Source organism: Mesorhizobium sp. M0633, assembly GCF_040320645.1.
Classification (GTDB): domain Bacteria; phylum Pseudomonadota; class Alphaproteobacteria; order Rhizobiales; family Rhizobiaceae; genus Mesorhizobium.
The window spans coordinates 1-112539 of sequence record NZ_JAMYQC010000010.1; the positions used below are offsets into that span (position 1 = coordinate 1).

Annotated in this window: 112 protein-coding genes, 3 tRNA genes and 3 pseudogenes; 69 read left to right on the plus strand and 49 right to left on the minus strand. The window is 61.9% G+C overall.

Going from position 1 to position 112539, the window contains the following annotated elements:
* Positions 1-71 precede the first annotated feature (71 nt).
* Together NKI47_RS12780 and NKI47_RS12785 are read right to left on the minus strand one after the other, a co-directional pair.
* Positions 72-995 carry a DUF4350 domain-containing protein gene (locus tag NKI47_RS12780; RefSeq protein WP_352590442.1) on the minus strand — a complete coding sequence of 308 codons (924 nt, stop codon included), beginning with the start codon at positions 993-995 and terminating at the stop codon, positions 72-74.
* Entirely contained in the window at positions 992-1618 is a 627-nt protein-coding gene (locus NKI47_RS12785) for a DUF4129 domain-containing protein (protein ID WP_352590445.1), read from the minus strand. The genes NKI47_RS12780 and NKI47_RS12785 overlap by 4 nt, the downstream gene beginning before the upstream one ends.
* Before the next feature lie 257 nt (positions 1619-1875).
* Between NKI47_RS12785 and NKI47_RS12790 the strand changes: the two genes are divergently transcribed.
* Positions 1876-2532 (plus strand): hypothetical protein, encoded by a 657-nt coding sequence (locus NKI47_RS12790; protein WP_245274617.1) that lies wholly within the window; start codon positions 1876-1878, stop codon positions 2530-2532.
* 66 nt (positions 2533-2598) lie between these two features.
* Here NKI47_RS12790 and NKI47_RS12795 read toward each other — a convergent pair whose 3' ends face one another.
* The gene (locus NKI47_RS12795) at positions 2599-2796 is read right to left on the minus strand and encodes a hypothetical protein (protein WP_352590448.1); all 198 of its coding nucleotides are present in this window, start codon (positions 2794-2796) and stop codon (positions 2599-2601) included.
* Positions 2797-2802: 6 nt separating this feature from the next.
* On the opposite strand from NKI47_RS12795, the gene NKI47_RS12800 reads away from it, so the two are divergent.
* Positions 2803-3357 carry a hypothetical protein gene (locus NKI47_RS12800; protein WP_352590451.1) on the plus strand — a complete coding sequence of 185 codons (555 nt, stop codon included), beginning with the start codon at positions 2803-2805 and terminating at the stop codon, positions 3355-3357.
* A gap of 65 nt (positions 3358-3422) precedes the next feature.
* On the opposite strand, the gene NKI47_RS12805 is transcribed toward NKI47_RS12800, so the two are convergent.
* Genes NKI47_RS12805 through NKI47_RS12815 form a run of 3 tightly spaced genes read right to left on the minus strand, consistent with a single transcriptional unit; the run spans position 3423 to position 6156 of the window.
* A complete protein-coding gene (locus NKI47_RS12805; RefSeq protein WP_352590454.1) occupies positions 3423-4199 on the minus strand; it encodes an N-formylglutamate amidohydrolase in 777 nt (258 codons plus the stop codon).
* Positions 4199-5512, minus strand: coding sequence for a type I glutamate--ammonia ligase (locus NKI47_RS12810; protein WP_352590457.1), 1314 nt, complete (start codon positions 5510-5512; stop codon positions 4199-4201). The genes NKI47_RS12805 and NKI47_RS12810 overlap by 1 nt, the downstream gene beginning before the upstream one ends.
* The gene (locus tag NKI47_RS12815; RefSeq protein ID WP_352590460.1) at positions 5509-6156 is read right to left on the minus strand and encodes a cysteine hydrolase family protein; all 648 of its coding nucleotides are present in this window, start codon (positions 6154-6156) and stop codon (positions 5509-5511) included. Before NKI47_RS12815 ends, NKI47_RS12810 begins: the two co-directional genes overlap by 4 nt.
* 149 nt (positions 6157-6305) lie before the next feature.
* Between NKI47_RS12815 and NKI47_RS12820 the strand changes: the two genes are divergently transcribed.
* The 5 genes from NKI47_RS12820 (at position 6306) to NKI47_RS12840 (ending at position 13341) form a co-directional block, all read left to right on the plus strand.
* A complete protein-coding gene (locus NKI47_RS12820) occupies positions 6306-7028 on the plus strand; it encodes a LuxR family transcriptional regulator (protein WP_352590463.1) in 723 nt (240 codons plus the stop codon).
* Positions 7029-7111: 83 nt separating this feature from the next.
* Positions 7112-7792, plus strand: coding sequence for an acyl-homoserine-lactone synthase (locus NKI47_RS12825; RefSeq protein ID WP_352590466.1), 681 nt, complete (start codon positions 7112-7114; stop codon positions 7790-7792).
* Between the two features lie 278 nt (positions 7793-8070).
* Complete coding sequence (locus NKI47_RS12830; RefSeq protein ID WP_352590469.1) at positions 8071-11295, plus strand: hypothetical protein; 3225 nt, start codon at positions 8071-8073, stop codon at positions 11293-11295.
* Entirely contained in the window at positions 11295-12596 is a 1302-nt protein-coding gene (locus NKI47_RS12835; RefSeq protein WP_352474979.1) for a patatin-like phospholipase family protein, read from the plus strand. Before NKI47_RS12830 ends, NKI47_RS12835 begins: the two co-directional genes overlap by 1 nt.
* A gap of 463 nt (positions 12597-13059) precedes the next feature.
* Positions 13060-13341, plus strand: coding sequence for a hypothetical protein (locus NKI47_RS12840; protein WP_352474977.1), 282 nt, complete (start codon positions 13060-13062; stop codon positions 13339-13341).
* Positions 13342-13537: 196 nt separating this feature from the next.
* Here the strand turns inward: NKI47_RS12840 and NKI47_RS12845 are convergent.
* Positions 13538-13611, minus strand: a tRNA-Gln gene (locus NKI47_RS12845).
* Positions 13612-13873: 262 nt separating this feature from the next.
* On the opposite strand from NKI47_RS12845, the gene NKI47_RS12850 reads away from it, so the two are divergent.
* Together NKI47_RS12850 and NKI47_RS12855 are read left to right on the plus strand one after the other, a co-directional pair.
* Complete coding sequence (locus tag NKI47_RS12850; RefSeq protein ID WP_352590473.1) at positions 13874-14305, plus strand: YybH family protein; 432 nt, start codon at positions 13874-13876, stop codon at positions 14303-14305.
* Between the two features lie 733 nt (positions 14306-15038).
* Positions 15039-15464 carry a hypothetical protein gene (locus NKI47_RS12855; protein WP_023674443.1) on the plus strand — a complete coding sequence of 142 codons (426 nt, stop codon included), beginning with the start codon at positions 15039-15041 and terminating at the stop codon, positions 15462-15464.
* A gap of 155 nt (positions 15465-15619) precedes the next feature.
* Here NKI47_RS12855 and NKI47_RS12860 read toward each other — a convergent pair whose 3' ends face one another.
* Positions 15620-16042, minus strand: a complete 423-nt coding sequence (locus NKI47_RS12860) for a CBS domain-containing protein (RefSeq protein ID WP_023674444.1) — start codon at positions 16040-16042, stop codon at positions 15620-15622.
* 252 nt (positions 16043-16294) lie between these two features.
* Here NKI47_RS12860 and NKI47_RS12865 point away from each other — a divergent pair, with 252 nt between their 5' ends.
* Positions 16295-16594 carry a hypothetical protein gene (locus NKI47_RS12865; protein WP_352571491.1) on the plus strand — a complete coding sequence of 100 codons (300 nt, stop codon included), beginning with the start codon at positions 16295-16297 and terminating at the stop codon, positions 16592-16594.
* A gap of 211 nt (positions 16595-16805) precedes the next feature.
* Here NKI47_RS12865 and NKI47_RS12870 read toward each other — a convergent pair whose 3' ends face one another.
* The 3 genes from NKI47_RS12870 to NKI47_RS12880 all read right to left on the minus strand — a co-directional run bounded on the left by NKI47_RS12870 (position 16806) and on the right by NKI47_RS12880 (position 18263).
* Positions 16806-17021 (minus strand): hypothetical protein, encoded by a 216-nt coding sequence (locus NKI47_RS12870; protein WP_352571489.1) that lies wholly within the window; start codon positions 17019-17021, stop codon positions 16806-16808.
* Between the two features lie 116 nt (positions 17022-17137).
* Positions 17138-17211 (minus strand) — tRNA-Gln (locus NKI47_RS12875).
* Between the two features lie 119 nt (positions 17212-17330).
* Positions 17331-18263 (minus strand): lysylphosphatidylglycerol synthase domain-containing protein, encoded by a 933-nt coding sequence (locus tag NKI47_RS12880; protein WP_352590477.1) that lies wholly within the window; start codon positions 18261-18263, stop codon positions 17331-17333.
* A gap of 542 nt (positions 18264-18805) precedes the next feature.
* Here NKI47_RS12880 and NKI47_RS12885 point away from each other — a divergent pair.
* The 3 genes and pseudogenes from NKI47_RS12885 to NKI47_RS12895 all read left to right on the plus strand — a co-directional run bounded on the left by NKI47_RS12885 (position 18806) and on the right by NKI47_RS12895 (position 22209).
* Positions 18806-20227 carry a Ppx/GppA phosphatase family protein gene (locus NKI47_RS12885; protein ID WP_352590480.1) on the plus strand — a complete coding sequence of 474 codons (1422 nt, stop codon included), beginning with the start codon at positions 18806-18808 and terminating at the stop codon, positions 20225-20227.
* Between the two features lie 58 nt (positions 20228-20285).
* Entirely contained in the window at positions 20286-20981 is a 696-nt protein-coding gene (locus NKI47_RS12890; RefSeq protein ID WP_023674449.1) for an RlmE family RNA methyltransferase, read from the plus strand.
* A 99-nt stretch (positions 20982-21080) separates the two neighbouring features.
* Positions 21081-22209, plus strand: a pseudogene (locus tag NKI47_RS12895) (IS481 family transposase).
* A 225-nt stretch (positions 22210-22434) separates the two neighbouring features.
* On the opposite strand, the gene NKI47_RS12900 reads toward NKI47_RS12895, so the two are convergent.
* Positions 22435-23856: an MFS transporter gene (locus NKI47_RS12900; protein ID WP_352590483.1), complete on the minus strand. Its 1422-nt coding sequence runs from the start codon at positions 23854-23856 to the stop codon at positions 22435-22437.
* Positions 23857-24149: 293 nt separating this feature from the next.
* Here NKI47_RS12900 and guaB point away from each other — a divergent pair, with 293 nt between their 5' ends.
* Genes guaB through NKI47_RS12915 form a run of 3 tightly spaced genes read left to right on the plus strand, consistent with a single transcriptional unit; the run spans position 24150 to position 26672 of the window.
* Positions 24150-25652, plus strand: coding sequence for an IMP dehydrogenase (gene guaB / locus NKI47_RS12905; protein ID WP_352458563.1), 1503 nt, complete (start codon positions 24150-24152; stop codon positions 25650-25652).
* A gap of 31 nt (positions 25653-25683) precedes the next feature.
* A complete protein-coding gene (locus NKI47_RS12910) occupies positions 25684-26223 on the plus strand; it encodes a hypothetical protein (protein WP_352571507.1) in 540 nt (179 codons plus the stop codon).
* Positions 26224-26252: 29 nt separating this feature from the next.
* On the plus strand, positions 26253-26672 hold the full coding sequence (locus tag NKI47_RS12915) for an MAPEG family protein (protein ID WP_352590486.1): 420 nt from the start codon (positions 26253-26255) through the stop codon (positions 26670-26672).
* A gap of 12 nt (positions 26673-26684) precedes the next feature.
* Here the strand turns inward: NKI47_RS12915 and rnd are convergent, their stop codons facing one another.
* Together rnd and NKI47_RS12925 are read right to left on the minus strand one after the other, a co-directional pair.
* Positions 26685-27836 carry a ribonuclease D gene (rnd, locus tag NKI47_RS12920; RefSeq protein ID WP_352590489.1) on the minus strand — a complete coding sequence of 384 codons (1152 nt, stop codon included), beginning with the start codon at positions 27834-27836 and terminating at the stop codon, positions 26685-26687.
* Between the two features lie 73 nt (positions 27837-27909).
* A complete protein-coding gene (locus NKI47_RS12925; RefSeq protein ID WP_023674455.1) occupies positions 27910-29157 on the minus strand; it encodes an MFS transporter in 1248 nt (415 codons plus the stop codon).
* 391 nt (positions 29158-29548) lie between these two features.
* Here NKI47_RS12925 and NKI47_RS12930 point away from each other — a divergent pair, with 391 nt between their 5' ends.
* From NKI47_RS12930 to aspS, 4 genes are all read left to right on the plus strand, one after another.
* Positions 29549-30817, plus strand: a complete 1269-nt coding sequence (locus tag NKI47_RS12930; protein ID WP_352590492.1) for an ABC transporter substrate-binding protein — start codon at positions 29549-29551, stop codon at positions 30815-30817.
* 68 nt (positions 30818-30885) lie between these two features.
* Positions 30886-31758, plus strand: coding sequence for a carbohydrate ABC transporter permease (locus tag NKI47_RS12935; protein ID WP_352590748.1), 873 nt, complete (start codon positions 30886-30888; stop codon positions 31756-31758).
* Between the two features lie 19 nt (positions 31759-31777).
* Positions 31778-32602: a carbohydrate ABC transporter permease gene (locus NKI47_RS12940; protein ID WP_352590495.1), complete on the plus strand. Its 825-nt coding sequence runs from the start codon at positions 31778-31780 to the stop codon at positions 32600-32602.
* A gap of 214 nt (positions 32603-32816) precedes the next feature.
* Positions 32817-34607 carry an aspartate--tRNA ligase gene (gene aspS / locus NKI47_RS12945; protein ID WP_352590750.1) on the plus strand — a complete coding sequence of 597 codons (1791 nt, stop codon included), beginning with the start codon at positions 32817-32819 and terminating at the stop codon, positions 34605-34607.
* Between the two features lie 80 nt (positions 34608-34687).
* Here the strand turns inward: aspS and NKI47_RS12950 are convergent, their stop codons facing one another.
* A complete protein-coding gene (locus NKI47_RS12950; protein ID WP_352590498.1) occupies positions 34688-35881 on the minus strand; it encodes an aq_1923 C-terminal domain in 1194 nt (397 codons plus the stop codon).
* Between the two features lie 371 nt (positions 35882-36252).
* Here NKI47_RS12950 and parC point away from each other — a divergent pair, with 371 nt between their 5' ends.
* Positions 36253-38505, plus strand: a complete 2253-nt coding sequence (gene parC / locus NKI47_RS12955; RefSeq protein ID WP_352590501.1) for a DNA topoisomerase IV subunit A — start codon at positions 36253-36255, stop codon at positions 38503-38505.
* Positions 38506-38753: 248 nt separating this feature from the next.
* On the plus strand, positions 38754-39974 hold the full coding sequence (locus NKI47_RS12960; protein WP_352571482.1) for an AI-2E family transporter: 1221 nt from the start codon (positions 38754-38756) through the stop codon (positions 39972-39974).
* On the opposite strand, the gene NKI47_RS12965 is transcribed toward NKI47_RS12960, so the two are convergent.
* From NKI47_RS12965 to NKI47_RS12975, 3 genes are all read right to left on the minus strand, one after another.
* Positions 39962-40858, minus strand: coding sequence for a DMT family transporter (locus NKI47_RS12965; protein ID WP_352571480.1), 897 nt, complete (start codon positions 40856-40858; stop codon positions 39962-39964). The genes NKI47_RS12960 and NKI47_RS12965 overlap by 13 nt on opposite strands.
* Positions 40859-40979: 121 nt before the next feature.
* The gene (locus tag NKI47_RS12970; RefSeq protein ID WP_352456566.1) at positions 40980-41744 is read right to left on the minus strand and encodes an arginyltransferase; all 765 of its coding nucleotides are present in this window, start codon (positions 41742-41744) and stop codon (positions 40980-40982) included.
* A gap of 138 nt (positions 41745-41882) precedes the next feature.
* Positions 41883-42353 (minus strand): RDD family protein, encoded by a 471-nt coding sequence (locus tag NKI47_RS12975; protein WP_023674465.1) that lies wholly within the window; start codon positions 42351-42353, stop codon positions 41883-41885.
* Positions 42354-42565: 212 nt separating this feature from the next.
* On the opposite strand from NKI47_RS12975, the gene sthA reads away from it, so the two are divergent.
* The 3 genes from sthA (at position 42566) to NKI47_RS12990 (ending at position 45762) form a co-directional block, all read left to right on the plus strand.
* The gene (sthA, locus tag NKI47_RS12980) at positions 42566-43954 is read left to right on the plus strand and encodes a Si-specific NAD(P)(+) transhydrogenase (RefSeq protein WP_352590505.1); all 1389 of its coding nucleotides are present in this window, start codon (positions 42566-42568) and stop codon (positions 43952-43954) included.
* A 149-nt stretch (positions 43955-44103) separates the two neighbouring features.
* Positions 44104-45312, plus strand: coding sequence for an MFS transporter (locus NKI47_RS12985; RefSeq protein ID WP_352571478.1), 1209 nt, complete (start codon positions 44104-44106; stop codon positions 45310-45312).
* Positions 45313-45384: 72 nt separating this feature from the next.
* Complete coding sequence (locus NKI47_RS12990) at positions 45385-45762, plus strand: VOC family protein (RefSeq protein WP_352590507.1); 378 nt, start codon at positions 45385-45387, stop codon at positions 45760-45762.
* A gap of 46 nt (positions 45763-45808) precedes the next feature.
* Here the strand turns inward: NKI47_RS12990 and NKI47_RS12995 are convergent, their stop codons facing one another.
* Positions 45809-46465, minus strand: a complete 657-nt coding sequence (locus NKI47_RS12995; protein WP_352590510.1) for an alpha/beta hydrolase — start codon at positions 46463-46465, stop codon at positions 45809-45811.
* A 215-nt stretch (positions 46466-46680) separates the two neighbouring features.
* Here NKI47_RS12995 and NKI47_RS13000 point away from each other — a divergent pair, with 215 nt between their 5' ends.
* The gene (locus NKI47_RS13000) at positions 46681-47856 is read left to right on the plus strand and encodes an OpgC family protein (protein ID WP_352590513.1); all 1176 of its coding nucleotides are present in this window, start codon (positions 46681-46683) and stop codon (positions 47854-47856) included.
* Between the two features lie 22 nt (positions 47857-47878).
* On the opposite strand, the gene NKI47_RS13005 is transcribed toward NKI47_RS13000, so the two are convergent.
* Positions 47879-48958, minus strand: coding sequence for a LacI family DNA-binding transcriptional regulator (locus NKI47_RS13005; RefSeq protein WP_352590516.1), 1080 nt, complete (start codon positions 48956-48958; stop codon positions 47879-47881).
* Between the two features lie 371 nt (positions 48959-49329).
* Here NKI47_RS13005 and NKI47_RS13010 point away from each other — a divergent pair, with 371 nt between their 5' ends.
* A complete protein-coding gene (locus NKI47_RS13010; protein WP_023674473.1) occupies positions 49330-49473 on the plus strand; it encodes a hypothetical protein in 144 nt (47 codons plus the stop codon).
* Positions 49474-49542: 69 nt separating this feature from the next.
* On the opposite strand, the gene NKI47_RS13015 is transcribed toward NKI47_RS13010, so the two are convergent.
* A complete protein-coding gene (locus NKI47_RS13015) occupies positions 49543-49914 on the minus strand; it encodes a DUF423 domain-containing protein (protein ID WP_023674474.1) in 372 nt (123 codons plus the stop codon).
* A 53-nt stretch (positions 49915-49967) separates the two neighbouring features.
* A complete protein-coding gene (locus tag NKI47_RS13020; RefSeq protein ID WP_023674475.1) occupies positions 49968-51227 on the minus strand; it encodes a multidrug efflux MFS transporter in 1260 nt (419 codons plus the stop codon).
* A gap of 197 nt (positions 51228-51424) precedes the next feature.
* On the opposite strand from NKI47_RS13020, the gene NKI47_RS13025 reads away from it, so the two are divergent.
* Complete coding sequence (locus NKI47_RS13025) at positions 51425-52087, plus strand: GntR family transcriptional regulator (protein WP_352590519.1); 663 nt, start codon at positions 51425-51427, stop codon at positions 52085-52087.
* A gap of 96 nt (positions 52088-52183) precedes the next feature.
* Complete coding sequence (locus tag NKI47_RS13030) at positions 52184-52441, plus strand: DUF982 domain-containing protein (protein WP_023674477.1); 258 nt, start codon at positions 52184-52186, stop codon at positions 52439-52441.
* Positions 52442-52492: 51 nt separating this feature from the next.
* Here the strand turns inward: NKI47_RS13030 and NKI47_RS13035 are convergent, their stop codons facing one another.
* Together NKI47_RS13035 and NKI47_RS13040 are read right to left on the minus strand one after the other, a co-directional pair.
* Positions 52493-52651 carry a hypothetical protein gene (locus tag NKI47_RS13035; RefSeq protein WP_352449291.1) on the minus strand — a complete coding sequence of 53 codons (159 nt, stop codon included), beginning with the start codon at positions 52649-52651 and terminating at the stop codon, positions 52493-52495.
* A gap of 113 nt (positions 52652-52764) precedes the next feature.
* Positions 52765-53808 (minus strand): aldo/keto reductase, encoded by a 1044-nt coding sequence (locus tag NKI47_RS13040; protein WP_352590522.1) that lies wholly within the window; start codon positions 53806-53808, stop codon positions 52765-52767.
* A 280-nt stretch (positions 53809-54088) separates the two neighbouring features.
* Here NKI47_RS13040 and ppk2 point away from each other — a divergent pair, with 280 nt between their 5' ends.
* Positions 54089-55009 carry a polyphosphate kinase 2 gene (gene ppk2 / locus NKI47_RS13045; protein ID WP_352575879.1) on the plus strand — a complete coding sequence of 307 codons (921 nt, stop codon included), beginning with the start codon at positions 54089-54091 and terminating at the stop codon, positions 55007-55009.
* A 49-nt stretch (positions 55010-55058) separates the two neighbouring features.
* On the opposite strand, the gene NKI47_RS13050 is transcribed toward ppk2, so the two are convergent.
* The 3 genes from NKI47_RS13050 to NKI47_RS13060 all read right to left on the minus strand — a co-directional run bounded on the left by NKI47_RS13050 (position 55059) and on the right by NKI47_RS13060 (position 58050).
* On the minus strand, positions 55059-55706 hold the full coding sequence (locus NKI47_RS13050) for a dihydrofolate reductase family protein (protein WP_352571472.1): 648 nt from the start codon (positions 55704-55706) through the stop codon (positions 55059-55061).
* 400 nt (positions 55707-56106) lie between these two features.
* Positions 56107-57138, minus strand: coding sequence for a porphobilinogen synthase (hemB, locus tag NKI47_RS13055; protein WP_352590526.1), 1032 nt, complete (start codon positions 57136-57138; stop codon positions 56107-56109).
* An 87-nt stretch (positions 57139-57225) separates the two neighbouring features.
* Positions 57226-58050 (minus strand): DUF8605 domain-containing protein, encoded by an 825-nt coding sequence (locus tag NKI47_RS13060; protein WP_352590529.1) that lies wholly within the window; start codon positions 58048-58050, stop codon positions 57226-57228.
* A 145-nt stretch (positions 58051-58195) separates the two neighbouring features.
* On the opposite strand from NKI47_RS13060, the gene NKI47_RS13065 reads away from it, so the two are divergent.
* The 4 genes from NKI47_RS13065 (at position 58196) to NKI47_RS13080 (ending at position 61968) form a co-directional block, all read left to right on the plus strand.
* Positions 58196-59239 carry an enoyl-CoA hydratase/isomerase family protein gene (locus NKI47_RS13065; RefSeq protein ID WP_023674484.1) on the plus strand — a complete coding sequence of 348 codons (1044 nt, stop codon included), beginning with the start codon at positions 58196-58198 and terminating at the stop codon, positions 59237-59239.
* Positions 59236-59658 (plus strand): DUF6163 family protein, encoded by a 423-nt coding sequence (locus NKI47_RS13070; RefSeq protein WP_023674485.1) that lies wholly within the window; start codon positions 59236-59238, stop codon positions 59656-59658. Before NKI47_RS13065 ends, NKI47_RS13070 begins: the two co-directional genes overlap by 4 nt.
* A gap of 202 nt (positions 59659-59860) precedes the next feature.
* Positions 59861-60376 (plus strand): transcriptional regulator LdtR, encoded by a 516-nt coding sequence (gene ldtR / locus NKI47_RS13075; RefSeq protein ID WP_023674486.1) that lies wholly within the window; start codon positions 59861-59863, stop codon positions 60374-60376.
* A gap of 338 nt (positions 60377-60714) precedes the next feature.
* Complete coding sequence (locus tag NKI47_RS13080; protein ID WP_023674488.1) at positions 60715-61968, plus strand: L,D-transpeptidase family protein; 1254 nt, start codon at positions 60715-60717, stop codon at positions 61966-61968.
* On the opposite strand, the gene NKI47_RS13085 is transcribed toward NKI47_RS13080, so the two are convergent.
* Positions 61965-62102 (minus strand): hypothetical protein, encoded by a 138-nt coding sequence (locus NKI47_RS13085; RefSeq protein ID WP_156937265.1) that lies wholly within the window; start codon positions 62100-62102, stop codon positions 61965-61967. The genes NKI47_RS13080 and NKI47_RS13085 overlap by 4 nt on opposite strands.
* Here NKI47_RS13085 and NKI47_RS13090 point away from each other — a divergent pair.
* From NKI47_RS13090 to NKI47_RS13150, 13 genes and pseudogenes are all read left to right on the plus strand, one after another.
* Positions 62097-63743, plus strand: a complete 1647-nt coding sequence (locus tag NKI47_RS13090; protein ID WP_023674489.1) for a Na+/H+ antiporter — start codon at positions 62097-62099, stop codon at positions 63741-63743. The two genes, NKI47_RS13085 and NKI47_RS13090, sit on opposite strands and share 6 nt — an antisense overlap.
* 116 nt (positions 63744-63859) lie before the next feature.
* The gene (gene glyA / locus NKI47_RS13095; RefSeq protein WP_352590532.1) at positions 63860-65173 is read left to right on the plus strand and encodes a serine hydroxymethyltransferase; all 1314 of its coding nucleotides are present in this window, start codon (positions 63860-63862) and stop codon (positions 65171-65173) included.
* Positions 65174-65236: 63 nt separating this feature from the next.
* Entirely contained in the window at positions 65237-65815 is a 579-nt protein-coding gene (locus NKI47_RS13100; protein ID WP_036238056.1) for an invasion associated locus B family protein, read from the plus strand.
* A gap of 152 nt (positions 65816-65967) precedes the next feature.
* A complete protein-coding gene (gene nrdR, locus NKI47_RS13105; protein ID WP_023674492.1) occupies positions 65968-66477 on the plus strand; it encodes a transcriptional regulator NrdR in 510 nt (169 codons plus the stop codon).
* A 2-nt stretch (positions 66478-66479) separates the two neighbouring features.
* Positions 66480-67610, plus strand: coding sequence for a bifunctional diaminohydroxyphosphoribosylaminopyrimidine deaminase/5-amino-6-(5-phosphoribosylamino)uracil reductase RibD (gene ribD, locus NKI47_RS13110; protein WP_352590535.1), 1131 nt, complete (start codon positions 66480-66482; stop codon positions 67608-67610).
* A 30-nt stretch (positions 67611-67640) separates the two neighbouring features.
* The gene (locus NKI47_RS13115) at positions 67641-68258 is read left to right on the plus strand and encodes a riboflavin synthase (protein WP_352590538.1); all 618 of its coding nucleotides are present in this window, start codon (positions 67641-67643) and stop codon (positions 68256-68258) included.
* Between the two features lie 130 nt (positions 68259-68388).
* Positions 68389-68883 carry a 6,7-dimethyl-8-ribityllumazine synthase gene (gene ribH / locus NKI47_RS13120; protein ID WP_352449305.1) on the plus strand — a complete coding sequence of 165 codons (495 nt, stop codon included), beginning with the start codon at positions 68389-68391 and terminating at the stop codon, positions 68881-68883.
* Positions 68880-69380 carry a transcription antitermination factor NusB gene (gene nusB / locus NKI47_RS13125; RefSeq protein WP_352449306.1) on the plus strand — a complete coding sequence of 167 codons (501 nt, stop codon included), beginning with the start codon at positions 68880-68882 and terminating at the stop codon, positions 69378-69380. The genes ribH and nusB overlap by 4 nt, the downstream gene beginning before the upstream one ends.
* Entirely contained in the window at positions 69377-70594 is a 1218-nt protein-coding gene (locus NKI47_RS13130) for an MFS transporter (protein ID WP_352590543.1), read from the plus strand. The genes nusB and NKI47_RS13130 overlap by 4 nt, the downstream gene beginning before the upstream one ends.
* Before the next feature lie 159 nt (positions 70595-70753).
* On the plus strand, positions 70754-71665 hold the full coding sequence (osmF, locus tag NKI47_RS13135; RefSeq protein ID WP_352590546.1) for a glycine betaine ABC transporter substrate-binding protein OsmF: 912 nt from the start codon (positions 70754-70756) through the stop codon (positions 71663-71665).
* A 43-nt stretch (positions 71666-71708) separates the two neighbouring features.
* Positions 71709-72884: an ABC transporter permease gene (locus NKI47_RS13140; protein WP_352590549.1), complete on the plus strand. Its 1176-nt coding sequence runs from the start codon at positions 71709-71711 to the stop codon at positions 72882-72884.
* Positions 72881-73818, plus strand: a pseudogene (locus NKI47_RS13145) (ABC transporter ATP-binding protein). The gene NKI47_RS13140 and the pseudogene NKI47_RS13145 overlap by 4 nt, the downstream one beginning before the upstream one ends.
* Positions 73815-74564, plus strand: a complete 750-nt coding sequence (locus NKI47_RS13150) for an ABC transporter permease (RefSeq protein ID WP_352590552.1) — start codon at positions 73815-73817, stop codon at positions 74562-74564. Before NKI47_RS13145 ends, NKI47_RS13150 begins: the two are co-directional and overlap by 4 nt.
* Positions 74565-74591: 27 nt before the next feature.
* On the opposite strand, the gene NKI47_RS13155 is transcribed toward NKI47_RS13150, so the two are convergent.
* A complete protein-coding gene (locus NKI47_RS13155) occupies positions 74592-74825 on the minus strand; it encodes a hypothetical protein (protein WP_023674502.1) in 234 nt (77 codons plus the stop codon).
* Positions 74826-74931: 106 nt separating this feature from the next.
* Between NKI47_RS13155 and NKI47_RS13160 the strand changes: the two are divergent.
* Positions 74932-75397 (plus strand): annotated as a pseudogene (locus NKI47_RS13160) (DUF2165 family protein).
* Between the two features lie 255 nt (positions 75398-75652).
* Positions 75653-77794, plus strand: a complete 2142-nt coding sequence (locus tag NKI47_RS13165; protein ID WP_352590555.1) for a sodium-translocating pyrophosphatase — start codon at positions 75653-75655, stop codon at positions 77792-77794.
* Positions 77795-77918: 124 nt separating this feature from the next.
* Here NKI47_RS13165 and NKI47_RS13170 read toward each other — a convergent pair whose 3' ends face one another.
* Complete coding sequence (locus tag NKI47_RS13170) at positions 77919-78452, minus strand: outer membrane protein assembly factor BamE (RefSeq protein ID WP_352590558.1); 534 nt, start codon at positions 78450-78452, stop codon at positions 77919-77921.
* 114 nt (positions 78453-78566) lie between these two features.
* Here NKI47_RS13170 and NKI47_RS13175 point away from each other — a divergent pair, with 114 nt between their 5' ends.
* The 7 genes from NKI47_RS13175 (at position 78567) to NKI47_RS13205 (ending at position 83503) form a co-directional block, all read left to right on the plus strand.
* Positions 78567-79106, plus strand: coding sequence for a ubiquinol-cytochrome C chaperone family protein (locus NKI47_RS13175; RefSeq protein WP_352590561.1), 540 nt, complete (start codon positions 78567-78569; stop codon positions 79104-79106).
* A 40-nt stretch (positions 79107-79146) separates the two neighbouring features.
* Positions 79147-79695 (plus strand): YceD family protein, encoded by a 549-nt coding sequence (locus NKI47_RS13180; protein ID WP_352456592.1) that lies wholly within the window; start codon positions 79147-79149, stop codon positions 79693-79695.
* A 123-nt stretch (positions 79696-79818) separates the two neighbouring features.
* Positions 79819-80889: a phosphate acyltransferase PlsX gene (gene plsX, locus NKI47_RS13185; protein WP_352590564.1), complete on the plus strand. Its 1071-nt coding sequence runs from the start codon at positions 79819-79821 to the stop codon at positions 80887-80889.
* A gap of 9 nt (positions 80890-80898) precedes the next feature.
* On the plus strand, positions 80899-81870 hold the full coding sequence (locus tag NKI47_RS13190; RefSeq protein ID WP_023674509.1) for a beta-ketoacyl-ACP synthase III: 972 nt from the start codon (positions 80899-80901) through the stop codon (positions 81868-81870).
* Positions 81871-81975: 105 nt separating this feature from the next.
* On the plus strand, positions 81976-82299 hold the full coding sequence (locus NKI47_RS13195; protein ID WP_023717292.1) for an integration host factor subunit alpha: 324 nt from the start codon (positions 81976-81978) through the stop codon (positions 82297-82299).
* 245 nt (positions 82300-82544) lie between these two features.
* Complete coding sequence (locus NKI47_RS13200) at positions 82545-83087, plus strand: MerR family transcriptional regulator (RefSeq protein ID WP_023674511.1); 543 nt, start codon at positions 82545-82547, stop codon at positions 83085-83087.
* Positions 83088-83161: 74 nt separating this feature from the next.
* On the plus strand, positions 83162-83503 hold the full coding sequence (locus NKI47_RS13205; RefSeq protein ID WP_023674512.1) for a hypothetical protein: 342 nt from the start codon (positions 83162-83164) through the stop codon (positions 83501-83503).
* A 126-nt stretch (positions 83504-83629) separates the two neighbouring features.
* Here NKI47_RS13205 and NKI47_RS13210 read toward each other — a convergent pair whose 3' ends face one another.
* The gene (locus tag NKI47_RS13210; RefSeq protein ID WP_352590567.1) at positions 83630-83821 is read right to left on the minus strand and encodes a hypothetical protein; all 192 of its coding nucleotides are present in this window, start codon (positions 83819-83821) and stop codon (positions 83630-83632) included.
* Positions 83822-84138: 317 nt separating this feature from the next.
* On the opposite strand from NKI47_RS13210, the gene NKI47_RS13215 reads away from it, so the two are divergent.
* Both NKI47_RS13215 and NKI47_RS13220 read left to right on the plus strand, forming a co-directional pair.
* Entirely contained in the window at positions 84139-84417 is a 279-nt protein-coding gene (locus NKI47_RS13215; RefSeq protein WP_023674515.1) for a helix-turn-helix domain-containing protein, read from the plus strand.
* A 119-nt stretch (positions 84418-84536) separates the two neighbouring features.
* On the plus strand, positions 84537-84995 hold the full coding sequence (locus tag NKI47_RS13220) for a YbaK/EbsC family protein (RefSeq protein WP_352456594.1): 459 nt from the start codon (positions 84537-84539) through the stop codon (positions 84993-84995).
* A 38-nt stretch (positions 84996-85033) separates the two neighbouring features.
* Here the strand turns inward: NKI47_RS13220 and NKI47_RS13225 are convergent, their stop codons facing one another.
* From NKI47_RS13225 to NKI47_RS13255, 7 genes are all read right to left on the minus strand, one after another.
* A complete protein-coding gene (locus NKI47_RS13225; RefSeq protein WP_023674517.1) occupies positions 85034-85228 on the minus strand; it encodes a hypothetical protein in 195 nt (64 codons plus the stop codon).
* A gap of 147 nt (positions 85229-85375) precedes the next feature.
* Positions 85376-85609 carry a hypothetical protein gene (locus tag NKI47_RS13230; RefSeq protein WP_023674518.1) on the minus strand — a complete coding sequence of 78 codons (234 nt, stop codon included), beginning with the start codon at positions 85607-85609 and terminating at the stop codon, positions 85376-85378.
* Between the two features lie 791 nt (positions 85610-86400).
* Positions 86401-86477 (minus strand) — tRNA-Pro (locus tag NKI47_RS13235).
* A gap of 36 nt (positions 86478-86513) precedes the next feature.
* Positions 86514-87803: an O-antigen ligase family protein gene (locus NKI47_RS13240; RefSeq protein ID WP_352571458.1), complete on the minus strand. Its 1290-nt coding sequence runs from the start codon at positions 87801-87803 to the stop codon at positions 86514-86516.
* On the minus strand, positions 87800-89335 hold the full coding sequence (locus tag NKI47_RS13245) for an undecaprenyl-phosphate glucose phosphotransferase (RefSeq protein ID WP_352590571.1): 1536 nt from the start codon (positions 89333-89335) through the stop codon (positions 87800-87802). The genes NKI47_RS13240 and NKI47_RS13245 overlap by 4 nt, the downstream gene beginning before the upstream one ends.
* A 117-nt stretch (positions 89336-89452) precedes the next feature.
* Positions 89453-90577, minus strand: coding sequence for a glycosyltransferase family 4 protein (locus tag NKI47_RS13250; protein WP_352571456.1), 1125 nt, complete (start codon positions 90575-90577; stop codon positions 89453-89455).
* Positions 90578-90589: 12 nt separating this feature from the next.
* Positions 90590-91153: a polysaccharide biosynthesis/export family protein gene (locus NKI47_RS13255; protein WP_023674625.1), complete on the minus strand. Its 564-nt coding sequence runs from the start codon at positions 91151-91153 to the stop codon at positions 90590-90592.
* Positions 91154-91408: 255 nt separating this feature from the next.
* Between NKI47_RS13255 and NKI47_RS13260 the strand changes: the two genes are divergently transcribed.
* On the plus strand, positions 91409-93658 hold the full coding sequence (locus NKI47_RS13260; RefSeq protein WP_023674626.1) for a GumC family protein: 2250 nt from the start codon (positions 91409-91411) through the stop codon (positions 93656-93658).
* 23 nt (positions 93659-93681) lie between these two features.
* On the opposite strand, the gene NKI47_RS13265 is transcribed toward NKI47_RS13260, so the two are convergent.
* Positions 93682-94911 (minus strand): GNAT family N-acetyltransferase, encoded by a 1230-nt coding sequence (locus NKI47_RS13265; protein WP_352590575.1) that lies wholly within the window; start codon positions 94909-94911, stop codon positions 93682-93684.
* An 89-nt stretch (positions 94912-95000) separates the two neighbouring features.
* Between NKI47_RS13265 and NKI47_RS13270 the strand changes: the two genes are divergently transcribed.
* Complete coding sequence (locus tag NKI47_RS13270) at positions 95001-96059, plus strand: polysaccharide deacetylase family protein (protein WP_352456600.1); 1059 nt, start codon at positions 95001-95003, stop codon at positions 96057-96059.
* On the opposite strand, the gene NKI47_RS13275 is transcribed toward NKI47_RS13270, so the two are convergent.
* Positions 96056-96283, minus strand: coding sequence for a DUF2842 domain-containing protein (locus NKI47_RS13275; protein WP_023674629.1), 228 nt, complete (start codon positions 96281-96283; stop codon positions 96056-96058). The two genes, NKI47_RS13270 and NKI47_RS13275, sit on opposite strands and share 4 nt — an antisense overlap.
* A gap of 150 nt (positions 96284-96433) precedes the next feature.
* On the opposite strand from NKI47_RS13275, the gene NKI47_RS13280 reads away from it, so the two are divergent.
* On the plus strand, positions 96434-97528 hold the full coding sequence (locus NKI47_RS13280; RefSeq protein WP_352456601.1) for a COX15/CtaA family protein: 1095 nt from the start codon (positions 96434-96436) through the stop codon (positions 97526-97528).
* Here NKI47_RS13280 and NKI47_RS13285 read toward each other — a convergent pair.
* From NKI47_RS13285 to speB, 3 genes are read right to left on the minus strand one after another with little or no spacing between them, the layout of a single operon-like run.
* The gene (locus NKI47_RS13285; RefSeq protein WP_352590579.1) at positions 97518-98357 is read right to left on the minus strand and encodes an aminoglycoside phosphotransferase family protein; all 840 of its coding nucleotides are present in this window, start codon (positions 98355-98357) and stop codon (positions 97518-97520) included. The two genes, NKI47_RS13280 and NKI47_RS13285, sit on opposite strands and share 11 nt — an antisense overlap.
* Positions 98358-99284 (minus strand): N-acetyl-gamma-glutamyl-phosphate reductase, encoded by a 927-nt coding sequence (gene argC / locus NKI47_RS13290; protein WP_352456603.1) that lies wholly within the window; start codon positions 99282-99284, stop codon positions 98358-98360. It abuts the gene before it with no gap.
* Positions 99285-99313: 29 nt separating this feature from the next.
* Complete coding sequence (gene speB, locus NKI47_RS13295; protein WP_352449331.1) at positions 99314-100321, minus strand: agmatinase; 1008 nt, start codon at positions 100319-100321, stop codon at positions 99314-99316.
* Positions 100322-100626: 305 nt separating this feature from the next.
* On the opposite strand from speB, the gene NKI47_RS13300 reads away from it, so the two are divergent.
* Positions 100627-101685, plus strand: coding sequence for a glycerophosphodiester phosphodiesterase family protein (locus NKI47_RS13300; protein WP_352590582.1), 1059 nt, complete (start codon positions 100627-100629; stop codon positions 101683-101685).
* Positions 101686-102041: 356 nt separating this feature from the next.
* Here the strand turns inward: NKI47_RS13300 and NKI47_RS13305 are convergent, their stop codons facing one another.
* A complete protein-coding gene (locus NKI47_RS13305; protein WP_352590585.1) occupies positions 102042-102920 on the minus strand; it encodes an aldo/keto reductase family oxidoreductase in 879 nt (292 codons plus the stop codon).
* Between the two features lie 94 nt (positions 102921-103014).
* Here NKI47_RS13305 and NKI47_RS13310 point away from each other — a divergent pair, with 94 nt between their 5' ends.
* Positions 103015-103908, plus strand: a complete 894-nt coding sequence (locus tag NKI47_RS13310) for a LysR family transcriptional regulator (RefSeq protein WP_352590588.1) — start codon at positions 103015-103017, stop codon at positions 103906-103908.
* Between the two features lie 108 nt (positions 103909-104016).
* On the opposite strand, the gene rpsI is transcribed toward NKI47_RS13310, so the two are convergent.
* From rpsI to NKI47_RS13325, 3 genes are all read right to left on the minus strand, one after another.
* Positions 104017-104499, minus strand: a complete 483-nt coding sequence (gene rpsI, locus NKI47_RS13315) for a 30S ribosomal protein S9 (RefSeq protein ID WP_023674644.1) — start codon at positions 104497-104499, stop codon at positions 104017-104019.
* A gap of 1 nt (position 104500) precedes the next feature.
* Positions 104501-104965, minus strand: a complete 465-nt coding sequence (gene rplM / locus NKI47_RS13320; protein WP_023674645.1) for a 50S ribosomal protein L13 — start codon at positions 104963-104965, stop codon at positions 104501-104503.
* 214 nt (positions 104966-105179) lie between these two features.
* Positions 105180-105644: a PaaI family thioesterase gene (locus NKI47_RS13325; protein ID WP_023674646.1), complete on the minus strand. Its 465-nt coding sequence runs from the start codon at positions 105642-105644 to the stop codon at positions 105180-105182.
* Positions 105645-105795: 151 nt separating this feature from the next.
* Between NKI47_RS13325 and NKI47_RS13330 the strand changes: the two genes are divergently transcribed.
* The 5 genes from NKI47_RS13330 to NKI47_RS13350 all read left to right on the plus strand — a co-directional run bounded on the left by NKI47_RS13330 (position 105796) and on the right by NKI47_RS13350 (position 109440).
* Positions 105796-106617, plus strand: coding sequence for an enoyl-CoA hydratase (locus tag NKI47_RS13330; RefSeq protein WP_023674647.1), 822 nt, complete (start codon positions 105796-105798; stop codon positions 106615-106617).
* 9 nt (positions 106618-106626) lie between these two features.
* Positions 106627-107049, plus strand: coding sequence for a VOC family protein (locus NKI47_RS13335; protein ID WP_023674648.1), 423 nt, complete (start codon positions 106627-106629; stop codon positions 107047-107049).
* 74 nt (positions 107050-107123) lie between these two features.
* Positions 107124-107645: a CoA-binding protein gene (locus tag NKI47_RS13340; protein WP_023674649.1), complete on the plus strand. Its 522-nt coding sequence runs from the start codon at positions 107124-107126 to the stop codon at positions 107643-107645.
* Between the two features lie 158 nt (positions 107646-107803).
* Entirely contained in the window at positions 107804-109084 is a 1281-nt protein-coding gene (locus tag NKI47_RS13345; protein WP_023674650.1) for an O-acetylhomoserine aminocarboxypropyltransferase, read from the plus strand.
* Between the two features lie 5 nt (positions 109085-109089).
* A complete protein-coding gene (locus tag NKI47_RS13350; protein WP_352590591.1) occupies positions 109090-109440 on the plus strand; it encodes a cupin domain-containing protein in 351 nt (116 codons plus the stop codon).
* A 25-nt stretch (positions 109441-109465) separates the two neighbouring features.
* Here NKI47_RS13350 and NKI47_RS13355 read toward each other — a convergent pair whose 3' ends face one another.
* Positions 109466-110713 carry a cytochrome P450 gene (locus tag NKI47_RS13355; RefSeq protein ID WP_352590594.1) on the minus strand — a complete coding sequence of 416 codons (1248 nt, stop codon included), beginning with the start codon at positions 110711-110713 and terminating at the stop codon, positions 109466-109468.
* A gap of 97 nt (positions 110714-110810) precedes the next feature.
* Here NKI47_RS13355 and NKI47_RS13360 point away from each other — a divergent pair, with 97 nt between their 5' ends.
* Entirely contained in the window at positions 110811-111914 is a 1104-nt protein-coding gene (locus tag NKI47_RS13360) for an NAD(P)/FAD-dependent oxidoreductase (protein ID WP_352590597.1), read from the plus strand.
* 3 nt (positions 111915-111917) lie between these two features.
* Here the strand turns inward: NKI47_RS13360 and NKI47_RS13365 are convergent, their stop codons facing one another.
* Positions 111918-112508, minus strand: a complete 591-nt coding sequence (locus NKI47_RS13365; RefSeq protein ID WP_352590600.1) for a hypothetical protein — start codon at positions 112506-112508, stop codon at positions 111918-111920.
* Between the last annotated feature and the right edge of the window lie 31 nt (positions 112509-112539).

The following is a 112539-nucleotide window of genomic DNA, read 5'->3' on the forward strand; positions in this document are numbered from 1 at the left end:
CCCCCCATCAAGCCCCCATCGCGGCATCCCTCCCGGCCCCCCCGGCCGGCCCGCGGAAGCAGCGGCGCGGCCTAACCGACCTGCCCAGGGTGGCCTAAGCCTACCGGGCGGTGGCCGATCCGCGGCGGGCCGAACCGGCCAAGGCCATGCAGGAACGCCAGCGCCGCAGCGATCAGGATCGTCAGTGTCAGCGCCAGGAACGGCGGCTCGACCAGAAGCTTGGCCAGATCATACTTCCGCCCCGCGCCGTGCAGCGTCAGATCGAACATCACCAGGCCGTCGTCGGGCTGGAGCAAGGCAATCAGCCCGAGCGCGGCTGCCGCCTTTTCGGGATCCTTGAGGGCGGCGTTGTTGATCAGGTCGGGGTCAGTCAGGATATAGAACGGCTTGTCGTTCAGTTCGGTAAGCACAGCCTTGTCATTGCCGGCTGCGATGAGAGGGTACTTGTCGGCCACCCACTGCAATTCTTCGGGTGCGGCAACCATGTTGCCTTCGATGTCGAGTTGCTTTGCCGTGCTCTGGCCGGCACCGATCTTCGCATCGGCGATGCGGCCAAGCCATTCGTTCACCACCGAACCGGGCAATCGCCCGAATTTCATGTTCCAGCCTTCATGCCCCTGCAGCGGCAGGATCTGCCATTTGGGCAGCACGAAAAGCGTGTTCTGATCCTGGCGAAGATTGAGGATGTGGTCGAGCGCCTCCGGATCGCTATCGGGCGAGATGGTGACGATCAGCAGTATATCTCTGGCAAGATCGTCTTCGGTCCGCGCCATCAAGGGCGCTTCGCCGGTGAGCCGCAGCCATTCCGCCAGGCCGGCGTAGCCGACGCCGCTTTTCGATAGCGGCGTGGCGCCGCCATTGCCGGGTTGCCGGAAATCGGGAGCATAGGTGGACAGCAGGAAAAAACCGGCCGCCGCAAGGAGGCTGGCGAAAATCCCCCAAAACAGTGTCTTTCGATTGAACGGCTCCTGTGCCTCGACCGTCGGTGCACTCACGTCCAGGCATCCCGGAAGGCGAAACGTTCATAGGCGCCGCGCGCCTGCCGCCAGCCTTCCGCGCCGACCGGCCGGCGCGCGAACAGCGCCGCCTCGACAATGCGGGCGATCTCGGTAAACGCATGGCGTGCCCTTCCCGGCAGGGAAGGGGCATTGGCGATGTCGCGCGCGGTGAGCGACGGGCGCAGGAAGTCCGGCAGCCGGCCGGCGATATCGGCGACGCTGCGCCGAAGCAAAAGGTGAACCGCCTCGTCATAGTCGCCGCGTGCGGCCAGCGCATCCGCTTGCGACAACAGGATCTGCGCGGCGCCGGCGTCTGGGCGCCAGGTTTCTTCGTCTTCGACTTCCGGCCGCGCGCGCTGCCACGGCAGCCGCCAGGCGATGCCTTTCACCTCAAGGAAGACCAGAAGCAGGATGATTGCGACGCCCGATATCACCGCCCCCCAGAACAGATAGATCATGTAGGGACCGAGCCACGACAAAAAATCCTGCAGCGGTTTCAGCCACTCGGGCGGCTTCGGCGGCACATAGGCCGGCAGGTCGAACTGGATCGATTCGTCGGCGATCAGCTGCTTGTGCAGATTGGTCAGCCGTTCGGCTTCCGCTGTGCCTGGCTGTGCCACCGCCACCCGCTCCCCTGCAACCTGTGGTTCCCAGCCGACACTGACAATGCAGCGGAACAATTGCAAGTGGGCTGGACGGCGACCACCAATCTTGACAGATTTACCACCGGGGCCGCCAGCCATGCGGCGGTGAGGCAGGGGGAAGCATCATGACATCAGTGACACTGGAACGGCCGAACAAATTTCGCATCGGCAGGGTTTTCAACGACAGCTTCGCTGTCATCAGCCGCAATCCAGTGCTTTGCCTTGGATTGGCCATGCTGTTCTCAGGCTTGCCTACGCTTCTTTACCAGCTTTGGATTTGGAAATGGGCGACCAACGTCGAGGCTGGCGTTCCGGAGTTCTCAGTCCAACGAATCACTGCCACGATCGTTGGCGTGTTGGTTTCCATGACACTGTCGGCAATCCTGCAGGCGGCGCTGGTGCGTGCCGCGATCGAGGATCTGAACGGCAAGCGACCATTGATTGGCGATTGCCTCAAGACGGCAATCTCTCTCCTGCTGCCGGTGATAGGCATCGCGGTGCTGGTGAGCCTCGGCGCCGCCGCCGGCGCGATGCTTCTGCTCGTTCCCGGCATCATATTGTGGCTTCGTTGGTCTGTCGCTGTGCCTGTTTTGGTTCAGGAAAGACTGGGGGTCTTCGGCAGCATGAAGCGCAGCCGGGAACTTACCAAAGGAAGCCGCTGGGCTCTGTTCGGATTCTGGATTGTCCTGTTCATAGCTGTGGTGCTGATCCAGGCCGTGCTCAGCCGTGCGATCATGGTCTTTGGCCTAACCACCGGCATATTTCTTGGCGCCCTGGTGACAGCGATCGTATCCATTGTGACGTCGATCGCCCCGGCAGTCAGCTATGTCGAGCTGCGGCAAGTCAAGGAAGGCACCAGCGTCGAAGACTTGGCGGAAATCTTCTCGTAGCGGCAAGGGATTTGCTGCCTTCATCGCGTCAGGATCGGTCTGGACTGGATAGGTAATATCGTGGCGTCAATAACGCTGGACCAGCCCAACACATTTCGTATCGGCAGGGTTTTCGGCGCCAGCTTTGCGGTCATCGGCCGCAATCTCGCGCTCTGCCTCGGGCTTGCCCTGATTTTCTACACCTTGCCCAGATTCGTGTTTGCGCTCTGGTTCTGGAAATCCGTTACGAATATCGAGCATGGCGTTGCGGAATTCTCGGTTCAACGGCTCGTGCTCACGGTCGTTGGCGCGATCGGCTATGTGGTCCTTATGGCTTTCCTGGAGGCGGTGCTGACGCGCGCTGCGATCGAGGATTTGAGCGGCAAGCGGCCGTCGATGCGAGATTGTATGGGGACAGCCTTGGCGCTCCTGCTGCCGGCAATCGGCATTTCGCTGATTGTCAACATCGGCTTCACAGTCGGCCTCGTGCTGCTCATCGTTCCGGGATTGTTGTGGTTGGTTCTCTGGGTTGTAGCGATACCGGTTCTGATACAGGAACGTTTGGGAGTATTCGCGAGTTTGGGCCGCAGCCGCGACCTTTCCAAGGGGAGCCGCTGGCGTCTGCTCGGTCTCTGGTTTCCCCTATTCGTGGCTTCGGTCGCAATCAATTTTGCGTCGGACCGCGTCCTATCTTCCTTGGGCATTACGCTCGGGTTCTTCCTGGACGCCTTGCGGGGCGCAGCCGAGCAAGTCGTATTGTCGATCGCCGCAGCGGTCAGCTATGTCGAATTGCGGCAAGTCAAGGAAGGCACCAGCGTCGAAGACTTGGCGGAAATCTTCTCCTGAGGACGCGTGGAGGCTTTTCACCGACGGCTCGGGGCTCTCGCGTTGCGCTACTGAGCCGAGCTTGTTCACAAAGCCTGTGTCTGCGCCGGCAACGCCGCCGCCAGCCGCTTCGCCCATTCCTCGATGCCGGAGCGGCCCGCCAGCAGGTCCTGCCTGATCTCGATGAGGATGGCCGGAATGTCGCGATCGTCGCCATGGACGGGTATGGCATAGTCGCCGTCACGGCTGATCACGTAGGGCTCGTTTGCCGCGGCGTTGAGCGCTCTGTCGGCGCGCAGGCCGGCAAGCACTGCCTGGCCGAAATCGACTGCCCGATCGTAAAGCACGCCGGCGTGCCAGGGCCGCGCAATGCCGAGGAAGACCGGCGTGAAGGAGTGGATCGTCGCGATCCGCGTCGGTCTGCCCTGCTTCGTCCGGCCATCGAGGTGGGCGGCCACGCGGTCATGAAACGGCGCGAACATGACTTCGGCACGCCGGCTTCGTTCCTCCGGATCGAGGCCGACATTGCCGGGGATGTCCGTGTCCTCCGATTGCACCGGAATGCTGCCGCTGGAACCAAGCGGCCGATTGAGATCGATCAAAAGCCGCGAATAGGAGCTGAGGAAAGCCGGAGCATCGAGCAGCTTCGACAGAGCGCGGGTCACTGCGGCGGCGCCGATATCCCAGGCGATATGGCGCTGCAAATGGCGGCTGTCGAGGCCGAGCCGCGCATACTCGGCCGGAATATGATTGGACGCATGCTCGCATATTAGAACGATATCGGAACGCCCCGTTTCGTTGATTGCGTCGACGGCGGGTGGCCAACCTTCCGGTAGGATGGCGTTGGCAACCGGCTCAGCCATCAATACAGCGTCCGGTAGAGATCGCAGACCGCCACTGGGTCGAGACCGGCGAGGCGCTCGGTCTCATGCCGCTTGAGGCCGACAAAGGTCTCGACGAACACCGGCGCGAACCATCCGGTGACGGTCTTGTCGGCGACGAGCGCGTCGAGTGCCGTCGGCAGCGTTTCCGGCAGCCGCACGAGGCCAAGCTTCTTGCGCTCGGCAACGCTCATCAGCGTCGGGTCGCCCGAGACAAGCGGCGGCGCCGGCAGCTTGGCTTTTAGCCCTTCCAGCCCGGCGCGCACGATCGCCGCCAGCGACAAATAGGGATTGCCGGTGGCGTCGGCTGCCCGGTATTCGATGTTGTGCTGCCGCGCAGGATCGCGCCCGCCGATCGTCACCGTCGGGCAGATGCGCAGGCTCGCCTCGCGGTCGCGATCGGCAAGCCAGGTGTAGGACGAGCTCCAGCTATGCGGCTTCAGCCGGTAGTAGGACGACACACTCGCCGCCGTCATGACGGTGATCGCGGGCAGGTGGCGCAGCACGCCGGCACAGAACGAAGCGGCACGGCTGGAAAGGCCGCCAGGCTGGGCCGGGTCGTAGGTCGCCGGCTTGCCGGCCTCGTCGACGAAACTGAAATGGATGTGGACGCCGTTGCCGACGGCATCCGGCGCGATCTTGGGCGCGAAGCTCGCCCGCCAGCCGGCACATCGCGCGACTTCGCGCGTGATCTCGCGGATGGCGACGGCGCGATCGGCCGCGGCAAGCGCATCGGCCGGCTCGCACGTCACCTCGAACTGGTCGGTGCCGAATTCGGCGATCACCACTTCCGGCGCGACGCCGGCTTCCGCCAGCGCCGCCATCAGATTGGCGGCAAACGGGTCGGCGCGGCGCAGTGCTGCCAACGACATCGAATGAGCCGGCCCAAAGTCGCCCTCGATATGGAATTCATGCTCGAACGCGGCGATGACGGAAAGCCCGGCCGCTGCCTTCAACTCCGCCAGCGCATCCTTGAGCATGGTCCGCGTACAGCCGACCCACGGGCTGCCGTCGAGTTCGACGATGTTGCCGGCGACCATGTCGAAGGGCGTCGCCGATCCGGTCAGCGCCGTGCGGAACCGCGCGTTGAGATCGGGAACGAGACGGACGTCGCCGGACGAGCCCCACGGATTGGGGTCGACGATCGAGTTGAACGGCGTCAGCGACAGATTGGCCTGCAGCCAGCCGACGCCGGTCGCCGCGATCTTCTGCAGTTTGCTTTCGGCGACCGAGCGGCCGCGCGTGATCGCCGAAAGATCGGTGGTGACGACGGCAACCAGCGGTTCGACGGTCATGCAGCTTTTCCCAAGGCTTCGAAACGGGCAGTAACGATGGCGGTATCTGCGACCCAGCAATAGCCGCCGAAGGCTTTTAGCGCACCGTCATGACGCTCCTGCGAGGCGGCGGCGCAAGCGTCGGATACGCAGGTGACGAGATAGCCGCGATCGGCGGCATCGCGCACCGCCATGTCGACGCACTGGTCGGTCATGATGCCGGCGACGACCAGGTAACGCACGCCGAGGTTTTTCAGGACATAATCGATGTTGGTCGAGTTGAAGACGCCCGACGACGTCTTCGGCAGCATGATCTCGTCGCCGACCGGCGCCAGCGACGGCACCGGCAGGCCTTCCGGCCGGCTCGGCGCGATATGGATCGGCGTCAGCTTGTGGTCGAGCGAGCGGTCGCGGCCGTCCTCGGTCAGGCTCTGGATGATGGTGTGGATCACCTCGACGCCGTTGGCCCGCGCCGTCGCCAGCAGGCGCTCCTGGTTGGGGATCGTTCGCGACGCCGTCTGCCGGTAGAAATAGTGGTCGGGACCGCGCTCCGGATGCGCCGGATCAGCACCCGGCTCCAGCCAGACGCGCTGCATGTCGACCAGCAGCAGCGCGGTTTCGCCGGCCCGGAACGGCTCGTTTCGTTTCGGCAATGCTGGCGTCATGCTTGGGGTCCTGCTTCGCTGATCACGTCTGGCTGATTTAGCTGATTTTGGCCCAGGCGTCCTGCGTCGCGGACACACTTATTGGGATATTCGAAGTTGCTAAATTGAGGTATACCTGCTTTCCGGCGTGGAGACGGGGGGTCTCTGTCATGATCGATTCAGATGTGTTCGACTTTGTCGAACGCTGCAGGAAACATACAGCTACCGGGCCGCTGCTGGGCGACCTTCTCGAGACCGTGCGAAATCTCGGCTTCGAGCACCTTATCCTGAGCGGGGTGCCGCTCGGTGGCCAGAAGCTTGCACCCATGGTTGAGCTGAATGGCTGGCCGGCCGGCTGGTTCGAACGCTATGTCGAGGCCGAGCATGCCGCCGTCGACGGCGTTTGCATTTACTCGGCAAAGACCCTGAAGCCGTTCCTTTGGTCGGAAGTCCCGGCAAAGTGGTCAGATACGGAGGGCTCACGACGCGTCGCCGGCGAGGCGACGGAGTTCGGCATCTGTAGCGGCTTCGCTGTGCCGATGCTCAGCGTTCATCACTGGCAATCCGTGCTTTCGTTTGCGTCGTCCGCGAAGTCCTGCACCCTGTCGCCGCGCCATCAGGTGCAACTGGTGACCATGGCGGTCTATGCGGGCATGTCGATCCAGGCCTTGGCCAATGACGATGACGACCATGAAGGCGTGCTGACCGACCGCGAAAAAGAAGTGCTCTTGTGGGCCGCGGCCGGCAAGACCTCGTCGGAAACCTCGCAGATCCTTGGCCTTACCGAGCGCACGGTCAAATGGCACTCGACGCGGGCCCGCGAGGCTTTTGGCGTCGCCACGACCACGCAAGCGGTCGTCGAGGCAGTGCGCCGGCGTCTGATCCATCCCTAATCGCGTCAACTGTCCCATCGGACAGGTGACGTATATTAGCGCGACTGCGAGTATCCCGGCGAGAACGATCGGGGGATCGCGCCATGATAACGGCCCACGTAGTCAATGCCCATAACAAGCATCTCTACGAAAACGAATTCGACGAGTTTCTGCGCCGGCGGCACGACTTCTTCGTGCACCAGAAACATTGGCGCCCTCCGAGCCCGGATGGTCGCGAACTGGATCAATTCGATACCGACGCGGCGACATACCTGCTGGGCATTGAAGACGATCGCGTAGTGACTTCGGCTCGATTGATCCCAACGAGCGAGCCGCACATGGTCTCGGAGGTTTTTTCTCACATGTGTGAAAAATCGGGCGTCCCAAGACGTCCCGATTGGGCCGAATGGACCCGCACATTCGTCGTTCCCGACAAACGCACTGCCGGACTGAGGGGCACGCTGACGCAGCTGTGCTGCGCGGTGATGGAATACGCTCTCGACGAGGGCCTCAGCGCCGTCGGCGGCATCCAGGAAACCTACTTCATGCCCCACCATGGCGCGCTCAAATGGCGGGCCGAACCGATGGGCATGGCCAGGGAAGAGAACGGCGAGTGGTACATCGTCGCGTACATCGAAGTGAACGAGGCGGCGCTGGCGAGTGTCCGGAAGATACTTAGGATTGGGCATTCGTTGCTGGTGAGGCGCGGAATACAGACGCAATTTGTTGAAAATACGAAAGACAAGACGGTCGTATTTGACATGGGTATTCCGGTCTTGGCATAGTAACTCATCAAAGCACGCGTCATTATGTCTTCAGCAGTCACCAAAATTGGAGTGGTGTCGTCGCTTATCTGGCCTCATCACCAGATTATTTTCGAAAGAAATTCTATGTAGGCCGATACGGTGTCTTGGCGAAATCACTTGACTCAGGCAGTTTCATTTAAAGGAAAGTTAAACGGGTGGCGAGTTACATCAACGGAGCTTACTTGACTCGCATCAAAAGGCGATACGCTTGAAAAGCGGTTGCATGTAGAAGACGTGTCTCACGAAGGATGAAGTTAATGCCCACAGATGTGCCTCAGAGTGTATTAACAAAATACGCAGTGGTTCGTGCACCGAAGGCCATGCCTGTGGAAGCAGAACGGTGGAATTTCGTCACTCGGCCAAGTGCGCGGACTGAGCTTTGGGATAGACTTTATTCTCTGATATCCAAAGACTCGCCCTCGTCCGATTTTGAAGAAGTATGTGCAAAATACGTGAACGAAAATCCCGTCGCGGGATCGGATGCGGAATTCCCCAAGGCATTCGACTCTGTCATTCAGGCAACTCAGGGGCTTCCAGGATCGGAACTCACGAATTCATACATATCTATACTCAGGGATAGCCCTAGCATATTCGATAGCGAAGATAAGTTGAAGCTATTTATACTATGGCTTTGGGATCAGCTGACGGCAAGAATTGTTTCAAGACGTAAATACGGCTCAGCGGGGAAATTCATCCAAGCAATCGCCTATCTGCAAGCCAAGGCTTACGCCGATTCACTTGCCGAAGATGCGGTGCCGTGCGCCCTGTCAGTTCGACCTGAGGTTTTGATGCCGCAGGCACTTACAGAGTTTATAAGAGCGGCAAGACACGACCTACGACGCGAACAAGAGGAGTCAGCCTCGAAAATCTCAGATGCCGCAAACGACAAGGCGAGAAGTGAAGCAGCCAGCATACTATGCACGGCTGCTCTGCATAAGTTCTTTGAGGATGCGTTGGATGCGATGGATTTCGCGGAGATTAGGTCCGAAATTCGTACTGACCGGACGGCTGCCAAAGCTGATGCCGCCGAGAATGCCTCGGGTGGAGTAAGCAGGCAGCCGCTGAGACTCTCAGATTCCAGACTGAAGCAGCTCGCTCCTGAACTCGTTGATTTTGCGCGTGCTAAACTTGGAATAGAGATCGTCGATGTCGATCCTATCCATCTCAATCACTTATTGAGCCGCCGCTTGGCTGACACTGAGGCCAAACTCGTACAGGGCGCCACCTTGTCCGTCGCATGGCGTGCGTCAGAGTTCGTTCGCACTGCCGCAGCAGAGATCGCCACCGATGTGAGGAACCTACCGTCAGCGGTTGAACGACTTATTTTAACAATCGGCACCGACGCTACCTACACTTTACCAGACTTCAAGAATCCTAACCAGGTGAGGGTTGCCGGGTTATGTGATCTTAAAGTGGTAAGACAGCAGCTTCAAAAATACATTCTGGGTGAAGTCGCCTACATAGAGAACGTGCTTAAGGGTGAAGAGCGATCCCGCACACATCACCGACTAGATAGAACTGAGCAGCAGATTATAATTGAGATTGAAGAATCGTCATCGATTGAGCGCGATCTTCAAACAACAGATCGTTTCGAATTGACACAAGAATTAGACAATGTCCAGAAGGAGAATAGATCATCAGATATGGGAGTGAACGTGACTGCATCTTATGGTGCCGTTACTGTAGCTGCTCACGCCAACGCCACTAGTACACAATCGGCGGAGAACGCTGAGAAAGTCGCCAGATCCACGGTAAAGGAAAATATCGCGCGAGCGGTGGAGAAGGTGCAAAAGAGCACAAAACGGCAGCAAACTATAACCGTGACGACGGAAGTGACCGAGGACAATATTCACAGGTTCACGGCGACTAGCGACTCCGTTATTGGCGTGTATCGATATGTGGAAAAGCAATATTGGGCTCAGGTGTTTAACTATGGCGCACGTCTCATGCTTGAGTTTCTGGTGCCGGAGCCCGCCGCCAGCTATCTTTTCTATCAGGGGAAGAGCCCGCGGAGCGGTGACGCGCATCTAATTGCACCAGAGCAACCGAATTTCACCGCAGATCAGATCACCGAGTCGAACTATCTTAGCCTTTCCGCACGGTATAACGCCCAAGTAACTGCCCCTCCACCAGCGTTTATGACGGGGTATGCGATGGTCGATCACATGAAAAAAGACGACGCTGATCCGAGTATTGACATAGATACTAGTTACGAAGCGATATACGCTTCACCAGCAATGTACATGATATGGACTGATCCGCAGGCGCAGCTAGCAGTTATACTTGGCGGAAATTATTGGTATATGACTACGATAGCAAAAGATCCGATACACGGCTCAACGTACATGGTCCATCCTTTACGTGGAAAGGTGATGTTTCATGTGCAGCCGTTTAGAGCTATAAGCGCATGGATGGTTGGCATTACGTTGGTCACGAGGAGGACTCAGGAAGCATTCGGAAAGTGGAGACTTGATACCTATCGCGCAATATTGGAAGCTTACAATCTCGCCAAGGATGATTATGATAAGAAGCTGGCGGCATCGCGGTCTAACTCAAGAAACATAACCCTAAGATCCGATATCGAGTACCGCAACACTGAACAGCAGGAGTTAAAGAGGGGGGTTTTAGAGATACTGACGAATCAGCACTTCAACTCTATGGGCGCAGAAAATGTCAGTAAAGACGGTGAGCCGGTTCTCGACCCTGCGAAGGCACTCGCCGAAGGCCCGACTGTACAGTTCTTTGAGCAGGGCTTCGAGTGGCCGAACATGGTTTATACATTCTACCCATACTTTTGGGGGCGGCACGACACCTGGGAGGACCGGCTCTCGGTGTCAGATGCGGATCCGATTTTTTCAAGGTTTCTTTCTGCGGGTTACGCGCGCGTTGTCGTTCCTGTTCGACGTTATTTTGAGAACAATATCAAATATTATCTTGAGCACGGTGATATCTGGGAGGGCGATGACTGTCCAGTGCCGGGAGACGCGGACTATGTAGCCATAGTTGACGAGATCAAAAGCATTGAGGCAACCAGCAGCCCTGATCTACAGGACGGCGTCCCAGACGGCGATCCGTGGCGAATCGCGCTCCCGACTCCGCTGGTTTGCCTCGACGATCCGAAGGTCAAGCTGCCCAGCTGGGAGATAGTAGTTCCATCCACCACACCGTATGTTCCATCAGTCGAGACTTGCAACGGCATTCCCTACAATGCTGCTCAATGGCCAGATCATGTCTCCATAATGGCCGAGCTAAAAGCGCTTGGCTATGGAGTTCCGGCTGACGCAGATCCCGCCAAATACTTAGAAAGCGGCCCCGGCACACGTGTCGTGAAAGCGTTCCAGCGGAGGATGAATCAGCTTGGCATTGCAGATGCGCTGGGAGCTCCTCTGAAGCTAGATGGCATAGCGGGACCCTGCACGTGCCGCGCTTTGACCCTGGCAAACGAATGGCGGCGACTTAAGCAATGGCCGGGCCCTGTGTAGTGGCTAAGCTCAAGAAGCCCACCGATGTAAACTTCCTCAGCTTTCAAGGGGGCGGGGGGCTGGGATTTGCATATTTGGGTGCCATTCAGGCCTTGGAAGACCTTGCCGTCTTGCCGTTCGGCCGCACGGGCAGTCAGCTGAAAGGTATTAGTGGCACATCAGCGGGTGCGATAACTGCGATGTTCTTGGCTCTCGGTTGCGGTTCGAAGGACCTTAAGGCTGTTTTTGACAACAATATCGACTTTGATTCCTTCTATGATCCTCCAGTGCTAGGCAAGGGGCGTGGTCTCCTACCTAATAACTACAGCGCAGAAGTGGAAATGCCCGGCAGCAAGGGTCAACTACGCGATGTAGCGAAGCTCATCCTTGAAAACAAACGACGGATAGAAAGTGGTAGCGACGACTTCCGGAAGATGCTGAGTTATTCTTGGCTTAGATCGCTTGACGTTCGAGTTTCTGGCGCCGCGCTGATCCTTGCGATGAATACCATCGGACAACTCGACGTTGTGAAGGAAATGCAGTCTATTCCATTTCTGAAGAAATTCTCTGCGCGATTTCCGGAGTATATGTATTCATTGATATATGACCGTGGTATTTTCGCTGGACTAGCCGTTCGGCATTATCTACGAAGGCAGTTTCGTAGTTTTGTGGCACGAATACCTGCATGGCAGCGGAATCCCAGGCTTAAAGATGCCTCAACAATGACTTTTTCTATGCTAAAGGATCTCACCGGCGTAAGTCTTGCCGTTTGCGCCACTAACATATCTCAAAAGAAGAGCATGGTTTTCTCCGCTTCGGGGACACCGGATTTTCCGGTGGTAGAGGCTGTGGGTATGTCCGCATGTTTTCCTGTAGTGTTTAAGCCTATATTTATAGACGCTCCGTGGAGCGACCCAGTGCTCGGTCCTCTGCGTGGTCTTTGGCTCGATGGAGGCCTGTTAAATAACATCCCGGTACACGCATTTGACAAGGAAGCAAGGCGTTCCGGACAGAGTGGGACTGCGACGCTACCTCCTGGAATGTTGGCACTACGATTGGTTGAGGGAGCGCCAAGATCCTTTGAAGCCTACGACGACCCGTCGCAAGACACTTTGCCGCTAATCGGGTTGCTCCGAGACATGTTCTCAACCTTGATGGTTCCTGGTAGGGAAGGCCAATTCCTTACCGTCGAAGAGCGCCAACAAAGCATTGATCTCTTCACGTTCGACCTCTCGCTCTTTGAGTTCGCGCCGACGCAATATAAGGCAAAGAATCCCGTCGATGTTGCACGACGCACTGTGCTGGACTATTTCCGGCGATAGTCACTAGCTCCGAGTCGGCGTAAACACCTATGCTCGCATGAACCTGTCAGCGATCGACAACAGCACGCGATCCGATTGCTGGAGAGGGATGAGTTCGCGCAGTAGACATGGATTAGGAGGGGCACCTTTCGTCGCTCGCATCGCTGACGATGAACCGCCACGACGGTCAAAAAAGTGCTCATCACACGACTTTGAGCTAAGACGCTTTGAAGGTCCATTATTGCGCTGAAGCAGCCGATGTTGATTATCGAAAAGTGGGCACACTCGTGTTTTTGCTTTGAGCGGAAAGCGCGAGCAATGAAACGAAATGTGGGGTGATGCACACTTTATTCTCTAACACCGACATCTTTATCTGGCCTCAGGTGGAACCATGCGAGAAACACAGGAACCGGCTAAAGGGAGGGCGTAGAGGTGCCTTTTGGAAACAGCCGACGAATCCACCAAAAAAGGGGAGGATCAAAGCATGAGTGAACCCAAGCCGATCGGGTCTGGAGTCTTTGCTGCTGTGTGCGGAATACTGTTCTTCCTTGCGTTTGTTGGCTCGTTTTGGGTCAATGTCGAGCAGCTAACTCCGGATCGGCTAATTAGGGCATGGTTTCTTTTTGTCGCGGCAGTCCTCGTCTGGTGGGGCACTAATCGTATGTGGGGTGGCAGGCGGGACCTAACTGTTGGCCAAGAGACCATCAACCTCGTTGTTGGAATCGTTGCTGCGACCATCGCTCTCCTCAGTCTATTAAAGGATTAGCGGAAGGAACAATATTCCTAATTTTCGCTAACAGAGGATGTCATGGCGCTAAGCAGGGTCGTTCCGAAAGAAGCTTCCCTACGCCAAGACCAGCGCTGACGCTTTGCACCCAAGACGCGACATTTTGGCGTCGCTCTTGCTACGGACTTCGCTCGATTTCGGATTTTGTGTTGAGGTCCAAAATAGACCAATCAATTGGCTGGGGAACCTGGATTCGAATCAGGACTAACGGAGTCAGAGTCCGTGGGTCTACCGTTAACCCATTCCCTAGCAGGCGCGATTACGGTGACAGTGCACTATTTTCTTTTCGCCGCCTGCCCTCGTTTTCCGGGTTTCACGGCTTTGCCGATTTGCCCCGCGATGCGGCAGACCGGGAACGCCGGCAAGGTGCATCATGCGACGGGGGCGACATGGTAAAAAGTGCACTCACCGTAATTCTGATCTATACTCCGGACACCAGCCCGAACGCCTAGGCGAAGGGCGGATGAAGTGTTTGATAGAGTTCTCTTTTTAGTCATGTGGCGATGTTAAGATGTTGGCCTCCGACCTGACGAAATTTATCGAGCAGGATCATCTGGCTCTGGATGCCTTCGTAAAGGGCGATCCTGAGCCCTTGAAAAACCTCTACTCGCGACAGGACGACGTCATTATTGCCAATCCCTTTGGCCCGCCGGCGAAGGGATGGAGAAAGGCCGCTGAGACCATGGAACGGGCCGCCACCAATTACCGGCACGGCAAGGCCATCGGCTTTGAGCGCATATCGGAGTATGCGACAGCCGATTTGGGATACATCGTCGAGGTCGAGCGGTTCCAATCCAAGGTCGGTGGTGGCAACAAACTGGTGCCGATTGCGCTTCGAGTCACCACCATATTCCGGCGCGAGGAAGGCGCGTGGAGGATCGTCCTTCGTCATGCCGATCCGATAACCTCGGCACGCCCGTCGACGTCCATTGTCGGGGAGTAGAAGGGTTGCCGGAGAGGTTTTAGGAATTACGGTGACAGTGCACTAATTTCCTTTCGCCTGTCTCGTTTTCCGCGTTTCTCGGTTTTGCCGATTTGCCCGGCGATGCTCTCGGCCCACAGCTGCATCGAAACCCGCGACATCGGCGACGCGGTAATGCTCGATCAGCAGTTCTTATGGAACACATAGTCTTCGGACGTGAAAACACTTTGGCTCGCCGGTACGGTGCCGGGGAGACGCGGCAGACCGGGAACGCGGGCAAGGTGCACAATGCGGCGGAGGCGACATGGTAAAAGTGCACTGTCACCGTAATTCATCCTTAGCGGCCAATTTCCGGCGTCGCATCAACAATCTAGGTCATTTTCGGTTTCGCTTTAGGCAGCGCGGCCAGCAAGAGCTGGTGCTGTTTCTTCTTTCTCTTCGACGTGAGGGCTCACCCATTCGTCGGTTATCACGCGGCTGGCCAAGGTGCCCGGCACCGCTTTTCTCAAGGCACGCAGCAAAAAGTATCTAACCCGCTCGGACAGTCAAGAGGTGTGGCAGGCAGGCCATGCGCAGCCAGCCGCAGCGAGCCGCCAAGACGCGCGAAGCACCTTCGGCGGTGTAGGACAGCGGCACGCCAGAACGCGCGCAGGCCAGGCGTTGGCTTGCCCAATTGTGTTTTGACTATTTGGCTGAACGGGAGCGTAAAATATCAGGTTCGCCCGGTCGGGCGAACTAACTCAGGGAGGATGTTATGAAGATGAATCGACGTAATGCTCTCGCCCTTGGTGCCACCTCGTTGGCGGCCCCGCTATTGGTCGCAAAGCCCATTCCGGTAGCGGCCAAGACCTACGGTCCGACTGATGGCAAAGAGATTTTTCCCGGCGTTCGGCTCGTCGAACTGGGAACACGAGACTCCCATATCAAGGGGTACAAGAAAATTGCCATGGAAGACGTCGTCTACCAGCCAAAGGCAACTAGCCCGCTCGGGGATGTCATGGCCGACGATATGGTCTGCACGGTCACTGAAGGCGAGCTGCAGGTCACGGCCGGAGACATGCAGTTCACGGCCAAGGAGGGTGACGTATGGAGCTGCGGCAAGGGTAGCACGAAGGAGGCTGCTACGAACAACGGAACAGCGGTCGCAGTGATGCGGGTGATTAACCTGAAGGCTGCATAAAGTTACCCACACTCTGGCGACTGCAGACGCTCCAGCCGGCTTCGGCCGGCGGGCTTTTCCGGTGCGCCACGGCCTCGATGACCGGACATTTCTGCCGGCGCGCTGTGGCCAGCGCGGCGGCAGACTGAGGCCTTAGCGCACGGGCGAGCCGCCCTTCAGTGGTGGTGGGCGGAAACGCTCTTGACGTATTCGGACACCAGTTCCCTCGGTGCCGACTGACTGACGTCGCCGACACTAAGGATGCCGACCATCCGCATATTCTTGTTGATCACCGGCAACCTGCGGATTTTCAGTTCTTCCATGTGCCGTACGGCCTTGGCCAGATCGTCGTCTTCGCGGCAGCAGTGAATGCCGGCCGTCATAACATCGCGCGCCGTTGCGATGCGGCCGTCGAAACCATCTTCTGCCAGTCCGTTGCAGACAATATCGCGGTCGGTCACCATTCCGATCAGTCGGTCGTTCTCTCCAATGGGAATCGACCCGATATCCTGGGCTCGCATCATTTTCGCCAGTTCGGTGACAGCGGTTTCGGGGCTGACCCAGTCGACACCCTTATGCATTGCGTCTTTGACCTTCATGGCGGACCTCCCTTGCTGGGTTGGTGAATGTCCCCCTGTCCCATTCTAACGCGGACGGGGTTTGGCTGCCAGAGGTCATCATCCAGACCCGCATTTTGCGGTGGTTGTCATGCGGAATTACGGTGACAGTGCACTTTTTACCATGTCGCTCCCGCCGCATGGTGCACCTTGCCCGCGTTCCCGGTCTGCCGCATCCCCCAGCATCGATAACCGCAACATCGGCGACGCGGCAATATTCGATGAGCGGTCCTTGTGGAACGCATAGTCTTCGGACGTGAAAACACTTTGGCTCGCCTGTACGGTGCTGCGGCAGACCGGGAACGCGGGCAAGGTTACACGATGCGGCGGGGCGAACATGGTAAAAAGTGCACCGTCACCGTAATTCCGGTGCACTATTTTCTTTTCGCCGCCTGGCTCGTTTCCGGGTTTCTCGGCTTTGCCGATTTGCCCGGCGATACTCTCGGCCCCCGGGTGCATCGAAAAACCGCGACATCGGCGACGCGGCAATACTCGATGAGCAGTTCTTGCGGAACACATAGTCTTCGGACGTGAAAACACTTTGGCTCGCCCGTACGGTCCGGGGATGCGGCAGGGCGGGAACGCGGGCAAGGTGCACCATGCGGTCAATCTAGACACGGGGCGACATGGTAAAAAGTGCACTGTCACCGTAATTCCTAGATGTAGTGTGCTCAGCCGTCCAGCAAGTATAAGGATCAACGTCGTGCGCGGACGCAGGCACTTGACAGCTTCGATCGCGAGTGGCTCACGCGCCGCCGCTCTGTTGCAGGCTGTGCCATTGTTCAATGCTATCGCATAGGAACTTCACAAATCCACTGCACAGCAACGGCTCAGCTGCACCGTCTGGCGTGAATTCATATATCGCGTCCGACTCATCGATTCCCCAAGTTCCGAGATATTCGCCTTCCTGAGTGACGACAGCGCCGTCCTCAAGCAGGTTTATTGACCATCGAAGATTCATGCCACCTCCCGGTCCGAATGATGCGGATAGAATACCATGCGGATCATCCGCATGGTTGTAACACATGCCATTTTCGGGAATGATCTAAGTAATTGTTTCTATTGAAAAAAAGAAGCTGGCTGGGGAACCTGGATTCGAACCAGGACTAACGGAGTCAGAGTCCGTGGGTCTACCGTTAACCTATTCCCCAGCAGGCGCGGCTGTTGAAAACCACACGGGCAGGGCGGCGACGTCGCCGCGCGTGCCTTGTAGCCGCCGCCGGAAAATAGTCAACCCTGTGTCTGGGTTCAATCGTCGGCTTCCCGCGCTTCAACTCTCGCTGCGGCTGTATTGCGAGTGCTCGAAGAACAGCACCACGCCGAGTGCGATCAGCAGCGGGATGATCAGGTAGAACAGCCGGAACACCAGCAGCGCCGCCAGCACGCCGACCTGGTCCATATGTGACAAGCCCGCGAGGAACACCACCTCGAAGACGCCCAGCCCGCCCGGCGCATGTGAAATCTGCGCGATCGAGAACGACACCAGGAAGACGCCGAGCACTACGAAATAGCCGGGATTGCCGGCGGCGGGCAGGGCAAAGAAGATGATCGCCGCTGCCGCCAGGAGCTCGATCGGGCCGACCAGCAATTGCCGCGCCACGATCGGCAGCGCCGGGTAGTGCAGCTGAAAGCTGCCGATCCTCAGCGGCCTGAGATGCAGCCAGCTGCCGAAGACATAGGCCGCCACCACGAGCAGCATGGCGAGCCCTCCCGCCTGCGCCAGCCGGTGATGCGGCGTGCCGGAAAACCGGTCGATCACCTCGGGCTCGAGCAGCAGGACGATGCTTGAGACGAACAGCGTCGACAGCACGAAGGTGATCCAGCAGATCGCCACCAGAATGCCGACGTCCTGCCCGGTCAGGCCCTTGGTGCCGTAGGCGCGGTAGCGGATCACCGCACCGGAAAACACCGAGCCGCCGATATTGTGCGACAGCGCGTAGGTGGTGAACGAGCAGAAGGTGACGAACAGCCACGAGACTTTCTTGCCGATGTGCAGCAGCGCGATGTGGTCGTAACCGGCGAGCGAGGCATAGGCGATGACCGAACTCAGCGCCGCCAGCACCCAGCCGCGCGCCGGGATGGCGATTATGCCGGCCCAGACATCGTCGAGCGAGATGCCGCGCAATTCGTGCAGCAGCAGCCACAGCGAGAACACCACCGCGGCGATGCCGATCACGGGCCAGAAATAACGCCTCCAGTTCATGGCCTGACGATCATGCGTTGCAGCCCGTACCGTTTTCCGGTTCGCAGCAGGCAAACCGCCCGCGTTGCCGAATGATTTACCCTCCATTTCAGAAATGCCTCATTGAAGCCGGCTATTCAACCGGGAAGGCGCGTTGTGGCGAGAAGGAAAGCGTGGCGTTCCTTCGCGCCCCCCTCTGTCCTGCCGGACGGCGAAGGATCGTGGCTTTATTCCAGCTTGGGTTCCTCGCCCCACGAAGTGGGGAGAGGTGGCTCGGCGAAGCCGAGACGGAGAGGGGAAACCGCGCCCTACGAAGGCCCCCTCTCCGGCCGCTTTGCGGCCACCTCTCCCCCGCTTGGCGGGGCGAGGAACCCACATCTTGAGAGGCCGGCATCAAAGGCTCTCATCGGGTCGAGCACAGGGCGAGACAATGCCGCCGGCAAAATTCGCCGCGAGCACTCTTGGTGATCCGGCCCGGCGCTGATAGTCTGGCCGCAACTTGAACATGTAAAAGCGCCTGCTGCGTCCGGTCTCCGGTTCGCGCGGCGCCGGAAGGAACGACAGTGGAAGACCACGAAGCCGGCGCTGGTGCGCCGGAAGTGGGCGTGTCCAGGGGTTCGCCGCCGCCATCCGGCCAGGCAAACCCATCCGCCGGACGCTACGGCCGTCAGGTGCAGCCCCGGTCCGGCAATGGACAGGCTGGCGACACGTCCCACGATCACAAGGGTCAGAACGGCCCGCATCAGAACGGCAAACCCAAGAAGCGGCGCAAGCGGCGGCGCGGGCGCAAGGTTTTCGCACGCGACGAGGCTCGTCCGGTGATAACAGGCACTTCGGTGCCCGCCGCCGGCGGGGCCCCGGCCGCTCGCCAGCCCCAGCCAGCGGCTTCGATCGCGCCCCAGTCCTCGATCGCGCAATCGGCTTCAATCGCGCAATTGCCTCCTGCCTTGCCAAGGCCAGGGCAAGGTGCCCGCACGCCGCCACCGCTGCAGGAATTGCCGGTGTTTGCCGCGCTCGACCTCGGCACCAACAATTGCCGCCTTCTGGTCGCGGTGCCGACGCGTCATGGCCAGTTCCGCGTCATCGATGCGTTCTCGCGCATTGTCAGGCTGGGCGAGGGCCTTACCGCCAATGGCCGGCTCGGCGACGCCGCAATGGACCGCGCGGTCGAGGCGCTGAAGATCTGCGGCGACAAATTGCGCAACCGCAAGGTCAGGAAGGCCAGGCTGATCGCCACCGAGGCCTGCCGAACCGCCGCCAACGGCGTCGAGTTCCTCGAGCGCGTCGAGCGCGAGGCCGGCCTGAAGCTCGAGATCATCGACCGCCAGACCGAGGCGCGGCTCGCGGTGTCGGGCTGCGGCTCGCTGGTCGAGCGCGACACGCAAGGTGTCGTGCTGTTCGACATCGGCGGCGGCTCGTCCGAAATCGCGCTGATCGACCTCACCGGCCAGCGCTCGCCAAGGCTCGCCAACCATATCGTTTCATGGACTTCGCTGCCGGTTGGCGTCGTCTCGCTGGCCGAGCGTTTTGGCGGCCGCACGGTGACACGCGAGATCTTTGGCGCCATGGTCGAGGATGTCGCAATGCGGCTGCGCGCCTTCGACGGGCGTGACCGGCTGAGCCACCTCCTGGCCAGCCCGAAATTCCATTTGCTCGGCACATCGGGCACTGTGACGACACTGGCCGGCGTTCATCTCGACCTCGAACGCTATGACCGCCGCCGCGTCGACGGGCTGTGGATGGATCGCGACAGCGTCGACCGCATGGTCGAAAAACTGGTCGGCTGGGATTTCCAGCAACGCGTCGCCAACCCTTGCATCGGCGCCGACCGCGCCGACCTGGTTCTGGCCGGCTGCGCCATACTGGAGGCGATCCGCGCCGTCTGGCCGTCCGAACGGCTGCGTGTCGCCGACCGCGGCCTGCGCGAGGGCATATTGAGCGAATTGATGGCCGATGACGGCGTCTGGCGGCGAGGCAGAGCATGATCCCGAAAAGTGGCTGCCGGTTTTCGGACAAGATCATGCTCAAACAAGCAATCAAGCAATGACCAAGAAACCGGAAAGACCGAGCTCCGCCGGCATTCGCGTGCTGAAGACGAAGATCAAGAAGAAAAGCGGCTTGAAGGAATCGTCGCGCCGCTGGTTGCAGCGCCACATCAACGATCCCTATGTCCAGCGCTCGAAGGCCGACGGCTATCGCTCGCGCGCGGCCTACAAGCTGATCGAGATCGACGACAAGCACCATCTGCTCAAGCCTGGCATGAAGGTGATAGACCTTGGCGCGGCACCCGGCGGCTGGTGCCAGGTCGCCGCCGCGCGTACCAAGTCGACCGCGGAACACCCTAACGTCGTCGGCATCGACTATCTCGAGATGGACGCCGTGCCGGGCGCGCCGGTGCTGCTGATGGATTTCCTCGATCCGCAGGCACCCGAAAAGCTGGCCGAGACGCTGGGCGGCCAGCCGGACATCGTGCTCTCCGACATGGCCGCACCGACCACCGGCCACAAGCGGACCGACCACATCCGCACCATGCATCTTTGCGAGGTGGCGGCCGATTTTGCGCTGTCGGTATTGAAGCCGGGCGGACATTTCCTCGCCAAGACGTTTCAGGGCGGCGCCGAGAACGAATTGCTGGCGAGACTCAAGCGGAATTTCCGCTCGGTCCATCACGTCAAGCCGCCGGCCTCACGCGACGAGTCGGTGGAGCTGTATTTGCTGGCGAAGGATTTTAAGGGGTAGCGCCCTTTCCTTCTCCCCTTTGTTTGGACTGGGGACATCGCGAACAGATGTGCGAGGACATCGCGAACAGTTTTGCGCTTTTGCGCGAGGGGGTTCGGGATGCCATTCGAGGACAGAAGCGTGATGAAGCAGAAGCTGGAGTTTGTAAGGCTGGCGTCGGCGAAAGGCGCGAATGTAAGCGTGCTGTGCCAGCGCTTCGGTATCGGCCGGACCTGTGGCCACAAGCTGCTTTCGCGCTATCGGATCGAGGGGGAGGCTGGGCTGGTCGAACAGTCGCGGCGGCCACGATCGAGCCCGGCGCGCAGCGCGCCGGAGGTGGAAGCGGCGGCCCTTGCTGTGCGTATGGCGCATCCGGCTTGGGGTGGACGCAAGATCGCGCGTGTGCTTGTCCGCGAGGGCATCGGCACGCCGGCGGCCTCGACGGTAACCGGCATCCTGCGTCGCAACGGCATTGAGTTGGGAACGTCGGGCGGTGGAGCGCAGCCCTTCATCCGCTTCGAGCATGCCGCCCCCAACGATCTGTGGCAGATGGACTTCAAGGGTCACGTCGCCTTGCGTTGCGGCCGCCTGCATCCGCTCACCGTGCTTGATGACCATTCGCGCTTCTCGGTCGCGCTGTCGGCCTGCGCCGACCAGACCACCGCAACCGTAAAAGCCCGGCTGGTCACCGCCTTCCGCCGCTATGGCTTGCCGTGGCGCATCGCCACCGATAATGGCCCGCCCTGGGGCGATGGCGGCCGCAACGACTTCACGCTGCTCACCGTCTGGCTGATCGAAACCGGCATCGCCGTCAGCCACTCCAGGCCTTGCCATCCCCAGACCCTCGGCAAGGACGAGCGCTTCCATCGCTCGCTCAAGGCCGAGGCGCTGCAGAGAGCCCTTCGCCGATCTCGCCAAGGCCCAGGACGCATTCGACCAGTGGCGCCATGTCTACAACGCCCAGCGTCCCCACGATGCGCTGGACGGCGGCGTGCCGCTCGATCGCTACTGGGCATCGCTGCGCCCTTATCGCGAAACGGTCGAGCCGTTCGAATACGCCAAGGGCGATCTCATCCGCCGCGTACAGCAGCATGGCTTCGTCTCCATTCTTGGCCGCACCATGCGTTTGTGCAGGGCCTTCACAGGAAAATCCGTCGCTTTCAGGCCCACCGCCACAGACGGTGTCTTCGACGCCTGGTTCAGACATCAGAAAATAGAAACCATCGACCTCAATGTCCTGGCGCGATAGCATGCAAAACTGTTCGCGATGTCCTCGCACATCTGTTCGCGATGTCCCCAGTCCAAACACCCTTGTGGGAGAAGGTGGCCTCACGAAGCGAGGTCGGATGAGGGGTGTTCCAGCTTGGCAACACGCTTGCAGTTATCATCGCCTCATTTCTTCCAACACCCCTCAACCGTCTCGGCGCTGCGCGCCTATCCACCTTCTCCCACAAGGGGAGAAGGGAAGGGGTCCTCAACTCCCCGACGGGCTCACCGGCTCCAGCGTCTTCGGCGGCGTCAGCCGGCCATGTCCAGACACGGCATTGCCGGCCTCCGGCGCCAGCCGCATGAACGACAGCGAGGCTGCCGCCGACACCGCCGCTACAATGAAGAAGGCGGTGTGGAAGTCGCTCAGCGTCAGCGGGCCGCCATGGATATTGGTCGACACTTCCAGGATGCCGCCGGCCAGTGCCACGCCGAGTGCGATCGCCAACTGCTGGAACACCGCCGTGATCGGCGTGGCCTTGCTGGTGTCGGCGGCCGAAATCTCGGCGTAGGCAAGCGCATTGATGCCGGTGAAGAACATTGAGCGGATGAAGCCCCCGGCGAGCAGCATGGCGAGGATCAGCCCGTAGGGCGTTTCCGGGGTGAAGAGGCCGTAGATGGCGATCGACCCGGCCGCGATCAGCGAGCCCGAAATCAGCACCCGGCGGAACCCGGCGAGCCGGAAGATCAGCGCGGTGACGAACTTCATGCCAATGGCGCCGATCGCCGAGACGAAGGTGATCATGCCGGACTGGAACGGCGTCAGCCCGAAGCCGATCTGGAACATCAGCGGGAGCAAAAACGGCACCGCGCCGATGCCGACGCGAAACAGCGAGCCGCCGAGCACCGAGGAGCGGAACACCTGGTTGCGGAACAGTTCCAGCGCCAGCAACGGATTCTGTGCCCGGCGCGCATGCAGGAGATAAAGCGCGCCCGAAACCAGCCCGACCGCCACGGTAATGAGGCCGGTTGCAGGTGGCAGATAGGGCAGGCTGACGACCGACAGGCCGAAGACGACGCCGGAGGCGGCCAGCCCGCTCAGTACGAAACCAATGAAATCAAGCGGCGGCGTCTCCATCGATTCCGTCTCCGGCAGGAAGCGGGTGGCGAGCCAGATGCCCAGCAGGCCGATCGGCACGTTGATCAGGAAGATCCAGTGCCAGGTGAAATAGGTGGTGATGAAGCCGCCGACCGGCGGCCCGACGAGAGGCCCGACCAGCGCCGGCACGGTCAGCCAGGACATCGCGGCGACGAGTTCGCTCTTCGGCGTGGCGCGCACCAGCACCAGGCGTCCCACAGGCGTCATCATGGCGCCGCCAATGCCTTGCAGGAAGCGCGACACCACGAAGGCCGGCAGCGAATTGGAAAACGCACAAGCGATCGAACCGACGATGAAGACGGCGATTGCGGCGCGAAACACGTTCTTGGCGCCGAAGCGGTCGGCCATCCAGCCGCTGATCGGAATGAAGATCGCCAGCGACACCAGATAGGCGGTCAGCGCCAGCTTCAACGCGATCGGGCTGGTGTGGATGTCGACGGCAATCGCCGGCAGCGATGTCGCTATCACGGTCGAATCCATGTTTTCCATGAAAAGTGCGACCGCCAGGATAAGCGGGATGATGCGGTTCACGATGGATCCGGCCTTGAAATGTGCGTCGCGATTGCTTGCCGGCCTTGGGGGCCAAACCGACAGGTAGGGCGGTTATCATGGCTGGGCCCGAATGTCGCATTAATTTGCTGTCACGTTTGTGCGACCGCAAGTCTTGCATCACCTGCGGCAAATGCAGCTTCGCCACTACACAACCATCGGCTTTTCAACGGCGACGGGACGTGTTACGAGCCAGCGCCAATCCTGAAAGGGAAGAAGACGAGTCGGCGCTGTCCATCAGGGCGAGCGCCTTTCCTGCATTCCGAGGGCTGGCCATGGCAAAAATCATCGAGACGTCCACCGGCGCATTGGCGCTGACCTTTGACGACGTGCTGCTGCAGCCGGGTCATTCCGAGGTCATGCCCGGCGAGACCGACATCCGCACCCGCATCGCTGGCGACATCGACCTCAACGTGCCGATCCTGTCGGCCGCCATGGACACGGTCACAGAGGCGCGGCTCGCCATCGCCATGGCCCAGGCCGGCGGCATCGGCGTCATCCACCGCAATTTCTCGCCGGCCGAACAGGCCGAGCAGGTACGGCAGGTGAAGAAGTTCGAGTCCGGCATGGTGGTCAACCCCGTCACCATCGGTCCCGAGGCGACGCTTGCCGATGCGCTGGGTCTGATGCGCACCTACAGCATCTCGGGCATCCCGGTGGTCGAGAACGGCGGCACCGGCGGCCACACGGTCGGCCGGCTCGTCGGCATCCTGACCAACCGCGACGTCCGCTTCGCGTCCGATCCGGCGCAAAAGGTCTATGAGCTGATGACCCGCGAGAACCTGATCACGGTCAAGGAGAACGTCGATCAGGACGAGGCCAAGCGGCTGCTCCACCAGCACCGCATCGAGAAGCTTGTTGTGGTCGATCGGGACGGCAATTGCGTCGGGCTGATCACGGTCAAGGACATCGAGAAGTCGCAGCTCAACCCGCACGCCACCAAGGATGCGCAGGGACGCTTGCGCGCCGCTGCCGCCACCAGCGTCGGCGATGACGGCTTCGAGCGGGCTGAGCGCCTCATCGACGCCGGCGTCGACCTTCTGGTGATCGACACCGCGCACGGTCATTCGCAGCGCGTTCTGGATGCGGTGACGCGGGCCAAGAAGCTGTCCAACTCGGTTCGTATCCTGGCCGGCAACGTCGCCACCGCGGAAGGCACCTTGGCGCTAATCGATGCCGGCGCCGACGCGGTCAAGGTCGGCATCGGACCAGGCTCCATCTGCACCACCCGCATCGTCGCCGGCGTCGGCGTGCCGCAGCTCTCGGCGATCATGTCGGCGGTCGAGACGGCGCAGAAATCCGGCGTTTCGGTCATCGCCGATGGCGGCATCAAATATTCGGGCGATCTCGCCAAGGCACTGGCCGCCGGCGCAAGTGCTGCGATGATCGGCTCGCTGCTGGCCGGCACGGACGAGAGCCCGGGCGAGGTCTATCTGCACCAGGGCCGCTCCTTCAAAGCCTATCGCGGCATGGGCTCGGTCGGCGCCATGGCACGCGGCTCCGCCGATCGTTACTTCCAGGCCGAGGTGCGCGACACGCTGAAACTGGTCCCGGAAGGCATCGAAGGGCAGGTGCCGTACAAAGGACCTGTGTCTGGCGTGCTGCACCAGCTTGCAGGCGGCCTGAAAGCCGCTATGGGTTATGTCGGTGGCCGCGACCTTGCCGATTTCCGCGAGCGCGCCACTTTTGTGCGGATATCCAATGCCGGACTTCGTGAAAGCCACGCCCATGACGTCACGATTACCCGCGAAAGCCCGAATTATCCTGGCGGAGCCTGATCGCCATGCGCTTTGGCGCAATCTGGCGGCAATGATCCTGCGGCTGTCGCGCCACGCGGCCGCACTCTGTACCGCCACCGTGGCGGTTTTCATCATCATGACGGCGATGGAGTTCCTCTATTTTCGCCGATTGAGCGGCGGTCTGCCGTCGCTCGACATGCGCTATACCGGTTTCACCCCGGATGAGGGCATGGCCTGGCTAACAGCCCTCGGCCGGCGCGGCAGCGAAATTATTCTCGTCTGGCATTACCTGACCTTCGACCTGCTTTTTCCGGCGCTGCTATCGCTGACGATGGTCAGCCTGATCCTGGCCACGGGCCGGCGGCTGAAGAATTTCCGTGCACTGCCTGCGCAAACCCAGTCGATATTCGCGGTTGTGCTGGTGCTGCCCTACCTGCTTACCGACTATGCTCAGAATATCGCCGTGGCTCGTCTTTTGTCCGATTTTCTGTCGGCCAATCCGGATTCACTATCCTTCGCCTCGGCGCTGATCGTCACCAAATTCGCCCTACTGGCGATACCAGTGACTGTCATTGCGGCTTTCACTCTGATGGCTCAGAAACGGCCTTGAAGGCTGGGTGACAACGACAGGGGGGCGTCTTGAACCAGACCGCGATCTTCTGGCCGATGCTGGCGCAGGTGCTGCTGGTCTATATCGTCTATATCGTAATGGGCCGGCGCCGCTATGGTGCGGTCAGGTCGGGCGAAGCCAAGACCGGCCAGTTCAAGACGCGCTCGACGGAGCCTGGGTCCAGTATCACCGTCACCGACAATCTGAGCAACCAGTTCGAACTGCAGGTGCTTTTCTACGTCTTGTGCTTGACGCTGCACGTGACCAATGGCGTCAATTATCTGACCTTGGCTCTGATGTGGATCTTTGTCGTCTCCCGCTATCTTCACGCGTCGGTCCACTTGACCAGCAATCGGCTAATCCTGCGCAGCAGGGCATTCTACCTGGGCGCGGTAGTTCTTGCACTTGGCTGGATATGGCTAGCGCTGCATCTGCTCGGCTTGGTCTGAGCAAGCTCAAGGCTACAAATCGAACACAGCGATCTTGCGCTTGTCGAACCTGATGGCGAGTTCACCGCGCACCAGCTTGAGCGCGGCCTCGCCGAAGACGGCGCGCCGCCAGCCTTGCAATGCCGGCACGTCGGCTTCCTCGCCCTCGGCAGCGATGCGGTCGATGTCGTCACTGGAGGCGAGTACCTTGGATGCGACGCCCTCCTTTTCGGCAACGATCCGCAGCAGCACCTTCAGCAACTCCGCCGCGGCGCTCGACCCCTCCGGCGGCTGGAAGCTCTTCGGCAGCTTCGGCATCTCTTCCCTGGGCAGGGCAAGGGCGCCGTTTACCGCGCCAAGCAGTGCCGTCGCCGTCGACGAGCGCTCCCAGCCCTTCGGCGTGGTACGCAGCTTGCTCAGCGCCGCAGCGTCGCGCGGCGCCTGCTGCGCCACTTCGTAGATCGCATCGTCCTTGAGCACCCGGCCGCGCGGCACGTCGCGCTCGCGCGCTTCGCGTTCGCGCCAGGCGGCCACCGCCTGCACGATCGCCAGTTCCTGCGGCTTGCGCAGCCGCATCTTGAGCCGCTTCCAGGCATCCTCGGGATGCGGATCATAGGTCTCGCGCGAGGTCAGCACGTCCATCTCCTCGTTCAGCCAGTGGGCGCGGTTTTCCCGCACCAACTCGGCGCTGAGATGCTTGTAGACCTCGATCAGGTGGGTGACGTCGGCGAGCGCGTAGTCGAGCTGCTTTTCGGACAGCGGACGGTGGCGCCAGTCGGTGAAGCGCGAGGACTTGTCGAGCCGCGCTCCGGTGATGCGCTGCACCAGCTGGTCGTAGGAGACGCTGTCGCCGAAGCCGCAGACCATTGCCGCGACCTGGGTGTCGAACACCGGATGCGGCACCAGATCGCCGAGATGCACGATGATTTCGATGTCCTGGCGCGCCGCATGGAAGACTTTGACGATCGCCTCGTTGGCCATCAGCCTGAAGAACGGTTTCAGGTCGATGTCGGGCGACAGCGGATCGATCAGCGCGGTCACCCCGGGCGCTGCCATCTGGATCAGGCACAGGATCGGCCAGAAGGTCGTTTCGCGAATGAATTCGGTATCGACGGTGACGAATTCCGCCTTTTCGAAAGCGGCAATAGCGGTCTCGAGTTCTTTCTGGGTGGTGATGACGTGCATCAAATCGCTTTTGGCAAGGGATAGGGTCTCTTTCAATTTCAGCCGCGCGCCCTTTCGTCAAGCACCAGCACCTCTATCCAGGCTTTGCGGGTTCATCGGGATCGGCATTCCGCTTCGCCAGCCGGGCAAAAACCGTCGAAGTGCGCAACAGCGCCGTAAAACGGCTGCGATGGGTGGCCGGCACGGCGGAGCGCGCCTGCATCCGGTAAAGGATGACGGCCACGAAGATTGCATAGACGGTGGCGCTGAACACGAACAGCGCGCTCGGCCCGAAAAATTGCATCACCGTCGAGGCTGCGAACGGCCCGCCGATGGCGCCGAAGGAATAAAACAGCATCAAGGCAGCGTTGATCAGCACGAACTCGCCCTTGTCGGCGCGGTCGTTGGAATGCGCCGCTGACAACGAATAGAGCGGCATGGCGAAGCAGCCGAAGATGAAGACGAGCAGGAAGTTGAGAAACGGGCTGCCGCCTGCCACGAATGCCAGCGCCAGTGCCGCCACCATCGCACAGCACGTCGTCATCAGCAGCACCGAGCGCCGGTCCCAGCGGTCGGAGAGATAGCCAAGCGGGTATTGGATGATGGCGCCGCCGAAAATACCGACGCTGACGAAGGTGACGACGTCGGCGACCGACATGCCGATTTGCTCGGCATAGACCGGCGACAGGGTGCGGAAGGCGCTGTTTGTGACGCCGACGGCGATACAGCCGAAGCAGCCGAGCGGCGAGATCCGCCAGACGCGCGCCAAATCGAGCTTGACGTCTTCCGGCGGCGTCGGATTGGAGCGGTCGCCGAGCGAAACCGGCACCAGCGAAACGGTGATCATCATCGACATGATGGCGAAGATGGCAAAGCCGCCGGCGCCAAAGATCGGGATCAGGAACTGGGCGCCCGTCACCGAGCCGATGTCGACCATCCGGTAGATGGCAAGCACCCGCGCCCGGTCGGTGTTGGTGACGCCGGAATTCAGCCAGGCTTCCATGATGGTGAACAGGCCGGCAAAGCAGAACCCGCCGGCAAAGCGCACGGCGCACCACATCACCGGATCGATGACCAGCACCAGAAGCAGCGTTCCCGCCGAGGCGATCGCCGCGAGTGCCGAAAAGGCGCGCACATGGCCGACGGACTTCATGATGCGGGTCACGGCAAGGCAGCCGAGCAGGAAGCCGGCGAAATAGAACGTGCCCATCAGGCCGATCGAGGAAGCGGGAAAACCTTCCTGCGCACCACGCAGCGCAATCAACGTGCTCTGCAGGCCGTTGCCGCCGAGCAGGATGCCGGCGGCGATCAGGAGGGGGATCAGCGGGCGGATGGAGGACATGAAGGAAAGCCTGTCGTTGATCCTTCTTGAACTATCGCCTTCGCCAATGCCAGCGGCAATTCCCGGTGGCGTTGGGGCCAGCCGGGGGCCTTAATGCATGTCGCGCAAAAGTGTGCAGCGGTTTTGCGATAACGACATGCATAAAAACAAGAACCTAAAGCGCGTCGCATGAGGCCGATCGAACGCGACACGCTTTAGGTGCATTACCGAGGGGGAACTTGCGCTACCGCGTGGCGCCGGACCCTCCGTGTTGGGAACCAAGGCGTATCTTTGTAGTTCAGTGCTGGTGGGCGAATACGCGTCTTGTGAGCCGCCGGTGTGCGGAGACGGTGTCAGGCATCGACGTCGTTTCTGCTGCCCGGCCTGAAGCTCCAAAGGGAGGTCCGCCATCATGAAATTTCATTCCGCATTTGCGGCATTTGCCGTGGCCGCAGTTCTGGCGGCCGGGCCGGCGCGGGCTGTCGACCTCGCCATGGTGTCCGGAGATACCGGCAACGGCCAGAGAATCCTTCGCGAGATCCTCGATCAATACGAGAAGAAGACCGGCAACAAGGTTAGCGTCGTTCCGCTGCCTCCCTCGGCGACGGACCAGTTTGGCCAATACCGGCTCTGGCTTGCCGCCGGAAGCAGCGACGTCGACGTCTATCAAACGGACATCATCTGGGCCCCCCAGCTTGCAAGGCAGTTCATCGACCTGACCGAAGCGACCAAGGATGTCGTTGGCGCCCATTTCCCATCGATCATCAAATCGCAGACCGTGGACGGCAAGCTCGTCGCCTTGCCGATATTCACCGACGCTCCGGCGCTCTACTACCGCAAGGATCTCCTCGACAAATACGGCGCCAGGGTCCCGGCCAGCTGGGCTGAACTTGCCGATACCGCCAAGCTTGTCATGGACAAGGAGCGCGCGGCCGGCAACAAGGACATGTGGGGTTTCGTTTTCCAGGGCAACGCCTATGAGGGGCTGACCTGCGATGCACTCGAATGGGTGAAGTCGAACGGCGGCGGCCAGATTATCGAGCCGGACGGTACGATCTCCATCAACAATCCGCAAGCAGCTGCGGCGCTGGAAATGGCGAGGAGCTGGGTGGGAACCATCTCGCCGCCCGGCGTTCTGGCCTACCAGGAAGAAGAGTCGCGCGGAGTCTGGCAGACCGGCAACGCCGTCTTCATGCGCAACTGGCCCTACGCCTACGCGCTTGGCAACAGCGAAAGCTCCCCCATCAAAGGCAAGTTCAAGGTGACCACGCTGCCGCCGGGGTCGGGTGAGGGCGCGCGCCCGGCAGCAACGCTTGGCGGCTGGAATCTCGCGGTTTCCAAATATTCGAAGAACCCGGATGCAGCGATCGAGCTGGTCAAATGGATCGCCTCGCCTCAGATGCAGAAGTACCGCGCCTTGAAGGGGGCATATCTGCCGACCATCCAGGCACTCTATGACGATGCCGAGATCGCCAGCGCCCAGCCGGTGATTCCGCGCTGGAAGGAAGTCGTCCTCAACGCGGTGCCGCGTCCCTCGGCCCAGGCCAAGACCAGGTACAATGAGGCATCGAGCGAGTTCTGGACCGCCGTCCACAACACCATGTCCGGCGAGGGCACGGCCGCCGACAACCTTGCCGATCTGGAGTTCTCCTTGACCAGGCTCAAGGGCACCGCCTGGTGACCTCGCCGCGCTCAGGCTCGCTGCTGGCGCGTCAGCGTGTGCGCTCGGCATGGCTGCTGCTTGCTCCGATGCTCATCGTGCTCGCCGCCGTTGCCGGTTGGCCGTTGATGCGCACGATCTATTTCGGCTTCACCGATGCCTCGCTCGCCGACCTCGAAGCCCGCCGCTGGGTTGGCTTCGCCAACTATTTCTCCGTCGTGCACATGCCGAGCGGCCGCGTCATCTATGACGGGCTGCTCGCCGATCCGGTCTGGTGGCGCGCCGTCTGGAACACGGTGCGCTTCGCGGTGATTTCGGTGACCTGCGAGACGGTGCTCGGCATGATCGTCGCGCTGGTGCTCAACGCCAAGTTTCGCGGCCGCGGCATCGTGCGCGCGGCGATCCTCATTCCTTGGGCGATCCCGACGATCGTCTCGGCGAAAATGTGGCTGTGGATGCTCAACGACCAGTTCGGCATCATCAACGACGTCCTGCTCAAGCTCGGCCTGATCAGCACAAAAATCGCCTGGACGGCCAGCGCCGACACGGCGATGGTCGCCGTCCTCGTTGTCGACATCTGGAAAGCGACCCCTTTCATGGCGCTTCTCATTCTCGCCGGCCTCCAGATGCTTCCGCAAGAAATCTACGAGGTCGCCAAGCTCGACGGCGTCGGCGCGTGGAGAATTTTCTGGAAGATCACCTTGCCGCTCATCCGACCGGCGTTGATGGTGGCCATGATCTTTCGCGGTCTCGACGCCCTGCGCATCTTCGATCTGATCTACGTGCTTACGCCAAACAACATACATACCAAGTCGATGTCGGTGTTTGCCCGCGAGAGCCTGTTTGAGTTCGACAAGTTTGCCTACGGTTCCGCCGCCTCGACGCTGCTCTTCCTTATCCTCGCTCTGCTGACCATGCTCGTTCTTTGGCTCGGCCGGATAAGACTGGACAAGGACTATTGATCATGTGGGACTACTGACCATGTGGATCGTCAAGCGCACGGCTTTCTACCTCCTCGTCGCCGTTATCGTCGTCGTCGCGGTGTTCCCGTTCTACTATGCCACCATCACCAGCCTGAAATCGGGAACGGCGCTCTTCCAGGTCGACTATTGGCCGAAGACGATTACCTTCAGCAACTACAGGACCGTATTCACCGAGGGGACCTTCCTGCGCAATCTCGTGAACTCGCTGTTCATCTCGAGCGCGGTTGTTGTCATTTCGCTGTTCCTCGGCGTCACCGCCGCCTATGCGCTGGCGCGCATCCGCTTCCGCGGCCGCTCGGCTCTGCTCCTCACTATCCTGTCCGTTTCGATGTTCCCGCAATTGGCGGTGCTTGCCGGTCTTTTCGAGCTGATCCGCACCTTCGGCCTCTACAATTCGCCGTTCGCGCTGATCTTGTCCTACATGATCTTCACCTTGCCGTTCACCGTCTGGGTGCTCACCGCCTTCGTTCGTGACCTGCCGATCGAGGTGGAGGAAGCGGCGATCCTCGATGGCGCCACGCCCTGGATCATCATCAGCCGCGTCTTCCTGCCGCTGATGTGGCCGGCGCTGGCGACCACCGGGCTACTCGCCTTCATCGGTGCTTGGAACGAGTTCCTGTTTGCCCTGACGTTTACCTCCAGCAACGAGCAGCGAACCGTGCCGGTCGCCATCGCCCTGCTCTCCGGCAGCTCTCAATTCGAGATCCCGTGGGGCAACATCATGGCCGCATCGGTGATCGTCACCGTGCCGCTCGTCATCCTTGTCCTGATCTTCCAGCGCAAGATCATCTCCGGCCTCACGGCGGGCGGGGTGAAGGGGTGAGTGCATAGTTGAACTGCCGGCACCGAGCAGCGAACTCAGATTGACGCCTCGAGCATAAATTGATGCCGGTGGGATAGGGCGGGAAGAACGCGAACTCGACCCAGCCGCGGCTTGCCTTGACAAATGCACCCTCCCATGTGCTTTTCGCGCAAATTTTCGAGCCGGGCTCTCACGCTTCGGCACAGCAACCAACATCCGGACTTCAGCAATGACAATGCATCGTTACCGCAGCCATACCTGTGCCCAGTTGAGGAAGGCCGACGTCGGCTCGACCGTACGCCTGTCGGGTTGGGTGCATCGCGTGCGCGACCATGGCGGCCTGCTGTTCATCGATTTGCGCGACCATTACGGCCTGACGCAGATCGTCGCCGATCCGGATTCGCCGGCCTTCAAGATTGCCGAGACCTTGCGCGGCGAATGGGTCGTCCGCGTCGACGGCGAGGTCAAGGCGCGCCTCGCCGACACCGTGAACCCTAATTTGCCGACCGGCGAGATCGAGATTTTCGCCCGCGAGATCGAGGTGCTGTCGGCGGCCAAGGAATTGCCGCTGCCGGTCTTCGGCGAGCCGGATTATCCAGAGGACATCCGCCTCAAATACCGCTTCCTCGACCTGCGCCGCGACACGCTGCACAAGAATATCGTCGCGCGGACGAAAATCATCGCCGAGATGCGCAAGCTGATGGGCGAGGTCGGCTTCACGGAATTCTCGACGCCGATCCTGACCGCCTCGTCGCCGGAAGGGGCGCGCGACTTTCTGGTGCCGTCGCGCATCCACCCCGGCACTTTCTATGCGCTGCCGCAGGCACCGCAGATATATAAGCAGCTGATCATGGTGTCCGGCTTCGACCGCTACTTCCAGATTGCGCCCTGCTTCCGCGACGAGGACCCGCGCGCCGACCGTCTGCCGGGTGAATTCTACCAGCTCGACGTGGAGATGAGCTTCGTCGAGCAGGAGGATGTGTTCAGCACCATGGAGCCGGTGATGCGGGGGGTGTTCGAGACCTTTGCCGCCGGCAAGCCGGTGACGGAGAAGTTTCCGCGCATCGCCTATGATGTCGCCATGCGCAAATACGGCACCGACAAGCCGGACCTGCGCAACCCGATCGAGATGCAGGCCGTCTCGGATCATTTTCGCGACTCTGGCTTCAAGGTATTTGCCAACATCCTTGCCAACGATCCGAAGGCCGAGGTCTGGGCCATTCCGGCCAAGACCGGCGGGTCTCGCGCCTTCTGCGACCGCATGAACTCATGGGCGCAAGGCGAGGGCCAGCCCGGCCTCGGCTACATCTTCTGGCGCAAGGAGGGCGAGAAGCTTGAAGGCGCCGGGCCGCTGGCCAAGAACATCGGCGAGGAGCGCACCGACGCGATCCGACAACAACTCGGCCTTGCCGATGGCGATGCCGCCTTCTTCGTCGCCGGCGATCCGAAGAAATTCGTCTCCTTCGCGGGAGCGGCGCGCACCCGCGCCGGCGAGGAGCTCAATCTTGTCGACCGCGACCGCTTCGAATTGTGCTGGATCGTCGACTTCCCGTTCTTCGAATGGAACGAGGACGAGAAGAAGATCGATTTCGCGCACAATCCTTTCTCGATGCCGCAAGGTGGCATCGATGCGCTTAACGGCGAGGATCTGCTCGGCATCAAGGCGTTCCAGTACGACATGGTCTGCAATGGCTTCGAGATCGCCTCCGGCGGCATCCGCAACCATCTGCCCGAAACCATGGTCAAGGCGTTCGAAACCGTCGGGCTGGACCGCGCAACGGTCGAGGAACACTTCGGTGGCCTTTACCGTGCTTTCCAGTATGGCGCGCCGCCGCATGGCGGCATGGCGGCCGGCATCGACCGTGTCGTCATGCTTCTGGTCGGCGCCAGGAACCTGCGCGAAGTGACCATGTTCCCGATGAACCAGCAGGCCTACGACCTGTTGATGAACGCGCCGTCGGAAGCCAGCCCGCAGCAGCTTCGCGAATTGTCGCTGCGCGTCGTGGCGACGAAGAAAGAGGTTTAGAAAACGCTCCGAACCGGTGCTGTTGATTCATAAAAAAGCCCGGCATCGCTGCCGGGCTTTTTGCTTGAAGCCTGTCTCGATCAGTCTTCGTTTGCTGTAACCGTCACGCCAAGCGTTTTCGGCAGGTCGAGCGGGTTGGACATGGCGCCCGCCATGATCAGCGCGAACGGCACCGCTGCCGGCGGCTCGGCCGAGACCTCGATGCTTTGCGGGTCGTCGAGGAATTTGTTGACCGCGGCCGAAACCTGCGCGGTCAGTTCCGGATTGTTGAGCTGCGCCATGCCGAAGGGCACGATCGCCTTGGCCTGGTTGGCGATGTCCTTGCCGGACATGCCTTGCTGCTTGCCGGCATAATCGAGCACCTTTTTGGTCAGCGAATCGTCGTCGAAGCGGATCGAGGCGCTGTTGAACGAAAGCTGCTGCAGCAGCCCGAGCATGGCCATGCCTTGCGCCGAATTGTCCGCGCCTTCGGGCTGCGCTGCCATCTTCTTCTGCATCTCCTGCAGTGATTTGATGACGTCCAGCGTGTAGCCGCCGAGATCGAAGGTCATGCCGAGCGTGCCGGCATTGTCGACCGATATTTCGTATTTCGACAAGTCCATCCTGCCGTCGGTAGGCTGCCAGGTGCCTTCCATCTCAAGATTGCCTGATATGTTCTGGTAGCCGAGCGCGTTGATGACTTCCTTGGACTTCGGATCTTCGACCAGGGTCAGGTCGGCAGCGAATTTTTCCGTAGTGCCGGAAAACGCCATGGCCTTGCCGTCGGCCGGCGGCGTGATTGCGATGGCAAGCCCGTCCATCGAGAAAGCAGTTTTGTCAGCCACTTTGACTGTCATGTTGTCGAGCTCGGCCGATTTGTACATCATCAGCGAGCCCAGCGGACCGGTTGCGCCTTCGGCCGGAACCGTCATGTCGTGGATGACGAAGGGGCTGAGATTGAGCGTGACGCCATCTTCGCTGTGTTCGAACGGCGACGTCGATACGGTCGCGATTTGATAGCCGCCATTGGCTTCGGTCACACCTTCGAGCTTGACGTCGCCGATCTTGAGCGCCTCCTTTTCGGCCGCCGGTTTGACCGCTACGCCTTGCAGAACCATGCTGGAGGTGTCGCCGGTTACTCCGGTCCAGGAGAGGTCGACACCCTGCGCGGCGAGGGCAGCCTTCAGCCGGTCGGCGACCGCGGTATCCTGCGCGAACGCCGCATTCAGCGGCAGCGTCAGCAAAAAGGTCGAAAAAGCCAGTCTTTTAATAAGTGTCGAGTGTCTGATCGTCATCGAGAGCTCCCCTGAGAGTGTCCTGAAATTCTTTTCAAATCGTCGCGTCGTCACCATTCGGTGACGAACTGGACCGGAAAAAGGCGGGCCCCGGCACAATGGTCGAAAATCGCGGCCAAAGGCAAACCCGATCCATCAGCCTTGCGATAGAAGCAGGATGTAACGGGTTGATGTTGGCCGGCGTCGTGACGCTTCCAATTCCTGTTGCATAATGGATGTCGCGCAAAAGTGTGCAGCGGGTTTTGCGATAACGGCATGTATCAAAACAAGGACCTAAAGCGTCGCATGGGGCCGGTCGAATGCGACTCGCTTTAGGAGGATGCATACCGGTGCCTCTTGCCGCGAATCACCCGCTCGGCTAGTGCCAGCCCATGGGAAAAAGGCTTTTGCCGCCCGAGAGTGGCGGCGGCGACAATATCGAGCCGGTCGATCTGAAGAAGGCGCTGGAAGAGCGCTATCTCGCCTACGCGCTGTCGACCATCATGCACCGGGCACTGCCGGACGTGCGCGACGGGCTGAAGCCGGTGCATCGTCGCATCATGCATGCCATGCGTCTGTTGCGGCTCAACCCCGACCAGGGCTTTGCCAAATGCGCCCGCATCGTCGGCGAGGTGATGGGCAAATTCCATCCGCATGGTGACCAGTCGATCTACGACGCGTTGGTGCGGTTGGCGCAGGATTTTTCGATGCGCTACCCGCTGGTCGACGGGCAGGGCAATTTCGGCAATATCGACGGCGATAACGCCGCCGCCATGCGCTACACCGAAGCGCGCATGACCGAAGTGTCGACGCTGCTGCTGGAAGGCATCACCGAGGACGCCGTCGATTTCCGCCCGACCTACAACGAGGAAGACGAGGAGCCGGCCGTGCTGCCCGGCGCCTTCCCTAACCTGCTCGCCAACGGCTCGTCCGGCATCGCCGTCGGCATGGCGACCTCGATCCCGCCGCACAATGCGGCCGAGCTCTGCGACGCCGCGCTTCACCTGATTGATCGTCCGGATGCGCCCGTCACCAAGCTGATGGATTTCGTGCAAGGTCCGGATTTCCCGACCGGCGGCATCATCGTCGACAGCCGAGCCTCGATCCTCGAAGCCTACGAAACGGGTCGCGGCGGCTTTCGTGTCAGGGCGAAATGGAGCCAGGAGGACCAGGGCAGGGGCACCTGGAACATAGTCGTCACCGAAATCCCTTACGGCGTCCAGAAGGCCAGGCTGATCGAAAAGATCGCCGAGCTCTTGATGGCACGCAAGCTGCCGCTGCTCGAGGATATCCGCGACGAGAGCGCCGAGGACATCCGCGTCGTGCTGGTGCCGAAAAGCCGCTCGGTCGATCCCGGCATCATGATGGAATCGCTGTTCAAGCTGACCGAGCTCGAAAGCCGCTTTCCGCTCAACATGAACGTGTTGTCGCGCGGCAAGGTGCCGAACGTGCTGTCGCTGAAAGGTGTGCTCAAGGAATGGCTGGAGCACCGCCGCGACGTCCTGATCCGCCGCTCCAAGCACCGCCTCGGCGAGATCGAAAGGCGGCTGGAGATCCTCGCCGGCTATTTGATCGCCTACCTCAACATCGACGAGGTGATCAGGATCATCCGCGAGGAGGACGAGCCCAAGCAGGTGATGATGGCCCGCTGGTCACTCACCGACACCCAGGCTGAAGCCATCCTCAACATGCGGCTGAGGGCGCTGCGCAAGCTCGAGGAATTCGAAATTCGCGAGGAATTCAATGGCCTGACCGGCGAGAAGAAGCAGATCGAGGCACTGCTTGCGTCCGACGCCAAGCAGTGGGCGACGATCAAGTGGGAAGTCGCCAATGTTCGCCAGAAATACGGGCCCGAGACCGACATCGGCAAGCGCCGCACCGAGTTCGCCGACGCACCCGAGCATGACCTGACCGATATCGCCCACGCCATGATCGAGCGCGAGCCGGTCACCGTGGTCGTTTCAGAAAAGGGCTGGCTGAGGGCCATGAAAGGTCATCTGACCGACCATTCGGCCCTGACCTTCAAGGAAGGCGACAGCCTCAAGCTCGCCTTCCACGCCCAGACGACCGACAAGGTGCTGGTCTCCACCACCGGCGGCAAGTTCTACACGATCGGCGCCGACCGGCTGCCTGGTGGGCGTGGCCACGGCGAGCCGATCCGCATCATCGTCGACATGGACAACGACCAGGATATCGTCACCGCCTTCGTCCATGATCCCAAGCGCAAGCTGCTGCTGGTGTCGCATGACGGCAACGGTTTCATCGTGCCGGAAGAAGAAGTCGTCGCCAACACCCGCAAGGGCAAGCAGGTGATGAACGTCAAGGCGCCCGACGAAGCCCAGCGCTGCATAAGCGTCGCCGGCGACCATCTCGCCATTGTCGGCGAGAATCGCAAGATGCTGGTATTCCCGCTGGCCGAGATCCCGGAGATGGGGCGCGGCAAGGGCGTGCGCCTGCAGAAATACAAAGATGGCGGCGTCCTCGACCTCAAGACCTTCACGCTCGCAAGCGGCCTGTCCTGGCAGGATTCGGCAGACCGCACCTTCACCAAATCGCGTGACGAGCTTGCCGAATGGATTGGCGCCCGCGCCTCGGCCGGCCGCATGGTGCCGAAGGGTTTCCCGAGGACTGGCAAGTTCGGGTGAAGCGGTAATCTCCCCCCTTGAGGGGGAGATGGCCGGCAGGCCAGAGGGGGTCCCCGCGCATGAAGCGCCAGCCTCCTTTGTTCGTGGTAAGGTCGCGTCAGGACGTCCCGACCCCTCTGTCGCCTTCGGCGACATCTCCCCCTCAAGGGGGGAGATTAGCAGCTCCACCCAAACATTTGGGATGTCGTCACGATTGCTGCACTATATCAGGGCATAAGCGATACGATGGGCCAGGGAGAGGTAGCCGCTTGAAGGAAGTCAGGATCCAGAAGCCGGAGCGGCAGCAGCGTCTGTTTGGCCTGTCGATGCCGCTCAGGGCCGCTGTCATTCCGCCGCTGTCGGCGGCGCGCTGGCTCCTGGTGCTGATCGTTGCCGCCGGCGTTTATTTCTTCCACGGCTTCCTGTTCCCGGTTCTTGCCGCCCTGGTTATCGCCTTCGCCAGCTGGCCGCTCTATCGGCGGCTGCTCGCCGGCGTCGGCGGCAACCGCACCATCGCTGCGACGCTTGCGATCTTGTTCATCCTGACTTTCCTGGTGGTGCCGATCGCGCTTGCCGGCACCTACGCCATCAATGAGGTGCGCGAGTGGGTCAACTGGGCGATAGAGACCAACCGCTACGGTGCGCCGACGCCGCACTGGATCGCCACCATGCCCGTGGTGGGCGAATGGCTCAATGAACAATGGACGGTCAACGTTGGCCACCCCGGCGGTATCGGCGAACTGATCCAGCTGATCAGTGGCGCCAATATCGGCAGCATCTATCGCGGCGTGCTTGCCGCCGGCGGCAGCGCCTTCGGCCTTTTGCTGACGCTGCTATTCATGATGATCGCGCTGTTCTTCGCCTATCGCGACGGCGAGCATTTCGCCGGACAGGTCGATCGCCTCGGCGAACGCATCCTGCCGGCCAGATGGGAACGGATCTCACGCGTGGTGCCTGCGACAATCTCCTCGACGGTGACCGGCATGACCGTTATCGCCATCGGCGAAGGGCTGGTGCTGGGTATCGCTTACTGGTTGGCCGGCGTGCCGTCGCCGGTGACGCTCGGCGCGCTGACCGGCATCATGGCGCTGATCCCCGGCGGCGCACCGCTGTCCTTCACGCTGGTGTCGATCTATCTCGCGGCCAGCGGCTCGCCGATGGCCGGGCTGGCACTGTTCATCTGGGGCGCGGTCGAACTCTTCATCGTCGACAAGACATTGCGCCCGAAGCTGGTCGGCGGGCCGATAAAGCTTCCCTTCCTGCCAACCTTTTTCGGCCTGATTGGCGGCGTCAAGACGATGGGCTTTCTCGGCCTGTTCATCGGCCCGGTGCTGATGGCGCTGCTGGTCGCAATCTGGCGCGAATGGCTGCGCGAAGTGGAACTGACCGATGAGCTCGCTGCCGCCGAACCGGCGGAGCACGATGACGCACCGCCGCAGATCGAAATTGTCGCCGGACGCGCCGCCGCGAAAAAGAATCAGGCCGGGTGACTGACGGCGAAGGTGGCGCGGCGCTTGCGCCCCTCGTGCAACTGCCAGAGCGAATGGCCGATCAAGGTCATGATTAGGATCGCGCCGCCGATCAGGCTGTTGCGCGACGGTGTTTCGGCGAAGATCATCCACACCCAGACCGGCGCCAGCACGGTTTCAAGCAGGTAGAACATCGCCACCTCCGGCCCGGAGATGTATTTCGGGCCGTTGGCGAGGCAGAAGAACGAGATCGGCATGATGACGGCGCCGTTGAAGATGATCCACCAGGGTGCGTTGACGTGAAAACCCACCTTGGAAACCATCACGGCGCCGACGGCCAGCGGCAGGACGACTCCGATCAGCGCGGTGAAGCCCATATCCTTGCCGCTGGCGCGCGAGATGGTGATGGCCGCGGCGATCATGAAAGCCGAGCATAGCGCCATCAGGTCGCCGAAGAGATGCCCGGTTCCGACGGAATCGCCGACGATGATCACGACGCCGGCGATCATCAATGCCAGCGCTGCGAGCGTCAGCGGCCGTGGCCTCTCCTTCAGGAACAGCCACGACAAAACGGCCGCGAACATGGTGGTGAAGGCCAGGATGAAAACGAGATTGGCGGTCGAAGTGTTGTAGACGCCGGTGATGAAGGCGATCGAGCCGAGCCCGTAGAGGCCGGCAACGATGAGCCCTGACCAGCCCGGCACAAGCTGCGGTGCCTTTGCGCTCAGCGAGCGCCAGGCGGCCCAGATGATAAGCGTGGCGACGAAGGTCGTGCCGGTGCGCAACAGCAGGATCGTCCACGCCTCGCCGTCGGCGAGCCGGATCAGCGGAATGTCGACGGTCAGCGTCAGCCCGCCGATGGCGGTGATCAGAAGGCCTCTCTGGTGGTCGTTGTGGGAAGACATGCGGCAATTCTCGCGTAGGCTTGGAGGCGCAAAATTGACCGCCCGGTTTTCCAGCCGATCGGCCGGAAGCCCAGCGGCATCCTCCTCGAAACAATTTAAGAGTGAATACCGAAAGCGAAGATCAGCGCGAAACCGCTTCGTGATTGTAGCGTTCCCAGCCTTTCGGGCCGAGATGCTCCTGCGGCTGGAAGCGCATCTTATAATTCATCTTGCGCGAGCCGTTGACCCAGTAACCCAGGTAGACATGGGGCAGGCCCATCGCCCTGGCGCGGGCGATGTGGTCGAGGATCATGAAGGTGCCGAGCGAACGGTCCTCGAAGTCCGGGTTGAAGTAGGAATAGACCATCGACAGGCCATCGGCCATCTTGTCTGTGAGCGCCACGGCGATCAGCTCGCCCTGGCCCTTGCCGGTGATGAAGCTGTCAGGTCCGCGGCGACGGTATTCGATGACCTTGGTGTCGACATGGGTATCCTCGACCATCATGGCGTAGTCGAGCACGGTCATGTCTGACATGCCGCCACGGCGGTGGCGGGCGTCGAGATAGCTGCGGAACAGCGAATACTGTTCGGTGGAGGGTTCGGCGTCGTGCATGGCGCCGACCAGATCCGAATTATGCTGTATGACCCGTTTCAAGTTGCGGCTGGCGGTGAATTCCTGCGCCAGGATGCGCACCGACACACAGGCGCGGCAGGTCTCGCAGGCCGGCCTGTAGGCGATGTTCTGCGACCGCCTGAAACCGCCCTGCGTCAACAGATCGTTCATCTCGGGGGCCTTGTCGCCGACCAGGTGTGTGAACACCTTGCGCTCGAACTGGCCCTCGAGATAGGGACATGGCGAGGGCGCGGTCAGAAAGAACTGCGGCGACTGGGTCGGGTGCTGCGTCATCGAGCCTTGGAAACACTCCTGCGAATCGCTCTACCTTTGGCGCGGACGCCGAAAAATTCAACAGGATTGTGAAAGCCTGGTTGATTGGACGTCTTCACATTTGTGCGCAAAGGCTGCGGCCGCGCTTCAAAAGTCTGCTCAGCGGCCGCTGCGGCTGACGACGGTGCCGAGCAGCAGGTCGTGCAGCGTGCGCTTGCGGTCGGAAAACAGGCTCACCAGCAGGACCAGCGGCGAAAGGATGACATTGCCGGCCCAAAACAGCACCGAATGCACGACGGCGGTCAGCCCGTCGATGCGGCTGCCGTCGAGCCGGTCGAGCCGGATGCCCATCATCTTCATGCCGGTGGTGGCCTGGTCTTTACTGCCGAGCGTGTTCCAGATGTAGAGGATGGCGACGGCCGGCACGAGAATGGAAAACAGCATCCAGCCGAGGCCGAGCGTCAACAGCCCGAACAGGAACACCAGGATCGCGAATGGAATGGTGAGCAGCGCGACGATGAAATAATCGATGACAAAGGCGAGAATGCGCCGCGTGCGCACGCCCTCATAGGCGCGGACATCTTCGAGCCTGCTGGTGATGATTTCGCCGTCGAGAACGCGAGCGTTCATGTCATTTCCTCGTAATCGAACCCGGGTTAATGCACGGGGCCGCTTCTTGGTGAAATGGTGAAGGTTCGCGGCGGAATCAAGATCGAGCCTTTCGCCGCCGTGTAGATGGTGACGGAGTGCCTGGGGCCGTCTGACTTGTTGAATTCACGGCGCGGATAGCGTTAGTTTGCTGCGGCGCAACAAAGCGCGCCGAGCCGAGGGGACGGGGCGACATGGACTACGACATGCTGGTCATCGGCAGCGGCCCATCCGGGCGCCGCGCCGCGGTGCAGTCGGCCAAGCTCGGCAAGTCGGTGCTGGTGGTCGACAGAGGCCGGCGTCTCGGCGGCGTGTCGGTGCATACCGGCACCATACCGTCGAAGACGTTGCGCGAGACGGTGCTCAACCTCTTCGGCTGGCGTGAGCGCGGCTTTTATGGACGCGGCTACCGCGTCAAGCAGGACATTTCGGTCGGCGATCTGGTCGAGCGCCTGCACAAGACGCTCGACCATGAGGTCGAGGTGCTGCAGCATCAGTTCATGCGCAACACGGTCAAGAGCGCGCGCGCCGCGGCAAAATTCCTCGGCGCCAACAAGGTCAGCCTGACCACCGACACCGGCGACTACAGCGAGGCTGGCTTCTCCCATGCGCTGATCGCGGTCGGCACCCGGCCGCACCGGCCGCACGACGTGCCGTTCGACAAAACACGGATTTTCGACAGTGATGAGATGCTGGAGCTCGATCGCCTGCCGCGCACGCTGACGGTGATCGGCGCCGGTGTTATCGGTGTCGAGTATGCGACGATCTTTTCGGCGCTCGACGTGCCGGTGACGCTGGTCGAGCCGCGCAATACGATGTTGGATTTTGTCGACCGCGAGATCGTCGACGACTTCATCCATCAGATGCGCGACCGCGGCATGACCATCCGATTGGGCAGTGCCGTCAAGGAGATCGCCTCCAAACCCGACTATGCCGAGGTGACGCTGGCCGACGGCCGCACCATACGGTCCGAGATCGTGCTTTACGCCGCAGGGCGTACCGGCAATGTCGGCAGCCTGGGCTTGGAAACGGTCGGCATCGAGTCCGATTCCAGAGGCCGCATCAAGGTCGATCCGCAGACCTTCCAGACCAGCGCGTCCAACATCTATGCCGCCGGCGATGTTATCGGCTTTCCGAGCCTGGCCTCGACCTCGATGGAGCAGGGCAGGGTGGCCGCCTGCCATGCCTTCGGCGTGCCCTTGCCGCCGCCGCCCGAAACCTTTCCCTATGGCATCTACGCCGTGCCGGAAATCTCCACGGTCGGGCAATCCGAGGAGCAGGTGCGTGAGAGTGGTGCCGCCTACGAGGTCGGCGTGGCGCGGTTCCGCGAGACATCGCGCGGCCACATCATGGGCGTCAACACCGGCTTCCTGAAGCTTCTGTTCTCGATCGAAACACGCCGTCTGCTCGGCGCCCATATTGTCGGCGAGGGCGCGACCGAACTCATCCACATTGGCCAGGCGGTCATCAATCTCGGCGGCACCGTCGACTTCTTCGTCAACAACACCTTCAACTATCCGACGCTGGCCGAAGCCTACAAGATCGCCGGGCTGGACGCCTGGAACCGAATGGGGCGAGGGTAGACCATGATCCCGAATCGAAGGACCGCGTGGGCATCGGTTTTGCTGCGCGGACCTTCGGGATGGGGGCAGGACACTCAGCAGTGGCGCATTGCAACCGACATGGTGGCCGTTGCGTTTCAGCCAAACGGATTGCCGAACAGGGCAAAGCAATGACTGGGGCAGCGCCAAGGAAAACCTTCGCCTGGATTTCCCGAAACACGGTGCTTCTGGCGCTGGCGAGCCTGTTTGCCGACATTTCGACAGAGATGCTTTATCCGATCCTGCCGATCTTCCTAACCCAGACTCTGCACGCAAGCGGGAGCGTCGTCGGTCTGGTCGACGGAATCGCCCAGGCGACGCAGAACATCGTGCAAGGTTTTTCGGGCTGGCTCTCGGACAGGCTTCAGAAGCGGAAACCGATAGCCCTCATTGGCTATTTTCTGGCCTCTATCGCCAAACCGCTGATCGGCGTGGCCACGGTGTGGCCGATGGTCCTGGGCGCGCGGTTTGTGGATCGGCTCGGTGCAGGTTTCCGGTCCGCTCCGCGCGACGCGCTCCTTGCTTCGTCCGTGGCCGACGAGCACCGAGGCAAAGCATTCGGCCTAGAAGGCATTGGCGACAATCTGGGAGCGTTTCTGGGACCACTGCTCGCGGTGCTGCTTCTCATCGCCCTCAAAGTCGATATCCGCTGGATCTTCTATCTCGCGCTCATTCCCGGTCTCCTCGCCTTCCTCATGGTGGTGTTGGTGCACGAGCAGCCACTGGCCGTAGCCGCAAAGGCCAAGATCGACATCAATCTGCGGCAGTTTCCCAAAGCCTATTGGACCTATCTCTTGGTGACAGCTCTCTTCGGCATCGGCAATTCGAGCAATGCGTTTCTGATTCTGCAAACACAGGATATCGGTGCCTCTTTGGAGGCAACCATTCTTATCTACGCAGGCTTCAATCTCGTTGCGGCGCTGATTTCCTACCCGGCCGGCTTTCTATCGGACCGCTTCGGCCGCAAGGGCGTGTTATTGTCGTCCTTCGTCATCTTCCTGATCGCCTATCTCGGCTTCGTCTTGACCCGGAACATCTATCTGATCGGGCTGCTTTTTGCCTTCTACGGGTTCTATCAAGGCATCTTCCGCTCAGTCGGCAAGGCATTCGCCTCGGACTTCGTGCCGCAAGAGCTGCGTGCCAGCGGCATCGGCTGGTACAGCACCACGGTCGGCCTGCTGGAACTCGCGGCAAGCGTTGTCGCCGGACAGCTCTGGGATCGTGTAAGCCATGAGGCGGTGTTCATCTACGGCGCTGTCTTCGCCGTGGTCGGCAGTGCTGGTCTGCTTGCCCTGATCCCCTGGCGAACCGACGGTCATAGTGTGTCGGCGGCGTCGTAGTGCTGCCGGGGCGTTGCCGATGATGAGCAGCCTTTAATAAAACGTTCTACTCAAACTGAAAGGGCCCCGGTCATGACGCCCGTCAGTGTTCGCTATATTGTCGACGATGTCGCCGCTTCCATCGATTTCTACGTGAAGCATCTGGGCTTTGCCATTGAACGGGATGCGCGGCCGGCTTTCTGCTCGGTCACGCGCGGCGATCTGCGGCTTCTGCTGAGCGGGCCGGAGAGCTCGGGCGCACGGGCGATGCCGGATGGCCGCCGGCCGGTGCCGGGAGGGTGGAACCGCATCGTGCTGGTGGTGCCGGATCTGAAGCAAGAGGTTGCGCGCCTGAAGGGCGCCGGGCTCGCCTTCCGCAACGATATCATCAACGGCGTCGGCGGCTCGCAGACCCTGCTCGAAGACCCGTCCGGCAATGTGATCGAGCTATTCCAGCCCGCCGCACACTGACATTCGATGGTCGGGCCCGCGTTGTGCGTGCGCTCAATCCGCTCGTTCAGCGGTTGCCTGACCCCGCCAGCCACTGCCTGACGATTTCAGCATCCGCGTCGCCGATTTCATGGCCGGAGGCAATGGTGTGGGTCTCGACCTTGGCGCCATGCGAGCTCAGTAGAGCGGCCAACACCGGTGCGAATGGCGCGTAGGTCAGGTCGGCGGCGCCGGCGACGATCAGAGCCCGCGCCTTCGACAGGTCGGCCGGCGGCACCTCGTCGAGCACCGGCATGGGGCGCAGCAATGCAGCGCGCTCGATGAGGCCCGGATGCAGCGGCATGACGCTTGAAACCAGATTGGCGCCGTTCGAATAGCCGAGAAAGGTCGCGCGGCGGAGATCGAGGCTGTGGCGCTTCGCGACGCCGGCGACGAAGCTTGCAAACGCATCTGCCTCCGCGCGGATACTTGCCTGCTCGAATCGCGTCGGGGTGATGCACGTGAACCAGCGGAAACCGTCCTCCTGAGGGATGCGGCCACGGACCGTAACCAGCGCCGCATGCGGCGCGATTTGCCGACCAAGCGGCAGCAAGGTCGTCTCGTCGACACCCGATCCATGCAACAGGAACAGCCAGTCACCGGGTAAATTGGCGGATCGATGGAGCCGGTAGAAAAAGCCTGAATTCTCCTGCAAAATACCGTCTTCGAGGCTTTGCTCGGCCATAGTCACATCCTTTTGATTCCGCGTTACTTTCGTTAATTTGCCGGCTTCAAAACGGAATATTTTCAAGCTCCGCGAAAGTTGATTGAACCGGGCGCATTTCAGTCCGTTTCTTTGCCGATATAATCCCCGCGGGGGGATCGAAGCAGTGTGCGCCGGGTGGTCGCCCGAGGGATCGCATGCCGGGCATGAACAACCAGCTTTAAGGCCTTTTATCGATGACCATGCCAGTTTCGCCGGAACGCGATACGCGTATTGATGTGTTCCGGGCTCTCGCCCTCCTGACCATATTCGTCGACCACGTGCCGGGCACCGTGTTCGAAACGCTGACCTACAAGAATTTCGGGTTTTCAGATGCGGCCGAGGCCTTCGTGCTGATCTCCGGCATGTCCGTCGCTCTCGCCTACGGCACTAAGTTCCAGCCGGGAAACCGGCTGATTGCAACGCTGAAAATGTGGCGCCGCGCCGGTGTGCTCTATGTCACCCACATCGTCACGACGATGGTGGTGATGGCTATCTTCTGCGCGGCGGCGGTGTTTGCGAAACGGCCGGATCTTCTGACGCTGATCAACATCGAGCCGCTCGTCAGGAACCCGCCACAAGTCCTGGTCGGCATCGTCACGCTCGGCCATCAGCTCGGTTACAACAACATACTGCCGGTCTATGCGGCGCTGCTGTTGATGGCGCCGGTCTTCCTGCTGTTCATCAGCTACCGGCCACTGGCGGCGCTCGCAGTATCCGCAGCCCTTTGGCTGATTGCCGGAATCTACCAGATCGCGCCGCCGAACTACCCGGAGCCCGGCTTCTGGTTCCTCAATCCGCTGTCATGGCAATTGCTGTTCAATATCGGCATGGCCAGCGTGTTGCATGTGCGGCGCGGCGGCACCATCCCTGTCAATCGCTGGCTGGTCGGCGCGGCCGCCGCCTATGTGCTGACGGCACTCGTCTGGGTGCACAGCCCGCTGTGGGGGCATGTGTCGTGGCTCGACCTGCCGGTGGTGCTGACCGGTTTCGACAAGACGTTCCTGTCGTTGCCGCGGCTGCTGCACATCCTGGCGATGAGCTATCTGGTTGTCGCCTTGCCTTTCGTCTCGAACCTGTTCCGCACCGGCCGCGACAATCCGCTCGCCATATTGGGCAAACGCTCGCTGCCGGTTTTCATTGCCGGCACGGTGATTGCCATGGCGGCGCAGGTGATGAAGCTGGTCAACCCGGGCGGCTTTGCCTATGACAGTCTGCTGCTCGCCGCCGGCATCGCCATGCAGTTCGCGCTCGCCTTCTATCTGGAATGGCTGTCCGCTATCGGCTGGTCCGGCAAGGGCAAGCCGGTCCGCAACGAGGCGTCACCGGTCCGTCCATCCTTTGGCATCGGTCCGATGGCGGCCAATCGATAAGATTTGGAGCCGATCTGCCCAGTCAACCTGTGCCTGGCGGCGGCCCGGACGACGCCCTGACGACAAGTTCGACATCGAGCGTTTCTCGCCGCACCGTGCCGTCGAAGTCGAGGATTCTTCGCGCTGCCCGGCGGCCGATCTCGGCGATCGGCTGGGCGATGGTGGTGAGCGGAGGCTCGCAAATTGCGGCTTCAGGCACGCCGTCGAAGCCGACGACGGAAACATCGCGAGGAACCGCGATGCCCCGCGCGCTGAGCCATTCCAATGCTTCCATCCCGACCCGGTCCGACATCGCCAGGATGGCGGTCGGCGGTTCTGCCGAGGCGAAGAGGGTTTCGAGGCCGGCCTTTGTGCTGGCCTCATCGTTTTCAGTCTCGTAGACCGGCACCTTGGCGGTATCGACGCCGAACCGGGAAAGCTCTTCGAGATAGCCGAGGAGGCGGTCACGGGTTCCTGTATAGACTGCGGTCCGGACCTGCTCGGGCGAGACAAGTCCGGTGCTGTCGTCGGCGAAGGCCAGCGACAGCACGGCGAAGCGGCGATGTCCAAGTTCCGCCAGATGGCGCGCCGCGAGCCGGCCGCCGGCAACATTGTCGACGCCGATCGCGGAGACCGTGGCGTCCTGCGAGCCGAGCTCGAGCGCGACGAAGGGGAGCTTGCGTTCGCGCGTCAGCTCGACGAGGCGCGGACCGCCCTCGATGCAGAACAGGATGAAGCCGTCGACCAGGGCGCTCTGGATATTCCAGGCAAGTTTTTCCTCGTTGCCGGCCGACACGAGGGCTATTCCCGCGCCGGTGGCGTCGCATGCCTCCGAGATGCCGGCCATCATCACGCGCGCAAAGGGGTCGTCGAAGAAATAGGACAGCGGCTCGGTTGTGGCGACGCCGATCGCATTGACCTTGCCGGCGCGCAGCAGGCGGCCCTTTGGATCGGGGCCGGCGTAGCCCAGCGCGTCGGCCGCCGCCTTGACCCGCTCGCGGACTTCCTCGCGTACGATTTCGGGACGGCTGAAGACATTGGAGGCAGTGCCGTGTGATACGCCCGCGGCTTTGGCGATGTCCGCCAGCCGGATGGGCCTCCTGCCTTCGGTGAGTGATGCCATTTGTTTGTCTCCGGGACTCCGGTCCAACAGTATCGCCGACTACCTAACACCTTCGTTGGATCGATTCAAATTCTTGCTTGACATTTGTGGTGCGATGCGTATTCTTTGAATCGATCCAAGAGCGTTTTTCGTCCCCAGATTGGATCGATACAAGAGGAGAGCGCCATGCACCCCGTCAATTATCTGTTCGAGGACATTTACCGGAACGACTGGAGCATCCGTTCGAGCGCGGAGGCCCGGAAGCGGCGAGATAGGACCGGTCCGTGGATTCGCGACCTGGGTTTCCTCGTAGGACGCAAGCGGAGCTGATCGGTGGCCTATTTTTGTGCCCGCTGATTGGATCGATTCAAAAAACTAGAGGAGATTAAACCATGCACCCGATCAAGCATCTGTTCGAAGACATCTATCGCAATTATTGGGGCATCTCGCCGGCCACCGAACGGCCGGAGCGGCGGCGTGTAGTCAAGACGACCAACAGCGATGGCCAAGTCCGGCCCGAACGTCCGCGAGACTGAGCTGGCAAGACAGAGCTCGTGGATCGAGGGCGGCTGGCGAAGGAGCAGCGGCGGCCATTGGTTGCCGCATCAATGGCGGCGCGGGCGCACCAGCGCCGAGGCGGCCATCATCAGCCAGCCGCCGATGAGCAACGTGCCGCCGATCGGCGCCGACATCGGGAACAGCCGCGAGCCAAGGAAGTCGCGGGCCAAAAGATCTCCCGAGAATAGCAGAAGCCCGACGAGAAGGATGAGGCTTCCGGTTCGCAGGATGCTATTGCCACCGAGCAGCCCGACGGTAAGGAAGACCGGCGCATGCAAGAGCAGGAAGGATGCGGCCGTACCGACGAAAGCGCCGCCGAGATGTGCCGCCGCCGCCGAAAGCGCCACGCCGGTTGCGCCGCATAGGCCGCCGGCAAGAACCAGAATGCGGCCGCCTGCCGCGTGTTCATCCGTGCTCATTTCCACGCCTCCGTGATTCCTGGCGACCGCCTGAGATAGTGCCGCGAACCGTGTCAGGATTTGCCGGCTTCCGCCAGCATGTCGCGTTCGCGGCGCGACTGGACCAGCCAGTTATAGGCCGCTCCGCCCGCCATCAGAATGGATGTGCCGAGAAACACCGAGCGCATACCGAAATGGCCGCCGGCGAAGCCGCCGAGCAACGGTCCGGCGACCTGCCCGACATATTGCGCCGAGATCGACAAGCCCAGCACGTTGCCGCCGACCCCGTCGGGCACATTGTGGCGGATGACGCTGGTGATGCAGGGCAAAAGACCGCCAAGCGCCAGGCCCATCAGGAAACGCAGGCCGACGAGCTGCCAGCCCTGGGTAACGAAGGCCTGCGGGATCAGCAGCAGCGCCGAGACGGCGAGTGCGGCAACGATGACGTTCCAGTGGCCGATACGGTCGGCGAGCTTGCCGAGCCGCGACGCCGACAGGATGGCGCCTAGCGCTGCCGCGGACATGACGATGCCGGAGACCAGCGTGACCTGGCTCTGATCTTCGATGAGCTGCTGGACATAGACGGTGATGATCGGCTCGATCGACATGGTGGCGAAACTCAACAGCATGCCGGTCGCCAGCATGGCGACGACGGGGCGCTTGTCGGGAATCTGCGACCAGCCGTCTTTCACTTTTTCTTCTGACGCGGCCTTGGCGGCAACCGGGCGAGGGGCCTCCTTGATCAGCAAGGTGGTTGCCAGAAAAGCCAGGAAAATGACGCCGCCGGCGAGCAGGAATGTGGCGCGGATGCCAATCAGCGGCGGCAGCGCGCCGCCAAGCAGCGGACCGACCAGGGCACCGGCCGTGATTCCGGCCGACAGCACGCCCAGCGCCCAGCCGGAGCGATCCTTCGGCGTCTGCATGGCAACCAGGATGGTCGAGCCCGAAGAATAGCCGCCGGCAAAGCCGATCAGCAGGCGCAAGAGCACCAATTGCCAGACGGTCTGCACCATGCCGGTCAGCGACATACACAGCGCCATGCCGAAACTGGCTCGCACCAGCATCAGTTTGCGGCCGTAGCGGTCGCCTAGCCGCCCCCACAGGGGCGCGACCAGCGCGGCAGCAAGGAAGGTGGCGCCGTAGGCGATGCCCGACCACTGCACGATCGCCGCATGGCCCTCGGCGCCCAGCTGCTCGACGTAAAGCGGCAGGAAGGGCAACAGCAGCGTCATCGCTACAAGCGTGCTGAACGAGCCGGCAAAACACACGGCGAGATTGCGGCGCCAGTGGACGTTGTGCGTGCCTTGCATGGCGAGGGCGGCGTCTTGCGGCATGTCATGTCCTGTCCGGCCAGCTTGCATGAAACTTGCTACGGATACCAATTTGGGATACCAAACTGGTATCTGTCATGAACGCAAGCCCCGTCGCTGTCAATGCGGGCCTCTCAAATATGATCGACAAAGGCCGGCGTGATCGGCCAACGCCGGCCAGTGACCCGATTGCCGGAACAAATGACCTGAACGGAACGCCAATGTCGCAGATGCAGAACGTCGAAAAGCAGCTTCGCGAGATGATCCTCGGGCTCGAGATCGGTCCCGGCGAGCGGCTGACGGAGCGCTGGGTCGAAAGCCGCTTCGGTGCATCGCGCACGCCGGTCAGGGCGGCATTGCTGCGGCTCGAGACTGAAGGCCTGATCTGCCGCGACGGCCGCGGCTGGACGGTCTCGCCCATCAATCTTGCTGAACTCGAGCAGATCGCCGTCTATCGCGAGGCGGTCGAGGTCGCGGCACTCAGACTAACTTGCACCTTGCAGGACAGAAGTGCCGTCGAAATCATCGAGGCGATGCTCGATTCCTGCGACGACCAAACCCCGCGCGAGGAATGGCATCGTGTCGGCATGGATTTTCATATCGAGTTGGCGCGTCTATCAGGCAACGAGTTCCTGTTCAGAGCGGTTCGCGACGTGATGACACGCCTGTCGCGCGCCCGCTGGCTCGAGGTTCGCGACGAGGCAGCGCTCGGCCGTGCCTGGGCCGAACACCATGCCATTCTGTCGGCGGTGCGGGCCGGCGATGCCGATACCGCCGCCCGCCTGCTTTCGGCCCATATCATCGGCAGCCGCGACCGGCTGGTGACCTCGCTGCGCAACGACCGGCGCGGCCTGCGCGCCCGGGGATTTGCCGTCGTCGCTTGAGTGAGGATCGGCTGCCATTGATCACGAAAAGAGCAGATGAGCGAAGAATGCTACTTTCGGTCTCGCTTCGCAAATGCCGATGGCGTAAGAGCAGCGATGGAAAACAACCGATTTGACACACCCGTGACCGTCAAGGGCGCGGCGGGAAGCAATCAGCTCTTGCGTACGGCCCGCGAGGCTTCCGACTACCTCCTCAACAATTGGCCCGGCAAGCGCAGCCCCAAGCACCGCGAAGCGTTGCAAGCCTGTCATGATGCGCTGGCCGGCGACAAGCCGGCCATGAACGCAAGACGGGCCTTTATTGCCGCCGCGCGTGAAGTGAACGTCTTCGTCAGCGACAAGGCGCCCGCCTGAGGCATAGCGGGATTTGACCGAGGCCCGGACCGCCTGACAGGCCGGGCGTCATCACTCGGTCGTTTCGGTTTTGGTTTGGGACTCGCTCTCGCCCTCGGGCTTCGATCGCTCCTTGGCTGCGACCTTGGCAGCCTGCTTTTCCGCCTTCTTGGCAGCCTTCTGCCGGTCGCGTTCCTTGCGTTCCTGACCGTAGTTCGGTGCTCGTGCCATATCGTTTCCTTTCATTGTGCTTGGCCTTTGCCTAGGAGCATTGGACCGCAAACACAACACCGCAAGGCACGATCGGGCTCCATATCTCGGCGCAGTCCGGAGAGCCCGGCTTTTCAGGCGCCGTCGCGGTCGAGGACGAGATCGGCCGGCCCGAACCGGTCCTTTGCCGTGAATTGCTGGTGCCAGTAGGGATAGAGCACGGGCGGCCTGCTGACCGCATCGAGGCGTGTGCGCTCCTCATCGCCAAGCACCAGGCTTGCAGCGGCGATATTGTCTTTGAAATGCGCTTCGGTTCGTCCGCCGATCACCAGCGAACTGACGGCGGGCCGGCCGAGCAGCCAGGCAAGCGCCACTTGCGCTGCCGACACACCGTGGTTATTGCCGATATCGATCAGCGTGTCGACGATCCGCCACAGCCGGTCCTCGTCGCGGATCGGCGGTTCCGACCAGCCGCTGAGCTGGCGGGCGGTCGGCTGGTCACGGTGGTATTTGCCGGACAGCAACCCGCCGGCAAGCGGGCTCCAGACCAGCACGCCGAGCCCCTGGTCGACCGAGATCGGCAACAATTCATACTCGGCCTCGCGCGCTTCCAGCGTGTAATGGATCTGCTGGGTGACGAAACGTGGCTGGTGCTGACGGTCGCTGATCCCCAGCCCCTTCATAACTTGCCAGCCGGAATAATTGGAGCAGCCGACATAACGGACCTTGCCCTGCGCGACCAGCGTGTCGAGCGCGGCGATGGTTTCCTCAAGCGGTGTCAGGCCATCCCACTCGTGCAGGAAATAGATGTCGATGACATCCGTCCTGAGCCGCTTAAGGCTCCTTTCGCATTCGCGGATCAGATGGTAGCGCGACAGGCCTTCATCATTGGGGCCTTTGCCGATCCGCATGCGCGCCTTGGAGGCGATCAGCACGTCGCCCTTGCGCTTGCCGCCGAGCGCCTCGCCGATGATCTCTTCCGACACCCCGTTCGAATAGACGTTGGCGGTGTCGATGACATTGACGCCGGCATCGATGCAAAGATCGATCATCCGGCGCGCCTCGTCGAGGTCGGTCTTGCCGACCGCCGAAAACGCGCCGCCGCCGCCGAACGTCATGGTGCCCATGGTCAGCGTCGAAACCTTCAGCCCGGAACGGCCGAGAGTGCGGTATTCCATGTCGTATCCTCACAATTTATCGGGAAAGGGCGTTGCAAACGACAGCCCCTCAGTGAACCGGGCATTTGTAGGATAATTCGTTCCGCTTGTCGCCCGCCCCGCAGGGCAAGCTCGATCACATCTTGCGGATTGAACGCACAGCCGGCGCAGTAGTGGCTGCAATAAAACCGTCATTGCCGGCCTATACTAACATCGGTCCAGCGCTTCGATTTCCGGCCGCCGGGCCGGGCGGCAGAGCGCCTGACAGCGGCCGGCAAGGCCTGTAAGCGGAGCAGCGCAAATGACCGAGATAAAACAGAATTCCCCGGCCAGGGACTGGCTGGAAGCGGAACTCGCCGACACGCTCGACGAAGATTATGAGCTGGAAATCTCGGAGCCGGCGCTGTCGATGGAGATCGCCAAGATCTACAAGAATGCGCATCCGCCATCGATCGACCGCCTGCAGTATTTTCGCAATCTCATCACGCTGCAATCCGAATTGATCAAGCTACAATCCTGGGTCGCCTATCACAAGAAGAAGCTCGTCGTGGTCTTCGAGGGCCGCGACTCGGCGGGCAAGGGTGGTGTTATCAAGCGCATCACCCAGAGGCTTAATCCGCGCATCTGCCGCGTCGCAGCACTTCCGGCGCCGACCGAGCGCGAGAAGTCGCAATGGTATTTCCAGCGCTACGTTCCGCATCTGCCGGCCGGCGGCGAGATCGTGCTGTTCGACCGCTCCTGGTACAACCGCTCGGGCGTCGAGCGGGTAATGGGCTTTGCCCAGCCGGATCAGGTCGAGGAGTTCTTCCGCGACGTTCCGGATTTCGAACGCATGCTGGTCCGCTCAGGCATTACGCTTGTCAAATACTGGTTTTCGATCACTGACGAGGAGCAGCAGATGCGCTTTTTGATGCGCATCCATGACCCGATGAAGCAATGGAAACTGTCGCCGATGGACCTCCAGTCGCGCGTGCGCTGGGAGCAGTACACCAAGGCCAAGGAAGAAACGTTCGCCCGCACCAATATCCCGGAAGCCCCGTGGTTCATCGTCGAGGGCAACGACAAGAAGCGGGCACGGCTGAACTGCATCGACCATCTCCTCAAGCAGATGCCCTATGAGGAGGTGCCGCACGAAGAGATCACACTGCCGGAGCGCGTCTTCAATCCCGAATACGAGCGCCAGGTACTGCCGCGCGAACTGTATGTGCCGGAGAAGTACTGACTAAAGCGGCGAGGAAGGCGGCGCCTCCATGGCGGCGCCCTGCAACAAGCTAGGTGCGCTCGATGATGACATGCGTGGCCTTCGGCGTCGCGACCTGCTCGCTGCAGCGATAGCCGAGCTTGGGCATGTCGATGCCGGCAAAAAGGCTCTCGCCGGCGCCTAGCAGGACCGGTGAGATCGCCAGATGCATTTCGTCGATGAGCTTTTCCTTGAGATATTGCCGGATCGTAGAAACGCCACCGCCCAGCCGTACATCCTTGCCGTCAACCACTGCTTTCGCCTTCTCCAGCGCTGAGTGGATGCCGTCGGTCACGAAATAGAAGGTCGTGCCGCCCTCCATGACAATGGGATCACGTGGATGGTGCGTGAGCACGAAGACCGGCACATGGTAGGGCGGGTTGTCACCCCACCAGCCTTTCCAGCTGTCATCCGGCCATTCGCCGCGGATCGGCCCAAACATGTTGCGGCCCAGGATCCACGCGCCGATATTTTTGAAGCTGCGCGCGGCGAACGCCTCGTCAGTGTCCGTGGTCCCGCCATCCTTGCCGAGGACCATCTTGCGGAAGGTGCGGGTGCCGAACATCCATTCGTGCAGGGCTTCCCCGCCAACACCCAGCGGGTTCTTCAGGTCTTGGTCGGGACCGGCGCCGAAGCCGTCGATCGACAAGGTGAAAGCGCTGACGCGAAGTTTGGACATGAGAGCCTCCTCGATAACCAATTGTGAGATGCAAGCAGTTATCGGGGTAGCTTAACTGATTGCATTTTGCAAGCGGTATTTTGAATCGCCGGCGGGGCAATCGCTTCCAAATCATGTTGGAATAACTAATCTCAATGTCGGCGCCGCCCGTCATCCGCCTGCCGGCAGCTTCTCCCTGTATAGTGACGGGGAGAAGGGGCTGGCCGCAACGTCGATATTTTTGCAACGCTGGAGATTGGTGAAATCTTTTACGAACGCGTCTTTCTCCCTGCCACTTTACGGCGAGAAATGCCCGGCAGGGCAACGAGGGGCAGCGTAAACTTGAAGCGATGTCCTGCGGCGTTCCATGTCGCGCTTTGGACGAACGAACACTACTCGATGTAGACGCTACAAAGGCGCATCACCCCTTGAGCATCGCCGCCACTTCGGGCGCAAAGTAGGTGAGAATCCCGTCGCAGCCGGCGCGCTTGAAGGCGAGCAGCGATTCCAGCATCGCCTTTTCGCCATCGATCCAGCCATTGGCGGCGGCGGCCTTGATCATCGAATATTCGCCCGAGACCTGATAGGCGAAGGTCGGCATCTGCAACTCGTCCTTGAGCCGCCGGATGATGTCGAGATAGGGCAGGCCGGGCTTGACCATCAGCATGTCGGCGCCCTCGGCGAGATCCTGCTCGGCCTCGCGCACCGCTTCGTCGGAATTGGCGTGGTCGATGTAATAGGTCTTCTTGTCGCCCTTGAGCAGGCCGGCGGTGCCGACCGCCTCACGATAGGGGCCGTAAAAGGCGGATGCGAACTTGGTCGCATAGGACATGATCGCCACATCCTGAAATCCATTGGCGTCGAGCGCATCGCGGATGGCACCGATCCGGCCGTCCATCATGTCCGAGGGGGCAATGATGTCGGCCCCCGCCGCCGCCTGGATGACTGCCGCCGCCGTCACCTGCTCCACCGTTTCATCATTGACGATAATGCCCTCGCGCAAGATGCCGTCATGGCCATGCGAGGTGAAAGGGTCAAGCGCGGCGTCGGTGATGATGCCGATCTCCGGCACCGCGTGCTTGATGGCGCGGGTGGCACGGTTGATGATGTTTTCCGGATCGAGGATATGCGAACCGGTCTGATCGCGCAGGCCGAGCTCGACATTGGGGAAAGTGGCGATCGCCGGAATGCCAAGTTTGGCCGCTCGCTCAGCCTCCTTGACGGCGAGGTCGAGCGACAGGCGGAACACGCCGGGCATGGCGGCAATCGGTTCGCGCACTTGTCTGCCGTGGACGACGAAGATCGGCCAGATCAGATCGTCGACCGACAGCCGGTTCTCCTGGACAAGGCGGCGCGACCAATCGGCCTTGCGCATGCGCCGCAGCCGCCGGCTGCCGGTGATCTCGTCGACGCTGCGCGCGCCGGCAGGCTTTGCAGGGGTGAATTTGTTCATCGCAAAAACTCCGGATCGGGCGGCTTTTACCACGAGCTTTCGCTGCTGACCAATGCGACACGATTGTGCCAGCGGTCCTGTCGGGCGCTATTCTGGTTGCCCATTGCCCGATAGGATCTGCGCAGCACCCCGCATGGCGACGCGGAATGCCTCGTCGAAGCTGACGCCGCGCACTTGCCAATTGTAGCTCTTGCCATTCAAGGCAAGCCGCCAGTCGGCTATCCAGCCCAGTTCCTTGTCGCTCCAGACGATACTGCCGGCGAGCGCCTGGTCGGCTCCGGCCTTCCTGGCAAGCTGGTCCAGCGTCGTGATATCGGCATGGCGCAGGGCCTGGTCGTTAAGCTTTGAGGCCGATAGCAGCGACGCTTCGGGAAACACAATCCGCATGACCAGCGGACCGGTGGCGTTGACGAACGATTCGCGCATCGCCGCCCCGCGCTCATCGTCGGCGGTCAGCACGAACTGCCTTGTGCCTTGCTCCGCCGCCAGGAAAATTACCAGGCGTGGCCGCTCGCCAAGCCATGGTTTGCTGCCGAGCGTGGCAAGCACCGGATCGATAACGTCAGGCCTGTACAGACAAGTGAGATCGTGCGGCCGGTCATGGGTGCCCTGTTCGTCATGGACCGGAATGCCTTCGAGACGGTCGCGATAGCGGAATTCGGCAACGAAGCTGCCGGCCTTGTCGCGCGGCGCCGCCATCTCAGTTCTCTTCGGCAGCCGCTGATCGCCGGACACACGAACCAGCACCGCATCGAGGCAGGCCTTGAAACCGATCTGCCTGTTGACCTCGCCCTGGCCGGTGACGATGGTCTGCGATTGATAGAGCTCGTCGACGGTTCCGGCCGATACGGGAGGAGCGTTCGCAGCGATCAGGCCGACCACCACAACAGCAAGGCGCGGCAACCAAGGCATGGTTCAACCTTCCGGTTCAAAGCGCCAGCATTAGCACTGGGTGACGCCGACGACCATGCAGCGGATTGGGCGCCGCCATTGACGCGGCCATGCGCCACGCTTTAGCACTTCACTCCCGGCGGGCGCGGGGAGGGATTCTCTGGCGATGGATTTTGGCGGAGGCGACGAGATTCGCTTCGAAAGATTGGGCAGGGCCGGCGTCGTCACGCTGACGCGGCCGCAGGCGCTCAATGCCGTAACCCACCGCATGGTCAAGGCGCTGGACAAGGCGCTGCGCAGTTGGGAGCGCGACGACGGCGTCGACGTTGTCGTCGTCAAGGCCGAGGGCAGGGCATTTTCGGCGGGCGGCGACATCCTCCACATCTACGAAGCCGGCCGCGCAGGAAGGCCTCCGGTCGATTTCTTCGCCGATGAATACCGGCTGAATGCCCGCATCGCCCGCTTCAAGAAACCCTATGTCGCGGTGATCGACGGCATCGTCATGGGCGGCGGCGTAGGTATCTCCTTCCATGGCTCGCAGCGAGTGCTGACCGAGAACGCCCAGTTTGCCATGCCCGAGGTCGGCATCGGCTTTTTCCCGGATGTCGGCGCCAGCCATCTGTTGCCGGATCTCGGCGGCAGCTTCGGCATGTATCTGGCGCTGACCGGCAACCGCATCCGCTATGGCGATGCTTTGTGGTCGGGCCTCGCCACCCATACGATCAAGGCGGAGGGCCAGGCCGGCTTCCTCGACCGTCTGGCGGAAAGCGGCGACCCGGAATCGGTGCTGCGCGGCTGCTTCGTCCCGGCCAGGCGCGAGACCGACAGGCCGACGCTGGAAGCCATCGCCCGGCATTTCGCGCAGCCGTCGCTGGCCGATATCGTCGCTAGCCTGGAGCGGGCAGCCGCTGCCGACGAGTTCGCGGCAAAGACGCTGGCCACCATCCGCACACGTTCACCGACCAGCTTGCATGTTGCATGGCGCCAGATCAGCGCCGGGCAGACGTTGTCGATGGACGAGTGCATGAAAATGGAGTTCCGTATCCTCAACCGCATGCTTGCCGGGCACGACTTCTATGAAGGTATCCGCGCCGCCATCATCGATAAAGGCTCGACGCCGCAATGGCGGCCGGCAGGCATCGATGACGTCAGCGCCGCCAACGTCGACGCCTATTTCGCACCGCTCGGCGAACGGGAACTGAAGCTGTGAGCGAGGTCGCCTCGAGACGCGTGGTGCTGCAGCCCTCGACGATCGAGGTCATCTTCGCCTGGTTCCAGCGCGTCATCGCCGGCTACTGTCTGCTGTTCGGCATCTTGTACTGGATCCGGCTGATCGGCTTTTACCCCGGCCCGTTGTGGCGCTTCGACCTGATGCCGGTGCACTGGCAGGTGGCGGCGGTGGTGCTGGCGGTGTTTTTTCCGTTCGCTGCCGCCGGCCTCTGGATGCTGGCGTCCTGGGGGCCGGTGATCTGGTTCATCTGCGCGGTGACCGAGTGCGTCATGTATGCCGGCTTCCCCGAGCTGTTCGGCCACCGGCCGCTGATCGTCGCCTCGCACCTTGCGGTGGCGCTGCTCTACATAGTGTTCCGCGTGGTGATCTGGATCCAGAAGCGGCAACCCCGGCGATAGCAATTCCGGCCAGGATCGTTGGCTAAATCTTTTGGTTAATTATCCTTGCTCGGGTGACCGTCCGTTAAGCCTCTTTCGAAACCCCTTACCGGTAAGCTCTTGTTAGCCTTGGCGTTTAAGTCGAATTTTATGAGTATTCGATAGTGTCGCGATCAAGGTGAAGAACAAAAAATCACCGGGCGACAAACGAGAGGCAAAGACAATGATCAATTCGCGTCCGGCGGCGAAGACCGCCAACGTATCCGATGACCGCCGCGAGGCGATCCGTTCGCTGTACATGGAATCGCTGCAGCTGGTCGAGCGGCTGCATCGCCGTCTGCTTGACGTGATCAAGGACGAATTCGACCGCAACGGTCGCTCCGACATCAACGCCATCCAGGCGCTGCTCCTGTTCAACATCGGCAATTCGGAGCTGACCGCCGGCGAACTGCGCTCGCGCGGCTATTATCTCGGCTCGAATGTCTCCTACAATCTGAAGAAGCTGGTCGATCTCGGCTTCATCAACCACCAGCGCTCGCGCATCGACCGCCGTTCGGTGCGGGTTTCGCTGACGCCGAAGGGCAATGAGGTGGCGGAAGTCGTCGCCGGCCTCTACGAGCGCCATGTCGGTTCGATCGAGCAGGTTGGCGGCATCAACACGGAAGAGTTCAAGCAGATGAACCGCGCCCTGCAGCGCCTGGATCGGTTCTGGAACGATACCATCGCCTACCGGATGTAATCGCATCCGCCGCATCAAGATCTGAAGCTGGACTACGGAAATGCTGCCGCGGAGTGGACCAAAGGCCGGTGCCGAAAAGCACCGGTCTTGCCGTTTCGTCAGGCCGGCCGATCCAAATTCGAGCAACAGCCACGTTGCCGCCATATTCCAATGGAACCGAAGATGCGGGTGATGCTGGGGCCAAAGCCGTGCATTTGTCCTGTGCTCAAGTCACTTCCCATGTGGTTTTACACCGAAGTGATGCGGGCCATGGTTGGCTAATTGTTAAGAAGCCAACTCTAGAGTGCGGGCGAGACCGCCCGGTGGGTTGAATTGTAGCAAGAATGTCTGGAACGTCCATGAGAACCAGCCGCCGTTTCTTCCTTTCAGGAGCCTCCGCGCTCGCAGCCGCAATGGTCGCCGGCCGCGCCAGTGCGCAGGATGTGATCGGGGATATCCTGAAATCCTCGGCGCGCGGCAATTGGGACGACCAATTCGATGCGCGTGCCAGCGAAGGCGGCAAGGTTGCCTCGACGCTGCCGATCTTCAGCCTGCAGACGGTGTCCTTCACCGAGCAGGCGATCATGCAGTATCAGAATATCGTCGCGCAAGGCGGCTGGGAGCAGGTTCCAGACACCAAGAAGCTGCAGCTTGGCGTCGAGGATCCCGATGTGGTGCCGCTGCGCAGGCGCTTGATGATATCGGGCGATCTGGCGCAGAGCGCCGGGCTCTCGGAAGCGTTCGATTCTTACGTCGACTCGGCGCTCAAGCGCTTCCAGTTGCGTCACGGCTTGCCGGCCGACGGAACCACGGGCAAATATACTTTCGCGGCAATGAACGTGTCGGCGCCGGTTCGGCTTGGTCAGCTGCAGACCAATCTGCAACGGCTGCGTGAGCGGGCCGGCACGCTTGGCAACCGCTATGTTCTGGTCGACATCCCGGCGGCGCAGATCGAGGCAGTCGAGAACGACCGCGTTGTGCTGCGCCACACCGCAATCGTCGGCAAGATCGATCGCCAGACGCCGATCGTCAATTCCAAGATCAACGAAATCATCGTCAATCCGTACTGGAACGCGCCGGTCTCGATCGTGCGCAAGGACATCATTCCGCTGATGCGGAAGGACCCCAACTATCTCAAGGATAGCCATATCCGCCTGTTTGCGCCGGACGGCAGCGAGGTCGACCCAATGACGGTCGACTGGTCGACCGACGATGCCGCCAAATACCGCTTCCGCCAGGATCCCGGTTCCGGCAACGCGATGGCCTCGGTCAAGATCAATTTCCCCAGCCCGGACGGCGTCTACATGCACGACACGCCGCAGCAGAGCCTGTTCGGCAAGCTGATGCGCTTCGATTCCTCTGGCTGCGTGCGGGTCCAGAACGTGCGCGACCTCGTCACCTGGATTCTGCGCGACACACCGGGCTGGGATCGCCAGCATTTCGAGGCGGCGATCAAGACCGGGGAGAACACGCCGGTGCAGGTCACCAATCCGGTGCCGGTTTATTTTCTCTACGTCTCGGCCTGGTCGACAGGGCCGGGCGTGGTCCAGTTCCGTGACGACATTTACGGCCTCGACGGAGCCAACGAGCTGCAGATCACATCCGCGCTCTAAGCAGCTGAGTTCATTTGCAAAAGGCCGCCGGAAGGGCGGCCTTTTTCGTTGCCGAGTCTTTCGCGGCAAGCTTTGCTGGACTGATCGCCGGCAAAAGAACGCGCGGCGCCGTATTCGGAAATCGCATCATGCATGTCGCAATGTTCATTCTGGTCGTGCTTATCTTCGTCGCCGTTTCGGGCGCGCTGGTCCGGCCGGTGCGGGTTCCGCTACCTGTGCTGCAGATCGCCATCGGCGCGGCACTGGCTTGGCCGGTGCGCGGAATGCATGTCGAGATCGATCCCGAGCTGTTTCTGCTGGTGTTCATCCCACCGCTGCTGTTCAGCGACGCCTATGGTGCGCCCAAGCGCGAACTGATCGCGCTGCGCGGGCCGATCCTCGACCTCGCCATCGGGCTGGTCTTCTTCACCATTGTCGGCTTCGGCTACGCTTTGCACTGGCTTGTCCCGAGCATCCCGCTCGTCGTCGCTTTCGCACTTGCTGCGGTGCTGTCCCCGACGGATGCGGTGGCCGTCTCCTCGATCGTCGACAAGAGCCTGGTCCCGGCTCGGCTGATGCACATCCTGGAGGGCGAGGCGCTGCTCAACGATGCGTCGGGCCTCGTGATGTTCCGCTTTGCGGTGGCAGCTGCCTTGACCGGCAGCTTCTCCTTCGTCGCGGCGTCCGTGACTTTCCTCTATGCCGTCGCTGCCGGCATCCTGGCCGGCGTGGCTGCCTTGTTCGTCGCCGCCAAGGCGCTGCAATTGCTGAACCGTATCGGCGGCGTGCCGGCCGAGGTGCAGGTGCTGGTCATGGTCCTGCTGCCGTTCATCGCCTATCTCGGCGCCGAGAATGTCGGCGCCTCGGGCATTCTGGCGGCGGTCACGGCCGGAGTGCTCACCGGCGGCTCCGGGATTTTCCGCTTTCTCGGCGTCTCGGCACGCATACAGACCGTATCGCTGTGGACGACGCTATCCTTCGTCTTCAACGGCGCGCTGTTCATCCTGCTCGGGTTGCAGCTTCCCGAAATCATCGGCAACGTGCCGCCTGAGCTCGGCAGCCGCTATCCGGTCATCCAGCCAATCGCCACGGTGGTCGCGCTGACACTATGCCTGATCGGGCTGCGCTTCCTGTGGATCTGGGTCGGCGACATTGCGACGCGCGTCTCAGCGCGATTACGCGAGCAGAAGGCCGAGCCGTTCGGGCTGCGCGTTCGGATCGCCGGCTCTGTTGCCGGCGTGCGCGGCGCCATCACGCTGGCCGGCATCCTGTCGCTGCCGCTCGCCATGCCGAATGGTTCGCCCTTTCCGGCGCGCGACGTGGTGATCTTCCTCGCCGCAGGCGTCATCATCTGCTCATTGCTCATTGCCAGCCTTGCCTTACCCAAGGTGGCACGAGGGCTGGTCGAGCCGGGCGAGGATCCTGGCGCTGCCGAGGAGCGTCTTGCGCGCGTGGGCGCGGCCAAGGCCGCCATCGCCCGCATCGAGAGCATGGCCGGCGCGACCGACGGCGATGAAGGGGAAACACCCGGCGCCCGGCTTGCCACCGCCGACAGCATCGTCGCCGGCTACCGTCGCCGCATCGCTGCCTCCGACGAAGCCGACGAGGCGCGCGCCGAGGCCCGCGAGGCCGGACGGCTGGAACTCGAATTGAGGCTGGCGGGCATTGAGGCCGAACGCGCAGCGGTTCGCGCAATGTTTCGCAGCGGCCAGATTAACGACCATACGATGCAGGCGCTGTTCACCGAGATCACGCTCACCGAGGCCCTGCTGAAGGGCCGGCAGGCAAGGAAATAGAGGCTGCCAGTCTCTCTGGCGCAATCCGGCCAGCAAATTTCGCGCTGCAAACGTGGCGGGCCGAAAGCAACTGTGTTAATGGCGCGACAGACCCCGAACCTTGAGGATTTCAACCCATGGCAACAGCAGCGGCAGTGTCGAACAAATTCGAATCCTTTTTCGAAACCACGCTTGCCGATGCCGACCCCGAGATTTTCGGCGCAATCCGCAACGAACTCGGCCGCCAGCGCCACGAGATCGAGCTGATTGCCTCGGAAAATATCGTCTCGCGTGCCGTGCTCGAGGCACAGGGGTCGATCATGACCAACAAATATGCCGAGGGCTATCCGGGCAAGCGCTACTATGGCGGCTGCCAATTCGTCGATGTCGCCGAGGAACTGGCCATCGAACGCGCGAAAAAGCTGTTCGGCTGCAACTTCGCCAACGTCCAGCCGAATTCCGGCAGCCAGATGAACCAGGCGGTGTTCCTGGCGTTGCTGCAGCCCGGCGACACCTTCATGGGCCTCGACCTCAATTCCGGCGGACACCTGACACATGGCTCGCCGGTCAATATGAGCGGCAAATGGTTCAAGGTCGTCTCCTATGGCGTGCGCCGGGACGATCATCTGCTCGACATGGATGCGATCGAGAAGACCGCCCATGAGACCAGGCCGAAATTGATCCTGGCCGGCGGCACAGCCTATTCACGTGTCTGGGACTGGAAGCGTTTTCGCGAGATCGCCGATTCGATCGGTGCCTATCTGATGGTCGACATGGCTCACATCGCCGGCCTGGTCGCCGGCGGCATGCATCCGTCGCCGCTGCCGCATGCCCATGTGGTCACCACCACGACGCACAAATCGCTGCGCGGGCCGCGCGGCGGCATGATCCTTTGCAATGACGAGGATATTGCCAAGAAGATGAATTCGGCCGTCTTCCCCGGCCTGCAGGGTGGACCGCTGATGCATGTGATCGCCGCAAAGGCGGTGGCTCTGGGCGAGGCGCTGAAGCCGAGCTTCAAGATCTATGCGGAGAGCGTCGTCGCCAATGCCAAGGCGCTGGCCTCCAGTCTGCAGGAAACCGGTCTCGACATCGTCTCCGGCGGCACCGACAACCATCTGATGTTGGTCGACCTGCGTCCCAAGAACGCCACCGGCAAGCGCGCCGAGGCTGCCCTTGGCCGCGCCAACATCACCTGCAACAAGAACGGCATCCCCTTCGATCTGGAAAAGCCTTTCGTGACATCGGGCGTTCGGCTCGGCACGCCGGCCGGCACCACGCGCGGCTTCGGTCAGGCCGAGTTCCGCGAGATCGGCAAGCTGATCGCCGAAGTGCTGGATGGGCTGAAGGTCGCCAATTCCGACGAGGGCAATGCGGCCGTCGAGGCGACCGTGAAGGCCAAGGTGGCGGCATTGACCGATCGTTTTCCGCTTTACCCGTATCTTGGTTGACCGACGCGGAGTGTCGCCCGTGACAACTCCGGTGCGACAGCAAGGCAACTGCGGAGAAGCTTAATGATGCAAACTTTCCGTTTCGCCGGCTTTGGTGCCTTGCTGGCATCGGCTATTCTGCAGCTGTCCGGCCGCGCCTTGGCGCAGACCGAGCCAACCCCGGCAACACCCAAGACAGAGACCTTCGGCAGGTGGTCCACCACGATGGACGAGGTCAACACCGGTGAGGATGTGCGCAAGACCTGCGCCGCGTCGACGGTCTTTTTCGACGCAAACGGCACCAGCGGCACCCTTACACTGGCCATCTCGAATGGCGACGTATTGCCACCCGATGGTTATCCGAGCCTCATCATCGCCGTGAGAAACAGTGACTTGCCCAAGGGCGATAACATCCCGGTGGTGTTCCGGGACGTCAACGACAAGATCAAGGCCGGTTTTCGTCTTATCGCCGACGGACAGTGGATGATAGACAACAAGTCCGAGACCACGCTCGCGGTACTGCGCGCCATGCGCCGCACCAGCGCCCTCGATGTCAGCTTCGCCGACAAGCCGGTCGCGACCATATCGATGGACGGCTTCACCAAGGCCTATCGCTATCTCGGCACGTCTTGCGGCTTCCCGACCGGCGACGTCGCGCCCTGATTGGCGGACCGCTGTCAACTGATTGCCGCTCTCGCAATTTTCCTCGCGCCTCGCTATCTCTGAGACGCGATCGGTCATCGGCCATACTTTGCCACGGCGGCAAAAACCTCTAAGCCTTTCGCTCCACGAGAATCGCGAACCGAAGGCTCTCCATGCGCTGCCCTTATTGCCAGTCCGAAGATACGCAGGTGAAGGATTCTCGCCCCGCCGAAGACGGCGCGGCGATCCGCAGGCGGCGCGTCTGCCCGGATTGCGGCGGCCGCTTCACCACTTTCGAGCGGGTACAACTGCGCGATCTCGTCGTGGTGAAGAAGTCTGGACGCAAGGTGCCGTTCGACCGCGACAAGTTGCTGCGCTCTGTCGAGATCGCGGTACGCAAGCGCAATGTCGACCCGGAACGTATCGATCGGGCGGTGACCGGCATCGTGCGCCAGCTCGAAAGCTCGGGCGAGACCGAGGTGGCCTCGGGGGAAGTCGGCCGGCTGGTCATGGAAGCACTTAAGTCGCTCGATGATGTCGCCTATGTGCGCTTTGCCTCCGTCTACCGCAATTTCCGCGAGGCCAAGGATTTCCACGACGTGTTGGGCGAACTCAAAGGCGACGAGCTCAAAACCGACGAGCCCAGGGGCGAAGAGCTGAAGAGCGAAGAGGACGCCAGCTGAGCATGGCAGGGTCCGAACGCAGCACGGCTGAGCAAGAGGTCCTCGATCGCCGCTATATGGCGGCAGCCCTCAGGCTGTCGCGCAAGAATGCCGGGCGGACCTCGACCAACCCTTCCGTCGGCACGCTGATCGTGCGCGATGACGGCGACGGGCCGATGATCGTCGGCAGCGGCGTCACCGCCGTCGGCGGCCGGCCGCATGCCGAGACCGAGGCTTTGGCAGAGGCCGGCGAACTGGCGCGCGGCGCCACCGCCTATGTAACGCTGGAGCCCTGCGCCCATCACGGCCGCACGCCGCCTTGCGCCAATGCGCTGGTCAGTGCCGGCGTGGCGCGTGTGGTCGGCGCTGCCAGCGATCCGGACCCGCGTGTTTCCGGCAAGGGCTATGCAATCTTGCGTGCCGCCGGCGTCGAAGTGGTGGAAAAAGTGTTGGCGGCCGAGGCCGCGGAGCAGATGGCCGGCTATTTAATTCGATCTCTGAAAAAACGCCCGGAAGTGATCCTGAAACTTGCGCTTTCGAGCGACAACAAGATCGGCGTGAAAGGCGAGGGACAGGTCTCCATCACCGGCGATATTGCGCGGCGCGAAGTCTATCTGATGCGCGCCGAAGCCGATGGCATATTGATCGGCATCGGCACGGCACTGGAGGACGATCCGGCGCTGACGGTTCGGCTTCCGGGACTGGAGAGCCGTTCGCCGGCGCGCATCGTACTCGACCGTCAGATCAGGCTACCCGAGACTTCGAAACTGGTCGCCGGCGTCAACCGTGTGCCGCTCTATGTCGCTGCCTGCGCCGAGGCCGATCCGCACCGGCGCGCCGCGCTCGAACGCACCGGCGTGCGCTTTATCGGCACTGAGACGTATGAAGGCGATATTGCGTTGCCGGAACTGCTCGAGGATCTGGCGGCGCTCGGCATGGCCAGCGTGCTGGTCGAGGGCGGCGCCGAGGTGGCCAAGGCGTTCCTTGAGGAAGGCCTAGTCGACCGCATCGTGCTGTTTCAGGGGCCGGATGCGATCGGCGGGGACGGCATTGCATCGCCGGTCGATGCCAACAATATCCCGCCGGGATTTCGCAAATTGCGCAACATGCGTTTCGGCGAAGATACATATGCGGAATGGATAAGAGACATCTAGGACCGAACTGATGTTCACGGGGCCAAACTAATGTTCACTGGAATCGTCACCGATGTCGGCACCGTCGCTGCCGTGATGCCGCTCAGGGAAGGCGTCGGTTTGCGTATCGACACCGCTTACGATCCGCAGACCATTGCCATCGGCGCCTCGATTTCCTGCGGCGGCGTCTGCCTGACGGTGACGGGATTGCCGGAAGACGGCGCCAACGCACGCTGGTTCGAGGTCGAGGCCTGGGAAGAAGCACTCAGGCTGACGACCGCGATGGGCTGGAAATCCGGCACGCGCATCAACCTGGAGCGGGCGCTGAAGATCGGCGACGAGCTTGGCGGCCATATCGTTTCAGGCCATGTCGACGGCATGGCCGAGATCGTGGGGCGCAAGGAGGAAGGCGACGCCGTTCGCTTCACCCTGGATGCACCGCGCGACCTGGCAAAATTCATCGCGCCCAAGGGTTCCGTCGCACTCGACGGCACTTCGCTCACCGTCAACAAGGTCGAAGGCAGCCGCTTCGACGTGCTGTTGATCCACCACTCGCTGACGGTCACCACCTGGGGCGAACGCCAGGTCGGCGATCGCGTCAATCTCGAGATCGACACCATGGCCCGCTACGCGGCGCGACTGGTGGAGGCGGCTAAAGAGGGGCTTTGAGGCGCTCGTCCATAAAGCCCATTCCCTGATGCGACCGCCGCCGAGTTGGCCTTGAAAGTTCCTTCGGCAATCTTCCGCTTGCGATCAAACCGGCTTCGGCCTAAGTCACCGGCGATCCCCGGAGACATCTATGGCAGGCACATCCCAACACGGCAAAGCGTTCATCCGTCCGAAGAAGAAGGCCCACCTTCTTGTCATCGAGGCGCGCTTTCACGACGACCTTGCCGACGCGTTGCTCGAAGGCGCGACAAAGGCCCTCGAGGAAGCGGGCGCGACATACGATGTCGTCACTGTTCCGGGCTCGCTCGAAATCCCGGCGGTGATTTCCTTCGCGCTCGACGGTGCCTCCGAAGGCGGGACGAACTATGACGGCTTCGTCGCCCTCGGCACGGTGGTCCGCGGCGACACCTATCATTTCGATATCGTCGCCAATGAATCCAGCCGTGCCCTGATGGACCTGTCCGTGCAGGATGCAGTCTGCATCGGCAACGGCATCCTGACCACCGAAAACGACGAACAGGCATGGACGCGAGCAAGACGTTCGGAAGGCGACAAGGGCGGCTTTGCGGCGCGTGCGGCGCTGACCATGATCGCTCTAAAGGAACAGCTGGGAGAGCGAACGTGAGCGAACCCGCTTCGCCCGGCCAGCCTGCGGTTCGCCATGCCAACAAGCGCGGTGCTGCCCGTCTGGCCGCCGTGCAGGCGCTCTACCAGATGGACGTCGCCGGCAGCGGTGTGTTTGAGATCACCGCCGAATACGAGGCGTTCAGGCTCGGCAAGGAAGTCGATGGCGCGCTCTATCGCGAAGCCGATGCGCAATGGTTTCGCGCCATTCTTGCCGGCGTTGTCGAGCACCAGAAGACCATCGATCCAGTCATCCGACAGGCGCTGACCGAGGACTGGCCTCTGTCGAGGCTCGATTCGACGTTGCGCGCCATATTGCGCGCCGGCGTCTACGAGCTGATGCAGCGCGAGGACGTGCCGGTGGCGGTCATCGTCTCCGAATATGTCGACATCGCCAAGGCATTTTACGAAGAAGACGAGCCGAAACTGGTCAATGCGGTGCTTGATCGCGTGTCGCGCCGGGTGCGTGGCGAGGGCCGGGGCAAGGACGCCTCATGACTGCTGTCGTCGCCGTTGAGGCGGGCAAGGAAGCGCGTCGCACCGCCTTCATCCTCGCAGCCTCGCAGGCGATCATCGGCTCGGCCGCACCCATCGCCATTTCCATGGGCGGATTGGCCGGGCAGTACCTGCTCGACGCTGACAAGTCGCTGGCAACCGCGCCGATCACCGGCTTCAATGTCGGCGTGGCGCTCGGTTCCCTGCCGGCCGCGGCGATCATCCGCCGGCTCGGCCAGCGCGACGGCTTCATGACCGGCACGGGGGTGACAGCGCTTGGCGGCCTGATCGCCACGTTGGCGCTGTTTCATGACAGCTTCTGGCTGTTCGCTTTCGGCTTGGCCGTGATCGGCATCGGGGGCGCCTTCGTCCAGCAATTCCGCTTTGCCGCCGCCGACAATGCTCCGCCTGAATTCAAGGCGCGTGCCATCTCCTTCGTGCTGGCCGGCGGCATCGTCACCGCCATACTCGGGCCGCAGATCGTCATCTTCACCGGCGATCTATTCTCGCCGGTGAAGTTTGCCGGCTCGTTTGCGTCCATCCTGGTGCTGGCGGCGGTCGGCGCCGCCATTCTCTCTTTGTTGCGTATCCCAGCCAAGGCAACCGAGAAGGTGGAAATTTCCGACAGCGACGCCCGGCCGCTCTCGGAAATCGTCACCAGGCCACGCTTCGTCGCGGCGTTGTTTTGCGCCATCGGCAGCTACGCACTGATGAGCTTCGTGATGACCGGCGCGCCTCTGGCCATGGTCGGCTGCGGCCTTTCGACCGACGACGCCACGCTCGGCATTTCCTGGCACGTCATGGCGATGTTCGCGCCGAGCTTCTTCACGGGGTCGCTGATCTATCGCTTCGGCGCTGAGCGGATCGTGGCCATCGGCCTGGTGCTGCTGATTGGCTGCGCCATAGTGGCGCTGTCAGGGTTGGCACTGTGGCAGTTCTGGACGGCGCTGATCCTGCTCGGCCTTGGCTGGAACTTCAGCTTCATCGGTGCCACCGCCATGGTGGCCGACAGCTACCAGTCATCCGAAAAAGGCAAGGTCCAGGGGTTCCACGATTTCGTCCTGTTCGGCTCCGTCGCCTTCGCCTCGCTGATGTCGGGGGCAGTCTACAATGCCTGGGGCTGGGAGATGTTGAACTGGATGATTTTCCCGGTCGTCGTGCTGTGCTTCGTGGCACTGGGCGTGTTGAAGATGACGGGCTTGCGCGCGGCCAACTGACGTCACCCTGTCGGGACGTCGCGGCAGCGGATTCACTCACATCCGAACAAAATTATTGCGCCCATCCCCCCTCTTATGAAACCGTGTACCCCGACGGGGCATCGAAGCCATGCTCATATGCGGCAGCCGTATTCCGGTTCACAGCAAGGGATTTGTGAGATGTTTTCAATCAAGATTCTGGCCGGCGCTGTACTGGCGCTCGGAATTGCGTTGGCCTCGGCGAGTGCCCAGGTGGTGGTGTCGTCGAAGATCGACACCGAGGGCGGTGTGCTCGGCAATATCATCCAGCTGGTGCTGAACGCCAATAATATCCAGACTACCGACCGTATCCAGCTCGGCGGCACGCCCGTGGTACGCAAGGCGATTACAGCCGGCGAGATCGACATCTATCCGGAATACACCGGCAACGCCGCCTTCTTCTTCGAGAAGGCCGACGATCCGGTGTGGAAAGACGCCGCCAAGGCCTATGAGACTGCCAAGAAGCTCGACTACGACTCCAACAAGATCGTCTGGCTGTCACCGTCACCGGCCAACAACACCTGGGCGATCGCCCTGCGCAAGGAGGTCGCCGATACCAATAAGCTCGTCACCCTTTCCGACTTCGGCAAATATGTCTCGGGCGCCGGCAAGGTGGTGCTGGCGGCCTCCGCCGAGTTCGTCAATTCGGCGGCCGCGCTGCCCGCTTTCCAGAAGACCTATGGCTTCACGCTAAAGCCGGACCAGTTGATCACGCTGTCGGGCGGCGACACGGCGGCGACCATTGCCGCTGCGGCCAACCAGACCAACGGCGCCAACGCCGCCATGGTCTACGGCACCGACGGCGGCATCGCGCCCTCCGGCCTCGTCGTGCTTGAAGACGACAAGGGTGTGCAGCCGGTCTACCAGCCGGCGCCGATCATCCGCGAGGCGGTGCTGAAGGAGCATCCCGAGATCGAGACACTGCTGAAGCCGGTGTTCGCCAAGCTCGACCTTGTCACGCTGCAGGAGTTGAACGGCCGAGTGCAGGTCGGCGGCGAACCGGTCAAGGGCGTCGCCGAGGACTTTTTGAAAAAGAACGGCTTCCTCAAGTAAGGCGATTCCGGCGCGCCGCTTTCGAGGTGCGCCGGATCGGCCGATGGGGGAGGGCGTGCGCATCCGGTTCGACAAGCTCGGCGTGGTCATCGCGGCGATATCAGCCTATGCGGCTTTTGCGGCACCATTCGCCACCTTCCGCGCCAATCGCATTGTACCCGGCGAGGCGCGCTCGATCCTCGAATCTGTGCCTGCGACGGTCGGTCCGCTGTTGATGGCGATTGTTGTCGCAGCGGCGCTCATTGCGCTGCTGAAAACGCCGCTTGTTCTGCGCCTCGCCGCCAGTGTGGTTGCGCTTGCAGCGCTGGCGCTGCTGATCGGCGTCGCGGGCAGTTTCCTGACACCTGCCGGCAACACCTTCGCCCGTATCTCGCCGGCTTCGGGCTTTTGGCTGCTTATCTTCGCCTTCACGCTTCTGCTCGCCGACGTGCTTACGCGGCTGAACCTGTCGCCGCAGGCACGGATCGGCGTGCTTGTTGTCGCCGCCGCGGCGATCGGCCTGCTGCTCGTCTCGGGAAGCTGGAACAGCCTGTCGATCCTCAAGGAATATTTCAATCGCTCCGATAGTTTTTGGGCGGAAGGCTCCAAGCATGTGACGCTGGCGCTGGGTTCGCTGGCGGCAGCGGTGATCATCGGCCTGCCGCTCGGCATCCTCTGCCATCGCGTCGAGAAATTGCGGGCCGGCGTGCTCAACGTGCTGAATATCATCCAGACCATTCCTTCGATCGCGCTGTTCGGCCTCTTGATCGCACCGCTCGGCTGGGTCGCTTCGCATGTGCCGGGTGCTGCCGCGCTCGGCATTCGCGGCATCGGCACGGCGCCGGCTTTCGTCGCTTTGTTCCTCTATTCGCTGCTGCCGGTGGTGGCCAACACCGTGGTCGGCCTCGCCGGTGTGCCGCGTGCCGCCAACGACGCAGCGCGGGGCATGGGCATGACCGATCGCCAGCGGCTGTTCGGCGTCGAGTTTCCGCTGGCTTTCCCGGTGATCCTCACCGGCATCCGCATCGTGCTGGTGCAGAATATCGGCCTCGCCACGATTGCCGCGTTGATCGGCGGCGGCGGCTTTGGCGTGTTCGTATTCCAGGGGGTCGGCCAGACGGCGATGGACCTGGTGCTGCTCGGTGCTGTTCCCACGGTGGTGCTGGCCTTCGCCGCTGCCATCATCCTCGATGCAGTGATCGAAATGAGCGCCAGCAAGCGCAGGGTTGAAACGGCATGATCGAGATCGAAGGCATTACCAAGCGCTACGGCGAGACGACAGTCGTCGACGACGTGTCGATAGTAATCGAGCCGCGCAGCATCGCCGTCATCGTCGGCACCTCCGGCTCCGGCAAGACGACGCTGCTTCGCATGATCAACCGGCTGGTCGAGCCGACATCGGGCGTGATCAAGCTCGACGGCGTCGATAACCGCTCGGTCCCGGATTATGAGCTGCGTCGCAGCATCGGCTATGCCATCCAGGGCCCGGCCTGTTTCCGCATCGCACGGTGGCGCAGAACATCGCCACTGTGCCGGTATTGCTCGGCTGGGGCGCCAACCGCATCAAGGCCCGCGTCGACGAGCTGATGACGCTATACCAGCTCGACCCGCAAGCCTACGGGCCACGCTATCCGCATGAGCTTTCCGGCGGCCAGCAGCAGCGCGTCGGCGTCGCCCGGGCGCTTGCCGCGGAACCCAACGTGCTGTTGATGGATGAGCCGTTCGGCGCGCTCGACCCGATCATCCGCAACAAGGCGCAGGAGGATCTGCTGGCGATCCAGAAACGCTTCGGCACCACCATCATCCTCGTCACCCATGACATGGAAGAGGCCGTTCACATGGGCGACAAGATCGCGGTGATGGATGGCGGCAAAGTAGTGCAATATGCCGCGCCGGCCGAGATACTGGCGAAACCGGCCAGCGCGTTTGTCGAGACCCTGGTTGGCGCCAGTGAAAAACCGTTCCGGCTGTTGTCGCTTGGCCGGGTGCGCGACGCGGTGGAAAAAGGCACGGCCGAAGGCGAGGCGATCCCCGGTGACGCCAGCCAACGCGACGCGTTGGCCGAACTCCTGTGGTCGGGCCGCCCGGCACTTCCGGTGAAAGATTCTGACGGCAAATCGCTTGGCCGCGTCACTGTGGACGGGCTGGTTAAGCGTGCGGCGAGGCCGGCATGAAAGCCTGGCTTCCGTCGCTGCTCAGGCTGGCCTTGGTGGTAGTGCTTATTGCCTTCGTCACCAATCCCGGCTGGTTCGAACCGCTGCTGAAGCCGCTGACAGAGAACAACGCGCCGGTAATCTACAATCAGGGCAGCCTTTTGACGTTGACGCTGCTGCATCTGCGGACCGTGCTGATCGCGACGGTTGCCGCGACGATCGTTGCGGTCGCGCTCGCCATTCTGGTCACCAGGCCAGCCGGCGCCGAATTCCTGCCGCTGTCGCGCAGCCTGGTCAATATCGGCCAAACGTTTCCGCCGGTGGCGGTGCTGGCGCTTGCCGTGCCGGCCGTCGGCTTCGGCGAAAAGCCGACGCTGATTGCGCTGTTTCTCTACGGACTGCTGCCGATCTTTGAGAATGCGCTGACCGGCCTGACGACGCTGCCGGCCAACGTAGTCGAGGCGGCGCGTGGCGCCGGCATGACCGGCTGGCAAAGACTGGTCAAGGTCGAGCTGCCGCTCAGCGCGCCGATCATTCTCGATGGTATCCGGCTGTCGGTGGTGATCAGCCTTGCCACCGCGACCATCGGCTCGACGGTAGCGGCGAGGACACTGGGCGAGGTGATCATCGCAGGCCTGCTGTCGAACAACCTCGCCTTCATCCTGCAGGGTGGCCTGATCGTCGCCGCCCTTGCCGTGCTGATCTATGACGGGCTGTCGGCGGTCGAGCGCTATACCGCCCGGCGCATGGGACGCGAGCCCGAGTAGCGTCTCGGGGCGAAGTTCGCTCTTTTTTCAGTGGCCGGTCGACCGCGTCGGATGATCGAGCGTCAGTTCCAGCGTTGTGCCCGTCTCGCCGGTGATCCAGCGGCGGCGGATGATGGCGAAATCGTGCTGTGTGTCGGCTCTAACCACAGAGACCAAGTCGCCCACCGCGCAATCACTGTCGAGATCGAGGGCTTCGACAGTCTCGGCAATGTCTTGCTTGCCGGCATAATGTCTCGCAATGGCTGTGAGCACGATGATCACTGGCCCACCCGTTGCGCGATCTTCGGGACTCGGCGATTGATGAGTGTGATGCCCCGATCTTTCAGCAGGAGTTCTTGCCATGACCGCGCGTTTCTCCAAGATCGTCATGTGTTTGTGTCTGGCGGCTTTCGCCTGCCTCGTCGCCTTCGGCAACATCACCGATTACGGCTCAAACTTCGCCTTTGTCCAGCATGTGCTGAGCATGGACACGACCTTTCCCGGCAATGCACTGATGTACCGCTCGATCACCAACCCGTCGCTGTGGACGGCTGGCTACTGGCTGATCATCATTGGCGAGGCGCTGACCTGCCTGCTTTACCGCCTGGCAACTCTGGCAGGCGCGCAACGCCAGCGGACAGGCTTTCAACGATGCCAAGAAGTTCGCCATCATTGCCGCCACAATGGGCTTCCTCGTTTGGTATTTCGGCTTGACGGTCGTTGGCGGCGAGTGGTTCGCCATGTGGCAGTCTTCGATTTGGAATGTTCAGGAGGCGGCGTTCAAATTCTACATGACCATGCTGGTGGTGCTGGTCTTCGTCGTCCAGCCGGACGGCGACCCGCGTAAAGCCTGACCGCCGTTCGTCGATTTCAACCGATCTAACCGGATGGCACTGTCGACAGGCGCACACTGCCGTCCAGCCTTTTGGACGAAACCCGGGATCTTTTGGGCGAAAGCCGGACAGGAACGGAACAATATCTTGACGTTCCGAGCCCTGTTTCGCATAAGCCGCTGCGAAGGGACGGATTCCGGTTGCGGAAAATTCGTCCCCTGTCTCAACGGCCCGGGGAGGGGTTCTTTTGGGCCACCAATCGAGGAAAATTCGGCAATGACCATACTTTCAGCTGTCATCGCCTGCGGTCTGCTTTCAGTCCTTTACGCCATCTGGGCGACACGTTCGGTCCTCGCGGCCGATCAGGGCAATGCACGCATGCAGGAAATTTCCGCGGCCATCCGCGAAGGCGCGCAGGCCTATCTGGCGCGCCAGTACACCACTATCGCCATCGTCGGCGTCGTGGTCCTGCTGCTCGCCTGGTGGCTGCTTTCGATCACCGCCGCCATCGGCTTCCTGATCGGCGCCGTTCTATCGGGCGCCGCTGGCTTCATCGGCATGCACGTCTCGGTGCGCGCCAATGTGCGCACCGCGCAGGCGGCTTCCAACAGCCTCGCTGCCGGCCTCGAGATCGCCTTCAAGTCGGGCGCCATCACTGGCATGCTGGTTGCTGGCCTGGCCCTGCTCGGCGTCTCGATCTACTACCTGATCCTGACCCAGTTCATGGGTCTGCAGCCCGACGATCGCGTCGTCATCGACTCGCTTGTTTCGCTCGGCTTCGGCGCCTCGCTGATCTCGATCTTCGCCCGTCTCGGCGGCGGCATCTTCACCAAGGGCGCCGACGTCGGCGGCGATCTCGTCGGCAAGGTTGAAGCCGGCATTCCCGAGGACGATCCACGCAATCCGGCCACCATTGCCGACAATGTCGGCGACAATGTCGGCGATTGCGCCGGCATGGCCGCCGACCTGTTCGAGACCTATGCGGTGACCGTGGTCGCCACCATGGTCCTTGCCGCCATCTTCTTCGGTGGCACCGCCGTGCTCGGCGCGGCCATGCTCTATCCGCTGGCCATCTGCGGGGCCTGCATTCTCACCTCGATCGTCGGCACCTTCTTCGTCAAGCTCGGTTCCAGCGGCTCGATCATGGGCGCGCTCTACAAGGGCCTGATCGTCACCGGCCTGCTGTCAGTCGTCGGCCTTGCCGTCGCCACTTCGGCATGCGTCGGCTGGGGTGAGATCGGCACCGTCGCCGGCATGGCCATCACCGGCACCAACCTGTTCATCTGCGGCCTGGTCGGCCTTGTGGTGACCGGGCTCATCGTGGTGATCACCGAATATTATACCGGCACCAACAAGCGTCCGGTGAACTCCATCGCCCAGGCCTCGGTCACCGGTCACGGCACCAACGTCATCCAGGGCCTCGCGGTCTCGCTGGAAGCGACGGCGTTGCCGGCGATCGTCATCGTCGGCGGCATCATCTCGACATACCAGCTCGCCGGCCTCTACGGCACAGCGATCGCGGTGACGACGATGCTTGGCCTCGCCGGCATGATCGTCGCGCTCGATGCCTTCGGCCCGGTCACCGACAATGCCGGCGGCATTGCCGAAATGGCCGGCCTGCCCAAGGAAGTGCGCCAGTCCACAGACGCGCTCGACGCTGTCGGCAACACCACCAAGGCGGTAACCAAGGGCTACGCCATCGGTTCGGCCGGCCTCGGCGCGCTGGTGCTGTTCGCGGCCTACTCTAACGACCTGAAGTTCTTTGCCGCCAATGGCGACAAATACCCGTACTTCCAGGGCATGGGCGACGTCTCCTTCGACCTCTCCAATCCTTACGTCGTCGCCGGCCTGATCTTCGGTGGCCTGATCCCGTATCTGTTCGGCGGCATCGCCATGACCGCCGTCGGCCGCGCCGCGGGTGCTATCGTCCAAGAGGTGCGCAAGCAGTTCCGCGAGGATCCGGGCATCATGGCCGGCACCTCGAAGCCGAACTATGCGCGCGCCGTCGACCTTCTGACCAAGGCAGCGATCCGGGAGATGATCGTTCCGTCATTGCTGCCGGTGCTGGCGCCGCTGGTGGTCTATTTCGGCGTCCTCCTGATCTCCGGTTCGAAGGCATCCGCCTTTGCCGCGCTCGGCGCCTCGCTGCTCGGCGTCATCGTCAACGGCCTGTTCGTTGCCATCTCGATGACTTCCGGCGGCGGCGCCTGGGACAACGCCAAGAAATCGTTCGAAGATGGTTTCGTCGACAAGGACGGCCTCAAGCACCTCAAGGGCTCCGAAGCGCACAAGGCTTCGGTGACCGGCGACACGGTCGGCGATCCCTACAAGGATACTGCCGGCCCAGCGGTCAACCCGGCGATCAAGATCACCAACATCGTCGCGCTGCTGTTGCTGGCCGTTCTCGCGCACGGCTAAGCTCGGTCGCTATGGCCTTAAGACAAAAACCCGCGGGATCGCTCCCGCGGGTTTTTCATTGCCTGAGATATGCCGCTTACAGGGAAGCGAAAGGAACGGAAGGAAGCCGACACCCTCGGGTGGATCAGGTGCCGCCGAGCGTGCTGCCGCCGCTGGCGCCGGGAACACCAGGCGCCAGTTTGCTGGCGCCACTGATGATCTGGCTGAGGAAGTTCTGGTCCTTGCCGCCGGTCGGCGTGGTGCGCGAGATGAAGTCGAACACCTTGCCCTCCTTCAAGCCGTAATTGGCGATCTGGGTGACGCGCCCGTCATCGCCAAAATAGACCGCCAGCACATGTTGGTCGACCAGCCGCGGCTTGTCGAAGGCGACATAGCGCTTGCGCGTCTGAGAAATGTAATAAAAGGCCTCGTTATCGAAGGTCGCCTTCGTCGAGGGAGTGCCGAGCGCCAGCAGCACCTGTTCGCGGCTTGAGCCGACCGGCACCAGGTCGATCGCCTGCTGGTCGATGACGTAGCCTTGCGTCAGCGTCTCGCTCGGATTGAGATCGCCGATCATCTTGGACGAATTGCAGGCGGAAAGCGCCGCAGCGATCACCAGCAGCGAAACCGCACCGCCGGGCCTGGGCAGGAAAGTCGACTTGAATTTCAGCGCGCGCAACTACAACTCCATAAGCTGGCCGCAACTTGCGCTGGGCCGCAAAACCGGTAAACCAGCTTGCTTGCCGATGCAACAAGGCCACTTCAACAAACGGTCCCGGGAGACCACCCTCAAATGTTCCAGCGCCTCTTTGGCCACGAACGACATGCCAACCGCGCCATCACCGAGGCGCTTTACGCACAAATCGTGGCGGCGGCGCGGCAAACGGTGTTTTATTCCGCCTGGGACGTGCCGGACACGCCGCTCGGCCGCTTCGAGATGCTGTCGTTGCACATGTTCCTGTTCCAGCACCGGTTGCGCGGCGAGGGCGGTGCTGCGGCAGAGGTTGCGCAGGTGCTGATCGACGAGTTCTTCATGGATGTCGAACATTCGTTGCGTGAATTGGGCATTGGCGACGTCGGCGTGCCGAAGCGAATGCGGAAACTGGCGAAGATGTTCTATGGCCGTACCGCCGCCTATGATGATGCGCTGCAACGAAATGACCATGATGAACTCGCCGCCGCCCTTGCCCGCAATGTCAGGCCGGATGCCGGCGCCTGGCCGCAAGCGTCGCAATTGGCACTCTATGCCGCCGATGCATCAAGGCAACTCGCGGAACAGCCGACCGAATCGATCGTTTCCGGAACGGTGGCATTTCCCGTGGCCAACGCTTGAGCGACGGCAGGCCGATGAAGGCGGCGAAGTGGAGGCGAAGATGAAACACCCTGATACCCACAGCCCAGTGTCATTCCTGGCAAATGTCGCCCGGCTGCCGCAAAAGGGGCTGCCGGTGGTCATCGATGCCGACGCTGGGCAGCGCGCCCTGCTGGCCGTCGAGCACGAGCTGCTTTCGGTCGAGAACTATCGCGCCGAACTCCTGGTCGAGCCCTGGAAGCGCAACGGGGTGAAAGTCAGCGGCCATGTCGAGGCCGATATAACGCAGGCCTGCATCGTCACTCTCGACCCGGTCGAGGCGCATATCGATGAGCCGGTCGAAGCGCTGTTCCTGCCGGAGCAATCCAAGCTCGGGCGGCAAGGTTTCGACGGCGGCGGTGAGATCCTGCTCGACGCCGAAGGCCCGGACAGCCCGGAAACCTTTTCCGGCGATGCGATCGACGTCGGGGCGCTTGCCGAGCAGTTCTTTGGCTTGGCGATCGATCCATATCCGCGCAAGCCGGGTGTATCGCTGGAGGCCGCCGGCGATGCCGAGCCTGTGGAGAATGAATTCCAGCAAAAGCTCAGATCACTGTTGGGAAAATCCTGATAGCTGACCCAATTTGAGAAAAGTTGGTTGTGCGGCAGCCCAAAACCGTTATTTTCGCCGAACCTTCGCGAGCCCCGCACCTTGGCAAGCCCGCTGGCCAAGCAACCGTGAGATGAACACCGCGTGATCAGGATTTCCATCGATGCCATGGGCGGCGATCACGGGCCAAGCGTGGTCATCCCGGCGCTCATGACTGTCGCCACCCGCCGTCCGGATATACGCTTCGTCATTTATGGGCGCGAAGAAGTGGTACGGCCCGAACTCGCCAAATTCCCCAAGCTGGCGGAAGTGAGCGAGTTCGTGCACTGCGAGATCGCAGTGCGGATGGACGACAAGCCGAGCCAGGCGCTGCGCCATGGCCGCTGGAAGTCATCGATGTGGAAGGCCGTCGAGGCGGTCAAGGCAGGCACTGCCGACGCCTGTATCTCGGCCGGCAATACCGGCGCGCTGATGGCAATGTCCAGATTCTGCCTTCGCACCATGGCGACCATCGATCGCCCGGCAATCGCGGCGCTCTGGCCGACATTGCGCGGTGAGAGCGTGGTGCTGGACGTCGGCGCCACCATTGGCGCGGATGCGCATCAACTGGTTGATTTTGCCATTCTGGGCACCGGCATGGCGCGCTCGGTTTTCGGCATCCAACGGCCGAGCGTCGGACTGCTCAATGTCGGCGTCGAAGAGATCAAGGGCCAGGAAGAGGTCAAGGAGGCGGGTCGTATGTTGCGCGAGGCCAACATGGCCTCGATGAACTACCATGGCTTTGTCGAGGGTGACGACATCGGCAAGGGCAGTGTCGACGTCGTCGTTACCGAAGGATTTGCCGGCAACATCGCGCTGAAGACGGCGGAAGGCACCGTCAGGCAGATCGCCGGCTATCTACGCGCGGCGATGAACCGGACGCTGATGGCCAGGATCGGCTATATCTTCGCCAAGACCGCCTTCGATCGCCTGCGCGAGAAGATGGATGTCGGCCGCTCCAATGGCGGCGTCTTCCTCGGATTGAACGGCATCGTGGTGAAAAGCCATGGCGGGGCTGATTCGGATGGCTTTGCGGCGGCGATCGAGCTTGGCTACGACATGGTGCGCAATAATCTGCTTGACCGCATCGAAGCCGATCTCGACCTGTTCCATGCCCGCAATCCGAATGCCCAGACAATCCGGAAATCCGACGTCGTCATCGACGCAAAGGAATAGGAAAGAGCATTGATCAGATCAGTCGTGCGCGGCACGGGCGCCGCGCTGCCCCGCCGCATTATGAAGAATGCCGATTTCGAAGGCATGGTCGAGACGTCGGACGAGTGGATCGTCCAGCGCACCGGCATTCGCCAGCGCCACATTGCGGCCGACGACGAGACGACGGCCTCGCTGGGCGAGGCGGCAGCGCGCGCAGCCCTCGACAGCGCCGGCCTGACGGCTGACGACATCGACCTGATCGTGCTGGCGACCTCGACGCCCAACAACACCTTTCCCGCGACCGCGGTCGAGATCCAGAACCGGCTCGGCATGCACCACGGTTTTGCCTTCGACCTGCAGGCGGTCTGCTCCGGCTTCGTCTATGCAGTGACGACCGCCGACCTCTATATCCGCGGCGGCTTGGCCAGACGGGTACTGGTGATCGGCTCGGAAACATTTTCGCGTATTCTCGACTGGAACGACCGCTCGACCTGCGTTTTGTTCGGCGACGGCGCCGGCGCGATGGTGCTGGAAGCAGGCACGGGGGCAGGCGGCATCGCCGACCGAGGCGTTCTGGCGGCCAGCCTGCGCTCCGACGGCATCCACAAGGACAAGCTTTTCGTCGACGGTGGGCCGTCGACCACCGGAACGGTCGGGCACCTCAGGATGGAAGGCCGCGAAGTGTTCAAGCATGCGGTCGGCATGATCACCGACGTCATCGAGGCGACGTTCGCACAGGCCGGCATCGGCGCCGCCGATCTCGACTGGTTCGTGCCCCATCAAGCCAATAAACGAATTATTGACGCTTCGGCCAAAAAGCTCGGGATAGAGGAGCGGAAGGTGGTGGTGACCGTCGATTTGCACGGTAATACCTCGGCGGCTTCCGTGCCGCTGGCACTGTCCGCAGCCGTCGCCGACGGTCGCATCAAAAAGGGTGACCTGGTACTGCTCGAGGCGATGGGCGGCGGCTTCACCTGGGGTGCCGTCCTGCTCCGCTGGTAAGTGCCGAACTATCGGGTTCGGGTCCCTTGACCTTGACGGATCAATTACTTAGGTTCTGCCGTTGCTTGTATCGATTTATGTTTTTGAGCTGATGGGACGGTTCGTATGGGGGGAAAGACACTTACGCGCGCCGACCTCGCCGAAGCCGTTTACCGCAAGGTTGGGCTGTCGCGTACTGAATCGGCCGAGCTTGTCGAGGCGGTGCTGAATGAGATCTGCGAGGCGATCGTTCGCGGCGAGACGGTGAAGCTGTCGTCCTTCGCGACCTTCCACGTGCGCTCCAAAAACGAGCGCATCGGGCGCAATCCCAAGACCGGTGAGGAAGTGCCGATCCTGCCGCGCCGGGTGATGACCTTCAAGTCGTCGAACGTGCTGAAGAACCGTATCCTGCGCTCCCATCAAAACAGCAAAGCCAAGGGCAGCAAGTAGCCGCCCAATCCCCCTTTGCCGAGAATCCTGCTCCAGGCTTCGGTTGAAAAGCGAACCCTGCTTTTGCGCCGGGCTTGAATATTGTTTCATAAACCGCTGAAATAAGATGCGATTCGGTAGGCCGGATCGGTATTTGGGTGTGATCCGTTCCGGCGGGACGGAAAGCTGCTCTCCTTGTTAAGCGTGATGTCGCCCGAACCCGGTTCCCGCCTTTCGCGATCATGCTCTAGCGTGAGGATTCGCCCATGGACAAGAGCCCTGATGCTTTCCGCACCATCAGCGAGGTCGCGGAGGATCTGGATTTGCCGCAGCACGTGCTGCGCTTCTGGGAGACGCGTTTCAACCAGATCAAGCCGATGAAGCGCGGCGGCGGCCGCCGCTACTACCGTCCGCAGGACGTAGAACTGATCAAGGGTATTCGTCATATGCTCTACGACCAGGGCTATACGATCAAGGGCGTGCAGAAGCTGTTGCGCGAGAACGGCAACCAGTTTCTGATCGCCGTCGGCAGTGGCGACATGGCGGCGGTCGAGGCGATCTCGCAGCGCCGACAGGCCGACACGGTACCGCTGACGCAAGCGGCGCAGCCGCGCGGCCCGGACGACGAAATGCTGGTTGGCCAGCCGAGGGTGAAACCCAGCCGTCGTTTTTTCGGTATAGGCAAGACCGACGAGGAAGGTCCGGTTCCGCCGGACACGTCAAAACTTTCCCGTGACAATCGCGCATTGCTGCAGGAGGCGCTGTTCGACCTCCTGGAATGCAAGCGCCTGCTCGATCAGGTTCGCTAGAGCCCGCCGGGCTGACCGGAACGGTCTTCAGGGTCATGCGTTAGGCTTCCTTCTACAGATGAAGGAAGCACGTCATGGCATCGCTTTCGAGCATCTCCGACACCGATCTGGACAAACAGGTCGCGGCCCTGACCAGGGAACTGGCCACCTTGAAGAAAGCCGTGTTAAAGCGGGGCGGCGCCTTTTACGAAGACGGGCGCGATACCGCGTCGGATTATTATTCGGATATCACTGAGCGCCTCGGCGACGCCTTGCCGGCAATCAGAAGGCAAGGCCGGGCGATCGAGAAGACCGCCCGAGATCACCCGGCGACGGCGGCCGCTGTCGGGCTGGTTCTGGTCGGGCTCGTCGCCAGTCTGTTCCTCGGCGGCCGGCAGCAACAAGCACCGCGAGCGCGTTCAAGATCGGCACGTTGAGATAAGCAAATGGCGGTGGTCAGCGGACCGCCGCCATTTTTCGCCGACACGGAAAGCCCGGCAAGCGCGCCGCCCTTGATCAAGCACCAGAACGCCTGATTGCGGGTTGTTCGCCCGAGGGTGTTTTCAGTACTTCTTCGCGACGACCTTCTTGTGATGGTGGCGGTAGTGGTGGACGCGGTGATGGTAGTGATGGCGGTGATGCTTCTTGACGGTGGTGTGCATCGTCGTTGCATTCGCGCTGCTTGCGCCGATGATCGGCATCGAGAGGGCAAGTGCGATTGCAAGTCCAAGGGCGGAGAGAAGAGTCTTCTTCATGACATCGTTTCCTTTTTGCGCAGGCGGAATTTGAGCGTCACTGATTCAGGTCGGTGACTCGAGCGCTGCGGTTGGGACTATCGGCTTGGAGTTTTTCGGCAGTTTTTCCGGCCTGTAGAATTTTGTTTCCGAACTGTGTCTGCTGACGATCCGGCCAGATGTCGGCGCGCCGGCATCCGCCATCCATTCCGGCGTCGGTTCACGATGCCGTGACGCTATCTTTGATGCTTGGCAAATCACCGGCGAGCGGGCATTCTCCCGATCGTCTCAGGCAACAACATGATTTGATCTAACTCTTTCATCCCACGGAGTTGCCAATGCCCCAAATAGCAAAACGCGAACCTTACTCCGAACTGGCGGCGAGCGCGGTTACGCCTGAACGCAGTGCCGTCCGAACCGCCCGGGAAGCCCGTGGATACAGCATCGAAGAGCTGTCCCTGGCGTGCGGGCTGGCAGCCTATGAGATTGCCGACATTGAAAGCGGCAAGGATGCCGATCCCTCGAAACGTCGGCGTATTGCCTCCGCGCTTCAACTTCCGGAAAGCGCTCTGTTTGACGAAGCCGTGTTGCCTGCCAAAAGGCGATCCGTGTCGTAGCGACGTGTCATGCTTTTATTCCACGAGCTCGCCATGGGTCGCCCTGGCGGGCTTCGTTTTTTCGGCCACGTAGTGGACTTGCCGGCCGCCACGGCGACGCCAGACGGAAATTGCCGGAGATGAGCCTCGAATCCGTTCGCGCCTTTTTCGCCGCACACGCGCCCGAAATTGATGTCATCGTCACGGAGGCAAGCTCGGCGACGGTGCCTCTGGCCGCCGAAGCGCATGGCGTAGCGCCGGCGCAGATTGCCAAGACGATCTGCTTGCGCGCCGGCGACCAGACGATGCTGATCGTGGCCAGCGGGATCTCCAGGCTGGACAATCGCAAATTCAAGGACCGGTTTGGTGGCAAGGCGCGAATGCTGGACGCCGAGCAGGTGCTCGCCGCGACCGATCATCCCGTCGGTGGGGTGTGCCCGTTCGGCCTACCGGCGCCGCTCCCGGTCTACTGCGACATCTCGCTGCGCGCCTTTGACGAGGTCGTCCCGGCGGCAGGCGCGACGAATGCCGCCGTACGGCTCAGCCCGCAACGCCTGGCCGAACTCGTCGACGCCGAGTGGGTGGATGTGTGCCAGTAGCCATTTATCCGGGTCGTGGGATCCGCTGAGCGTTACCGCTACTCGGTCTTCTGTGGCTCTTCTTTTTTGATCGTCTGAGCGTCCGTGACAGTCGACATATCGGCCTTCTCGACGCTTGCTGTCTTCGTCTGCGTGTCGACCGATGCCTGGACCTTGGAATGCGCGGGGCAATCCGCAGAGGCAGCTGATATGGACATGGTCAGTGCCGCGGCTATTGCGAGGAATGTCTTCATGATCATTCTCCTCTTTCGTTCGATGGGTAAAGTTAGCCCGTCTGGCACCGACCGCAAAATCACATTTGTTCACACGCGCTCCTGCGCACACGGAAGCCGACGCTGGGCCAGTAATTCAAATGGTTGCGCGGATAGCCGCTTGCCGTATCAAAGCCCACTGGCTCCGGCCGGACGATTTTTGGCGTTAAAGATCTCGCCGCTCAGAGCCAGTCTCAAATCTTCGGCGCTGAGCTGACCACTTTCAAATAAATCCATCACCCTGCGGCCGAGCAGTTCTCTGCCTGGATCTCCATCAGCGAGGCCTAGTTCACGGCATCGGGCATCGAGTGCCTTGGTCAACATGGTCAGATCGGCAGGACAGGCAACCCCTTGAAGCGACATTGCATCTCTCCCGGACAGGGCGAAAGCGCGTGGCATCTTCGAAGCGTCCGCTCGCCCTTACAACTGCGGACGACGGCAATTCAACTACAGCCAACCTTTTTCGAACTCAACATTCAAACGTACCAAAACGCCGCGCGCTCCAATGGGAGGATCCTGCTACAATACGGTATGGCCGTCCGAATAGCGGTTGTCCTCGCGCTTCTTTTCGCCTTCGCCTACGGTTTCGCAAAACTCGCGGAACATTATCGCAGCGTTGGCGACAGGCCCTCTCCGTGTGAAGAATTGCCCTATCCTGATTGTCCTGACCAAAAAGCTCCTCCCCGGGAAGAAACTGAGCCTTGAGCGCGCGCCTGTTCAGGCCAGGCCAGCCGTCGGGATTGAATTAGTGCTTTCCAACCGACGGTTGGTGGACGCATTGCAGCTGATGCGCCTAGGGTTCACTACGATCCGCGCGCACCGGGCATGCCCAACCCCCGAGTCACCCCTGCCTGATGCAAGGCGCCTGATCGAGTCCCGCCGTTCTGGCATGTGCGGCGGGACCTTTTCTTATTGAAGCTGGAATACGGGCTCACGATAAAGGTTGGCGTACGCAGCAAAGCTTACCTAGCCATTACCGCGCGGTTACTCGGTGGGCTTCTGGCTAGACGCCAGCCTCCGTGCCTCGCGCACGAGTGATGCGTGATCGGTTCCCTCGATGAGATCACGCGCCTGCGTATGTTGCGCTGGCTGCAGTGCGGCTATTGTCTGTACAGCCAGTTTGGGGGAAAACTGGCTAAGGCTTTGGATTTTAATGGTCGGAGTGGCCGGATTCGAACCGACGACCCCTTGACCCCCAGTCAAGTGCGCTACCGGGCTGCGCTACACTCCGGACCGGTCGCGATGTATCGTGATAGACCGGGTCCGGTCAACCGAATTCGGTTGCTGTCCTGCCTGAAGCAACCGCGACGGGGATTGCCGGTCGCTGCGCCGCCCGCAGCTGCCACTGGTGGCGGTATTCGAGCGCGATGGCACCCCAGATCAAGCCAAGCAGCAGGTAGACATGGCGCCAGTGGTCGATGTCGATGAAGGTGCCGAGCCCGATATTGCCGATGAAGGCGACGTAGGCGCATAGAAGATAAGGCTGCCACGGCCGGTCGCGCAGCAGAATGCGGAAGCCGGCGGCGATCGTCCAGCACGTCAGCGTCAGGAACGACACGAAGCCGAGCCAGCCGTAATCCATCAGCATCTTCAGCCAGATGTCGTGCGTGTCCTCGCCGAACATCTTGCCGAAGACGAGCGGGCCGATGCCGAACGGATGCTCCAGTGCCATCTGAAAGCCGATCGTATAGCGGGCGAAGCGGCCGAGCCGGGCGGTGTCGTAGCTTTGTTCGAGCTGTGCGCGGTTCGAGAACATCTCGGCGACGCCTGGCAGTTGCAGGATGACGATCATTGCGATGACCAGCAGTCCGACGGCGGCGATGGTCATGACGACGACGCGCAGCTTGAACTTGCCGCTGGCGCTCTGCAGGAACAAGGCACCGGTCAGCAGGATCGCCGAAACGGCGAACATGCCCCAGGCGCCGCGCGAAAAGGAAAAGAAGATGCCGGCGGTGATTATCAGCAACGGCACCGCCAATAGCGGCATGCGTGCGACCGAGCCGGTAAGCAGCAGGTAGAGCAGGTAGATGCCGGGCAGCACCAGGAACGGACCGAACACGTTCGGGTCCTGGAAGGCGCCGGCGGCACGGTCGTATTTGGTGAAGATCTCCGCTCCTGGAAAGGCATGGAAATAGCCGGCTATGCCGACCAGCGAAGTCAGCACTGCCGACACCACATAGGCGACGAAGATCACCCGGTAGAGACTGGGCTGGACGGCCGTCATCGAGGCGAAGAACACTGCGGTCAAGGCAAGGAACAGCGAGACTGCGAGATAGAGCGGCGTGCTGGCAAGGTCCGACATCTGCGTCATCGAGATCATGCCGCCGATATTCATGATCACCAGCAGCACCAGCAGCGGCACCGCCGCGCGCTGGATGCGCAGGCCGAACAAGGGCCACACCACGATCAGTCCGATCATATAGAGGTCGTATGGCGCCGGCTCGGCGATGACGAAACCGGACAGGAAGACGCCGAGGAAAACCGCCCCCGACACAATCAGTGCGATCAGCTTGGCGTTGACCGCCGCCGCCGGCAATTCGTAGGCCGTCGCGATCAATACGCGTTTTCCGTATTGAGCAGGCGGATCGGCGTCAGGAACAGGATTCTGAGGTCGAACAAGAGCGACCAGTTCTCGATGTAATAGAGGTCGTATTCCGTCCGCATGCGAATCTTCTCGTTGGTGTCCATCTCGCCGCGCCAGCCATTGATCTGCGCCCAGCCGGTCACACCGGGTTTGACCTTGTGGCGGGCGAAATAGCCGTCGACCACTTCATTGTAGAGGAGGTTGTGCGACTGCGCGGCAATGGCGTGCGGGCGCGGCCCGACCAGCGACAGCGAACCGAACAGCGAATTGAAGAACTGCGGCAGTTCGTCGATCGAGGTCTTGCGGATGAAGCGGCCGACGCGGGTGACGCGCGGATCGTTCTTGGTCACGGTCTGCTTCGCCGTCGGGTCCGCCTTGTCGGTATACATCGAACGGAACTTGTAGACGTCGATAATCTCGTTGTTGAAGCCGTGCCGCTTCTGATGGAACAGCACCGGCCCCTTGCTGTCGAGTTTGATCGCGATTGCGGTCGCCAGCATCACCGGCGAGAACACGATGATGCCGATGATCGAAAAGACAATGTCGAAGGCGCGCTTGGCGACCGAATCCCAGTCGTTGATCGGCTTGTCGAAGATATCGAGCATCGGCACCGAGCCGATGTAGGAATAGGCGCGCGGCCTGAACTGCAGCGCGTTCGAATGCGCCGATAGCCGGATGTCGACCGGCAGCACCCACAGCTTCTTCAATAACTGCAGCACGCGCGATTCGGCGGTCAGCGGCAGCGATACGATCAGCATGTCGATGCGCGCAATGCGGGCAAATTCGATGAGTTCGGAAATTGTACCGAGCTTGGGATAACCGGCGACAACCGGCGGCGACCGCTTGTCGCCGCGGTCGTCGAAGATGCCGCAGATGCGGATGTCGTTGTAGGGCTGCCTTTCGACCGAGCGGATCAGTACCTCCGCCGCCTTGCCGCCACCGACGATGACGGCGCGGCGCTCCATCCGCCCGTCGCGCGCCCAGCGCCGGATCAGCTTCGACATCACCAGCCGGAGACCCAGGATCAGCACGAAGCCAATAACGAACCACGTGCCGAAGAGCAGGCGCGAATAGTCTTCCGACATTTTCATGGTGAAGGCGGTGAGCGCCATCAAGGCGAAGGTTCCAGCCCAGACCAGCAGGAGGCGGCCGAAATTGGCGATCGGCCGCATCAGCGCGACAATCTGGTAGCAGTCGGTGACGTCGAACAGAACGACCGCGAGGAACGAGGTGGCGGCGATCGTCAGCGAGTATTGCCAGGCAAGATAGTTGAAAAAGCCGACATAATAGAAATAGACGGCAAGACCTGACACCAGCAGCAGCGCGAATTCCACCATGCGCAGGACGCCGCTCACCATGATCGGCGACATCGTATCGCGCCGGTATTGCGAGGCGACCTGGCGGGCAACATCGTTCATGCCGCCGGCCGTATTGTTCTCGGCAGGGACGTCGAATTTGCGCACCGCGTCTAGCGAAAAACGGCGCGCGGGGTCGATTTCGTTCATGGGGCGTCCGCAGGTTTCCCTCAGGTGAATAGCAAAAGAGAGCTAAGAAACCCTTGAAACAACACATGGCTTTGGAGACGCTTTCACCAGGAGCAGCCCGGTGGAAAACCCGTTGCTCTATTTTTTGAGCGCGGCGAAATAAGCCTTTTCGATTTCGGCGGCCATTACATCGGCGCCGAAGCGTGCCTTGAGGTCGGCGAGGCCGGGCATCAGGCCTTTGTAGGTGTCGAGATCGGCCAATGCGGCGCTTATCTTGTCGCCAAGTTCGCGCGGGTCGGGCCGGATCAGGGCAGGCGAGCCGGTGTCGAAGATTTCCGGTATGCCGCCGACCGCCGTCGCGATGATCGGCTTGCCGGCGGCGAGCGCTTCCAGAACTATATAGGGCATGGCTTCCGCGCGCGAGGGAACGACGACCAGTTCGGCCAGCGTGAAGGCGAGCCTGGCCGGCATCGGCGCCAGGAAACCGACGTCGAGGCCGAGCTGATTTACCTGGGCGCGATAGCGCGGCAGGTCGTCGCCGTCGCCGACCATCAGCGCTTTCAATGGGCGGCCGAGCCGTGTCGCGGCTAGCCCCAGCGCATCGATGAAGATGTCCGGGCCTTTGAGGTCTCGCATCATGCCGATATAGAGGAGGTCAACCGCATTGTGCTCGGTCCGCACCGGCTCGAACTCGGCGGCCCGCAGGCCGTTGTGGACGAGAGCGTTCGGAATGGGCGGTTCGCCGACCTTCCTGCGATAAGTCCGCCGCTCATAATCGGAAACAAACAGCAGGCAATCGGTGAAGCGAGCCATGAAGCGCTCGAGCGCGAAGAACAGCTTCCCCATGGCGGTGGTCTCGTCATAGTGAAGCGAGCCGCCATGCGGCGAATAAAGGCGGGCTACGCGAGACCTGGATACCCGCAACAATGAGCCGAACAGACGGGCATAGGCGCCACCTTTGGCGCCATGCCCGTGCAGCACGTCCGGCCGCAATTCTTTTATGATCCTATAGGTGCACCGGGCCGAGGCGAGATCGCCTGGCCCGACATGCCGCTGCATCGGGGTGCGGTGAATGCCGAGCGCCAGGCTGCCTTTCATCTGTTCGAACAGCCGTTCCTCGAAATCGCCGCCCGTCGTCGAATCGCAGACGATGCCGACGGCATGGCCGGCGGCGACCTGAGCCTCGGTCAGGTCGCGCACATGCCGGAAGATGCCTCCGACCGGTGAGCGAAAGCAGTGGACGATCCTGAGTGTGTCCGCCACTTTGTCAGCACATCAAAACAGGCGTTCGCGAACATAGACTGTATCGCCGGGCAATAGCGGGTCGGAGGTCACCACGCGTCCGGTTATCACCTTGCCGTTGATGTCGCGGGTAATGTCGACGCTTTCCTGGTTGGCGCGTGGCGTGAACCCGCCGGCGATGGCGACGGCTTTCTGCACGGTCAGGCCTGGAACGTAGGAATACTGCCCCGCCGCACCCACTTCACCCATGACGAAGATCGGCCGGTAGCGATCGATTTCGACCGAAACATCGGGATCCCGCAAATAACCCTGGCGCAGTTTCTCGGCGATCTCGCTTTCAAGCTGTTGGGCGGTGTGGCCGCGCGCCGGCACGTTGCCGACGAGCGGCAGCGAGAGATAGCCGGACTGGTCGACGCTGTAGGTATTGGTCAGTCCTTCCTGCTCGAACACGGTTACGCGGACGCGGTCGCCGGCGCCGAGGCGATAGGGCTGGTCGAGAACTTCATGGAATGCGGCCGGCGTCGGCCGGTAGCTGGAGCAGCCCGAAAGCATCGATACGGCAAGCAGCGCGCGGAAAAGGGGAGCAGTGCTTTTCATGAGCGGACACGTACCTTTGAATAGCCGGCGACTCTGCGGCAAACCTTAACGATCGAGCTCGGTTATCATCCTGTTAGGGTTAATGGCCGGTAAAGGCGCGCGGCCGATGCGGGCCGGATCGACAAATGCAGATGGTTTTCAGCCTCTTGTTTGCGGCTTGTTAGTAGAGCCTAACAGGTTCTTACCGCGATATTAACGGCTGAGTTACCATAGTTGTTTACGGTGCATGCTGACTCAGTACCGGAGCAGGGATGCATGTCCGTTCAATCCGCGGCCGCAGATGTCGACGTCGATCTCAGGCAGCTTTTCGCCAGCCTGGCGCGAAACTGGTTGCGCATCCTTGTCGTCGCACTGGTTGTAACCGGCCTGGCCTTTGCGCTCGCCTGGCTTGCAACGCCCGAATACAAGGCGGCAGCCAAGCTGGAGATCGGGCCTCGAGAATCGGAGTTCACGCGGCCAGCCGGGGCCAACGGCAACGAGCGGTCGATTCCCGACGAAGAGGCTGTGGCCACCGAGGTCCAGATCATCTCGTCCCCCGACATCCTCAAGCAGGTGGCGGCGAAGCTCAACCTGGCGAAATTGCCCGAATTCGACGAGGCGCTGAAGATGTCGGCGCTGAGCCGCGCCCTTGTCCTTGTTGGCTTGAAAAGCGATCCGTTCGAGATTCCGCTGGAAGAGCGCGTGCTGGACGCAATGCATGAGAAGCTCAACGTCTATGGCGTTGAAAAAACCCGCGCGATCGCAATCGAGTTCTCGTCAGAGGATCCAAAGCTTGCCGCCGCGATCCCGAACGCCATTGCAAACGCCTATATCGCCTCCAAGGGCAATGCCAAGCTCGAATCGAATTCCGCCGCCACCGACTTTCTGGCGCCGGAAATCGCGGATCTGCAGAACCGGGTGAAGGAGGCGGAAGCCAAGGTTGCCGCATTCCGTGCGCAGTCCGATCTTTTGATGGGCGGCAACAATTCGGTGCTTGCCACCCAGCAGCTGTCCGAATTGTCGAGCGAACTGTCACGCGTGCGCGCCAATCGCGCTTCGGCGGAAGCGACCGCTGACAGCGTGCGCAGGGCGTTGCGCAATGGCGGCTCGCTGGATGCCGTTCCGGAGGTGTTGTCTTCCGAACTGATCCAGCGCCTGCGCGAGCGGCAAGTCGAACTCAAGAACAACATCGCCGACCTTTCCACCACCTTGCTCGACAACCATCCGCGCATCCGCGCGCTGAAGTCGCAGCTCGCGGATCTCGACCGCCAGATCCGCAACGAAGCGGAAAAGATCATGAAAGGTCTGATGGCGCAGGCCGAGACGGCGAAGGCGCGAGAGGCTCAACTCGTGGCAGACGTCAACACGCTGAAGGCGGCGTCCGCCCGCGCCGGCGAAGAGCAGGTGGAACTCGATGCGCTGCAGCGTGATGCCGCGACCAAGCGTCAGCAGCTCGATCTCTATTCATCCAGCTATCTCCAGGCGGCCGCACGCAAGGATCGCAACTATCTGCCCGTCGACGCTCGCGTATTTTCGGAGGCCCAGGTGCCGGCCGAACCTTATTTCCCCAAGATTGGTCCGATTGTCAGTGCGGCCTTTGTCGGCTCGTTGCTCATCATGGCGATCGTCACGCTGCTGCAGGAACTGTTTTCCGGCCGCGCCATGCGTCCGGCCGCCGGTGCCCATTTCGAGCGCATCGAGCAGGTTGCGATGCCGGCTGTCCAGGCCGAACGCGTGATGGCCGAGCCCGACCCGTCGGTTGGCCGGTCCGAACCGGCAGTCGTCGAGATCGATGAGGCCGACGACGACAATATCATTGAAAGCAAAGTGGAGCCGGAACCCGTCGCGGTGGCGGAAGCGGCTGCCGAGAAAATCGAACCGGAGTACTCTGAAATGGCCGCTGGAGACATTGAACCGGCACGTTCTATCCTCGGCGAGGTCGACATCGACAAGGCCGCGGAAAAACTGATCGCCACCGGTGCCGCCCGCGCCATATTCGTGTCGCCAGAAGGCGACGAGGCGGCCGCCTCGGCGGTGTTGGTGGCGCGCGCAGTCTCCGACGCCGGGCTACGCGTGCTGCTGCTTGATCTCACCGCTTCGGGTGCCGCCTCGCGGCCGATGCTGGACAGCGGGCTGTTTCCGGGCATCACCGATCTGCTCGCCTCGCAAGCGCAGTTCAGCGATGTGATCCACCCCGATCTCTATTCGGACTGCCACGTTATTCCCGTCGGCACAGCCGATCCGGTCCGCGCCATGCGCGCCGCCGACCGGCTGCCGATCATCATGCAGTCGCTGACCACCGCCTATGATTTGGTCGTGGTCGAATGCGGACCGGCCGACGCGCAAGGCATCAGCCGCCTGGTGGGCGAGGGGACCGAGGTCTTGCTCTCCATGCTTGAGCCGGACGACGAGGTGACGCAGGCCGCGGTCGCGCTCATCGAGAGTGGCTATCCCGACCTGACGCTGGTCACGCCCATCGGCCATGTGGCGCCGGGCCCAATGCCGGGACGGCGCTCGGCCGCCTGAGGCAGTTTTCTCTCAAATCGAAATCAGCTGTCGTCTTCGCCTGCGGCCGGTGCTGTCCGCCCCACGGCTTTGCGGCGCAGCAGCTTGGTCAGCTTCCAGACCATTGGGCTGTGCTTGATGAATGCCTTCAGGCTTGCGCCGTGCCTGAGCGCAAGCGCCAGCGCACGACCTTTCAGCGTCAGCGGAACCAGCACCTCGAAATGCTGCGTTTCGACATCGCACCACAATCGCTTGTAGGGTTCGTCGCCGACCGAGAAATCATAGATTTCGAAACCCGCCTCGCAGGCTTCCAGGATGTTCTCGAAGAACAGGAAGTCGCCCGGGCTGGTGTGTGCGAGCTCGTCCTCGGCGATCGCCCCGAATTCGCAGATCAGCCGCTTGCCCGTGCGGCTCGATCCGGTGACTGCACGAAGTTTCCCGGCGACTTCCAGCCCATGCAGGACGAAGGACGGATATTCCTCTTGAAGCGCGTCGGCAAACAGCGAGCGGAAAAAAGCGCGCACCTCCGCCTCACCGAAAACATTGGCGATGCCCATCTTGCGGAAGCGGAATTCCTTCATCTCGAAAAAGGCATCGAGCAGCATGTGCACCTCGTCCGCAGTCCTCGCCTCGATGCGACGATAGCTGCCAACGGCCTCGAACTTGCGCGCCTGCGAGCGATGCTTCTTGCGCCTGCGCTTGCCGCTCACGCGGGTGAGCAGTGCGTCAAATCCTCCCACAAGACCGGCGGCCAGCGACAGATTGGGGCTCGAAAAATGCGGCAAGGCGGAGAGCGGGTTGGCAACGCCGTCGAGATCGGGCAGCAGCCGCTCCAGCGCAACAAGATCGATGTCGCGCCGCGTCTTGGCAATCGCAGCCAGCATCGAGCGGATCGCCGCGCTATCGGCATTCGACAGCCATTGCGGGTCGGCGGCGGCAAAATTGCCGTTTGCATGGCGGCCGCCCATGAACCGGGCGACGCGGAACGCTCCACTGCGAGTGACCTCCAGCGCCAGTGAGAAAACCGGCCTGTCCTCGGCGCGCAGCGTCGCAACGACAACGTCGGCGCCGGTATGTGCGGCCCAGTTCAGGATCCAGCCTGCGCTTTGCGCAGGGGCAAAAAGCGCCGAATGGCAGAATTCTGCGTACGCCGCCAACGCCGCACTATCGGCGACCGAGGTTGACAGGCCGGCTTTGCCGGCCGGCAAGGCACACGGCGACGCCTCGCTGCTTGCCAGCTGATTGCCGTCAAATGACGCGGTGGCGTCAACCATACCTCAATCCTTAGGGCGTATTCGTCGCGATTGGGGGTCCGCGCAGGCGCATTCCATGCTTGATGAGCTTAGGCGCAAAAGGTGAATGAATGATCGACGGGGGCGAGGCAATCCGCAAACTGGCGCTCAATCTCGCCCGCTATTCCGGTCTCGCTCCGCTGGCCAAGCCGTTTATCGGCGGTCTCGGCGCTATCCTGATGCTGCATCGGGTAACCGCGACACCGGAAAAGCCGAACGGCGTCAACCGCCACTTGAACATCGCGCCTGGGTTTCTCGACACCGTGATCGCCGACATGAAGGCGAACGGCTACAGTTTCGTCACGCTTGACGAGGCGATCGAGCGCATCAAGGCTGGCGACAAGGACGGCCAGTTTGCGACGATCACCGCCGACGACGCCTATCGAGACAACATGACCGAGGCGCTGCCGGTGCTGGAGAAACACGGCGCGCCGATCACCATCTACGTCGCGCCGGGACTGATCGACGGCGCTGCCGATTTGTGGTGGGACGTGGTCGAGGACATCGTCAATGCGCGCGATCGCCTGACGCTGACGACGCCGGATGGCCCGGTGACAATCGACTGCTCGAGTCCGGGAAAAAAGGTCCAGGCCAATGCGCGCCTGCACGCTCATCTGACGCTGAAGGTGCGCGAGCAGGACCAGCGTGCGGTGTTGCGGGATCTGGCGCGCTCGAACGGCATCGAGTTGGGTGCTCCGCGCCCGAGCACGCTGATGAACTGGGACGAGATCCGCACCATGGCCGAGCACCCGCTGGTGACGATCGGCGCACATAGCGTCAATCACTGCAATCTGAAGCGGCTTTCCGAGAGCGATGCGCGACATGAGATCGGCGACGTCAAGCGCATATTGCAGGCCAAACTCGGCGAGGAGCCGCGCCATTTCGCCTATCCCTACGGTTATGCCAGTGCCGTCGGCCGCCGCGAAGTAGGCCTAGTCCGCGATGCCGGCTATGCCTCGGCGGTGACGACCCGCCACGGCATACTCCGCGCCGAGCATGCCGGCTTCCTGCACGCCCTGCCGCGCATTTCGGTCAATGGCCGCTATCAGAGCGTCGCCCACATCCGAACAATGTTGTCGGGCGTGACGACGCCGCTGGCCAATGCCGGCAAGACGGTGGTGACGATCTAACTGTTGCCTCGCCCCTTCGGCCGCGGCTCCAGGATCAGCCATTTGATGATGCCCATCGCCGGCAGCACCCACAAAAGCCCGCTGAGCAGGAAGAAGATGAAGTGCGCCAGCGGCCCGGACTGCGACAATTGGGCGACCGCCACGATCGAGGCGACCAGCGCATAGACTATGACCAGCACTACCAGCAGGAAGCTTCCGATCAGCTTTTTCAGGCGAATGGGCATGGCGCGATCTCGTTGAAGCTATCGCTTAGGCCGAACAGCCAATACGCGCAACCCGCCAGAAACGGCGCGACGGCGTGCCGCGCTGTCCGGTCTTGCAAGCCGGGTTGCGATGGTTCACCAATCCGCGACTTCAACTGCCGGGACAAATCCATGGCTGCTGCCATATCCGATGCCGCGCCTTTCGCCGCCCGCGATCGCGACCTTCGCAACCGCGCGCTGGTGCGCGGTTGGCTCTATGTCGTGCTCCTGGTGCTGTTTGCGCTGGTACTGGTCGGCGGCGCTACAAGGCTCACCAATTCCGGCCTGTCGATCACCGAATGGCAGCCGATACACGGCGTCATCCCGCCGCTCAATGATGCCGAGTGGCAGGAGGAGTTCCTGCGCTACCAGCAGATCCCGCAATATGCCGAACTCAACAACGGCATGAGCATCGAGGCGTTCAAGTCGATCTTCTGGTGGGAATGGGTGCACCGCATCCTGGCGCGTAGTGTCGGCGTGGTCTTCGCCCTGCCGCTGCTGTTCTTCTGGGCGACGCGCCGCATCGAGCGCGGGCTCGGAACGAAATTGTCGGGCATCCTCCTTCTCGGCGCCCTGCAGGGCGCGATAGGCTGGTGGATGGTGGCGTCCGGGTTGGTCGACCGGGTTTCGGTCAGCCAATACCGGCTGGCGACGCATCTGACGCTGGCGGCGCTGATATTCACGGCGACCATGGTGGTCGCGCGCGGATTGGCCCCACACTCCGAACCGGCCGCCGACCGCTCAACGCAACGCCTGGCCGGCTTGCTGGTGCTGCTGGCGCTGGTCCAGATCTATCTCGGCGGGCTGGTCGCAGGGCTAGACGCCGGCTTGAGCTACAACACCTGGCCGCTGATGGACGGCAAGCTGGTTCCCGGCGACCTGCTGCTGCTGGAGCCGGCATGGCGCAATTTCTTCGAAAACCCGAAGACGGTGCAATTCGTCCACCGGGTCGGCGCCTACACGATCTTCGCGGCCGCGCTCTGGCACATGATTGCGACACGCCGGCGCCTGCCGGGCACGACGCATGCCCGACGCGCGACGCTGCTGTTCCTGATTGTCGTGGTGCAGGCATCGATCGGCATCGGCACGCTATTGATGCATGTGCCACTGCACATGGCCCTGACGCATCAAGCATTCGCGCTGTTTCTGCTCGGCTTCGCCGCCGCGCATTGGCGCGGTACCAAGGGCGCTTACCCGCTGCCCCACGAGATCGCTCTCAGAGGCTGAGCCGCACCCGCCGGATTGCCGCGGCAATCGCCAGTTCGCGGTTTTCGTCGACCGCATTCCGATCTTCATGGTGCCATGCAGCCGACAGGCAGCCATAGGCGATGGCGTGGTCCAGTATCGCGGGCGGCGACTGGCCGAGCGTTGCGGCAAAGACATGCGCCATATGCGCGATCCGCCGCGGATCGAGGCAAAGATCGTCTCGGTCGAGTGGGTTGTAGAACACATTGGCGGCATCGAAGCCGGGGTCGCCGAGAACGCCCTTCGGATCGATCGCCAGCCAGCCGCGCGGACCGTGCATGATGTTGTCGTGATGCAGGTCGCCATGCAGCGGCCGTACGTCGTGCGGATTGGACAACAGCCGTTCCGCGATTTCGGCAGCTTCGACATACAGGCTCTTTTCGCCGGCGGCGCGATCGGCCTTCGCCTTTTTGAACAGGCTGGAAAACCGGGTCCGCAACGGCTGAAGGTCCGGCGGGGCAGGGTGCTTCGACGGCGAGAACAGCTTGGCCATTACCTCCGCCGCGATCGCGGTGGCGACATTGTCGCCCTGATCCGCAATCATCTGTGACAGCGAGGTTTCGCCGGCATACTCGAGCAGCATGCGGTGGCCATCGCGGCCCAGCAGCCGCACCGCGCCTTCGCCGCGTCGCCAGGCGAGGAAATGCTCGCCGCGCAACTCGTCCTCGACATCGTCGAAAGGCTTTAGATCCTTGACGATTGCCGGTGAGCCGTCTTCGCGCGCGACCTTCCAGATGCGGCTGCTGAACGTTTCGGCGATGAGTTCGGGCGCGCCGACCTTCCAGCGCTTTGGAAATGCCGGCACATCCATTCAGAGGCCGAGCATCAGATCCATGTTCTGCACGGCGGCGCCCGAGGCGCCCTTGCCGAGATTGTCATAGACCGCAAGCAGCAGCGCCTGCGCTCGATCGTCATTGGCGAAGACATAGAGCTTCATCCGGTTGGTGCCATTATAGATCTCCGGATCGATGTCAGGCATGCGTTCCTGATGCAGATACGGCGCCACCTCGACCGCGCCGCCATCGAGGGAAGCGAAATGATCGGCGATCGCCGCGTGAAGCTCGGCGCCGGTCGGCACATGGTCGAGGCCGCCGAGTTGCAGCGGCACCACCGTGATCATGCCTTGCGCGAAATTGCCGACTGCCGGCTGCATAATCGGATCGTGCGAAAGCCTAGCATACGTCCTGAGCTCCGGCACGTGCTTGTGCTGCAGCGTCAGTCCGTAGGGCAGGAATTCCGGTGCATCCTCGCCCTTGGCGACATAATCCTCGATCATTGGCCGGCCGCCGCCGGAATAGCCGGAAATGCCGTTGACGGTGACCGGAAAATCGGCCGGCAGCAGCCCCGCCGCAACCAGCGGCCGCAGCGTCGCGATCGGTCCTTGTGGCCAGCAGCCCGGATTGGCGACGCGCTTCGCCGAAGCGATCTTTTTCGCCTGGTCCTTGTCCATTTCGGCGAAACCATATTCCCACCCATCGGCGACGCGATGTGCCGTCGAGGCGTCGATCACTTTGGTGGTGTCATTGGCGATCAGCGAAACGCTTTCCTTGGCGGCTGCATCCGGCAGACAGAGGATCGCGACATCCGCAGCATTGAGGAACTCGGCGCGCGCTGCCGTTTCCTTGCGGCGCTCGGTCGGGATGGAGATGATTTCCAGGTCGCCACGCTCGGCAAGCAGCGCCCTTATCTGCAGACCGGTGGTGCCGTGCTCGCCGTCGATGAAGATTTTCGGTTTCATTGCTTGCCAAAATTCCTGTTATCTCAAAGCTATATGCCGCTTGCCTGATTCAATCCGGCAACGCCGTGATTGCCCTGGTTCATTTCTTCGAGTCGGGCCTTTCGTTCCGCCAACAGCCCGAGATAGTGCATGGCCACCATCGACCCGGCAATCGCCGTTATATCGGCGTGATCATAGGCTGGCGCAACCTCGACGACGTCGGCGCCGACGATATCGAGCTGGTTGATCTGGCGCAGCACCGACAGGATCTTTGCCGAAGACGGGCCTCCCGCGACCGGCGTTCCGGTGCCGGGCGCAAAAGCCGGGTCCAGGCAATCGATGTCGAAAGTGACGTAGGTCTTCTTGCCGCCCGTACGGTCGACGATGGCATAGGCGATGTCGGACGCACGCATTTCCTCCACTTCATGGCCATACAGGATCTTGATACCGAACGTGTCGGGCGCATGGGTGCGGATGCCGATCTGGATCGACCGGTCGGGGTCGATGATGCCCTCCTTGACTGCACGGCCGACGAAGGAGCCGTGATCGATGCGCTTGCCGTCGTCGGGCCAGGTGTCCTGGTGTGCGTCGAACTGCACCAGAGCCAGCGGGCCATGGATGGCGGCATGCGCCTTCAGCAGCGGCCAGGTGACGAAGTGATCGCCACCGAGTGACAGCAGAAAGGCGCCGGATTTCAGGATCTTCGCCGCTTCGCGTTCGATCGTGGCAGGCGTCTTCTGGTGATTGCCGCTGTCGAGCAGGCAGTCGCCATAATCGACCACGGCAAGCTGTTCGAACAGATCGCGCGAAAACGGATATTGCGGATCGTTGTCGAGGATGGCCGAGGCGCGGCGGATCGCCTGCGGTCCGAAACGGGCGCCCGGCCGATTGGTGACCGCAGCGTCGAAGGGAATGCCCCACACCACCGCATCGGCGTCCTTCACGTCCTTCGAATATTTGCGCCGCATGAACGACAGGGCGCCGGCATAGGTCGGCTCGAACGACGCACCCGTCCTGGAGCGGGTGGTGAAGGCATGATCGATGGTCCTTGGCGGCATGAAGCGATCTCCTGTGCGTCGACGCGCAACCTTATTGGACATAATTCTCAGAATTGCGACCCCTGCGGAGGATCATGGCCATTCGATCCGGTCACAAATCCTTGCTCGCCAGGCGAACCCGGCATGGCTCGCCAGGAGATTGCCTGGCAAGCAACCGAAAGTAGCCGCCGACGACTGCCTCGGCCGGCGCTGACCTGATTTTCCGGCATTTTGCAAGCCGGCTTCGTTCACCTGCCTGTCACGGGCATCGCTTAACCGGGGTGCGATCCCGGTACGGAGCGATTCTCGTGCGAACGACTTGTCTCATGCGAACGATTTGGCTGAGCCTTCTGCTTTCCGCGGCGCTGGCGCTCTCCCTTGGCCAGGCATCGGCAGGCGAAACGCGCGCCAGGCAGATTCTCGACCGCTTCGAGCACGCCAACCAATGGCGCGACCATGTGCTAGTGGCCGCGCACCGCGCCGGCGGCATGCAATCCGGCAAGACGCTCTATCCCGAAAATTCGATCGCCGCCGTCGAGGCGTCGATCGCAACGGGCGCCGAAATCGTCGAGGTCGATATCAGGCGCTCGAAGGACGGACAGTTCGTCGTCATGCATGACAGTTGGCTCGACCGCACGACGAATTGCAAAGGTGAGGTCGACAAGCACACATTGGCCGAACTCAAGACTTGCCGGTTGGTGATCGAAGGCACCGGCGCCGTTACGGGCGAGACGGTCTCGACGTTGCGCGAGATGTTGATGACGACCAGGGACAGGATCCTCATCAATCTCGACAACAAGCTCGATACCGAAAGCCTCGTCGGCATGGTCGCGGTTGCGCGCGACCTCGGCATGGTCGAACAGGTGATCGTCAAGGAGAACCTGTGGAATGCGGAGCGGATTGCCAGTGTCAAGGCCGCCATGGACGCGATCGGCAGCGGCTTCCAGTTCATGCCCATTATCGCCGATGACGCGGTTCGCGACGCCATGTTTGCCGAGAAAGTGAGCCGGGCCTTCCCGATGCGCGCGGTCGAGATGATCAACTGGCGCACGGGATCAGAGACACTGACCGAGACCGGCGGCCCGCTGTTCAGCCCGCGCATGCGCGCGCTGGCGGTGAGGGGCGACTGGCACATCTGGGCCGACACCTATGCCATCGTCAACAAGCCGGGCGGCTTCCTCGCCGGCGGCCGCGGCGACGAGCTGGCGGTCGCGGCCAGCCTGCCGCGCGAGACCTACGGCTTCTGGGTCGAGCGCGGCGCCACCATCATCCAGACCGACGAACCGAAGGCCGCCATCGGTTGGCTGGCGGCGAACGGTTTTCGCGTGCCCTATGCCGGTGAGAAGCGCCCGGCCGAGCCGGCCAACACGGCCAGCATCAACTAGACCGGCGCGGCGAGAATTGGATCTCCCTCTTGTGGTGACGATGCCCGGCAGGGCAGAAGAGCGCTGTCCCGCCGACCCCAGGCCGGCAGCGCCAAACTTTCGAAGGAACCCAGAAACAGAAAACCCGCCTCCGTGGGCGGGTCGTTGGAGCCAATTAGCACCATACCCAGATTAGTAGCATAGTTGCCGGCACAAAGCAAGAACAAAATGTGGCGTAGTGGCAGAAAAATGCGACGATCCTTCAGCGTCTCGGCTGTCCCGCCTGCTAGGTCGCGCGCCTTCGCTGTCCTACCGGCAATCTCCCCCGCAAGGGAACCCATTTTGGGGGAGATTGGCTCATCACTGCCTTCGGTAATCTACTCGCAGGCCGCCATTGCCACACCATCCAGCTCCTTGATGACATCGTCCGACAGTTCGAGGTCGGCAGCGGCGAGGTTCTCCCTGAGATGCGCGACGGAAGACGTGCCGGGAATCAGAAGAATGTTGGGCGCGCGGCGAAGCAGCCAGGCGAGCGCGACCTGCATGGGCGTGGCGCCGAGGCGTGCGGCGACCTTGGACAAGGTCGACGACTGCAACGGGTTGAAGCCGCCAAGCGGGAAGAACGGCACATAGGCAATGCCGTCGCGGGCCAGATCGTCGATCGAGGCATCGTCGCCCCGATGCGCCAGATTGTACTGGTTCTGCACGCAGACGATCCTGCAAATCCTGCGGCCTTCGGCGATCTGTGCAGCGGTGACGTTGCTCAGCCCGATGTGGCGCACGAGGCCCTGTCGCTGGAGCTCGGCAAGCGTCGCAAGCGGCGCCTCGATCGACCCTTCGGCGGGGCCATGCGCATCGAACATGACCCGCAGGTTGACCACCTCCAGCGCGTCGAGCCCAAGATTGCGCAGATTGTCGTGCACCGCCTGTGTCAGCTCTTCTGCCGAGAAGGCCGGCAGCCACGATCCGCCCTGGCCGCGCCGGGCACCGATCTTGGTGACAATAACGAGGTCGTCGGGATAGGGTGCGAGCGCTTCGCGGATCAACAGGTTGGTCACGTGCGGGCCATAGAAGTCGCTGGTGTCGATGTGGTTGACGCCTTGTGCAACGGCTTCGCGCAGTACGGCCAATGCCGCGTCGTGGTCCTTTGGTGGGCCGAAGACGCCTGGCCCTGCGAGCTGCATGGCGCCGTAGCCGAGCCGTCTCACCTTGCGGTCGCCGAGGATGAATGTGCCGGACTGGTCGACGCTGGACATGGTCTTTCTCCTTCAGGGATGGTGCAGAGATAGACGCTGTCCGATCTCATGATAATTGGGTACAATTCGCACGGGCTGTGCGGAATGACGAACAATGCAGATTGATCTCGCGGATCTGAACGCCTTCGTGGCCGTAGCGCGCGCCAAAGGCTTTCGCGGTGCGGCACGCGCCAGCGGCGGCAGTGCGTCCGGCTTGAGCGAGGCGGTGCGGCGCCTGGAGACGCAGCTCGGTGTCAGGCTGCTCAACCGGACGACCCGCAGCGTTGTCCTGACGGAAGCCGGCGAAGGCCTGCTGGCGCGGCTCGGTCCTGCCTTGACCGAGGTGGAGTCGGCCCTCGACGTAGTGAACGGCTTTCGCGACAGGCCGGCAGGTACGTTGCGCCTCAATGTGCCGGTCAGCGCGGTGCGGCTGGTGCTGCCCAGCATCGTCCCGCGGTTCCTTGCCGCCTATCCAGGCATCCGGTTGGAGGTGATCTCGGAGGAGAGCTTCGTCGATGTGCTGGCGGCGGGGTGCGACGCCGGCATTCGCTATGAGGAGCGGCTGGAGCAGGACATGATCGCTGTGCCGATCGGACCGCGCGTGCAGCGCTTCGCCACCGCCGCCAGCCCGGCCTACCTGGATCGTCATGGCCGGCCGCAACACCCGCGCGACCTGCTCGGCCACGCCTGTCTGCGCGGCCGCTTTGCCAGCCGTGCGATGCCGCCGTGGGAATTCGAGCGCGACGGCGAGGTGGTGCGGGTCGACCCGACGGGGCCGCTTGTCGTGACCCTGGGCGGGGCGACTGACCTCAAAGTCGATGCAGCCATCGCCGGCACCGGCATCATCAGCCTGTTCGAGGATTGGCTACGCCCTCACTTCGAGAGCGGGGCGCTCGAACCGCTGCTTGAACCCTGGTGGCAGAGCTTCTCCGGGCCGTTCCTTTACTATCCCGGCCGGCGCCTCGTGCCGGCGCCGTTGCGGGCGTTCATTGACTTTATCAAGGCCTGAAGTCTGCCACCATGCGTGCGAGCCGCGCCCGATGGGGTGATTGGTGCCTCTTTTTGTGGAAAAGGCCGCCCGGAGGCGGCCTTTCGAAAACGTGTAATTGCGCAGCGCTTAACGCTTGGAGAACTGGAAGCTCCGGCGGGCCTTTGCCTTGCCGTACTTCTTGCGCTCGACGACGCGGCTGTCGCGGGTCAGGAAGCCACCCTTCTTGAGCACGGCGCGCAGCGCCGGCTCGTAATAGGTCAGCGCCTTGGAGATGCCGTGGCGCACGGCACCCGCCTGGCCGGAAAGGCCGCCGCCGATGACGGTGGCAACGATGTCGTACTGGCCGGCGCGATTGGCGGCGATGATCGGCTGGTTGAGGATCATCTGCAGCACCGGGCGCGCGAAATATTCGGCGAACACCTTGTCGTTGACGACGATCTTGCCGGAGCCGGGCTTCACCCAGACGCGGGCGATGGCGTTCTTGCGCTTGCCGGTGGCGTAGGCGCGGCCCGACTTATCGAGTTTCTGGACGTGGACGGGTGCGGCCGGCTGGGTGTTGGTATTGCCGGTGGCAGCTCCGAGTTCTGCGAGCGAGGAAAGCTCAGCCATCTTACGAAACCTTCTTGTTCTTGGCGTTCAGCTTGGCCACGTCCAGGACGACGGGCTGCTGGGCGACATGCGGATGTTCCGTGCCTGCATAGACGCGGAGGTTCTTCATCTGGCGACGGCCGAGCGGGCCACGCGGGATCATGCGTTCGACGGCCTTCTCGACGACACGTTCGGGGAAACGACCCTCGAGCAGCTGGCGCGCGGTGCGCTCCTTGACGCCGCCGGGGTGGCCGGTGTGCCAGTAATAGACCTTGTCGGTGAACTTCTTGCCGGTGAACACCACCTTGTCGGCATTGATGACGATGACGTTGTCGCCGTCGTCGACGTGCGGGGTGAAGGTGGGCTTGTGTTTGCCGCGAAGATGATTGGCGATGACAGTGGCGAGACGGCCGACGACGAGACCCTCGGCGTCGATCAGCACCCACTTCTTCACCACATCCGCAGGCTTCTGCGAAAAGGTTGCCATGGATTGTTGCTTTCGGTTCGGACCTTCAAAAGAAGGCGTTTCTTGTTGCTTGGATTGGCGAAAGGCGCTTGCCCGCCGCCAATAACAAAACGGCGGCCTTTGCGGGCCGCTGTTCCGTGAGGGCTTATAGGAGAGGACGGCGACTGCGTCAAGGCGCGTGAAATGTCGGCAAGCTATCAAAATCCAGCAAAAACAATGCCTTGGGTGAAAGGTATTATTTTACCACACCATCAATCCGCTTTGGCGGGATCGAATAGGTGCCCGTTGCGTGCGCTACTGTGTGTCCCTCCGGGCCGGCGACGATGTCGATATCGAACACCATCAGGCTCTTGCCGAGCTTGAGGATGCGGCAATGGCCGTCGATCGGCCCGGCCTCGGCCTTGCGGACGAAATTGATGTTGAGACTGGTGGTGACCGAAAGCGCATCCGGTCCGGCATGCGAGAGCACGCAGACATAGCCGCCTATGTCGGCCAGCGTGAACAGCGCCGAACCCGACACGGTGCCGCCGGGACGCAAATGGCGCTCGTCGGCATTGAGTCGCACGACACAGCCGCCTGGAAACACCTCCAACGCCTCATAGAAGGTGAACTGGTCGTTGAGTTGCGGGAAAACGGTCGCCATCAGCGCGTTGACATCAGCAGCCGTCAGCACCGGCTTGAGGTTGCTTTGGGCAGGCATGTCGGTCCCTCGTTTGCGCCTGCCTGTATGAGCGTAGCGTGCTGTTTCTGGCAACAGCCATTCATTATGGCAGAAGCGGGGTGTTGGACGAAGCGAGACCGGCATACTAGATTAGTCGATCACCGATCCGGAATCGCGGAGGAATGACCCCATGGCCGAAATCGTTGCCATCAAACCTGCCGTTGCCGAAGGGCCGGTCGTCTCCAGGCTGGACAAGGGCGTGCTGCGCCTGACGCTTGCCAATCCGCCGGCCAATGCTCTTTCGCTTGCAGTGATGGCGGCGCTGATGGCGGAACTCGACCGCGCCAAGGCCGACAAATCCGTCCGCGTCATCGTGCTCGGGGCGGTCGGCAAGGTGTTCTGCGCCGGACACGACCTCAAGGAGTTGAGCGCGCACCGCGCCGATGCCGATCGCGGCAGGGGCTTCTTCGAAAAGACGTTTTCCGCCTGCGCTTCACTGATGCAGGCGATCGTTCGCCATCCTAAGCCGGTGATCGCCGAAGTCGACGGCCTGGCGACGGCGGCCGGCTTGCAGCTGGTTGCCAGCTGCGATCTCGCCATCGCCTCGCACGAGGCGACCTTCTGCACGCCTGGCGTCAATATCGGACTGTTCTGCTCGACGCCGATGGTGGCGCTGTCGCGCAACGTCTCGCGCAAGCACGCCATGGAAATGCTTTTGACCGGCGAGACGATCGATGCGGCAACCGCCAAGGAATTCGGTCTCATCAACCGCGTCGTGCCGCGCGAATATCTGAATCAGATTGTCACCAAATACGCGCAGACCATTGCGTCCAAATCGTCCTTGGTCGTCAAGATCGGCAAGGAAGCCTTCTATGAGCAGGCGGAAATGGGGCTGGCCGAGGCCTATGATTACACCGGGCGCGTCATGGTCGAGAACATGCTGGCGCGCGACGCGGAAGAGGGCATTGGCGCCTTCATCGGCAAGCGCAAGCCGGAATGGCCGGAGGAATAGGAGGCGGATATGGAACCGCGCATCTCCATCATCACCATAGCTACCGACGATCTCGACCGCGCGGTGCGCTTCTACGAGGGCATGGGGCTGACCCGTCATGCCGGGATCACCGAGGGCGTTGCCTTCTTCCAGACGGGCGGCGCCATTCTCGGCCTGTTCCCGCGGCAAAGCGCCGAAGAGGATTCAGGCGTGACCTTCGGCAAAGCGCCGTCGGCGGTCTACCTTGCCTACAACACCCGCTCCGACGCCGAGGTCGATGCAGTGCTGGCGATGGCCGAGAGGGCCGGCGGCCGTATCGTCAAGCCGGCTGGCCGCGCATTCTGGGGCGGTTGGTACGGCTATTTCGCCGATGCCGACGGGCACATCTGGGAAGTGGCGCACAATCCGGCTTTTCCGATCGCGGAAGACGGATCGATTTCGCTGCCCGGCTGACGGCTTTCCCTGGCCCATTGCAAGCCACTGACGCGGCTGTTGGCACCTCACTCCGAAGCGCTGTATGACGAGACATGAACCACGACGCCTACGACAACGCCTATATCGCCGGCATCCTCAATTCGGTGAAGACCATCGCCATGGTCGGCGCGTCGGCCAATGACGTGCGGCCGAGCTATTTCGTGCTGAAATATCTGCTCGGCAAAGGGTTTTCGGTGTTCCCGATCAATCCCGGCCAGGCCGGCAAGGCGATTCTAGGCCAGATGACCTATGCCAGACTCGCCGACGTTCCAGGATCTGTCGACATGGTCGACGTGTTTCGCGCTTCCGCTGTCGTGCCCGGCATTGTCGACGAGGTGCTGCGGCTCGATCCGCTGCCGAAGGTCATCTGGATGCAGCTTGGCATACGCCATGACGAGGCGGCCGCGCGCGCCGAAGTCGCCGGCATCAAGGTGGTGATGAACCGTTGCCCCAAGATCGAATATGGCAAGCTGTCCGGCGAGATCGGCTGGACCGGCGTCAATTCCGGCGTTTTGTCGTCGAAGAAGCCCCTGATGCGGCCGGGATTCCAGAGCTTCGGCGTTCGCCAGAAGTAGGTAGTGAATAGTGAATGGTGAATAGAAGGATTTTTCTGGAAGGCGGGCAAGGCGGCATATGAGCCGCTTGCAATCAGGGTGGGGCTGGCCGACTTTGCCATTCACCATTCACCATTCACCATTCACCATTCACCATTCACTATTGAGGGAGGTTTTCGATGGCCCGCACGCCCGGTTTCAACACGCTCGCCGTCCATGCCGGCGCCAAGCCGGATCCGGCGACCGGCGCCCGAGCGACGCCGATCTACCAGACGACCTCCTTCGTCTTCGACGATGCCGACCATGCCGCCTCGCTGTTCGGGCTGAAGGCGTTCGGCAACATCTACACCCGCATCATGAATCCGACTCAGGCAGTGCTGGAAGAGCGCATCGCGGCACTCGAAGGCGGCACGGCAGGCCTTGCGGTCGCCTCCGGCCATGCCGCGCAGGTGCTGGTCTTCCACAATCTGATGCAGCCCGGCGACAATTTCGTTTCAGCGACAAAGCTTTACGGCGGCTCGATCAACCAATTCGGCCACGCCTTCAAGAATTTCGGTTGGCAGGTGCGCTGGGCCGACACCAATGACATCTCGACCTTCGAGAGCCAAATCGACGACAGGACCAAGGCAATCTTCATCGAGAGCCTGGCCAATCCGGGCGGCGTCTTCGTCGATATCGAGAAGATCGGCGACATTGCCCGCAAGCACGGCCTGCCGCTGATCGTCGACAACACGCTGGCCTCGCCTTATCTGCTGCGGCCGATCGAGCATGGCGCCGACATCGTCGTGCATTCGCTGACCAAGTTCATCGGCGGCCACGGCAACTCGATCGGCGGCGCCATCGTCGACGGCGGCACCTTCGACTGGTCGAAGTCGGGCAAATATCCGATGCTGTCGGAGCCGCGCCCCGAATATGGCGGCCTCGTCCTGCACGAAACCTTCGGCAATTTCGCTTTCGCCATTGCCGCCCGAGTGCTCGGGCTGCGCGATATCGGCGCGGCGATTTCGCCGTTCAACGCATTCCTTATCCTGACCGGTCTGGAAACCTTGCCGCTCAGGATGCAGCGCCACTGCGACAATGCGGCGGCGGTCGCCGGATGGCTTTCCAACCATCCCAAGGTTGCCTGGGTGTCCTATCCCGGCCTGCCCAGCGACAAGAACAACGCGTTGCAGAAGAAGTACTCGCCGCTTGGCGCCGGCGCGGTGTTCACATTCGGGCTGAAGGGCGGCTATGCGGCGGGCATCAAGTTCGTCGAGGCGCTCGAATTGTTTTCGCACCTGGCCAATGTCGGCGACACCAAGTCGCTGGTCATCCACCCGGCATCGACCACGCATCGCCAGCTTTCCGACGAGCAGAAGATCAACGCCGGGGCAGGGCCGGACACGGTCAGGCTTTCGGTCGGCATCGAGGACGTCAACGACATCGTCGCCGATCTGGAACAGGCTCTCGCCAAGGTTTGATCGCCATGACCACGCCGAAATTTCTTTCCGTCGGCGTCGACACCGTCGAACCGGAACTTGGCGCACCAGCGCCGGATCGCCTGATGTCGGGCGATCCGAAATTCCGCACCTGGAATGTCGAGGAACAGGACGGCGGCCTCTATGCCGGCGTCTGGGAAGCGACGCCAGGCAAATGGCGCATCGAATATGATGAGTGGGAGTTCTGCCACATCCTGTCAGGGGTTTCGGTGATCGCCGAAGACGGCGGCGATGCGCGCACCGTCAGGGCAGGCGACAGTTTCGTGCTGAGGCCGGGCTTTAAGGGCAGCTGGGAAGTGTTTGAAACGACGCGCAAGGAGTATGTGATCAAGCTTTGATCTCGCATCGCGCCGGACCGAATGCTCAGAAGTGTACGGCGAGCGTTTCCAGGCCATGGAAATGATAGGTGTCGCGGAAGCGCGGCTGTTCGGCAAGATGCAACTGCGGCAGGCGTTCGAACAAGGTTTTCAGCGACACCTGCAGTTCGAGCCGGGCGAGCGGCGCGCCGATGCAGAAATGGATGCCGGCGCCGAACGATACGTTCTTCTGGTCGGCACGGTCCGGCCTGAAGGCGAGGGGCTCGGCAAACGCAGTAGGGTCGCGATTGGCCATGCCGAGCAGCAGCCCGATCGTCTCGCCCGGCTGGACGATGATCCCCGGCCCGGCCTCGACCTCCTGATAGGCGTAGCGCGTGAACATGTGCAGCGGCGCGTCGAAGCGCAGGCACTCTTCGACCGTCGCGGCTGTTGCTTCCGGTGAGGCGAAGAAGCGGCGCGGGTCGCCGCCTTGCGCAAGGATCGAGCGCACCGCAACGCCGGTCTGGTGGACAGTTGCTTCATGGCCGGCATTGAGCAAAAGGATGGCCGAGGATACCAGCTCGTCCTCCGACAGTTTCTGGCCGTCCTCCTGTGCCGCAATCAGCAGCGACAGAAGATCCTCGCCCGGCCTCTTTCGCCGCTCGGCGACGTAGCCGCGCAAAAAATTCGAAAAGTCACGCGTGGCGCGATTGGCCGTGTCCTCCGTCTCGCGGGTGCGGCCATGCATGTACATGGCGACCATCCGATGCGACCAGTCGAGCAGCTGCGGCCCCATGTCGACCGGCACGCCGAGCATTTCCGCAATGATGGTGATCGGCAAGGGAGCTGCGAATGCCGGCAGCAGGTCGATTCCTCCTGGGTCGAAACGGTCGATCAGTTCGTTGGCCAGCGCCTCGACACGTGGCCTGAGCCGCTCGACCTGGCGCGAGACGAAGGCGCGGTTGACCAGCGTTCTGAGCCGTGTGTGGACAGGTGGCTCCAGCTCCAGCATCGAATTGGCCTCGATGCCGTCGAACGCGCTGAGGTGCGTGCGGTCCTGACCGATGCCCCGGCTGTCCGGAATGCCGGCCGGGTTCTGCCGGCCGAAGCGGCGATCGCGCAGCAGACGGTTGACGTCGTCGAAGCCGCCAAAGCACCAGAAACCAAATTCTTCCCAGAAGATGGCGTTCGATGCACCGTGCAGGAAGGCGTAGGCTTCGTAAGGGTCCTGGAAAAAAGCCGGCTCGTGCGGATCGAGCCGTAGTCGGCGGGTGGCTGGATCAAAGGCAAGGTAGGGCGGCTTCAATTCGGTCATGCCAGATCATTAGCGCGGCTTGCCTGTCTGGTGCCAGACCGTATGTTGGCCCTCCCGTGAGGTGAGCCGCCGAAGCGGTTGCGGAAGGACGATTTTCATGAATGTGATCGTGGTCGGTGCAGGCATTGCCGGGCTTTCCACGGCGTGGTCGCTGGTCAAGGCCGGGCACCTCGTCTCGATCGTCGAGCAGGGACCGATCCCCAATCCGCTCGCCGCCTCCGGCGACCATCATCGCATCATCCGCCGCGCCTACCGGGCCGGAACGGGCTACGGCCGGCTGATCACCGAAGCCTACGAAGCATGGGACGAGATGTGGGCCGATCTCGGTGAAACCCATCTCGATCCGCGCGGCTTCATCTGCATTTCGCGCCAGCCGGGAGACGAGGCCGAGGAATACCGAGAAGGCATGGAAGCCGGGAACTACCCGTTCGAATTGTTCGAGCCGGATGCCGCGGTCGAACGCTGGCCGTTCCTAGAACCTGGTTCATTCCGCTATGCGTATTTTTCGCCGGACGGCGGCGCGCTGCACTGCCGCAAGATCGCTGCCGGCCTCGCCAGGTGGCTGCGCGCGAACGGCGCCAATGTCTATGAAAACAGCAAGGTGGTCGAGATCGACGCCGAGGCCGGGCATGTCGTGCTGGCGGGCGGCGAAACCATGCAGGCCGAACGGATCGTCGTCGCTGCCGGCGCCTGGGTGCTAAAACTGTTCCCGGAGCTGGATGGCGAGCTGAAAACCTGGCGCACCGCGCTCGCCTATGTCGAACCGCCGGCGGACCTGAAAGCGGTCTGGCAGGCAGCACCGGTCGTCCTCAACATCGGCGGCACTGTCGACGGCTACGCCATCCCGCCCTCGGGCGGGGCCGGCATGAAATTCGGCTCCGGCCTGCACAGGGTGCCGACCAGCGATGCCGACTGGAACCGCCAGCCGGTGCCGGGCGAGGGCGAGGCGATCCGCAACCTGTTTTCGCCGCCGATTGCCCGCATCGACGAGTATAAGGTCACCGACGTGGTCACCTGCGCCTATACATTCACCGCCGACGAGAAGTTTTTGGCCCACCGGAAAGGCAGATGCCTGGTCGTATCGGCCTGCTCCGGCCACGGCTACAAGTTCGGCGCGGCGGTCGGCAGAAGGGTTGCGGCCTGCGTCGGCAATGGCGATGTCGACGGCCTGAAGAAATGGCTCAGGGCCGAGGCGGCCTGAGCGCTAATACTGGCAATGCCTCGGAATATGCACGCGCCGCCAGCTCGACGAGCCCTCCCTGACCACCACGCGGCGAGCCACTGTCTGATAGGACGCCGGAATGTCGATGATGCGCCGTTGCTCCGGCCGCACGAGAACCTCTTCGGCGACGCTCTCGTATTCGGCGGGGAGGACAACGCGCCGCCGGCGTTCCGGCTCAACCACGACGATCTCGGCCACGCGTTCATAGCGCGCCTTGTGCCTGACCTTGCACAGCACCTTGCGGCCATCGATGATGCGCCATTCCCAGGAATAGCCGCCGTCATCGACCCTCACGGACCGGTAGATGGTGCGGGTGATGGCGGGCACGATCTCGTAGCTGACGCGCGCCGGCGCGATCTGCACCACGCGCTCACGCGTCCCGTAGATTGGCGCTTCATACTGCACCTGCTGGCCGGCTGGGCTGACGAGCACCTCCTCGTAGACGGTGTCGTAGACGGCCGGCCGATTGACCTGCTCGTAGCATTCGACCGCGCGTCCGCCGGCAGCCGTTTCGGACGCCATGCCGAGAACGCTGATGCCGGCAAGGGCCAAGGAAGCAACTTTCTTGATCATCGCACTCCCCCTGTTTGAACTGCGTGAAGCG

Bases quoted from the DNA above. Each gene is read 5' to 3' on its own strand.
- speB (WP_352449331.1), bottom strand. From the start codon at position 100,321: ATGCCGCCAAGGACCATCGATCATGCCTTCACCACCCGCTCCAGGACG.
- NKI47_RS13270 (WP_352456600.1), top strand. From the start codon at position 95,001: ATGATCGACGGGGGCGAGGCAATCCGCAAACTGGCGCTCAATCTCGCC.
- NKI47_RS13225 (WP_023674517.1), bottom strand. From the start codon at position 85,228: ATGAAGACATTCCTCGCAATAGCCGCGGCACTGACCATGTCCATATCA.
- NKI47_RS12910 (WP_352571507.1), top strand. From the start codon at position 25,684: ATGATCCTGCGGCTGTCGCGCCACGCGGCCGCACTCTGTACCGCCACC.
- NKI47_RS13195 (WP_023717292.1), top strand. From the start codon at position 81,976: ATGGGGGGAAAGACACTTACGCGCGCCGACCTCGCCGAAGCCGTTTAC.
- NKI47_RS13355 (WP_352590594.1), bottom strand. From the start codon at position 110,713: ATGACCGAATTGAAGCCGCCCTACCTTGCCTTTGATCCAGCCACCCGC.
- NKI47_RS13275 (WP_023674629.1), bottom strand. From the start codon at position 96,283: ATGCCCATTCGCCTGAAAAAGCTGATCGGAAGCTTCCTGCTGGTAGTG.
- NKI47_RS13000 (WP_352590513.1), top strand. From the start codon at position 46,681: ATGACCATGCCAGTTTCGCCGGAACGCGATACGCGTATTGATGTGTTC.
- NKI47_RS13015 (WP_023674474.1), bottom strand. From the start codon at position 49,914: ATGAGCACGGATGAACACGCGGCAGGCGGCCGCATTCTGGTTCTTGCC.
- NKI47_RS13205 (WP_023674512.1), top strand. From the start codon at position 83,162: ATGGCATCGCTTTCGAGCATCTCCGACACCGATCTGGACAAACAGGTC.
- aspS (WP_352590750.1), top strand. From the start codon at position 32,817: ATGCATCGTTACCGCAGCCATACCTGTGCCCAGTTGAGGAAGGCCGAC.
- NKI47_RS13020 (WP_023674475.1), bottom strand. From the start codon at position 51,227: ATGCCGCAAGACGCCGCCCTCGCCATGCAAGGCACGCACAACGTCCAC.
- ldtR (WP_023674486.1), top strand. From the start codon at position 59,861: ATGATCAATTCGCGTCCGGCGGCGAAGACCGCCAACGTATCCGATGAC.
- NKI47_RS13325 (WP_023674646.1), bottom strand. From the start codon at position 105,644: ATGCCTGCCCAAAGCAACCTCAAGCCGGTGCTGACGGCTGCTGATGTC.
- NKI47_RS12805 (WP_352590454.1), bottom strand. From the start codon at position 4,199: ATGGCTGAGCCGGTTGCCAACGCCATCCTACCGGAAGGTTGGCCACCC.
- NKI47_RS12990 (WP_352590507.1), top strand. From the start codon at position 45,385: ATGACGCCCGTCAGTGTTCGCTATATTGTCGACGATGTCGCCGCTTCC.
- NKI47_RS13350 (WP_352590591.1), top strand. From the start codon at position 109,090: ATGACCACGCCGAAATTTCTTTCCGTCGGCGTCGACACCGTCGAACCG.
- NKI47_RS13085 (WP_156937265.1), bottom strand. From the start codon at position 62,102: ATGCATGATGCGATTTCCGAATACGGCGCCGCGCGTTCTTTTGCCGGC.
- NKI47_RS12930 (WP_352590492.1), top strand. From the start codon at position 29,549: ATGAAATTTCATTCCGCATTTGCGGCATTTGCCGTGGCCGCAGTTCTG.
- guaB (WP_352458563.1), top strand. From the start codon at position 24,150: ATGGCAAAAATCATCGAGACGTCCACCGGCGCATTGGCGCTGACCTTT.
- NKI47_RS12830 (WP_352590469.1), top strand. From the start codon at position 8,071: ATGCCCACAGATGTGCCTCAGAGTGTATTAACAAAATACGCAGTGGTT.
- NKI47_RS13180 (WP_352456592.1), top strand. From the start codon at position 79,147: ATGAAACACCCTGATACCCACAGCCCAGTGTCATTCCTGGCAAATGTC.
- nrdR (WP_023674492.1), top strand. From the start codon at position 65,968: ATGCGCTGCCCTTATTGCCAGTCCGAAGATACGCAGGTGAAGGATTCT.
- NKI47_RS13210 (WP_352590567.1), bottom strand. From the start codon at position 83,821: ATGAAGAAGACTCTTCTCTCCGCCCTTGGACTTGCAATCGCACTTGCC.
- NKI47_RS13305 (WP_352590585.1), bottom strand. From the start codon at position 102,920: ATGTCCAGCGTCGACCAGTCCGGCACATTCATCCTCGGCGACCGCAAG.
- NKI47_RS12975 (WP_023674465.1), bottom strand. From the start codon at position 42,353: ATGAACGCTCGCGTTCTCGACGGCGAAATCATCACCAGCAGGCTCGAA.
- NKI47_RS13025 (WP_352590519.1), top strand. From the start codon at position 51,425: ATGTCGCAGATGCAGAACGTCGAAAAGCAGCTTCGCGAGATGATCCTC.
- rnd (WP_352590489.1), bottom strand. From the start codon at position 27,836: ATGCACGTCATCACCACCCAGAAAGAACTCGAGACCGCTATTGCCGCT.
- NKI47_RS12790 (WP_245274617.1), top strand. From the start codon at position 1,876: ATGCTGTTCTCAGGCTTGCCTACGCTTCTTTACCAGCTTTGGATTTGG.
- NKI47_RS12860 (WP_023674444.1), bottom strand. From the start codon at position 16,042: ATGAAGGTCAAAGACGCAATGCATAAGGGTGTCGACTGGGTCAGCCCC.
- NKI47_RS13280 (WP_352456601.1), top strand. From the start codon at position 96,434: ATGGCTGCTGCCATATCCGATGCCGCGCCTTTCGCCGCCCGCGATCGC.
- NKI47_RS13260 (WP_023674626.1), top strand. From the start codon at position 91,409: ATGTCCGTTCAATCCGCGGCCGCAGATGTCGACGTCGATCTCAGGCAG.
- NKI47_RS12940 (WP_352590495.1), top strand. From the start codon at position 31,778: ATGTGGATCGTCAAGCGCACGGCTTTCTACCTCCTCGTCGCCGTTATC.
- NKI47_RS13245 (WP_352590571.1), bottom strand. From the start codon at position 89,335: ATGAACGAAATCGACCCCGCGCGCCGTTTTTCGCTAGACGCGGTGCGC.
- NKI47_RS13265 (WP_352590575.1), bottom strand. From the start codon at position 94,911: ATGGTTGACGCCACCGCGTCATTTGACGGCAATCAGCTGGCAAGCAGC.
- NKI47_RS13335 (WP_023674648.1), top strand. From the start codon at position 106,627: ATGGAACCGCGCATCTCCATCATCACCATAGCTACCGACGATCTCGAC.
- NKI47_RS12815 (WP_352590460.1), bottom strand. From the start codon at position 6,156: ATGACGCCAGCATTGCCGAAACGAAACGAGCCGTTCCGGGCCGGCGAA.
- NKI47_RS12950 (WP_352590498.1), bottom strand. From the start codon at position 35,881: ATGACGATCAGACACTCGACACTTATTAAAAGACTGGCTTTTTCGACC.
- ppk2 (WP_352575879.1), top strand. From the start codon at position 54,089: ATGACCGAGATAAAACAGAATTCCCCGGCCAGGGACTGGCTGGAAGCG.
- NKI47_RS12880 (WP_352590477.1), bottom strand. From the start codon at position 18,263: ATGAACTGGAGGCGTTATTTCTGGCCCGTGATCGGCATCGCCGCGGTG.
- NKI47_RS12870 (WP_352571489.1), bottom strand. From the start codon at position 17,021: ATGAATCTTCGATGGTCAATAAACCTGCTTGAGGACGGCGCTGTCGTC.
- NKI47_RS13100 (WP_036238056.1), top strand. From the start codon at position 65,237: ATGATGCAAACTTTCCGTTTCGCCGGCTTTGGTGCCTTGCTGGCATCG.
- NKI47_RS13165 (WP_352590555.1), top strand. From the start codon at position 75,653: ATGACCATACTTTCAGCTGTCATCGCCTGCGGTCTGCTTTCAGTCCTT.
- NKI47_RS13345 (WP_023674650.1), top strand. From the start codon at position 107,804: ATGGCCCGCACGCCCGGTTTCAACACGCTCGCCGTCCATGCCGGCGCC.
- NKI47_RS13230 (WP_023674518.1), bottom strand. From the start codon at position 85,609: ATGTCGCTTCAAGGGGTTGCCTGTCCTGCCGATCTGACCATGTTGACC.
- parC (WP_352590501.1), top strand. From the start codon at position 36,253: ATGGGAAAAAGGCTTTTGCCGCCCGAGAGTGGCGGCGGCGACAATATC.
- argC (WP_352456603.1), bottom strand. From the start codon at position 99,284: ATGAAACCGAAAATCTTCATCGACGGCGAGCACGGCACCACCGGTCTG.
- NKI47_RS13175 (WP_352590561.1), top strand. From the start codon at position 78,567: ATGTTCCAGCGCCTCTTTGGCCACGAACGACATGCCAACCGCGCCATC.
- NKI47_RS12985 (WP_352571478.1), top strand. From the start codon at position 44,104: ATGACTGGGGCAGCGCCAAGGAAAACCTTCGCCTGGATTTCCCGAAAC.
- NKI47_RS13150 (WP_352590552.1), top strand. From the start codon at position 73,815: ATGAAAGCCTGGCTTCCGTCGCTGCTCAGGCTGGCCTTGGTGGTAGTG.
- NKI47_RS13340 (WP_023674649.1), top strand. From the start codon at position 107,124: ATGAACCACGACGCCTACGACAACGCCTATATCGCCGGCATCCTCAAT.
- NKI47_RS13090 (WP_023674489.1), top strand. From the start codon at position 62,097: ATGCATGTCGCAATGTTCATTCTGGTCGTGCTTATCTTCGTCGCCGTT.
- NKI47_RS13050 (WP_352571472.1), bottom strand. From the start codon at position 55,706: ATGTCCAAACTTCGCGTCAGCGCTTTCACCTTGTCGATCGACGGCTTC.
- NKI47_RS12810 (WP_352590457.1), bottom strand. From the start codon at position 5,512: ATGACCGTCGAACCGCTGGTTGCCGTCGTCACCACCGATCTTTCGGCG.
- NKI47_RS13060 (WP_352590529.1), bottom strand. From the start codon at position 58,050: ATGCCTTGGTTGCCGCGCCTTGCTGTTGTGGTGGTCGGCCTGATCGCT.
- NKI47_RS13285 (WP_352590579.1), bottom strand. From the start codon at position 98,357: ATGGATGTGCCGGCATTTCCAAAGCGCTGGAAGGTCGGCGCGCCCGAA.
- NKI47_RS13080 (WP_023674488.1), top strand. From the start codon at position 60,715: ATGAGAACCAGCCGCCGTTTCTTCCTTTCAGGAGCCTCCGCGCTCGCA.
- sthA (WP_352590505.1), top strand. From the start codon at position 42,566: ATGGACTACGACATGCTGGTCATCGGCAGCGGCCCATCCGGGCGCCGC.
- NKI47_RS12935 (WP_352590748.1), top strand. From the start codon at position 30,886: ATGCTCATCGTGCTCGCCGCCGTTGCCGGTTGGCCGTTGATGCGCACG.
- NKI47_RS13130 (WP_352590543.1), top strand. From the start codon at position 69,377: ATGACTGCTGTCGTCGCCGTTGAGGCGGGCAAGGAAGCGCGTCGCACC.
- NKI47_RS13365 (WP_352590600.1), bottom strand. From the start codon at position 112,508: ATGATCAAGAAAGTTGCTTCCTTGGCCCTTGCCGGCATCAGCGTTCTC.
- ribD (WP_352590535.1), top strand. From the start codon at position 66,480: ATGGCAGGGTCCGAACGCAGCACGGCTGAGCAAGAGGTCCTCGATCGC.
- NKI47_RS12965 (WP_352571480.1), bottom strand. From the start codon at position 40,858: ATGTCTTCCCACAACGACCACCAGAGAGGCCTTCTGATCACCGCCATC.
- NKI47_RS13360 (WP_352590597.1), top strand. From the start codon at position 110,811: ATGAATGTGATCGTGGTCGGTGCAGGCATTGCCGGGCTTTCCACGGCG.
- rplM (WP_023674645.1), bottom strand. From the start codon at position 104,965: ATGGCAACCTTTTCGCAGAAGCCTGCGGATGTGGTGAAGAAGTGGGTG.
- NKI47_RS12970 (WP_352456566.1), bottom strand. From the start codon at position 41,744: ATGACGCAGCACCCGACCCAGTCGCCGCAGTTCTTTCTGACCGCGCCC.
- NKI47_RS13215 (WP_023674515.1), top strand. From the start codon at position 84,139: ATGCCCCAAATAGCAAAACGCGAACCTTACTCCGAACTGGCGGCGAGC.
- ribH (WP_352449305.1), top strand. From the start codon at position 68,389: ATGGCAGGCACATCCCAACACGGCAAAGCGTTCATCCGTCCGAAGAAG.
- NKI47_RS13040 (WP_352590522.1), bottom strand. From the start codon at position 53,808: ATGGAATACCGCACTCTCGGCCGTTCCGGGCTGAAGGTTTCGACGCTG.
- NKI47_RS13115 (WP_352590538.1), top strand. From the start codon at position 67,641: ATGTTCACTGGAATCGTCACCGATGTCGGCACCGTCGCTGCCGTGATG.
- NKI47_RS12840 (WP_352474977.1), top strand. From the start codon at position 13,060: ATGAGTGAACCCAAGCCGATCGGGTCTGGAGTCTTTGCTGCTGTGTGC.
- NKI47_RS12995 (WP_352590510.1), bottom strand. From the start codon at position 46,465: ATGGCCGAGCAAAGCCTCGAAGACGGTATTTTGCAGGAGAATTCAGGC.
- NKI47_RS13300 (WP_352590582.1), top strand. From the start codon at position 100,627: ATGCGAACGATTTGGCTGAGCCTTCTGCTTTCCGCGGCGCTGGCGCTC.
- NKI47_RS13220 (WP_352456594.1), top strand. From the start codon at position 84,537: ATGAGCCTCGAATCCGTTCGCGCCTTTTTCGCCGCACACGCGCCCGAA.
- NKI47_RS12820 (WP_352590463.1), top strand. From the start codon at position 6,306: ATGATCGATTCAGATGTGTTCGACTTTGTCGAACGCTGCAGGAAACAT.
- NKI47_RS12855 (WP_023674443.1), top strand. From the start codon at position 15,039: ATGAAGATGAATCGACGTAATGCTCTCGCCCTTGGTGCCACCTCGTTG.
- NKI47_RS12890 (WP_023674449.1), top strand. From the start codon at position 20,286: ATGACCAAGAAACCGGAAAGACCGAGCTCCGCCGGCATTCGCGTGCTG.
- NKI47_RS13310 (WP_352590588.1), top strand. From the start codon at position 103,015: ATGCAGATTGATCTCGCGGATCTGAACGCCTTCGTGGCCGTAGCGCGC.
- NKI47_RS13065 (WP_023674484.1), top strand. From the start codon at position 58,196: ATGGATTTTGGCGGAGGCGACGAGATTCGCTTCGAAAGATTGGGCAGG.
- NKI47_RS13010 (WP_023674473.1), top strand. From the start codon at position 49,330: ATGCACCCGATCAAGCATCTGTTCGAAGACATCTATCGCAATTATTGG.
- rpsI (WP_023674644.1), bottom strand. From the start codon at position 104,499: ATGGCTGAGCTTTCCTCGCTCGCAGAACTCGGAGCTGCCACCGGCAAT.
- NKI47_RS13200 (WP_023674511.1), top strand. From the start codon at position 82,545: ATGGACAAGAGCCCTGATGCTTTCCGCACCATCAGCGAGGTCGCGGAG.
- glyA (WP_352590532.1), top strand. From the start codon at position 63,860: ATGGCAACAGCAGCGGCAGTGTCGAACAAATTCGAATCCTTTTTCGAA.
- osmF (WP_352590546.1), top strand. From the start codon at position 70,754: ATGTTTTCAATCAAGATTCTGGCCGGCGCTGTACTGGCGCTCGGAATT.
- NKI47_RS13030 (WP_023674477.1), top strand. From the start codon at position 52,184: ATGGAAAACAACCGATTTGACACACCCGTGACCGTCAAGGGCGCGGCG.
- NKI47_RS13330 (WP_023674647.1), top strand. From the start codon at position 105,796: ATGGCCGAAATCGTTGCCATCAAACCTGCCGTTGCCGAAGGGCCGGTC.
- hemB (WP_352590526.1), bottom strand. From the start codon at position 57,138: ATGAACAAATTCACCCCTGCAAAGCCTGCCGGCGCGCGCAGCGTCGAC.
- NKI47_RS13140 (WP_352590549.1), top strand. From the start codon at position 71,709: ATGGGGGAGGGCGTGCGCATCCGGTTCGACAAGCTCGGCGTGGTCATC.
- NKI47_RS13255 (WP_023674625.1), bottom strand. From the start codon at position 91,153: ATGAAAAGCACTGCTCCCCTTTTCCGCGCGCTGCTTGCCGTATCGATG.
- NKI47_RS12925 (WP_023674455.1), bottom strand. From the start codon at position 29,157: ATGTCCTCCATCCGCCCGCTGATCCCCCTCCTGATCGCCGCCGGCATC.
- NKI47_RS13035 (WP_352449291.1), bottom strand. From the start codon at position 52,651: ATGGCACGAGCACCGAACTACGGTCAGGAACGCAAGGAACGCGACCGG.
- NKI47_RS12850 (WP_352590473.1), top strand. From the start codon at position 13,874: ATGTTGGCCTCCGACCTGACGAAATTTATCGAGCAGGATCATCTGGCT.
- NKI47_RS12825 (WP_352590466.1), top strand. From the start codon at position 7,112: ATGATAACGGCCCACGTAGTCAATGCCCATAACAAGCATCTCTACGAA.
- NKI47_RS13005 (WP_352590516.1), bottom strand. From the start codon at position 48,958: ATGGCATCACTCACCGAAGGCAGGAGGCCCATCCGGCTGGCGGACATC.